101 protein-coding genes, 1 tRNA gene and 10 pseudogenes (2 of these 112 cut by a window edge) are annotated in these 115,343 nt (G+C 34.2%); 42 read left to right on the top strand and 70 right to left on the bottom strand.

What is annotated here, in order from left to right; all coding sequences use genetic code 11:
* The 4 genes from pstB to OM962_RS05925 form a co-directional block, all read left to right on the top strand.
* On the top strand, window positions 1-723 hold the 3' portion of the coding sequence (gene pstB / locus OM962_RS05940) for a phosphate ABC transporter ATP-binding protein PstB (RefSeq protein ID WP_264331136.1). The gene continues 36 nt to the left of window position 1, outside the view; 723 of the gene's 759 nt are visible here — the last part of the coding sequence; its start codon lies beyond the left edge, outside the window; its stop codon occupies window positions 721-723.
* 68 nt (window positions 724-791) lie between these two features.
* Complete coding sequence (locus OM962_RS05935) at window positions 792-1,688, top strand: ankyrin repeat domain-containing protein (protein WP_264331135.1); 897 nt, start codon at window positions 792-794, stop codon at window positions 1,686-1,688.
* 175 nt (window positions 1,689-1,863) lie between these two features.
* The gene (locus OM962_RS05930) at window positions 1,864-2,211 is read left to right on the top strand and encodes an IS630 transposase-related protein (protein ID WP_213864026.1); all 348 of its coding nucleotides are present in this window, start codon (window positions 1,864-1,866) and stop codon (window positions 2,209-2,211) included.
* Between the two features lie 10 nt (window positions 2,212-2,221).
* On the top strand, window positions 2,222-2,722 hold the full coding sequence (locus tag OM962_RS05925; RefSeq protein WP_319606738.1) for an IS630 family transposase: 501 nt from the start codon (window positions 2,222-2,224) through the stop codon (window positions 2,720-2,722).
* Between the two features lie 172 nt (window positions 2,723-2,894).
* Here OM962_RS05925 and dxr read toward each other — a convergent pair whose 3' ends face one another.
* Both dxr and OM962_RS05915 read right to left on the bottom strand, forming a co-directional pair.
* On the bottom strand, window positions 2,895-4,073 hold the full coding sequence (dxr, locus tag OM962_RS05920) for a 1-deoxy-D-xylulose-5-phosphate reductoisomerase (RefSeq protein ID WP_264331134.1): 1,179 nt from the start codon (window positions 4,071-4,073) through the stop codon (window positions 2,895-2,897).
* A 27-nt stretch (window positions 4,074-4,100) separates the two neighbouring features.
* Window positions 4,101-4,595: a hypothetical protein gene (locus OM962_RS05915; protein ID WP_264331133.1), complete on the bottom strand. Its 495-nt coding sequence runs from the start codon at window positions 4,593-4,595 to the stop codon at window positions 4,101-4,103.
* 315 nt (window positions 4,596-4,910) lie between these two features.
* Between OM962_RS05915 and OM962_RS05910 the strand changes: the two genes are divergently transcribed.
* The gene (locus tag OM962_RS05910; RefSeq protein ID WP_264331132.1) at window positions 4,911-5,528 is read left to right on the top strand and encodes a hypothetical protein; all 618 of its coding nucleotides are present in this window, start codon (window positions 4,911-4,913) and stop codon (window positions 5,526-5,528) included.
* Here the strand turns inward: OM962_RS05910 and OM962_RS05905 are convergent.
* Window positions 5,481-6,353: an IS982 family transposase gene (locus OM962_RS05905; protein ID WP_264330502.1), complete on the bottom strand. Its 873-nt coding sequence runs from the start codon at window positions 6,351-6,353 to the stop codon at window positions 5,481-5,483. The genes OM962_RS05910 and OM962_RS05905 overlap by 48 nt on opposite strands.
* A gap of 176 nt (window positions 6,354-6,529) precedes the next feature.
* On the opposite strand from OM962_RS05905, the gene OM962_RS05900 reads away from it, so the two are divergent.
* The 3 genes from OM962_RS05900 to OM962_RS05890 all read left to right on the top strand — a co-directional run bounded on the left by OM962_RS05900 (window position 6,530) and on the right by OM962_RS05890 (window position 9,146).
* A complete protein-coding gene (locus OM962_RS05900; RefSeq protein ID WP_264331131.1) occupies window positions 6,530-7,174 on the top strand; it encodes a hypothetical protein in 645 nt (214 codons plus the stop codon).
* A 341-nt stretch (window positions 7,175-7,515) separates the two neighbouring features.
* Window positions 7,516-8,775 carry a proline--tRNA ligase gene (proS, locus tag OM962_RS05895; RefSeq protein ID WP_264331130.1) on the top strand — a complete coding sequence of 420 codons (1,260 nt, stop codon included), beginning with the start codon at window positions 7,516-7,518 and terminating at the stop codon, window positions 8,773-8,775.
* Window positions 8,772-9,146 carry a holo-[acyl-carrier-protein] synthase gene (locus OM962_RS05890; RefSeq protein ID WP_264331129.1) on the top strand — a complete coding sequence of 125 codons (375 nt, stop codon included), beginning with the start codon at window positions 8,772-8,774 and terminating at the stop codon, window positions 9,144-9,146. Before proS ends, OM962_RS05890 begins: the two co-directional genes overlap by 4 nt.
* Window positions 9,147-9,198: 52 nt before the next feature.
* Here OM962_RS05890 and OM962_RS05885 read toward each other — a convergent pair whose 3' ends face one another.
* From OM962_RS05885 to OM962_RS05865, 5 genes are all read right to left on the bottom strand, one after another.
* A complete protein-coding gene (locus OM962_RS05885) occupies window positions 9,199-9,933 on the bottom strand; it encodes a hypothetical protein (protein ID WP_264331128.1) in 735 nt (244 codons plus the stop codon).
* 58 nt (window positions 9,934-9,991) lie between these two features.
* Window positions 9,992-10,381: a phage tail tube protein gene (locus OM962_RS05880; protein WP_007302803.1), complete on the bottom strand. Its 390-nt coding sequence runs from the start codon at window positions 10,379-10,381 to the stop codon at window positions 9,992-9,994.
* Entirely contained in the window at window positions 10,356-10,757 is a 402-nt protein-coding gene (locus OM962_RS05875; protein ID WP_264331180.1) for a DUF3168 domain-containing protein, read from the bottom strand. Before OM962_RS05875 ends, OM962_RS05880 begins: the two co-directional genes overlap by 26 nt.
* 346 nt (window positions 10,758-11,103) lie before the next feature.
* Complete coding sequence (locus OM962_RS05870) at window positions 11,104-11,634, bottom strand: head-tail connector protein (protein WP_250119939.1); 531 nt, start codon at window positions 11,632-11,634, stop codon at window positions 11,104-11,106.
* A 102-nt stretch (window positions 11,635-11,736) separates the two neighbouring features.
* A complete protein-coding gene (locus OM962_RS05865) occupies window positions 11,737-12,015 on the bottom strand; it encodes a hypothetical protein (protein ID WP_319606766.1) in 279 nt (92 codons plus the stop codon).
* Window positions 12,016-12,704: 689 nt separating this feature from the next.
* On the opposite strand from OM962_RS05865, the gene dut reads away from it, so the two are divergent.
* The gene (gene dut / locus OM962_RS05860) at window positions 12,705-13,166 is read left to right on the top strand and encodes a dUTP diphosphatase (protein ID WP_108784412.1); all 462 of its coding nucleotides are present in this window, start codon (window positions 12,705-12,707) and stop codon (window positions 13,164-13,166) included.
* A 79-nt stretch (window positions 13,167-13,245) separates the two neighbouring features.
* On the top strand, window positions 13,246-13,896 hold the full coding sequence (locus OM962_RS05855; RefSeq protein ID WP_264331126.1) for a hypothetical protein: 651 nt from the start codon (window positions 13,246-13,248) through the stop codon (window positions 13,894-13,896).
* A gap of 385 nt (window positions 13,897-14,281) precedes the next feature.
* Here OM962_RS05855 and nusB read toward each other — a convergent pair whose 3' ends face one another.
* The 3 genes from nusB to yidC are packed head-to-tail and all read right to left on the bottom strand — an operon-like array spanning window position 14,282 to window position 16,879.
* A complete protein-coding gene (gene nusB / locus OM962_RS05850; RefSeq protein ID WP_264331125.1) occupies window positions 14,282-14,764 on the bottom strand; it encodes a transcription antitermination factor NusB in 483 nt (160 codons plus the stop codon).
* Window positions 14,764-15,192 carry a 6,7-dimethyl-8-ribityllumazine synthase gene (locus tag OM962_RS05845; RefSeq protein ID WP_264331124.1) on the bottom strand — a complete coding sequence of 143 codons (429 nt, stop codon included), beginning with the start codon at window positions 15,190-15,192 and terminating at the stop codon, window positions 14,764-14,766. The genes nusB and OM962_RS05845 overlap by 1 nt, the downstream gene beginning before the upstream one ends.
* Window positions 15,170-16,879 carry a membrane protein insertase YidC gene (gene yidC / locus OM962_RS05840; protein ID WP_264331123.1) on the bottom strand — a complete coding sequence of 570 codons (1,710 nt, stop codon included), beginning with the start codon at window positions 16,877-16,879 and terminating at the stop codon, window positions 15,170-15,172. The genes OM962_RS05845 and yidC overlap by 23 nt, the downstream gene beginning before the upstream one ends.
* 113 nt (window positions 16,880-16,992) lie before the next feature.
* Here yidC and OM962_RS05835 point away from each other — a divergent pair, with 113 nt between their 5' ends.
* On the top strand, window positions 16,993-17,517 hold the full coding sequence (locus OM962_RS05835; RefSeq protein WP_010401102.1) for a TIGR02281 family clan AA aspartic protease: 525 nt from the start codon (window positions 16,993-16,995) through the stop codon (window positions 17,515-17,517).
* Between the two features lie 5 nt (window positions 17,518-17,522).
* Here OM962_RS05835 and secF read toward each other — a convergent pair whose 3' ends face one another.
* Together secF and dnaA are read right to left on the bottom strand one after the other, a co-directional pair.
* Window positions 17,523-18,398, bottom strand: coding sequence for a protein translocase subunit SecF (gene secF, locus OM962_RS05830; RefSeq protein WP_264331122.1), 876 nt, complete (start codon window positions 18,396-18,398; stop codon window positions 17,523-17,525).
* 157 nt (window positions 18,399-18,555) lie between these two features.
* Entirely contained in the window at window positions 18,556-19,938 is a 1,383-nt protein-coding gene (gene dnaA, locus OM962_RS05825) for a chromosomal replication initiator protein DnaA (protein ID WP_012481713.1), read from the bottom strand.
* 326 nt (window positions 19,939-20,264) lie between these two features.
* Here dnaA and OM962_RS05820 point away from each other — a divergent pair, with 326 nt between their 5' ends.
* Window positions 20,265-21,002 carry a type I glutamate--ammonia ligase gene (locus tag OM962_RS05820; RefSeq protein ID WP_264331121.1) on the top strand — a complete coding sequence of 246 codons (738 nt, stop codon included), beginning with the start codon at window positions 20,265-20,267 and terminating at the stop codon, window positions 21,000-21,002.
* A 3-nt stretch (window positions 21,003-21,005) separates the two neighbouring features.
* Here OM962_RS05820 and OM962_RS05815 read toward each other — a convergent pair whose 3' ends face one another.
* On the bottom strand, window positions 21,006-21,752 hold the full coding sequence (locus OM962_RS05815) for a hypothetical protein (RefSeq protein ID WP_264331120.1): 747 nt from the start codon (window positions 21,750-21,752) through the stop codon (window positions 21,006-21,008).
* 161 nt (window positions 21,753-21,913) lie between these two features.
* Here OM962_RS05815 and OM962_RS05810 point away from each other — a divergent pair, with 161 nt between their 5' ends.
* The 5 genes from OM962_RS05810 (at window position 21,914) to ubiA (ending at window position 30,209) form a co-directional block, all read left to right on the top strand.
* Window positions 21,914-24,988 carry an efflux RND transporter permease subunit gene (locus OM962_RS05810; RefSeq protein WP_264331119.1) on the top strand — a complete coding sequence of 1,025 codons (3,075 nt, stop codon included), beginning with the start codon at window positions 21,914-21,916 and terminating at the stop codon, window positions 24,986-24,988.
* A gap of 87 nt (window positions 24,989-25,075) precedes the next feature.
* A complete protein-coding gene (gene nusA, locus OM962_RS05805) occupies window positions 25,076-26,629 on the top strand; it encodes a transcription termination factor NusA (RefSeq protein ID WP_264331118.1) in 1,554 nt (517 codons plus the stop codon).
* Window positions 26,630-26,636: 7 nt separating this feature from the next.
* The gene (gene infB / locus OM962_RS05800; protein WP_264331117.1) at window positions 26,637-28,958 is read left to right on the top strand and encodes a translation initiation factor IF-2; all 2,322 of its coding nucleotides are present in this window, start codon (window positions 26,637-26,639) and stop codon (window positions 28,956-28,958) included.
* Between the two features lie 9 nt (window positions 28,959-28,967).
* A complete protein-coding gene (locus OM962_RS05795; protein WP_006015187.1) occupies window positions 28,968-29,318 on the top strand; it encodes a ribosome-binding factor A in 351 nt (116 codons plus the stop codon).
* A 3-nt stretch (window positions 29,319-29,321) separates the two neighbouring features.
* Complete coding sequence (ubiA, locus tag OM962_RS05790) at window positions 29,322-30,209, top strand: 4-hydroxybenzoate octaprenyltransferase (protein ID WP_264331116.1); 888 nt, start codon at window positions 29,322-29,324, stop codon at window positions 30,207-30,209.
* Between the two features lie 369 nt (window positions 30,210-30,578).
* Here the strand turns inward: ubiA and tnpC (OM962_RS05785) are convergent, their stop codons facing one another.
* From tnpC (OM962_RS05785) to OM962_RS05775, 3 genes are all read right to left on the bottom strand, one after another.
* A complete protein-coding gene (tnpC, locus tag OM962_RS05785) occupies window positions 30,579-31,931 on the bottom strand; it encodes an IS66 family transposase (protein ID WP_264330459.1) in 1,353 nt (450 codons plus the stop codon).
* Window positions 31,932-31,997: 66 nt separating this feature from the next.
* Window positions 31,998-32,519 carry a hypothetical protein gene (locus OM962_RS05780; RefSeq protein WP_264331115.1) on the bottom strand — a complete coding sequence of 174 codons (522 nt, stop codon included), beginning with the start codon at window positions 32,517-32,519 and terminating at the stop codon, window positions 31,998-32,000.
* Window positions 32,520-32,602: 83 nt separating this feature from the next.
* Entirely contained in the window at window positions 32,603-34,006 is a 1,404-nt protein-coding gene (locus OM962_RS05775) for an NAD(P)H-dependent flavin oxidoreductase (protein ID WP_264331114.1), read from the bottom strand.
* Between the two features lie 135 nt (window positions 34,007-34,141).
* Between OM962_RS05775 and coaE the strand changes: the two genes are divergently transcribed.
* Entirely contained in the window at window positions 34,142-34,720 is a 579-nt protein-coding gene (gene coaE / locus OM962_RS05770) for a dephospho-CoA kinase (RefSeq protein WP_264331113.1), read from the top strand.
* On the opposite strand, the gene OM962_RS05765 is transcribed toward coaE, so the two are convergent.
* The 5 genes from OM962_RS05765 to OM962_RS05745 all read right to left on the bottom strand — a co-directional run bounded on the left by OM962_RS05765 (window position 34,710) and on the right by OM962_RS05745 (window position 40,663).
* Window positions 34,710-35,894, bottom strand: a complete 1,185-nt coding sequence (locus OM962_RS05765) for a ribonuclease D (protein ID WP_264331112.1) — start codon at window positions 35,892-35,894, stop codon at window positions 34,710-34,712. The genes coaE and OM962_RS05765 overlap by 11 nt on opposite strands.
* Before the next feature lie 84 nt (window positions 35,895-35,978).
* Window positions 35,979-37,304 carry a dihydroorotase gene (locus OM962_RS05760; RefSeq protein ID WP_264331111.1) on the bottom strand — a complete coding sequence of 442 codons (1,326 nt, stop codon included), beginning with the start codon at window positions 37,302-37,304 and terminating at the stop codon, window positions 35,979-35,981.
* Between the two features lie 127 nt (window positions 37,305-37,431).
* Window positions 37,432-39,942, bottom strand: coding sequence for a lipase family protein (locus tag OM962_RS05755; RefSeq protein WP_264331110.1), 2,511 nt, complete (start codon window positions 39,940-39,942; stop codon window positions 37,432-37,434).
* 12 nt (window positions 39,943-39,954) lie between these two features.
* On the bottom strand, window positions 39,955-40,557 hold the full coding sequence (locus OM962_RS05750) for an RDD family protein (RefSeq protein ID WP_264331179.1): 603 nt from the start codon (window positions 40,555-40,557) through the stop codon (window positions 39,955-39,957).
* A 23-nt stretch (window positions 40,558-40,580) separates the two neighbouring features.
* Window positions 40,581-40,663, bottom strand: a tRNA-Leu gene (locus tag OM962_RS05745).
* 102 nt (window positions 40,664-40,765) lie between these two features.
* Here OM962_RS05745 and OM962_RS05740 point away from each other — a divergent pair.
* Both OM962_RS05740 and OM962_RS05735 read left to right on the top strand, forming a co-directional pair.
* Window positions 40,766-42,208, top strand: a complete 1,443-nt coding sequence (locus OM962_RS05740) for a replicative DNA helicase (protein WP_264331109.1) — start codon at window positions 40,766-40,768, stop codon at window positions 42,206-42,208.
* 341 nt (window positions 42,209-42,549) lie between these two features.
* Window positions 42,550-44,046: a proton-conducting transporter transmembrane domain-containing protein gene (locus tag OM962_RS05735; protein ID WP_264331108.1), complete on the top strand. Its 1,497-nt coding sequence runs from the start codon at window positions 42,550-42,552 to the stop codon at window positions 44,044-44,046.
* 6 nt (window positions 44,047-44,052) lie between these two features.
* Here the strand turns inward: OM962_RS05735 and OM962_RS05730 are convergent, their stop codons facing one another.
* The 5 genes from OM962_RS05730 to OM962_RS05710 all read right to left on the bottom strand — a co-directional run bounded on the left by OM962_RS05730 (window position 44,053) and on the right by OM962_RS05710 (window position 47,638).
* Window positions 44,053-44,703 carry a VirB8/TrbF family protein gene (locus tag OM962_RS05730; RefSeq protein WP_264331107.1) on the bottom strand — a complete coding sequence of 217 codons (651 nt, stop codon included), beginning with the start codon at window positions 44,701-44,703 and terminating at the stop codon, window positions 44,053-44,055.
* A 29-nt stretch (window positions 44,704-44,732) separates the two neighbouring features.
* On the bottom strand, window positions 44,733-45,527 hold the full coding sequence (locus tag OM962_RS05725; protein ID WP_264331106.1) for a hypothetical protein: 795 nt from the start codon (window positions 45,525-45,527) through the stop codon (window positions 44,733-44,735).
* 36 nt (window positions 45,528-45,563) lie between these two features.
* Window positions 45,564-46,415 (bottom strand): DNA polymerase III subunit delta', encoded by an 852-nt coding sequence (locus OM962_RS05720; RefSeq protein ID WP_264331105.1) that lies wholly within the window; start codon window positions 46,413-46,415, stop codon window positions 45,564-45,566.
* 17 nt (window positions 46,416-46,432) lie between these two features.
* Window positions 46,433-47,020: an L-threonylcarbamoyladenylate synthase gene (locus OM962_RS05715; protein WP_006013379.1), complete on the bottom strand. Its 588-nt coding sequence runs from the start codon at window positions 47,018-47,020 to the stop codon at window positions 46,433-46,435.
* A gap of 147 nt (window positions 47,021-47,167) precedes the next feature.
* Window positions 47,168-47,638: a hypothetical protein gene (locus OM962_RS05710; RefSeq protein WP_019236353.1), complete on the bottom strand. Its 471-nt coding sequence runs from the start codon at window positions 47,636-47,638 to the stop codon at window positions 47,168-47,170.
* Window positions 47,639-47,713: 75 nt separating this feature from the next.
* Here OM962_RS05710 and miaA point away from each other — a divergent pair, with 75 nt between their 5' ends.
* Window positions 47,714-48,598, top strand: a complete 885-nt coding sequence (miaA, locus tag OM962_RS05705; RefSeq protein WP_264331104.1) for a tRNA (adenosine(37)-N6)-dimethylallyltransferase MiaA — start codon at window positions 47,714-47,716, stop codon at window positions 48,596-48,598.
* Window positions 48,599-48,964: 366 nt separating this feature from the next.
* Here the strand turns inward: miaA and murE are convergent, their stop codons facing one another.
* The 5 genes from murE to OM962_RS05680 form a co-directional block, all read right to left on the bottom strand.
* Window positions 48,965-50,548, bottom strand: a complete 1,584-nt coding sequence (gene murE / locus OM962_RS05700) for a UDP-N-acetylmuramoyl-L-alanyl-D-glutamate--2,6-diaminopimelate ligase (protein ID WP_264331103.1) — start codon at window positions 50,546-50,548, stop codon at window positions 48,965-48,967.
* Window positions 50,523-51,764, bottom strand: coding sequence for a cystathionine beta-lyase (gene metC, locus OM962_RS05695; RefSeq protein ID WP_264331102.1), 1,242 nt, complete (start codon window positions 51,762-51,764; stop codon window positions 50,523-50,525). Before metC ends, murE begins: the two co-directional genes overlap by 26 nt.
* Before the next feature lie 7 nt (window positions 51,765-51,771).
* Window positions 51,772-52,056 (bottom strand): BolA family protein, encoded by a 285-nt coding sequence (locus OM962_RS05690; RefSeq protein WP_015588431.1) that lies wholly within the window; start codon window positions 52,054-52,056, stop codon window positions 51,772-51,774.
* Window positions 52,057-52,151: 95 nt separating this feature from the next.
* Window positions 52,152-54,065: a molecular chaperone DnaK gene (gene dnaK, locus OM962_RS05685; protein ID WP_264331101.1), complete on the bottom strand. Its 1,914-nt coding sequence runs from the start codon at window positions 54,063-54,065 to the stop codon at window positions 52,152-52,154.
* 73 nt (window positions 54,066-54,138) lie between these two features.
* Window positions 54,139-55,896: an Rne/Rng family ribonuclease gene (locus OM962_RS05680; protein ID WP_264331100.1), complete on the bottom strand. Its 1,758-nt coding sequence runs from the start codon at window positions 55,894-55,896 to the stop codon at window positions 54,139-54,141.
* A 149-nt stretch (window positions 55,897-56,045) separates the two neighbouring features.
* Between OM962_RS05680 and rpmG the strand changes: the two genes are divergently transcribed.
* On the top strand, window positions 56,046-56,246 hold the full coding sequence (gene rpmG / locus OM962_RS05675; RefSeq protein WP_012481745.1) for a 50S ribosomal protein L33: 201 nt from the start codon (window positions 56,046-56,048) through the stop codon (window positions 56,244-56,246).
* A gap of 709 nt (window positions 56,247-56,955) precedes the next feature.
* A complete protein-coding gene (locus OM962_RS05670; RefSeq protein ID WP_264331099.1) occupies window positions 56,956-57,180 on the top strand; it encodes a hypothetical protein in 225 nt (74 codons plus the stop codon).
* Between the two features lie 433 nt (window positions 57,181-57,613).
* Here OM962_RS05670 and OM962_RS05665 read toward each other — a convergent pair whose 3' ends face one another.
* Window positions 57,614-58,489 (bottom strand): zinc ABC transporter substrate-binding protein, encoded by an 876-nt coding sequence (locus tag OM962_RS05665; protein WP_264331098.1) that lies wholly within the window; start codon window positions 58,487-58,489, stop codon window positions 57,614-57,616.
* Here OM962_RS05665 and OM962_RS05660 point away from each other — a divergent pair.
* The gene (locus OM962_RS05660; protein WP_264331097.1) at window positions 58,481-59,212 is read left to right on the top strand and encodes a metal ABC transporter ATP-binding protein; all 732 of its coding nucleotides are present in this window, start codon (window positions 58,481-58,483) and stop codon (window positions 59,210-59,212) included. The genes OM962_RS05665 and OM962_RS05660 overlap by 9 nt on opposite strands.
* Complete coding sequence (gene ubiB / locus OM962_RS05655) at window positions 59,209-60,630, top strand: 2-polyprenylphenol 6-hydroxylase (RefSeq protein WP_019236358.1); 1,422 nt, start codon at window positions 59,209-59,211, stop codon at window positions 60,628-60,630. Before OM962_RS05660 ends, ubiB begins: the two co-directional genes overlap by 4 nt.
* Window positions 60,631-60,880: 250 nt before the next feature.
* On the opposite strand, the gene OM962_RS05650 is transcribed toward ubiB, so the two are convergent.
* From OM962_RS05650 to OM962_RS05625, 6 genes are all read right to left on the bottom strand, one after another.
* Window positions 60,881-62,398: an ankyrin repeat domain-containing protein gene (locus OM962_RS05650; protein WP_264331096.1), complete on the bottom strand. Its 1,518-nt coding sequence runs from the start codon at window positions 62,396-62,398 to the stop codon at window positions 60,881-60,883.
* A 92-nt stretch (window positions 62,399-62,490) separates the two neighbouring features.
* Window positions 62,491-63,438, bottom strand: coding sequence for a thioredoxin-disulfide reductase (trxB, locus tag OM962_RS05645; protein ID WP_264331095.1), 948 nt, complete (start codon window positions 63,436-63,438; stop codon window positions 62,491-62,493).
* Window positions 63,425-64,024 (bottom strand): peroxiredoxin, encoded by a 600-nt coding sequence (locus OM962_RS05640; RefSeq protein ID WP_010401485.1) that lies wholly within the window; start codon window positions 64,022-64,024, stop codon window positions 63,425-63,427. Before OM962_RS05640 ends, trxB begins: the two co-directional genes overlap by 14 nt.
* 157 nt (window positions 64,025-64,181) lie before the next feature.
* Complete coding sequence (locus OM962_RS05635) at window positions 64,182-64,454, bottom strand: hypothetical protein (RefSeq protein ID WP_264331094.1); 273 nt, start codon at window positions 64,452-64,454, stop codon at window positions 64,182-64,184.
* 17 nt (window positions 64,455-64,471) lie between these two features.
* Window positions 64,472-64,954: an IS630 family transposase gene (locus tag OM962_RS05630; protein WP_264330460.1), complete on the bottom strand. Its 483-nt coding sequence runs from the start codon at window positions 64,952-64,954 to the stop codon at window positions 64,472-64,474.
* A gap of 28 nt (window positions 64,955-64,982) precedes the next feature.
* A complete protein-coding gene (locus tag OM962_RS05625) occupies window positions 64,983-65,330 on the bottom strand; it encodes an IS630 transposase-related protein (RefSeq protein WP_213864026.1) in 348 nt (115 codons plus the stop codon).
* Between the two features lie 50 nt (window positions 65,331-65,380).
* Between OM962_RS05625 and OM962_RS05620 the strand changes: the two are divergent.
* The 4 genes and pseudogenes from OM962_RS05620 to OM962_RS05605 form a co-directional block, all read left to right on the top strand.
* A pseudogene (locus OM962_RS05620) lies at window positions 65,381-66,636 on the top strand (phage terminase large subunit family protein); the annotation flags it as partial.
* Between the two features lie 77 nt (window positions 66,637-66,713).
* Window positions 66,714-67,172 (top strand): annotated as a pseudogene (locus OM962_RS05615) (helix-turn-helix domain-containing protein); the annotation flags it as partial.
* Window positions 67,173-67,279: 107 nt separating this feature from the next.
* Window positions 67,280-68,542 (top strand): annotated as a pseudogene (tnpC, locus tag OM962_RS05610) (IS66 family transposase); the annotation flags it as partial.
* A 72-nt stretch (window positions 68,543-68,614) separates the two neighbouring features.
* Window positions 68,615-69,847: an IS256 family transposase gene (locus tag OM962_RS05605; protein WP_264330447.1), complete on the top strand. Its 1,233-nt coding sequence runs from the start codon at window positions 68,615-68,617 to the stop codon at window positions 69,845-69,847.
* On the opposite strand, the gene OM962_RS05600 is transcribed toward OM962_RS05605, so the two are convergent.
* The 3 genes from OM962_RS05600 to OM962_RS05590 form a co-directional block, all read right to left on the bottom strand.
* Window positions 69,844-70,065, bottom strand: coding sequence for a type II toxin-antitoxin system RelE family toxin (locus OM962_RS05600; RefSeq protein WP_264331178.1), 222 nt, complete (start codon window positions 70,063-70,065; stop codon window positions 69,844-69,846). The two genes, OM962_RS05605 and OM962_RS05600, sit on opposite strands and share 4 nt — an antisense overlap.
* Before the next feature lie 65 nt (window positions 70,066-70,130).
* A complete protein-coding gene (locus tag OM962_RS05595) occupies window positions 70,131-70,352 on the bottom strand; it encodes a hypothetical protein (RefSeq protein WP_007301853.1) in 222 nt (73 codons plus the stop codon).
* 95 nt (window positions 70,353-70,447) lie between these two features.
* The gene (locus OM962_RS05590) at window positions 70,448-71,020 is read right to left on the bottom strand and encodes a hypothetical protein (protein ID WP_264331093.1); all 573 of its coding nucleotides are present in this window, start codon (window positions 71,018-71,020) and stop codon (window positions 70,448-70,450) included.
* A gap of 231 nt (window positions 71,021-71,251) precedes the next feature.
* Here OM962_RS05590 and OM962_RS05585 point away from each other — a divergent pair, with 231 nt between their 5' ends.
* Window positions 71,252-72,124 carry an IS982 family transposase gene (locus tag OM962_RS05585; protein WP_264330502.1) on the top strand — a complete coding sequence of 291 codons (873 nt, stop codon included), beginning with the start codon at window positions 71,252-71,254 and terminating at the stop codon, window positions 72,122-72,124.
* Here OM962_RS05585 and OM962_RS05580 read toward each other — a convergent pair.
* Window positions 72,121-72,474 carry a hypothetical protein gene (locus OM962_RS05580; protein WP_264331092.1) on the bottom strand — a complete coding sequence of 118 codons (354 nt, stop codon included), beginning with the start codon at window positions 72,472-72,474 and terminating at the stop codon, window positions 72,121-72,123. The genes OM962_RS05585 and OM962_RS05580 overlap by 4 nt on opposite strands.
* 91 nt (window positions 72,475-72,565) lie before the next feature.
* Here OM962_RS05580 and OM962_RS05575 point away from each other — a divergent pair, with 91 nt between their 5' ends.
* Both OM962_RS05575 and OM962_RS05570 read left to right on the top strand, forming a co-directional pair.
* Window positions 72,566-72,913, top strand: a complete 348-nt coding sequence (locus OM962_RS05575) for an IS630 transposase-related protein (protein ID WP_213864026.1) — start codon at window positions 72,566-72,568, stop codon at window positions 72,911-72,913.
* A gap of 10 nt (window positions 72,914-72,923) precedes the next feature.
* On the top strand, window positions 72,924-73,424 hold the full coding sequence (locus tag OM962_RS05570) for an IS630 family transposase (RefSeq protein ID WP_319606738.1): 501 nt from the start codon (window positions 72,924-72,926) through the stop codon (window positions 73,422-73,424).
* Window positions 73,425-73,600: 176 nt separating this feature from the next.
* On the opposite strand, the pseudogene OM962_RS05565 reads toward OM962_RS05570, so the two are convergent.
* Window positions 73,601-73,827, bottom strand: a pseudogene (locus OM962_RS05565) (transposase); the annotation flags it as partial.
* Between the two features lie 49 nt (window positions 73,828-73,876).
* The gene (locus tag OM962_RS05560) at window positions 73,877-74,425 is read right to left on the bottom strand and encodes a hypothetical protein (RefSeq protein WP_264331091.1); all 549 of its coding nucleotides are present in this window, start codon (window positions 74,423-74,425) and stop codon (window positions 73,877-73,879) included.
* A gap of 196 nt (window positions 74,426-74,621) precedes the next feature.
* Between OM962_RS05560 and recO the strand changes: the two genes are divergently transcribed.
* Complete coding sequence (gene recO / locus OM962_RS05555) at window positions 74,622-75,350, top strand: DNA repair protein RecO (RefSeq protein WP_264331090.1); 729 nt, start codon at window positions 74,622-74,624, stop codon at window positions 75,348-75,350.
* A 22-nt stretch (window positions 75,351-75,372) separates the two neighbouring features.
* Here recO and OM962_RS05550 read toward each other — a convergent pair whose 3' ends face one another.
* The 5 genes and pseudogenes from OM962_RS05550 to OM962_RS05530 form a co-directional block, all read right to left on the bottom strand.
* Complete coding sequence (locus OM962_RS05550) at window positions 75,373-76,749, bottom strand: PleD family two-component system response regulator (RefSeq protein WP_007302914.1); 1,377 nt, start codon at window positions 76,747-76,749, stop codon at window positions 75,373-75,375.
* Window positions 76,721-77,011 (bottom strand): Sec-independent protein translocase subunit TatB, encoded by a 291-nt coding sequence (gene tatB / locus OM962_RS05545; protein ID WP_006012003.1) that lies wholly within the window; start codon window positions 77,009-77,011, stop codon window positions 76,721-76,723. Before tatB ends, OM962_RS05550 begins: the two co-directional genes overlap by 29 nt.
* A 5-nt stretch (window positions 77,012-77,016) precedes the next feature.
* Window positions 77,017-81,678 carry an NAD-glutamate dehydrogenase gene (locus OM962_RS05540; protein ID WP_264331089.1) on the bottom strand — a complete coding sequence of 1,554 codons (4,662 nt, stop codon included), beginning with the start codon at window positions 81,676-81,678 and terminating at the stop codon, window positions 77,017-77,019.
* A gap of 27 nt (window positions 81,679-81,705) precedes the next feature.
* Entirely contained in the window at window positions 81,706-84,267 is a 2,562-nt protein-coding gene (gene clpB / locus OM962_RS05535; RefSeq protein WP_264331088.1) for an ATP-dependent chaperone ClpB, read from the bottom strand.
* A 69-nt stretch (window positions 84,268-84,336) separates the two neighbouring features.
* A pseudogene (locus tag OM962_RS05530) lies at window positions 84,337-84,854 on the bottom strand (ankyrin repeat domain-containing protein).
* A 192-nt stretch (window positions 84,855-85,046) separates the two neighbouring features.
* Here OM962_RS05530 and OM962_RS07840 point away from each other — a divergent pair.
* The 3 genes and pseudogenes from OM962_RS07840 to OM962_RS05520 all read left to right on the top strand — a co-directional run bounded on the left by OM962_RS07840 (window position 85,047) and on the right by OM962_RS05520 (window position 86,941).
* Window positions 85,047-85,955: pseudogene (locus OM962_RS07840) on the top strand (IS5 family transposase).
* Between the two features lie 370 nt (window positions 85,956-86,325).
* A complete protein-coding gene (locus OM962_RS05525) occupies window positions 86,326-86,637 on the top strand; it encodes a transposase (protein ID WP_264331087.1) in 312 nt (103 codons plus the stop codon).
* Window positions 86,638-86,671: 34 nt separating this feature from the next.
* Window positions 86,672-86,941, top strand: a complete 270-nt coding sequence (locus tag OM962_RS05520; RefSeq protein WP_264331086.1) for a hypothetical protein — start codon at window positions 86,672-86,674, stop codon at window positions 86,939-86,941.
* A gap of 514 nt (window positions 86,942-87,455) precedes the next feature.
* On the opposite strand, the pseudogene OM962_RS05515 reads toward OM962_RS05520, so the two are convergent.
* Window positions 87,456-87,632: pseudogene (locus OM962_RS05515) on the bottom strand (transposase); the annotation flags it as partial.
* Window positions 87,633-87,726: 94 nt separating this feature from the next.
* On the opposite strand from OM962_RS05515, the pseudogene OM962_RS05510 reads away from it, so the two are divergent.
* Window positions 87,727-88,532 (top strand): annotated as a pseudogene (locus OM962_RS05510) (IS982 family transposase).
* Window positions 88,533-88,612: 80 nt separating this feature from the next.
* Here the strand turns inward: OM962_RS05510 and OM962_RS05505 are convergent.
* From OM962_RS05505 to OM962_RS05455, 11 genes and pseudogenes are all read right to left on the bottom strand, one after another.
* The gene (locus OM962_RS05505; protein ID WP_264330502.1) at window positions 88,613-89,485 is read right to left on the bottom strand and encodes an IS982 family transposase; all 873 of its coding nucleotides are present in this window, start codon (window positions 89,483-89,485) and stop codon (window positions 88,613-88,615) included.
* A 35-nt stretch (window positions 89,486-89,520) separates the two neighbouring features.
* Complete coding sequence (locus tag OM962_RS05500) at window positions 89,521-90,114, bottom strand: hypothetical protein (RefSeq protein WP_264331085.1); 594 nt, start codon at window positions 90,112-90,114, stop codon at window positions 89,521-89,523.
* A gap of 102 nt (window positions 90,115-90,216) precedes the next feature.
* Window positions 90,217-91,449, bottom strand: coding sequence for an IS256 family transposase (locus OM962_RS05495; RefSeq protein ID WP_264330447.1), 1,233 nt, complete (start codon window positions 91,447-91,449; stop codon window positions 90,217-90,219).
* A gap of 252 nt (window positions 91,450-91,701) precedes the next feature.
* Window positions 91,702-92,184 carry an IS630 family transposase gene (locus OM962_RS05490; protein WP_264330460.1) on the bottom strand — a complete coding sequence of 161 codons (483 nt, stop codon included), beginning with the start codon at window positions 92,182-92,184 and terminating at the stop codon, window positions 91,702-91,704.
* A 28-nt stretch (window positions 92,185-92,212) separates the two neighbouring features.
* Window positions 92,213-92,560 carry an IS630 transposase-related protein gene (locus OM962_RS05485; RefSeq protein WP_213864026.1) on the bottom strand — a complete coding sequence of 116 codons (348 nt, stop codon included), beginning with the start codon at window positions 92,558-92,560 and terminating at the stop codon, window positions 92,213-92,215.
* 51 nt (window positions 92,561-92,611) lie between these two features.
* Window positions 92,612-94,009, bottom strand: a pseudogene (locus tag OM962_RS05480) (phage terminase large subunit family protein); the annotation flags it as partial.
* On the bottom strand, window positions 94,006-95,475 hold the full coding sequence (locus tag OM962_RS05475; RefSeq protein ID WP_264331084.1) for an ankyrin repeat domain-containing protein: 1,470 nt from the start codon (window positions 95,473-95,475) through the stop codon (window positions 94,006-94,008). The pseudogene OM962_RS05480 and the gene OM962_RS05475, both read right to left, overlap by 4 nt.
* Window positions 95,476-95,493: 18 nt before the next feature.
* Window positions 95,494-95,970, bottom strand: a complete 477-nt coding sequence (locus tag OM962_RS05470; RefSeq protein ID WP_264331083.1) for a hypothetical protein — start codon at window positions 95,968-95,970, stop codon at window positions 95,494-95,496.
* A gap of 199 nt (window positions 95,971-96,169) precedes the next feature.
* Entirely contained in the window at window positions 96,170-98,032 is a 1,863-nt protein-coding gene (locus OM962_RS05465) for a hypothetical protein (RefSeq protein ID WP_077188270.1), read from the bottom strand.
* A gap of 131 nt (window positions 98,033-98,163) precedes the next feature.
* Window positions 98,164-99,384 (bottom strand): annotated as a pseudogene (locus OM962_RS05460) (DNA modification methylase).
* 114 nt (window positions 99,385-99,498) lie between these two features.
* A complete protein-coding gene (locus tag OM962_RS05455) occupies window positions 99,499-99,954 on the bottom strand; it encodes a crossover junction endodeoxyribonuclease RuvC (protein ID WP_077188271.1) in 456 nt (151 codons plus the stop codon).
* A 637-nt stretch (window positions 99,955-100,591) separates the two neighbouring features.
* On the opposite strand from OM962_RS05455, the gene OM962_RS05450 reads away from it, so the two are divergent.
* The 3 genes from OM962_RS05450 (at window position 100,592) to OM962_RS05440 (ending at window position 104,886) form a co-directional block, all read left to right on the top strand.
* Window positions 100,592-101,617: a virulence RhuM family protein gene (locus tag OM962_RS05450; RefSeq protein ID WP_236717750.1), complete on the top strand. Its 1,026-nt coding sequence runs from the start codon at window positions 100,592-100,594 to the stop codon at window positions 101,615-101,617.
* A gap of 639 nt (window positions 101,618-102,256) precedes the next feature.
* The gene (gene tnpC / locus OM962_RS05445; RefSeq protein WP_264331177.1) at window positions 102,257-103,624 is read left to right on the top strand and encodes an IS66 family transposase; all 1,368 of its coding nucleotides are present in this window, start codon (window positions 102,257-102,259) and stop codon (window positions 103,622-103,624) included.
* Window positions 103,625-103,653: 29 nt separating this feature from the next.
* Window positions 103,654-104,886, top strand: coding sequence for an IS256 family transposase (locus OM962_RS05440; protein ID WP_264330447.1), 1,233 nt, complete (start codon window positions 103,654-103,656; stop codon window positions 104,884-104,886).
* A 111-nt stretch (window positions 104,887-104,997) separates the two neighbouring features.
* On the opposite strand, the gene tnpC (OM962_RS05435) is transcribed toward OM962_RS05440, so the two are convergent.
* Window positions 104,998-106,350 carry an IS66 family transposase gene (gene tnpC, locus OM962_RS05435; RefSeq protein ID WP_264330459.1) on the bottom strand — a complete coding sequence of 451 codons (1,353 nt, stop codon included), beginning with the start codon at window positions 106,348-106,350 and terminating at the stop codon, window positions 104,998-105,000.
* A gap of 70 nt (window positions 106,351-106,420) precedes the next feature.
* On the opposite strand from tnpC (OM962_RS05435), the gene OM962_RS05430 reads away from it, so the two are divergent.
* Complete coding sequence (locus OM962_RS05430; RefSeq protein ID WP_264331082.1) at window positions 106,421-107,785, top strand: coiled-coil domain-containing protein; 1,365 nt, start codon at window positions 106,421-106,423, stop codon at window positions 107,783-107,785.
* On the opposite strand, the gene OM962_RS05425 is transcribed toward OM962_RS05430, so the two are convergent.
* Both OM962_RS05425 and typA read right to left on the bottom strand, forming a co-directional pair.
* Window positions 107,778-108,995 carry a CCA tRNA nucleotidyltransferase gene (locus tag OM962_RS05425; protein WP_264331081.1) on the bottom strand — a complete coding sequence of 406 codons (1,218 nt, stop codon included), beginning with the start codon at window positions 108,993-108,995 and terminating at the stop codon, window positions 107,778-107,780. The two genes, OM962_RS05430 and OM962_RS05425, sit on opposite strands and share 8 nt — an antisense overlap.
* A 333-nt stretch (window positions 108,996-109,328) precedes the next feature.
* Window positions 109,329-111,158, bottom strand: coding sequence for a translational GTPase TypA (gene typA / locus OM962_RS05420; protein ID WP_007302691.1), 1,830 nt, complete (start codon window positions 111,156-111,158; stop codon window positions 109,329-109,331).
* A 221-nt stretch (window positions 111,159-111,379) separates the two neighbouring features.
* Here typA and gltX point away from each other — a divergent pair, with 221 nt between their 5' ends.
* Entirely contained in the window at window positions 111,380-112,714 is a 1,335-nt protein-coding gene (gene gltX, locus OM962_RS05415; protein WP_264331080.1) for a glutamate--tRNA ligase, read from the top strand.
* Between the two features lie 118 nt (window positions 112,715-112,832).
* On the opposite strand, the gene holA is transcribed toward gltX, so the two are convergent.
* The 5 genes from holA to OM962_RS05390 form a co-directional block, all read right to left on the bottom strand.
* On the bottom strand, window positions 112,833-113,852 hold the full coding sequence (gene holA / locus OM962_RS05410) for a DNA polymerase III subunit delta (RefSeq protein WP_264331079.1): 1,020 nt from the start codon (window positions 113,850-113,852) through the stop codon (window positions 112,833-112,835).
* Between the two features lie 5 nt (window positions 113,853-113,857).
* Window positions 113,858-114,040 (bottom strand): hypothetical protein, encoded by a 183-nt coding sequence (locus tag OM962_RS05405; RefSeq protein WP_264331078.1) that lies wholly within the window; start codon window positions 114,038-114,040, stop codon window positions 113,858-113,860.
* Between the two features lie 114 nt (window positions 114,041-114,154).
* Window positions 114,155-114,964: a metal ABC transporter permease gene (locus tag OM962_RS05400; RefSeq protein WP_015588476.1), complete on the bottom strand. Its 810-nt coding sequence runs from the start codon at window positions 114,962-114,964 to the stop codon at window positions 114,155-114,157.
* The gene (locus tag OM962_RS05395) at window positions 114,958-115,305 is read right to left on the bottom strand and encodes an Mth938-like domain-containing protein (RefSeq protein ID WP_017532635.1); all 348 of its coding nucleotides are present in this window, start codon (window positions 115,303-115,305) and stop codon (window positions 114,958-114,960) included. The genes OM962_RS05400 and OM962_RS05395 overlap by 7 nt, the downstream gene beginning before the upstream one ends.
* Before the next feature lie 3 nt (window positions 115,306-115,308).
* Window positions 115,309-115,343 carry the end of a 4-(cytidine 5'-diphospho)-2-C-methyl-D-erythritol kinase gene (locus OM962_RS05390; protein ID WP_264331077.1) on the bottom strand. 832 nt of this gene lie beyond the right edge of the window, so only the last 35 of its 867 coding nucleotides appear in the window; its start codon lies beyond the right edge, outside the window — the gene reads right to left on this strand; the stop codon is at window positions 115,309-115,311.

Genomic DNA, 115,343 nt, shown 5'->3' with positions numbered 1-115,343 from the left:
CTTTGGTATGGCTCTAAACAAGTTTTATTCGATATAAATTTGAATATTTGCAAAAAGAAAGTCACAACTTTTATCGGACCTTCTGGGTGCGGTAAATCGACATTTTTGCGTTGTTTTAATCGTATGAATGATTACGTACCTGGATGTAGAGCGACTGGTGAACTGGTAATCGATGGGCTGGGTAATATATATTCACGTGATATGGATGTTGTATTGCTCAGAGCAAAAGTTGGTATGGTATTTCAAAAACCCAATCCTTTTCCAAAGTCAATATATGATAATGTTGCTTATGGGCCTAAATTGCATGGCATGGTGAAAAATAAGCAAAAATTGAATGAAATAGTAGAAAGTAGTTTAACTAAGGTTGGTTTATGGGAAGAGTTGAAAGATAGATTGCAAGATAGTGCACTAAATTTATCTGGTGGCCAGCAACAAAGATTATGCATTGCTCGTGCAATTGCAGTAAAGCCAACTATTTTATTAATGGATGAACCATGCTCTGCTCTTGATCCAATGGCAACCAATGCAATCGAAAATCTTATACAAGAATTGAAATTGAGGTTCACCATAATTATGGTAACTCATTCGATGAAGCAAGCTAAAAAATTATCTGACAGCATAGTTTTCTTTTGCAATGGCAAGATTGTTGAATTCGGAAGTACTCAAGAAATCTTTGAAAATGCTCAGTCTCCTTTAACGAAGGAGTATATTCTGGATCATTAGCTTAATAATTGATATTTTAATTTTTTCTATGTATAATTTTATCAAGTTTGTTGTGATAGGGGGTTAAAATGTTTAGTACAAGTGAAGCAACAAAAAAGTTGTTTAAAGCTATTGAATTTCAAAATGCTAGTGGTGAAAGAATAACACCTGAGGAAGCTTGGAATCATTTTCAACAAGCATTGAAAGAAGGAGCGAATGTTAATGCTTTTGAAGATGGAATGACACCTTTGATGTGCATTATTTCAGCTTTTGTTACTAGTAATAACGAGGAACATCAATATTTAGAGCTTATGGCTAAGTTGCTTGTACAGCATAAAAAAATTGATGTAAATATTAAAAGCAAGCAAGCTGTTATGGAGAGAAGACCAAAGGAACATGATGGTTATCCAGTTTACGAATTTGAGGAGAGAGAAGTAGTAGATAGGAGTCCATATCTTCGCTGCATATACCTTGACAATTCACAACCTGTTAATGAAGGATTTATACCTCAAAATTATGCTCGTGCAGAGGAGGAAATTGAGACCGGCAAGAAGAAAAAAAATACAGCTTTACACATTGCTTGCGAGATGGGAAGTATAGATATAGTAAAAATATTACTCACACATCCAAAGATCAAAACTAATATTAAAAACTATGAAAACAAAAGTCCAAGAGATTGTATTGCAGGATATGTTAAGAAAATAATAGAACCAGAGTTCATAAAGATAGAAGCAGTTGCTCAAAAAAGGAAACAAACTAATTATGCTTATGCTTTTTTGTTATCTGGAGTATTTGCTGTTGGTCTATGTTTCGTAGTTGACAACCCAGTTCCACTTGCTGCAACTTCGTTGCTTTTTTTTGCAATAGGATGTGGTTTTCTGTATAGAGCAAATACAGTTATTAATGATGTAAGCTTCTCTCAAGTTATTGTGAACGAACGTGCTAGTGATTTATCTGTTCAGGTAAGGTGTCATTCCAGCACTTGATGCTGGTTTTCATTTAATCTCATTGAATTTAGCATAAGCTTTGTAAATTTTTCTAGATCCCAGTGTCAAGCACTGGGATGACACCCATTTCTTTCTAGTCTTGTCATTCGAGTAGCTGAAACTATAGTATTTCCTAAAGTAAATGATAAAGGTATAATAAAGTATTTGAGTTATAATGGCATATAGTGTGGATTTAAGGGAAAAGGCAGTATTGATGATAGAAAAAGGTAAGACAAAGGTTGAGGTAGCAGAGCTTATGGAGATAGGAATAGCAACTCTGTACCGTTGGTTAAAAAAGAAAGCTGCTGGTGAAAGCCTCAAGCCATCTAAAAACGGTAGCTTTATTCGAAAAATAGACCCCAAAATACTCGAAGAATATGTTACAAAGAATCCAGATCATACTCTGGCAGAGATGAAACAAAATCTTGGATTTGGAATAAACTCAATTTGGTATAGACTAAAACAGCTAAAAATTACTTTAAAAAAAAGTCACACTATATCAAGAGCGCAATCAAGAAGATAGGGAGCAATTTATTGATAAAATCTCAAAAATAGACCATTCCAGCATCTTATATATAGATGAAGCAGGAGTTGATAATAAGTTATACCGAGAATATGGACGCGCTCCAAGAGGAAAGAAAATTTATGCAGATATTCCAGGGAGAACTCGAGAGAGAATCAGTATAGTAGCCGGGTGGATTGGAAAGAGATTTATTGCACCAATGACTTTCAAAGGTGGGTGTGACAAAGAGGTATTCAATACATGGTTGGAGAAGATGTTATTACCTAAATTGCCACTTGGCACAACTATAGTTATGGATAATGCTACATTTCATAAGACCACTAAAACAAAATCATTAATAGAGTCTTTTGGCTGTCATTTGCTGTATCTTCCAACATATTCACCAGATTTGAATCCTATAGAATACTGTTGGCATACCATCAAAAGCCGCCTCAGACCTCTCATGTATAAATATACAGACTTACAGCTTTTGGTTGGTAATACCATAATGGAACTTTATCATCCATTTTAGAAAATACTATAGATGCTTTTCTTAATCCCAGTACCAGCTACTAGGATGACATTATGGAAATCTGGATCACGTTGTCAGCTACTAGGATGACAAAAAGGCAAGGTACTGAGATGACAGGAGTATGAAATGGGTCTACTTGACCATTTAGTTGTCTTTTCTCGTCTACCTTATTTTACCACTCTGCTGAACGGATACCTTTATTTTCAATAATTTTGTTAGCAATAATACGGCTTTCAAAATCGACACTTATTATGTCAGATAGTGAGTTAATATCAGAGTACTTGTCAAAGTTTTCTATTGTTGATTTTACTACCTCTACTACTTCTAAAAAGCCGATTCGTGATTTCAAGAATTCATTAACAGCTATCTCATTTGCAGCGTTCAAAACAATACTATTTGTATGTGGAGAAGAAGAATTTAACACTTCCATGCTTAGCTTTAGTGAAGAAAAACATTTGTGGTCTGGTTCTTGAAAAGTCAATTTTTTTTGTTTTGTTAAGTCTAACTTGTAGTTCAAAGTTGATCTTTCTGGCCAAGACAAAGCATATGCAATGGGAGTTTCCATATCAGTTTCTGCAAGCACAGCAAAGCTGAATCCATCGTGATAAACGACAATTCCATGTACTATCGATTCAGGGTGCACTACTGCTTCAATTCTATTTGGGCTAATATTAAAGAAATGATGTGCTTCTATTATTTCTAGTGCTTTATTCATCATTGTTGCACTATCAACTGAGATTTTCTTTCCCATTTTCCAAGTAGGGTGACTTAGTGCCTGATTTACTGTGATATTTCTTAATTGTTCAAGGCTATAATTTAAAAATGGTCCACCAGAGGCAGTGAGTATAATCTTTTCTACACATTTATCATCATTTTGCAAAACTTGAAAAATTGCGTTGTGTTCAGAGTCAATAGGGATTATTTGTACGCTCCTTTCTTTAGCTTTTTCAAGCAGTAACTTGCCACCACAAACAATGCTTTCTTTATTTGCTAGAGCAATAACTTTAGTACCGCTTTCTATAACCTTTATAACTGGCTCAAGGCCTGCGATGCCAACTATTGCAATAACTGAGAGATCAACAGGTAGAGAAGCAACATTTGCTAGACCTGGAGCACCAACTTCTACTTTGACGTTTGTACCAAGTAGATCTTCTTTTAAATCTTTGTAGAACCTTTCATCAGAAATGGCAGCATATTTTGCATTAAGTAGATTTGCCTGTTGTGCTAGCAGAGCAAAGTTAGAATTGGCACTTAGTGCTTCCACCTGATATTCTTCCTTTCTCTTTGAGAGCAAATCTACAGTCTTTTTTCCAATGCTTCCTGTTGATCCTAAAACTGAAACTTTTTTCACTAATTACAATAAAATCTTCTTAGTTATTTAGTAACCAAGCTCATGATCATCACCAACAGATGGTGAAGGACCAGGTGAAAAAGATTGGCCATGATGATCACCTGCATCATGCATATCATGCAAACCATCGGCACTTTGAGCTATTTCATTGTTAGAGTGGGGATAATCATCCGGATGATGCCCCTCATCACCGTAGTCCATACCCATTCCTTCTGATGGCATATCTTCTCCACCACCACCTGAAAAATATTCTGCAAGACTTTCAAGAAATTTTATGCCAAACATATTACCTGATTTCCCAAATAACGTTACTAGACTGCTACCACTGACCAAACCTTCAAACACATTATTATAAGCAGCAATTGCTCCTTCATGAAAGTTGAACATCCACTTCATTCCATCCACAATTGTTGCAACAGAGTCGCTATGACCAAGACCGAAACCACTTTTCTCACTAGCGGCTTCCTGGTGTTTCTGCTGTGCCTGCCATTCTGCAATATTTGGACCTTGTGCTTCACTCATAAACTTTTATTTTAAGCCTTAAGCTATCATTTTATCACAAACACCGCAAAATATCAATTGTTTAAGAGAGGTTATCATAAAAATAGCTAACACTAAATTCTGATTACTCTATACCAAAACATTGATAATGTGCTGTAGTAACAAAGTGATGAAGGAAGGTCTTGAGGTTTAAGACAGCTTCTATTTCTTCTTAGAAGACTGCTCCTCTCTCTTTCCTTTTTATTTTATTATCTTAATATTAACTTACTCATAAATTATTGACAAGTACTAATAATTTAATTATTATTAATATAATATTAATAATGAGGAAGAAAAATGCTTACTAATGATTTATCTAATAATAACACACCATCATCAGCTCCGCCACCGCCACCTCCCCCACCTCCGGATTGGAAAAACACTTGTAAGCATAACAATAAAAATGGAAAATCTCCTAGTGTTACTGCAGAAAAAAGCAGCAGTGGCAATAAGCCAAGAAGAGATCAATCTAAGAGTCCTGTTCAACAATCATCTCTTAATTTTGCAGAAAATCCACTATTTAAGAAAAAACAAGAAGAACATAATGTAAATAGCGAAACTGCAGATGAAGGAAGCAATATTAGACAGAGTGAGCCAAATAGAGGATTAACTCACAAGCCTGTATCAACTAGAGTTTTTAGTTCTCAACAAGGTAATTGTAATAGTAACAAACCTTCCAGTAATTCAGGAACTAACAATAGTACTCAATCAGAAAAAGGGCTATCTGAGAATCCTATTCAACTTGCAACAGAACAAAAAATCGATACTTCCATTTTGGTTAATACTTCAGTTGGCATAAGCAAGGCAACTGCCTTAAAATATTCAATTGCTACTTTGTTGCTATGTATATCTAACGCTAACTATGGATTAGCGAACAAAAAAAGAATTGGAAATGGAAGGTTTTTTACGTTGTAAAGAGTATGAAATGAGTGTAGAAAAAATATGAACCAGAAAGTTAAAAGGAGATCGGTGGCGAGTGTGCTCAATTTCTAATCTATTTTTTAGGTAACCAAAAACTGTTTCAATAATAGATCTTTTCCTTAAAAAAATCTTCTCATTTAGAGAGATTAATGCGTTTTTCATCCCTTTTTTTATCTTGGTAACAAGCTTTAAATTTCTATCAAGTAATTGTAGAAATAGACCTTTTTGGATATAACCTTTATCTCCAAATAATAAACCCGTTAGTTTTTTAGTCAGATCTAAAACTGGCTTTCTATCGTCAATGTTACCTCTGGTTAGCGTAACACCTTGAATTTCGCCTATTTCATTGATTACTACATGTAATTTAAAACCAAAAAACCAGCCATAAGTGCTTTTGCTTAATTTTGCAATTCCAGTAAAAACTTTATTTTTAGATATTCTTTTTGCATGACAGACCGTGATAGGAGTTGAATCAATGTAGGAAATACCTGTATTTTTTGCCTGCTCACATAACCACTGTAGCAACATTGCTAAATACCATAAAACTCGAGGTTTTAGCGCAATAAATCTATCATAAGAAGGTAGTCTGGAAAAGTCTGACTTATGCAGCAACTGTAAGTAACATATGTAAAATGATTTAAAGTTTTCATATCTAGATTGCTGATATAACAGAATTATTGTTATAATTTCGGAATGCGTTATTTCTGGCACTCTTGTAGGTTTTTTACCATTGGATAATAATCTACCTGCAAAATTTTTGTCTATTATTTTACAATAATCATCTACAAAACAGAATAATTCTGTTACATTCTTATTCACTGGGTAACCTCCTATTATCTCTAAAATACTGGAGTTTACCTTCTTTTCTTCTTCTCTTCTAATCCATAGTTAGCGTTTCTAGTGTTACAGCTGGTATATATACATATCTTTCGATTTCAGTAACACTAAGTGATCCAGTACTTTTCACAGTTATTGCTTTTGTTTCTGCATCGGTTATGTTGAGCTTAGCTGCATATCTTATCAATTCACACCTTTCTGCAATAAACAGCGAGAAAAAAGTTGATCCTGGTAGAGAACAATCACAAGATTTACAGAAAGCAAAGGAACTTGAACAGAGCAATACTTATACATCATCACTTTCAGTAATAGCTGAAACACCCATTTTACCGCCACCACCTCCTCCTCCATTGCCACAAAATGCTGCACCACTACCACCTCCTCCTACAGCTTCCAAGTATACGGAGAAACCTAAGAATGGTGCACCGGAGAAGGCTAATAAATATTCTGCTCTGCTTGAACAGATAAGAAAAGGTACGAAGTTAAAACCTATTAATGATGGTGCACCGGAGAAGGCTATTGATTCTGAACAAAATAAGTCATTACCTGCGGGTGCCAAATGTCATGATTATGAGATAGGTAAGATCCTGCAGAGGAGAATAGGAACGGGATCTTTTTCTAGTAGTGAAAGTGAAGTTTCTGACCACAGTGACAGTGATGATTGGAGCAATGATGAATCGAAAAAACCGAAAGAGAAAAAGCTGACAAAATCCAGGAAAAACCTACGCCTTCAAACTCCCAACCAGAAGATGAAAGAGGAAGCAAGAGTCCTGACAGTGGTCATGAATCTGATGATAATGTAAAACCTAAATCCACAACTCCACCACGTTCTGCATCAAAGGTAGAGAAGCCACCGATATCGCCTAAGCCTGTTAATTCAAAAACGAAATGTGAAGCTTCTCCTGCAGCACAAGCAAATAATGTTGACCCAACGAATAGTGAGATGCAAAAACCATCTCATTCTGTTAGGGAAATTTCTAAACGTTATGGTGAACAAGCACAACGTTATGATGTACAAGCCACACGTATTTCAACTTCAACATGTCATGGATCAAGGTAAGAGAAAGTAGTACACTCTTCTTAAAATAAGTTTACCTACAGGTCTGATTGTACTAAGATTGCTTAGTACAATCAGATTTATGAAATGCGCTTATCTCAATATTACCTGCCAACTTTAAAAGAAACCCCGGCTGGTGCTGAAATTATTTCTCATCAATATTTGTTACGTGCGGGCTTAATCAAGCAGACAGCATCTGGAATTTATTCTTGGCTGCCGCTTGGTCTTTTGGTACTTAAAAATATTGAAAATATTATCAGAGATGAAATTGGTGCTATTGAAGTGTTGATGCCTTGTGTGCAGCCAGCAAGTCTTTGGCGAGAGTCAGGACGTTACGATGATTACGGCAAAGAAATGCTACGTATTAAAGATAGGCATGAAAGCGATATGCTTTTTGGTCCAACACATGAGGAGGTGGTAACTGATTTGATTAGAAATACGGTAAAAAGTTACAAAGATTTGCCACTTTGTTTATATCAAATTCAGTGGAAGTTTCGTGACGAAGTAAGACCTCGTTATGGCGTTATGAGAGGCAGAGAATTTCTGATGAAGGATGCGTATAGTTTTGATGTAGATTACGAAAGTGCACTGAACTCATACAACATGATGTACAAAACTTACATAAAAATCTTCAAACGAATGGGGCTTACTCCAATTGGAGTGAGGGCAGATACAGGACCAATTGGAGGAAATTTAAGTCATGAATTTCATATATTGGCAAGCACCGGTGAGAGCACTTTATATTATGACAATAAATTTTCTGAACTGCTAGAGAGTGAAGATATTGAAAGCCTGAAGAGCATATATGCAGTTGCAGACGATATGCATGATCCTAAAATTTGTCCTATACCGCAAGAACAGTTAAATGTTAGTAAAGGTATTGAAATAGGGCACATTTTTTATTTTGGTGATAAATATTCGAAGCCTATGAAGGCAAGTGTTACTTCTCAAGATGGAAAAAATGTTAATATGCATATGGGTTCGTACGGTATTGGAGTTTCAAGGCTTGTTGGCGCAATAATAGAAGCTTTCCATGATGATAAAGGAATTATCTGGCCAGAGGCAGTAGCTCCTTTTAAAGTTGGTTTGATCAATTTACAAACAAAAGTAACGGAGGCTGCAGATAAAATATACAAAGCTTTGAAAAGCGATGAAGTGCTTTATGATGATACGGACGAAAGTGTAGGAGTGAAATTTGCCAGAATGGATCTGATAGGGTTGCCATGGCAAATAATTGTTGGAAAAAAAGTAGTAAGTGAAAATACAGTTGAAGTAAAAAATAGGGCAACTGGAGAGGTAGAGGAAATACAAGTTGAAGAAGCAATAAATCGTTTTAGCGCAAAATGATATACGGTATTGGCACTGACATAGTATATATACCCAGAATATTGAGAATATCACAAAAATACGGGGAAAAATTTCTCAATAAAGTCTATACTAAGAAGGAGATAGAGATAAGCAAAAAATATAATAGCCAAGAAGTAAGAGCAAAATATTTTGCTAAACGCTTTGCTGCAAAGGAAGCTTTTGTTAAAGCGCTAGGCACTGGATTCAGCCAAGGAATTATAATGAAAGATATAGAAATATACAGTAATATCAGGGGAAAACCACATCTTGCTATGACAAAGGATTTCATCTCGAAAGACTACAAGATACACCTTTCTCTAAGTGATGATCAAGATTATGCTACTGCGTTTGTTGTAATTTGCGTTGAGTAGATATTGTTTAGTACATACGATTTCAAAAATTTTTTTGAAATTATACTTTGACCTAAACAGATCGACCTTTTTGTGAATCCTGGTTTCTGCTTTCTTCAACTTGTTTTGCAAAAGACGTCTCTTGTGTGTTCATATGTTGAAGTGGTTTAGCAATTTCGCGCATAACAGCAGCAACTGCAGTTAAAAACGCCTTAAACAATCCACCTAAAACTCCACCAACTGCTTCTCTACCGTACATACGAGCTTGCTTTTCATTGTCATCAGCAGTTTCCCCTGCCCTCCTTCTTGGATCCATTCTATGAGCAATAACTGAAAACAACACTCCCCTAATTGAAGACTTCACTCGTGCTTTTGCCTTCTGAACATCCCCATCACTTGCTACTTCATGTTTTTCCCTACTATTCATTAGCTCCTTTTGTTGTTGAAAACTTAAGATCTCTTCCATCAGTTGTTTTCTTCTCTTTTCCAGAACTCTTTTCTTGGACTCTGATTTATCGCGAGTGTGTTTTGTGGTTTCAAGTTCTACATCAATATCCTCAGATGCTGCTTGGCTATATAAGGTTTCTATGAGCCTATCTATACTTCGCTTTACTTGCATAGTCCTTTCGTAACTATCTAAATTATCAACTCCTTCATCAATTTGACTTAAAATATCCTCGAAAGGTTTTAAATACTCTTTGCACTGCTCTTCAAGCTGATTTTCATTCTTCAAATTCCTTTCTCTTCTGTCATCGCTATTCTCTTCAACATTATCATCGCCTTCTTCAAAAAGATCCTCATCGTTCATAATTTTTTTTAATTTATTCCCACTTATTATTATTGTATATGAAAAAATTAAATTAACACTAATGAAAAGTGTTCACAACTTCAGCACTGGCTAAAACTACAGTGAAGCTGTCAAAAGTGGCAGGATCGTAATATCTCTCATATAATTCAACCGAACACCTGAGTTTTATCTTCTCCTTAGCATTAAAACTAATCTCATAATCATTATTAGAGTTTAACATTGCAGAATTACGCAATAATTCATCAGCCAATACTGAATTTAAAATGCCATTAATTTTTATTGTAATCTTTCTACTTCCAGCACAATCAAGCACTTTTCTCCAGCCAAAAGAGGAAATATCTTTCATCTCTTCTTTGTTATTACGCAAAGTAAACCTTAAGTTTCGTATATTATTCAGCACAACAAAATTATTGTCATGACCTTTAATTTTCAGCTGTAATTTGCTCATCGCTACCTCCTTGTATTAAAATATCAAAATTAATTGTTGAATGTAAAACTTCATCATGCTGATTTATAGCACAATTACTTTCCAAAATGGTCTCACTACTAATGCTCTTTACCACCAAGCTAACATGCTTTATAGCAGCAAGCATGCTGCTTATATGATAAGTATATATGTCGCATGAAAATCTTACTTTTGTAGCAAAGTTAGATAGCATATGCAGGTTAATATAATTTACTATGCGCAATCTCAGATAAGGAATAGTAACCTGCTTAGGCAGGTAATCATAGATGTTAGTAACATATTTCTTTAAATCAGAGTTTGCTTTTAATGCTGCATAAATACTATTATACAACTCATTTATAATTTGAATTTTTTCCATCTCACAGATACGGTTACGAAGATTGCAATTTGCAGATACAACAGATGGTGTCATCCCATGCCCAGACACTGGTTCACTTTATAATGATGTCATTCCAGTAGCTCTTTCTTGTCATCCCAGTGCTCAGACACTGGGATCCAGTTTTTTCATGATCATCAAAACGTTGTATTTTAAAATAAAACGGCTACTTTTATGCTTACCAACTTAATAAAATTCCTGGATCCCAGTGTCTGAGCACTGGGATGACAAGAAAGAGCTACTGGAATGACATCATTATAAAGTGAACCAGTGTCTGGGCATGGGATGACACCATCTGTTGTATCTGCTATTGAATGACAAACAGGAGCTACAAAACAACCTTTGGTTCGCGAAATGGAGAATACACCTTCTTCACTTCAGATAAATGGCTACTTACTTCTGATTCACGATTTTTATAGAGAGCAGAAACATGCTGTATAATACCTAGCTTTATTTGCTCAGGAACACTATCATAACCAGCTTCATATACAACATCAGCTCTTATTATGCTCAAATAATTGAAAAATTCAATATAGCTTCCTATATCACTAAAATAATAACTAAGTTTTCTATTCTTATCAGTAGCCAATATTATTTTATTCACAGGACCATAGCTTAAATAGATTCTACGAGGTATATAACCTTCATATGAAACTTGCCACGTTTGCTTTACTAGAGACTTTTCCATATGCCACTGAGCATAATCAGTTGCCATAAAAATAAAACTTGAAATCAACTTATCATCTTGATCATTTTCAATTCGTAAAAAAGATTTAACCTCTCCTAAAGTTACTGGAAAAGATTTAGGCTTAGACTTACGTTGTATATTTATGATTGGATACTTTAGTCTTGTTGACATAACAACCCTCCTTTTCTATATATAGCTAAAATAAGTAAGACTTATCTATAAAAAATCTTACTTATTTTAGTTATCACTTAATATTAAATTGCAGCAGCAACTCTATCGTACAAGTATATTGAGAAGAGAACGTATTAACGCTGTTTCTCCTTTTTTTAGGCCGGATTTTAGTAGATTGACATTCTGAGAATGAATGTTATTGAAAGTGAAGTTTAGCTCTTTAGCAAGTAGACTGCGAAATTTCTGCACACTTTCATATGCGATGTTTTCAAGTTCATGCGCAAACTTATCTTGAGCCGCAGCTGCTATGTCTTCTATTTCTTCATTGAACTCTTCTAGCTTTCTTTCCTTACCTTTAAAATTTTTCGTAAAAGCTTTCATATTAATTGGCCTCAACTATTCTTATAATTATAATGACAATAAAAAAACTACCGAAGTAAAAAATTCGTACTATGAAACTGCAAACAAAATCAGCACACCAAATCGGTTCGCTTTATAGCGTAAATCCTATCATCCTGATACTCTTTACTGTCATTCAAGTACCCCTTTTTTGTCATCCCAGTGCCCAGACACTGGGATCCATGTTGCTCACAAGCAAACTAGCATAGAAAGGTGGTACAACGTTTTCGATGAGATTGCAGAAAGGCTGGATTTCAGCATCAAGTGCTGGAATGACATCTCTATAAGACTCCTAACTAATCCAAAATATTAATAAACTTACTAATTGCAAAAAAGGCAAAAGGATCCCCACTTAGTGAGTTTGACCCTATAATAATTTAAACTGGCGCTGTAATAATGTGCTAACGCTTAAAATAAGCGCGTTTTGGCTGAATGTAGAAAAAATAAAAAAGACATGCAGCCGCTATAATTTTATGTAATCCGCCAATAAGTACCTTAAGTTTTTTACTGAATTTTTGTTATTGAGCCTGCAGGTCAAAAACAAGTTTTGAGTCATAAATACCCTTAATGTCATAATAAGGAAAGTTGGCAATATTTGTCAAGTAGTTTTCTTATCTTTTACAGGCATAATTTACATGCTACAATCAAATTTTCATAACTGGTGAATAAAAATGCAAAGAGATAAAATTAAAGTAGAAATAAAAAAGTTATCACATGGCAAAAGCTTGCCTCTTCCCTGTTATGCAACTATGCAGAGTGCTGGCATGGATCTTTATGCCGCACTGGACAACTCTGTTATTTTAAATCCACTTGAAAGGTTACTTATTCCAACTGGCATTGTGATTGCAATACCAAACGGTTTTGAAGGACAAGTACGCCCACGTTCTGGGCTTGCTGCAAAACATGGAATCACTGTCTTAAATTCTCCGGGCACTATAGACTCCGATTATCGAGGTGAAGTTAAAGTTTGCCTAATCAATCTAAGTAATCAGCCATATGAAATAAAAAGAGGAGATAGAATCGCACAAATCCTCATCACTCCTGTATCTCAGGTAATTTGGGATGACAGAGAAGAATTCTGCACAGAAGAAACCGTCCGCAATGAAGGGGGCTTTGGATCAAGCGGTAGGTAGTTTTTTATATGTAAGTTGACTGTATTGATTTTTTGATATATAATATTAATATATTATTAACTTATTTTAAGAGGAAATTATGTCAATTTTAAAAACCCACCGTCATAAAACAAACATTGCAATTGTAGCGCTTACTTCTCTGTATGTTATAGGCACAGCAGTAGCACTTTCAACACCGTATTGGGTGTCTTCAACTTCGCTTTTAGCGCCACTTGCAGTTTTTGCAGCTACACCACTTGGAATAAGTGTTTTAGCATTTGCTGCTGTTGCACTGGCTAGTTTAGCAATATATTTCATCATCAAAAACAATGAAATATCTGAGCCTAAAATTCCGAGCATTGTTATTAAAAGTTGTGAAGGAGATCTATTTGTGAAAGTAAAAGATGAAGATTTTGAGTATATCAAAAAACACAACCAAAATAAGAATCAAGATGGCAGTGTTATCCCCGATGAGTATCGTATAGATTTTATCTTAGAAAGTCACAGTTACTACATTACTGCTACAAGTAAGGAAATGGATAACAATAATGGATTATTAAAGATAAATTCATTAGGAAGAAACAATGATAAAGGTGAGTATGAATTAATACCTGAATATAAAAAAAAGTTAGAAACGTTAGGTTTAGGCTCTGAAGAAAATGGTCCTAAAGAACTCATCATTAGACCTATGCCAAGCTCAATTGTTAAATCACCAGAAGCTGAACAACAAAAGAACGAAAGATCATTATAAAACTAAGTATAAAAGGGGTAGACTAAATAAGTCTGCCCTTCATTTTTTAGTGTTAGTTATTTAAGCTTATTATAGAAGCTGTCTCAAAGTATCCGTTCAGATGCATGACTAATGTGTAAATATCGAAGCAAAAGTGGTGTCATCCCAGTGCTTGACACTGGGATCCAGTTTTCTTGATAAATTTACCAAAAGTGTTTCATTCTATAACGCAAAATCCATACTTACCAAACCGAATGCATTACTTGCAATCTCGATCCCAATGTCAAGCACTGGGATGACAGAAAAAGGAGCACTGCCATCATATTGGATAACACCATTTATTTCTATAGCTGTCTTTTCTATCTTATTTTGCCACCCTACTGAACGAATACCTTAAGAGAAGTTACTAAGGATTTTTATTTAGTCTGACTGCATCCTTTACCTTATCTAACAACCCATTAATAAAGCCAATTTTGTTTGGAGCATCAAGTAAATCAGATGCAATGTTAGTATATTCATTAATAACAATTGGTGCTGGTGTATCAAAATCAATTAACTCACATACTGCAATACGCAAAATAGATAAGCTTATAAGATTTAATCGTGAAAGTGACCAGCTTGGGTGTAAATAAGACTCTATTATTTTATCATATTCTTCACTGCTTTTTATAACCTTACATAACAAGTTTTCTAAGAACTGATGTTCAAATTCTTCACATTCAAATATATCTTTCAACGTACTTATGTAGTCCTTAAGCTCACAATTTTCCAAATTAAAAGTGCTTTTGTTGTAACTTACAAAAATATTTGAATAAGCAATTTGTACAGCAAGAAATCTTGCCGTACTTCTTTTTATGCGCCACTTTTTATCTACTGGTTTTTCCTCCATTATTTTAATTTATTGTGTAGATCTATCATATGCAAAACAGTTGAGGCTGCATGGCCACCAACGTTCTTTTTATTTTTGTCAGCTCTAATTAGTGCTTTATCTTTGCTGTCAGCGGTAATTACGCCCATACCAAGGGGTATTGCATAATGCATAATAACTTCATTTAAGCCTTCGATTACTCCTTTACAAACGTATTTATAATGATCAGTTTCACCGCGAATCACGCACCCAAGAGCTAAATAACCGTCATAATTAGCATTCTTGCTTTTTACTGCAAAGAGAATTGTAGCTGGTATCTCAAATGCACCAGGAACTTCAATTATATCATAGCTTGCATGACTTTCTTTTAATCTATCGACTGCACCTTCAAGCAAAAGGTTCGCTATTTCAGTGTGGTAAATTGAATTAACTATTAGTATTTTCGACATTCATCCCCACTTTTCTTGTTAAAAGCAACTTTATTAATGATTGTTGAACCAGAGTTATAATATTACTAAATATCCAATATATTACCAGGCCGGCAGGAAAAGAAGAAAAAATAAAGACAGAAATGTAAGGTAAAAACTTCATAACATTTACTTGAATATCATCTTTACTGGTTTGATCGTTCTCACTTAGCTTCTGCTGAATTATCATGGTAGCGCCGAAAATTATAGGTAAAATGCCTATAGAAATAGGAAAGTTATAATTAAACAACCCAAATAATGTAAAAATGTTTGTTGGATCAGAAGCTGAAAGATCCTTAATCCATAAATAAAAAGGGGCGTGTCTCATCTCTATAGTAACAAATAATACTTTATACAGAGCAAAAAATACTGGTATTTGTATGAGCATAGGGAAAATGCTCGACATTGGATTTACATTGTTTCTCTTGAACAACGCAATTGTCTCTTTGTGCTGCTTTAAGCTGTCATTTTTGTACAACTCTTTTATACGAGTTAATTCAGGCTGCAGGCTTTTCACCTTGAACATCGAAATATATGATCTATTAGATAAGGGAAGCATCAAAAGTTTGATTACTAAAGTTAGCAATAATATTGCTAAGCCAAAATTTTTCAAAACAAAGTTAAAATATTCAAGCAGTAAAAACACCGGCTTGGTTATAAAATAAAGAACACCAAAATCTACAGCCTTATCAAACAAAGGTATATTGAGAGTGTCTTTATAAGAATCAAGTAAATTCAATTTCTTTGCCCCAGCAAAAAAGTAGTTCAGAGTAGAAGCACTTGTACCAGGGAGTATGTGTGTGTACGGTCTAACAAAATCTGCTTGAAACTTATCAATGTTATTAACATTCGTGTGTTTAATGCTCACATTTATTTTATCTGATTTCTCAGGTATGATGGCTGTAAGCCAGTATTTATCAGCAAAACCAAACCAATTTTTTTCACTCGTGCTTGCCTTTATTAAACGCTTCTTAGAAATATCCTTATATGTCCACTCCTCTAGCTTATTGTTAAATGCACCTAGTACTCCTTCATGTGATATCCAATAGGATTCGTTAATATTATCACGTTTACGATTGATTTTACCATAGGGAACTAAAACTACATTATCTTTTGTATTGTTTTCAATAATTTGCTCAACTTTAAACATGTAGTTATCGTCAAGGCTAATTTTCATTCTAAATAAAATGCCATTTTCATTATCCCAAAATAAATTGACCTCTTTTTGATTGAGTTTATCTGCTTGCCATACTGTTTTAGAATCTGGAACTTTAATCTTTTCATTCGGATCGAGCCACCCAAATTCTGCGAAATATACATCTTTTGATTCTGCAGGTGACAGTAACACCACTTGTGGAGAAGAAGAACTCGGTTCTAAGTGGTAGTTAGTTAGGATTAAGTCATCAAACCTTGCACCTTTCAGAGAAATTGATCCTTCAAGCATGTTATTGGTTAAATTAACTCTCTGTTCTCTAGTAGAATTAATAATTTCAGAACGATTTTGGTATATCATAGGAGCAAGGTCGTTAGAAGATTCGATATGTTCAATATTTTCAATCGATGGTTGGCTTTGGCTCGTGTTAAGAAAATTATCATACATAATATGCCATAATACTATAATCAATATAGAAAGAATTGTTGCTAAAATTAAATTTTTTGCTTCTGACATGAAATTAAATCGAACATACCTCCTTAAAGTATATGTTAAATATTGTACTAAAACAATAAAATTTACTTATTTTTAATAATAGCTTTTAACGCTAATCTTAAAAACTTACTCTTATGGCTTCAAATTTTAATAATATGAATGCAGCAAAAAATCTAGTTATTTGGCTACTGATAATAGTCATTACTGCAATGTTTATTGATTCACAAGGGGATAAACTAAGCAATAGGTTTCTGAGCACTTTTCTACCGTACAAAGGAAGGGTTCAAAATGGCGGAAGTATTGAATTTACAAAGTCATACGATGGACACTTTTATATTCAAGCTCAAGTCAATGATCGTAATATAACGTTTTTGCTTGATACCGGAGCAACTGATATTGTTCTATCGCAAAAAGATGCGTTACATGCTGGTATTAACTTACAAAACATTCAAGACTTTAAAATATATGAAACTGCAAAAGGTCAAATAAAAGCTGGAGTGGTTCAAATACCTCAAGTTAAAATAGGAAATTTTTTAATTAATGATGTGCACGCTAGTGTTAATACTCACTCTATGTCCCATTCATTACTTGGTATGAGCTTTTTGAGATATTTTCATTTCACTATTAGGGATAATAAGCTAATATTATATCGTAGTTAAACGTTCTATACTCTACTTATCAACGCTCTGCAGGTCAATATAGGAGCAGAGATAAATATTGCGGAACAGGTGCCGATTGCAATGCCAAAAGAAATGATTAAGCAGAAGTCTCTGACCACACCTGTACAAATCAGCACTAAAGGAAGAGCAGCAAGAAGAGTAGTACCTGAAGTTAACATAGTACGAAATAGTGTAGAATTAATGCTAGCATCAACTATTTCATCCATTTCTACATCTTTTCTATTTTTTTTATACTCTCGAATCCGATCGTATATAACCACTGAATTATTGATTGAATAGCCAATCACGGTAAGTAGAGCTGCAACTGATGAAATATTAAACTCAATACTCGTTAAGCTGATAAAGCCAAGAGTTAAAATCACATCATGGATCAGTGCCATTATTCCACCAAGTCCACACTGCCAGTTAAATCTAAGCCAAACATAAAAAAATATTCCAATAATTGCAATTAACATGGCTGATATCCCTTCAAATATCTGCGTTGAGCCTATTTGTGGACCAACATAATCTATTTTACGATAAGTTACTAAATTACCTAATTTGCTTTCTAATATACTTTTAACCTTTTTAATTTTATCTTCATCTCCCTCATCTTTAAACCGCACAACTAAGTTATTACCAGCTTTTGAACTCTGTATCGTAAATCCACTCTCTTTTAATATACCGAGAATAGCATCATCCTTGCTTGAAGATTTTATCTCTATCAAAATTCCACCTGTAAAGTCTATACCCAAATTCATTCCACGCAGCATAAAAGTAAGCATTGAAAAAATGATAAGAATAACGCTAACAAGTGCTGTCAAATTTCTATATTTACTAAATCTTATATCAAGATTATCTGGAATAAGTCTAATTGCCATATTTCCTACTTAAATTGTGATTTTATATACTTTTTAAGCAATCGACTAGCTATTTTCTCTTAGCTTATACTAATAATGATCTTTGATTTACTTAATCTACTTGAAAAAGATATTTGATCAAAAAAATGAAAACAGCCTGGTTGTCATTAATAAAGTGCTACTTAAACATCTTTTTTAATCGATTGATTTCATCAGCAAATTTTGGGTCAGTTCTTATGAAATTTTCCACTTGTTTGACTGCGTGTATAACAGTAGCATGATCTCTACCACCAAAATTTCTTCCAATATCTGGTAAACTTTTTTGCGTAAACTTCTTTGCGAAATACATAGCTATTTGTCTCGGCCTCGCAAGACTGCGGAGCCTTCTATTAGATTGCATATCTGCAATCTTTATATTGAAAAATTCAGCTATTTTTTTCTGTATTTCTTCTATTGTGATTGACCTATGATTTGACCTAAGAAGATCAATTAGGGTCTCACTAGCTGATTCTACTGTCATGCTTCTTCCAATTAAAGAGGTATGAGCAACCTTATTTAATGCTCCTTCTAGTTCTCTTATATTGGATTTTATATTCCTTGCCAAAAATTCTAGGACATCCTTTGGAACATACATATTCATTCGTTCCACTTTCGCCTGCAATATACCAAGTCTTAATTCAAAAGTTGTTTCATTAATATCTGCAACTAATCCCCAACCAAGTCGTGATTTTATTCTTTCTTCTACTCCATCAAGATCACTAGGAGACCTATCAGCTGATATAACCAATTGTTTATTTTGGTCTATCAATGCATTGAAAGTGTGAAAAAATTCTTCTTGTGTACTATCTTTACCACTGATAAATTGCACATCATCTACCATCAATACATCTACTGATCTAAATTGCTCTTTAAATAACATAATATCTTTGCTCCGCAGCGCCGTAATATATTGATACATAAATTTCTCTGCTGATAAATATACCACTTTTCTTTTTGCTGACGGAGAATTGACTATGTCCCAAGCTATAGCATGCATTAAATGTGTTTTACCAAGTCCCACTCCACCATATAGAAATAAAGGGTTGCTTCCTGATATTGGATCTATAGATTCCGCTACACGCTTTGCCGCTGTAAATGCTAACTCATTTGACTTTCCTACCACAAAATTATCAAAAGTGAATCTGGTATCTAGTGGTGAACCAAGATTATGATTATTTTCCTCTCTATTTTTTAGTATCGTATTAGAATTTGAATTTCTTTCTTCAATTAATTGAATATCAATAGAACATACACTTTGATCTTCGCTTTGCCATAATGACAATATTTTTTCCATGTAGTGAACTGTAATCCACTCCTTTATAAATCTTGTTGGTACAGACAACAAAACTTCTCCATTTCTGTTGCTGATAAATCTTAGTGAACTCAGCCAGCTGTTATATGTTGCTTCTCCATAGAGATTATGGAGATAATTTTGGATTTTTTCCCAAGTAACATTGTGGTCCGTTACTGTAATAATCTGATCAAAAAACATAGTAGAAACCTTAGGGTTAGTTAAGTTCATATACCACACCAAGAAAGAACAATAATCAGAAAGATGCAAGATAATCAATAGCTTACTGTAAGATAAAAAGCTAACACTACTTAATACATATCTAAAATTATGAGGATTTTTTGACGAGTTGTAAAGAGTATAAAAACACTAAAATTGATCATTTTTTTGAAATAAAAACAATCAATTTGTAAATGTCGCTTGTACCGAGGATTAGAAGTATGTTATTAAAAAATAGTAATATATTATGTATAAATAAGATATTAAATTTACTGATAAATAAGTAAAGTACTTGTATAAATATAGCTGATTTAGTATAAATTTATTGAAGTAAATTTGTGATTATATTAAGTAATTTGAGTCATAATACTGTATTCGGTATTGAACTGGAGTTTTACACTGAGGGAATAAAAAAAGAATATTTATTTCTGAATAGCATCAAAAATAAAATAGCTTCTCTTGGATTTTTTTGTGAAAAAGAGAGTTCTTTAAACCAATATGAAATAAAAAGTGACTGTTATACGAGCTCTGATAATTTAATTATGCATTTTGAGTTGGCAAAACAATTACTGATTGGAACAGCACAAGAGTTCGATGGTAATGTTTCTTTTAAAGCAAAACCTTATTTGGATAGAGCAGGCAGCGCACTAAATGTACATGTTAGCCTCATGGATTCAAATAATAATAACTTATTTTATGGCAATAAGCAAAAATATAGTGACCACCTGATTCACAGCATAGGTGGATTATGTGCAATGATGAAAAAACATATGTTGTTTTTTGCTCCAAATGATGATTCATATTTAAGATTTCAGTACCCAGATATTCATACTCCAACGACGATTAGTTGGGGAGTGAATAACAGAACTGCTGCAATAAGAATCCCCTATTTTGGCAACGATTCCAAAAGATGCCGCCTAGAGCACCGTGTTCCTGGAGCAGATTGTAACCTTGAAAAAGTACTCACAGCAATAATTGAAGGTATAGTTTTTGGTATAGAGAACAAAATTGCTCCGCCAAATAGAGTGTATGGCATTGCATCTGATCCTCAATATAAGATGGAGAGTTTGATATAGCAACTACCTGTTAAACCCTAACCCATTAAACTCCTTTGAGGTAATTGGCCATTCTAGCACTTTCCTCACATCATTATTTACATTCCCATACCGTAATAGCAAGTCTGCAGCAGATAGTTTCTGCGTACTTTTAGACTTAGGCCCTATATTGGGAAGGTTGCTTGGTAGCTGCTCAGGAAGTGGATTACCAGATACATCCATGTGTTCAGGAAGAGATTTCATCTGATTCTTTATAGAGCTAGAGCTATTTTGTGTAAGAGTTTTATCATCTGGCATGCCAAGAATAATTTTCTCAGGCACTACCATAGTTTTTGTATAATCAACAGGATTGCTATTTTCAGCATCTATAGTCACATGAATTGGTTCGCCAAACGCATTTATCGGGCCACCAAGTGATCCTTTCTCCATGCGTTCTTGTGCTCTTTTCCTTATTATTTCTTCTTCTAACTCAGTTTCAGTTCTTTCTGGTTCTTTTGCGGATATTTCTGTATCTTTTTCTTCACCTTCATCAACACTGCTATACCCTTCATCTCCTGAAACACCAGTAATTTCAGCAGGCTGTTCTTTTTTAGTTCTTATTTTATGAATCAGCAAAAGTAATAAGTAAGTAACTGCAGCAGCAGTAACTATAATGGCTATCTTTGCAGCAATGTGAATCACTGTTAAAAATACTAAAGTTGATGAGACACCAACCAACCCAGATACGATCACTTTATTCTTGCCTTCTGTCACACTTAGAACTGCTACCATAATAATCCCTCAAATACCATACTAAAGTTATATTATATAGAAGTTTTCTTACGCTTACAAAACTGTAAAAATTTTAATCATTTACATAAAGCTATATAAGGATTAATTAATATATAATTTATCTTAGCTATAATATGATGTAAATACGTATAATGTCCGGAATGAAAAGATTAATTATAGAGAGGAATAGAACAGTAATATTATTGCTTATCGTGATTTTTACCTTCGGCTCATACACTTATATAAAAATGCCAAGAGAAAGCAATCCTGATGTACAGATTCCTATAATTAGCGTATTTGTCGGGTTTCCTGGTATTTCTGTCGAGGATAGTGAAAAGTTATTAGCTATTCCAATAGAAAATGAACTAAGGTCCATTGAGGGCGTGAGAGAGCTAAAGGCACTTGCAACTAATGACGGTGCTCACATGATAATTAAGTTTGGTACAGAATATGATAACAAAGAAGTACTTGATAACGTCCGTTCAAAGCTTTTAAACATAAAATCAAAATTACCTATTGAAGCAGAATCTCCGATAATCAATGAAATAAACTTGAGCTTATTTCCGATACTAAACGTTGGCTTGATTGGTAATTTGCCGGAAAGAGCTTTAACTGAAATAGCACTCAAACTAAAGAAAGAAATAGAATCTCTGCCAAATGTTCTTAAAGTTGAAGTGGCAGGTATGCGTAAAGAAACAGTTGAAGTTATAATTGAGCCCACAGTTCTAACAAAATATAACATTCAATCAAATGAGATATTTCAAGCTATATCAAACAACAACAGATTGGTAGGAGCAGGATCACTAGAAAACGATACCGGTAAATATTCGATTAAAATATCAGGGTTATTAAAAGACATAGAAGATATTATGAATATTCCTATTAGATCTCAAAGTGATGCAGTTTTGAGAATCAAAGATATAGCAAAAGTATACCTTGAGTTTGAAGATCACCAAGGATTTGCTCGTATTAATGGACTACCTAGCATTGTACTAGAAATTTCAAAACGTAATGGAAAAAACATAATAGACACGGTAAATCAAGTAAAATACTTAATGGACAAAGCAAAAGATCAATTACCTGAAAATTTAAAAGTAGTTTATTTGAATGACCAGTCAAAAAATGTACGTGATGTGCTTGAAGACTTGGAAAATGGTATAATATTTGCCGTATTACTAATACTAACCATAATAATGCTCTTTATGGGAACAAGGGCTGCTATTCTTGTTGCACTATCAATACCTGGCTCCTTTCTCATAGGAATAATGGCTCTTTACCTAATGGGTATTACTCTAAATATAGTTGTGCTCTTCAGTCTAATTATGGCAGTTGGGATGCTGGTTGATGATGCAATTGTAATCAGCGAATATGCTGATAGAAAGATGATTTGTGGCATGGATAAAGTAGAAGCCTTTTGCACCTCAGTTCATGATATGTTCTATCCAGTTTTATCATCAACATTGACTAAATTAGCAGTGTTTTTCCCTCTGTTACTCTGGCCCGATACAGTCGGTAAATTTATGCAGTACATACCAATTACAATAATTCTAACTTTAACTGGATCGCTAATTATGGCTTTAGTTTTTATACCAACACTTGGTGCAATATTTGGTAAACCTTCAATAACTTCAAAAAAAGAAATAATAAGAATGAGTGCTATAGAAAGTGGTAAGGTAAAAAATACTGGGCTTATAATAAGAACTTATGTACGTATGTTAGAGAAAGTCTTAGATCACCCCAAAAAATTTGTATGTGTTGTTGTATTTGTTTTATTTTTGTCTAGTATATTATATTTTACTTTTGGTCCTGGATTAAAGTTCTTTCCGAATGTAGATTCAGATAACATTTTAATCAGCGTTAAAGTAAAAGAAAGCTTATCAGCCAAAGAACGAGATTTGATACTTAAGAAAGTAGAAGAACGTATTTTAGGTGTTGAAAAAGAAATTTATGTTTTTTATGCTCGGTCAGGAAAATTTTCAGACAACGTTATTGCCAAAATTCAATTGGAACTTGTAGATTGGCGCTGCAGGCGCAAAGCTAAGCAAATACTAAATGATATAAGGAGCAGTGTGCAAAACATAAAAGGAGTAATAATTGATGTACAGGAACAAAAGTCAGGACCATCAGCTGACAAGCCAATACAAATTAACTTAAGCGGAAGTGCATCCAACTTGAATTCAGTAGCAGAGAAAATCCTAAAAATTATGGACCAACCTTCATCTGGATTTATAAATATTCAAGATAGTAGATCAGCACCTGAAATAGAGTGGAATATGAGTATTGATAAGAGTAAGGCTACAAGCTCTGGAGTAAGTGTTGCAACCATCGGTGATTTTATAAAGATGGTTACAAATGGAGTATTAATTGGAAAATATAGACCAAATAACGCAGATGAAGAAATTGATATTGTACTACGCTTTCCCAGAAAGAATCGCAACATGAAAACTATAGATAACCTTTTTATTAATACAGCAAATGGACCGTATTCTATGAGTAGCATAGTGAAATACGTTCCCGAAAAAAAGGCAAATAAACTAAGTAGGATTGATGGATCACGCACAGTAACAATCTCTGCTGACGTTGATACTGGCTATCTTGTTGATGAAAGAGTTAAGTTCATTCAAAATTCGATTACTCAAGACTGTAGTAAAGGAGTAAAGATTGATTTCAAAGGTGACAAGGAAGATCAACAAAAATCAGGAGCATTTTTATTAAAGGCTTTTATATTAGCAATTACATTGATGATATTGGTGCTAGTGGCACAGTTTAACAACATATACTATACATTTATCGTAATGACAGCAGTGTTTTTATCAACAACATGTGTATTTTTCATTTTCTTTCTTATTCAGAAAGTTTTTGTAGTTGTCATGTGTGGAGTGGGGATAATTGCTTTAGCAGGAATTATAGTGAATAATAATATACTATTGCTTGATGCCTTTCATCAGCAAATTAAGGTGCGCAAAAATAACATTAAGCAATGTATAATAAACGCTTCAATTTCTCGCATCAGGCCAATACTACTTACCGTTGCAACTACAGTTCTTGGTTTAATACCGATGATTACTAGGTTAAATATCAGTTTTTTTACGCTACAAATCACATATGATGCTCCATCAAGCCAGTGGTGGGTTGATATTTCAGCAACCATAGCAAGTGGAATATTGGCTGCAACGGTCTTAACTTTATTCTTTACTCCGGCATTGCTTATCATACAAAGACATGAAAAAACTTGACTTAAATTAGCAATCATTTAACATTTAAGATAGCGTTTTTTACCTGTTGAAGCTATAATTATAGCTAATTAAATTGGATTTATTTATATGATTGCTAATCGTAAAAGCAGTGTTAAGCAGAAAAGCAACAAGAATAACATAGTTGGAAGCCTTGATGTAATAAAAACAGCGGGAGAGCTCTCACTTCAAAAAGGTTTGGATTTTAATATTATAATAAATGCACTTAAAAGTGCTATCGAAGCAGTAGCTCAACAAAAGTATGGTAGCAAAAGTAAAATTGTAGTTAATATAGATAAAAACACAGGCAAAGTTACCTCATATAGACAACTAAAAGTCATTAATGATGAATCAAATGAAAATGAGTGTGACTTAATTAAGTTGACACAAGCTAAGTTAATAAAAGAAGATGCAAAAGTTGGAGATACTATTAGTGAGTTGATTTCTCTTAACACTGATCTTGTTTCAGCAAGAATTGCCCAGCAAAAGATTTCTGAAATAATCAAAGATGAAGAGTTAAAAAAGCAATATGAGGAATTTAAAGATAAGGTAGGAGAAATGAGGTATGGCATCGTTAAACAAGTAGAATATTCAGATCTTATTATAGACATAAACGGAATTGGAGCATACCTCCCTTTACGAAACTTAATTGGTGGTGAGTCATTTCGTGAAGGCGATAAGGTTAAAGCTTACATACAGGCTGTTAAGCGCTCTGACGATGGACGTCAAATCATTCTTTCTAGGGCTCATGAAGGCTTTTTAGAGGCATTGTTGAATCAAGAAGTACCAGAAGTTGCTGACGGATTGATAACAATTAAGGGTATAGCTAGAGACGCTGGTTCAAGATCTAAAGTTGCTGTTTTTTCATCTGATAAGAATATCGATCCAGTAGGTGCTTGCGTTGGAGTTAAAGGAGATAGAATAAAAACTATTATACACGAATTAAACGGTGAAAAAATCGACGTCATACATTACTCATCAGATTTGGGTCAATTTGTTATTAAAGCCATTACTCCTGCAGAAGTATCAAAGGTCATTATTGACGAAAATGAAAATTGTATAGAGTTAATAGTTGCTGAAGATCAATTGAGTTTAGCTATAGGAAAAAAGGGTCAGAATGTAAGATTAGCTTCAGAGCTTGTTGGATGGAAAATTGAGATATTAAGCACTCAGCAAGAATCAGAAAGAAGAAATAAAGAATTTAGTCAATGTTCAGTTTTATTTGCTGAAGCTTTAAACTTAGAAGAGATTATGGGCCAATTATTGGTAACAGAAGGTTTTTCAAGTGTAGAAGATATATCTAACACTTCAATTAAGGAACTTGCTTCAATAGAGGGCTTCAATGAAGATATTGCAAATGAACTTCATAATAGAGCAAACAATTACCTGAAAGCAGAGAATGATAGAAAAATAGAAGAGCTAAAAAATTTAGGTATGGAAGACGATGTAATCAACTTAGCCTTATCAATAGATAATAAAGTTGCTCTTAGTAAACATAATATTAAAACTTTAGAGGACATAGCAGATTTATCAAATTATGAGTTTTGTAGCATACTCTCTTCCTCAACTAATAATAAAGACAATCTAAAAGATACAGCAGATTTAATAATCATAGAAGCACGTAAAAAGCTTGGATTAATATAAAAACAATATGAATAATGAAGATATCAGTAATAAAAAATTAACCCTACAAGGCTTAAGCAAGCTTAAATTAGACATTAATTTAAACTCTTTAGATAGTCAAAGTACTGGTACTACAATAGTAAAAAAAAGAAGAAAAATTCATTCTGCAGAAGAATATAGTTTATTTGACGAGAGTAAATTAGGCTCTTTAACTGAAAAAGAACAAATTTCCCGCATTAATGCTGTACAGAATGCTACTTTGCTGAAAGAAAGGAATCAGAGAGAACAAGAAGAGAAAATAAAAAAAGAAGAAAGCAATCAAGAAGCTGAAGATAAAAATGAATCACACTCTTTACCTAAAGAAATAAATAAGGAAGTTTTAAGTAATACTAACTCAGTTGAACAAAAAGAAGATAGTATTGAATATGAGAACAATGATAAAAAGTCTTTTAAAGCTAGCAAAGATATATACTCTAAGCATTCTAAGCTAGTAATTACACAGGCAATAGATGAAAGAAATGAACACCTCCCTGTATTTAAGCAAAAATTTGGTATAAGAAGTAAACAATCAAAGTTTACTAAGGGTAAAAATATAGCAAGAGAAGTTATTATACCAGACAAAATAACTATCAGGGAATTATCTATTCGTATGGCAGAAGATAGCAAAAGTGTGTTAAAAATGTTTAAAGAAGAAGTTGGTGAGAATTATAGAGTAGATGATACAGTAGATCCAGATATAGCATGTGAAATAGCAAAAAAATTTAATCATACGGCTAAACGAGTAAGTGATGCTGATAAAGAAAAGAATTTACTCTTCATAAGCAACAGAGAAAACTTACCTAAAAGACTCAAACCACCTATCGTTACTTTTATGGGACATGTCGATCATGGTAAAACATCATTACTCGATGCATTTCGTGAATCCAATGTTGCAGAAAGAGAGTCAGGTGGCATCACTCAACACATAGGTGCTTATCAATTAACGACAAAAAATAAGCAAAAAATTACCTTCATTGATACACCAGGGCATGAAGCGTTTACTGCAATGCGTGCACGTGGTGCCAATATTACTAATATAGTTGTGATAGTAGTTGCAGCTGATGATGGAATCATGAAACAAACAATTGAAGCAATAAACCATGCAAAAGCAGCAAATGTCTCTATTATAGTTGCCATTAATAAAATTGATAAATCACAACCTGGCGATGTAGAAAGAATAATTAATAGTTTGCCTCAGTGTGACCTCATCCCCGAAGAACTTGGTGGTGATGTTATAATTGTACCAGTATCAGCAAAAAAGAAAATCAACTTAGATAAACTAGAAGAGGCAATTTTATTAATTGCTGAATTAATGACGCTAGAAGGAATAGAGGATTGTCGAGCACTTGGATGGGTAATAGAGTCCAAAATAGATAAAGCTAAAGGAATATCAGCTACATTAATAGTTGAAGAAGGGACATTAAAGATTGGTGACATATTGGTAGTTGGTACAACATACAGCAAAGTACGCAGTATGGTTAATCACCTTGGTCAAAGAGAAAAAGCGGCACTACCTTCTACTCCAGTTGAAGTTACTGGTTTAAATGGTGTACCAAATGCTGGAGATAAATTTGTTGTTGTAAACTCTGAAAGGCAGGCTCGTGAAATTGTTGAATACAGGTTAGAATTAATCAAGAAAAAGCAAGAAGATTTAGACGACAGTAATTTAGATATATTCAGTCGTAATGATAGTGAAACAGAAGAACTATCTGTAGTTTTAAAGTGCGATGTCACTGGTTCTATTGAAGCAATATCAAGTTCAATTGATAAGCTTGGTAAAGACCAAGTGAAATTAAATATTCTACACAAAGCAGTAGGAGGAGTAACAGATTCAGATGTGCTGCTTGCAGAAGCATCAAGCGCAGTAATTTTAGCTTTTAATGTAAAAGTGGATTCAAAAATAAGAGAATTAGCAAAACAAAAAGGTATAGAAATACATACTTACAATATAATATATGAGCTTATTGAAGACATGAGGATGTATCTAACTAAAATGTTAAAGCCTGTTACACGAGAGGTTCGTGTTGGTTCTGCATCTGTAAGGCAAATATTTAATTCATCCAAAGCCGGTAATATCATCGGATGTTATGTCACTGATGGAGTTATAAAAAAAGATTCCCTAATTAAGGTAGTACGTGGCAGCAAATTGGTGCATGAAGGAAAGTTAAAAGCACTACGTAGATTTAAAGATGACGTTAAAGAAGTAGGTGTAAACTTTGAATGCGGAATATCGCTAGAGGGTAATATCGATATTAAAGTTGGAGACATTTTGGAAGCTTATCAATTAGTGCAAGAAGAAAGGACGTTATAGTAGTTGAATATGAAAAAGGAAATTAGAAACCTCAAAGTAGCATCGGTATTACACAGGGCAATATCAAAAGTCTTAATGGAAGGTAATGTTCTTAATGAAAAAGTAGTAGTATCTGATGTAAAGCTAAGCAAAGATTTGAAGAAAGCAGATGTATATATTGTGTTATCTTCATTAAACATCCAAAATGATAATGATGATATCAGCACTGTTGTTAATGAAATGAACCAATCTGCATGGTCAATACGTAAATCTATATTATGTTATGTTGATTTGCGATTTATACCTGAGTTAGTTTTTAAGCCTGATTTAGCATTCGATAATTTTGTCAATGTAAGCAAAATATTACATAATCACACTTAATTAATGTATTTCAACCATTATTTCTCATTAATGAGAATACACAGTTTAACAGGTTTATGGCTTGTGCTATTTTCTAGCTTAAGCGGCATTCTTTTAGCCTCAACTTCTCTATCGTATCAAGCTCTTTTTCTCCTTGTTTTGTTTACTATAGGTGCATTTTTAATGAGACCCGCAGGGTGCATAATCAATGATATCTTCGATAGAGAAATAGATGCACATGTTGAACGAACAAAATACAGACCACTTGCAAGTGGTGCATTAAACATAAAGCAGGCTTTGGCTTTACTTTCACTGTTACTGTCTATTGCCCTATTAATCTTATTATTCACCAATAAAACTACTCTTATACTTGGAATAATTTCAATGTGCATGATAGTTATCTACCCCTTGCTAAAGCGTTATGTTTGGTGGCCACAATTGTTTTTAGGGTTTACTTTCAACATGGGATCACTCATGGGTTCAGCAGCAATAACAAACCAGATTAGCATAGAATCCTTGCTATTTTATATAGGATGCGTCTTTTGGACGCTTAGTTATGATACTATATACGCTCATCAAGATAAAAAAGATGATGAGAAATTAGGAATGAAATCTACTGCATTATACTTTGGCAATACAACAAAATCTTGGTTGAAAAGATTTTATTTAATATCCTTAATGGCATGGTTGTACGCTGGTATACTATCATCATTAAATAACATCTTTTATATTGCTTTACTTGCCATAGGATTCATATTTCACCACCAACACAAAAATTTCAATCCAGACGATTCTAATCAATGCATGTCCATATTTAAAAATAATTCCCAGATAGGACTCCTGCTCTTTTTCGGTATCCTTTTAGATAGAATTGTAAATTCTACTTTTGTATCCGTTCAGATGCATGGCTAATGTGTAAATATCGAAGCAAAAATGGTGTCATTCCAGTGTCAAGTACTGGGATGACAGAGAAAGTATCATATTGGGATGACACCATTTATTTCTATGTCTGTCTTTTCTATCTTATTTTGTCACCCTGCTGAACGGATTCTACTTTTTAGAACATATCTTGAAAGGAAATCAGGAAGATAATATGATAGGATCAGTAAAAAATATATCCAGGTGATGTAAGTGACAAAGAATGGAAATTTTTGGAGCTAAGAGTTGCACAAGGTGTGGCCAAGAAAGCACAAAATCAGAACAATTATTAATGCTATACGATACATAATGAGAGGTATTTGTCAGTAGAGCAAAAGATTTGTATCCGTTCAGAGGTGTGGTTTAAGAAACAACAGCTAGCAGGTTTTGAAAAGGGTTTAATTCCTTTTGTTTCCAAGTCAGATACAACGAAATTATCCGCTCAAGAAATCTATTCCCTCGCTCTGACTGTGCAAAATATGAATTCTTACGATAGACAACATAATGCCGTATCTGTCGCTCAACATGGTTATTCGTTAATGGAATATTCTCTGGGTCATCCAAAAATGTCCACATCATTGACTCGGATTTTATAATACCCTTTACCGTTCGTGAAGCTCCTTTTGCTTCAAGTATATAAGATATTTTTATCATGCAGTACTGTATGTATCTTCGTAATTCTTTAGCTTGCTTAGTGAACTTTGAAATACTAATTTCATTTTCTGACAAAGCGTTTTTTAATACAAACAATCCATTAGCTGCGTCTTTTAAACAATGGCCAAGTCTCATTACTTCACTATTCCAACTATGAGATAACCTCTCGAAATTTCTCAATAAGTGAGCCCAACAAATTTGTCGTTTTTCATCACTGAAGTGGTTGTAAACTGCATATCTGTCAGTAATTACCAGGTTTTTGTAATCACAAAATGCACTATTCTTTAAAAATTTCATTCCTCTTGTATCTGCTAACTTCATAAGACTTGCTTTATTGTTGGCAAACATCCAGCACCATCCCAATTTGCCTTTGTTGTAGTGACTGGTTTCATCAATATGCAAAATTTCGCTTGCTTTTATTTCTTCCTCTATTTGTTCATAGGCTTCTTTACATTTTGACGAAACCCTTGCTTCACTATTGGACACACTACCAACACTTATACTCATGTTAAAGATGTCTTTCATAATATTCGCTATTTCTCGCTTTGAATTCTTATAAAACCCACTTAGTGATGCAACTACTGACTTAACTCTAGGACCAAAGGTATCCGGTGTAACTCCTTCTGGTAATTTGCTACTCCTTCTTTTTCCGCATTTACGACAGCGACCATGTTCTAATTGATACTCAACTACGTAAGGCTTAATTTCTGGTAAATCAACTTTTTGATAGACATATGGTTTTTCCGATATTGCGATTTCTTCACCACACTCGCATCTATTTGGTAACTCTACCTTCACCACCTCATCTGCTTCCATTTTAGCTCGGCAATTCCCCTTATGTCCAACTTGACCACCTATCTTCCTGCCGCCCTCTGACTTATCTTCTGGTGTGTCTTTTTTTATTTTGTACAGCTCTTTTGAACTTGGTAAAGATGAATTCCTTGAGTTTAAGCCGAGTCTCTCTCTTAGTTCAGCATTCTCTATTTCTAAGATTTTATTTTTTTCTTCAATCTTTGCTACTTTCTGCTCTAAGTTTTTACATAACTCTACAATACTGATCAACAATTGAAGCATCTAGCCTTACTTTACTATCAACATTTTGTGTTATTACTACTTTAATATATTATGTCAATTGTTTTTTATCCTTGCCACACCTCTGAACGGATACGTTTTTTCGCTGCTGTTGTACCAAACACACATTAAAGCATGGAAAGCAACACACGCAACTACAGCTACTATCCCTAAAGCTAATAATTTCCTGTTGTCTTCTGCGTCTTTTTTCTTATCTTCTCTGCTTGGCTGGTTACTGATACCGGAACCAAGGTTATTTATCACTGTAGTATTACCACTAAATAGGCTACGCAGTAGAAAATAATCCCAAAAATCTAAACCTCTATTATTGTGTACATGTACGTGTGTAACCTGAGGGCTTGTAGGTTGTTGCCTACTATCATGTCGATCACTTCCTATATTGTGTTTATTAGTTGGGTTATAGCACCTAAATTCCTTATACGCATTTTCAAAATTTTTATCACTCCAGTTATCAATATTTTGCATACCACGAGAACTTAAAAATTCTTGAACATTCTCGTCACTGCCATTTTCTTTTATATAGGCAAGTGCATACCTTTTTAAAACACTATCGCACATAGATATTCTCCTCAAATTAAGATTAAATTAATAAACAGTTATTACTATAAATTATATAGAATAATGTCTTCTTGTCAAGTTAGTCATAAACCTGTCAATATTCTTTCCACCAGCTCCTTTACTGTTGGTACGTGGCCATTCTCATAAAATGGGTCTTGCTTAAATTTGTACACATTGTGTCCAGAAAACATAAGTTCATTTTCAACATTGCCGTCATGTACAATGTTTTGCAGTGTCTTTTGTATACAGAAACTCCGTGGATCTGGCTTTCGCCCTGTTGAATGGTCACCATGATCTTTCCAATTGCTAAACAGACAATGGCTCAAACATCCCATGCAATTAATTTGATCTTGTCTTATCTCCGCAAATTTGCCTGGTGTCACAAAAATAACAGTTGTATCTGGAGTTTTCATTACCTCTGTATACCCTGCTTTAATCCATGCATTTGCTAGCTCTTTGTCTTTTGCAGTGAGGTAAATCTTTCTACCTCTGCTACCTATTGCAAATTCATTATTAAACTCTCCACTCGCACTTTCTGAAAATTTTATTTGACGTGAATTTCGTTCCTGTAGCTCATGTATGAAGCTATTTCTTACTGCAGATGAGTAAAATCCTGTCGGACTAAATTTGTTTAAAAATACGTCACCTTCTTCTAAAGTGAGTAATTTCTTTTTCCACTCCGTAGAAATCGGACTTTCTTTTGTTAAAAGTGGACGAGTGCCAAACTGAAAAGCTATCGGTCCGATTTGCGAATTATCAAACCAATGTTCCCAATCCTTCAAATTCCACACTCCCCCCGCCATAACAATTGGCGTTTCAGAAAGACCGACCTCATTCATGAAAGATCTAAGCTCTGCAACTCTTTCAAATGGAGCCTGCGGTAATTCTGGGTCTTCACTATTACTGAGTCCATTGTGACCACCAGCAAGCCACGGATCCTCATATACTACTCCACCAAGTAAAAAAGAAGATATTTTTTGGTAAGCACGTTTCCACAACGCTTTAAAAGCGCGCGCCGATGAGATAATAGGGTAGTAATAAACTTGATATTTAGCTGCAATTTCTCCAAGCCTGTAAGGCATACCAGCACCGCAAGTGATGCCATGAACTAAGCCTTTTGCTTTTTCTAATATGCCATGAAGGACTTGTTCTGCTGCTCCCATTTCCCAAAGCACATTCATATGTATTCTTCCACGGCCCTTTGATATTTCATTCGCTATTTTTGCTTGACTAACTCCAGCCTCAATACTATACTTAATTAATTCCTCATGCTTTTCATTTCTTGTTTTACCTCTATAAATCAGCGGCACCAACTCACCATTGTCATCAATAAGTTTAGCATTTGCACCAGAAAACGTACCAACAGCATCTGCTGCAGCAAATGCCCCACTTGATCTTCCATCACTGATTGCAATGCCTTTACCGCCCTCGACGATTGGCCAGACTTTTTTCCCTGAAATCACTATCTTTTTTATCTTATCTTTCAAAATTTCCTCTTAATCTTTCAATCTATTTTACTGAATTACTAAAAAAATAATAGCTTTTCTTTTTTATACCTATGCATTCAGTTTTAAATAGGCATAGGAGATGCTATAAATATAGTTTTATAAGAAATTTGCTATATGATCATAGGTTTAACAGGTGGGATTGCAGTTGGAAAGAGCTTTGTAGCCAATTGCTTTAAAGAATTTGGTGCCGCTTTGTTTGATGCCGACTCTGTCGTGCACCAGCTTTATAAAGTAAACAAAAACATAATAAGTTACGCAGAAGAAAAATTTCCTGGGGTGATAGTAAATGGTGAAATAGACAGAGCAGTATTGTCTAAATATTTTTTGGCCTACGATGAAAATTGGAAGCAATTTCAATCTTTAGTGCATTCTGCTGTGCAGAGTGAATTAGCAATTTTTATTGCTCAGGAGAAAGAAAACGACAGAAAACTCCTAGTCCTAGACATTCCACTCCTACTGGAAACGAGATTCCGTTTATATTGCGATTTTATTGTTTTTATCCATGCAGATAGCACTGTACAAGCTCAAAGGCTTAGTGAGCGTAATATGGATAAAAAAAAGCTGGATCTAATGTCTAGTATTCAGCTACCTATTGAAGAAAAAAAGCAAATGAGCGACTTTATCATCGATACCAGTGCAAATGTTCTTTCTCAAGTGAAAGATATAATAAACTCGTTAGACCTTAACACGTGATACGGTTATTCTCCACAAGATTACTCCGAATCTTAGCTATACTATCAGCAGATTTTACCATTAAAATTTCAAACCTTGAGCCTGCATTCAAAAACGATTCTACTGATCTGCCGAAAAAATCATATCTCCATCCCTTGAATAGTTTATCTATCTGCCCAGATATTGAGCCAGCTAACTCATCTTTTGATGAAATTAACTTTCTTGATATGTTATTTTCCTTACATTTGCTCTCCAAAATAATCGAGAGTATATCAAATACAGATTTATCATAATTATCTGACAGAGTATAATTTTGCTGCACAAATTCCTTCTCATTCTCATTGAAAATATCTATAAATTCTAATAAATCTTCCTCTTTTATATTTTTTGTGTTTCTCTTAAGGTCATCTAAAATGTCATCAATATGTTCCACGTTTTTTTCAATTAAACCAGTTATTACGGCATTATTGACTACCTTATTACGATTTATATTGTAACGCTGTGCTAAGGTCTCTTGCCACTCACTAACTGCTTTAACAGTTAACATCAACCTTGGATTTGCTTCATAATTAAATTTAATCCTCTTCCATGCATCTTTTGGATTATGCAAATACTTATTAACATCAACTATTGATTCCATCTCTTCTTGAAACCAGCCTATCCTATTATTTTCTTCAAGTTTATTGCACAATATTTGGTGTAGGTCATATAGGTGTATCACGTCATTTACTGCATAATCTAATTGATCCTCAGATAATGGCCGTTTTAACCAGTCTGAATTTTTAGCTTTAATTTTATCCAGCGCTACCCCTTGATATTGCTCTACTACTTTTGAATAACCAATAAAGTCGTGATAATAATGACAAAACATAGCAGCAACTTGGGTATCAAAAATGGGAGTAGGAACACATTTAAGCACGGTGAGTAAGGATTCTATGTCTTGCCGACAACTATGAAAAACTTTGGTTATTTCTCGATTCAGCATTATTTTCTTAATAAGCGATAAGTCAATTACCGGTACTAACACATCTACAATAAAACTCTTCTCTCCGTAAGAAATTTGAATTAGTGATAATCTAGGATAGTAGGTTAAATTGTTTCTAATGAACTCTGTGTCCACTGCTATAAATTTTGGATCTTTTGCCATCAATTCTTCACATGCATTCTCCAGCTCCGATGTCGTACTAATTAGCATATATTTTTTATTCAGTGGCTATATTTTACCACTTATATTCAATCTCTACAATTGGTTGAAATTCAAAGCACAACTATATGATAACTAACTCTTCCGTAAGTATACAGTTTTGCCAGACACAACGGTACGTATTACGCGCCCTTTCACTTTGCGTCCATCGAAAGGGGAATTTTTTGATTTACTAGCAAAGTTGTCAACTTTAATTTTCCATTCATGATCCAAATCAACTAAAATTAAGTCCGCTGCAAGGTTTTTCTGTATGCGGCCACGTGGCACATGTATGATATCTGCAGGCTTATATGTCAATTTTGCAAGCACATCAAGTAGACCCATTTGTCCACTGTGATATAGTTCAAGTGAAATGGGCAGCATTGTTTCAAGGCCAACAATACCAAATGCAGCATTTTCAAGTGGCAAATCTTTAGAACTAAGATCATGCGGAGCATGATCGGTTGCAATACAATCAATCACACCTGTCTTTAAACCTTCAATCATAGCTAAACGATCTTCCTCTGTACGAAGTGGCGGATTCATTTTTGCGATTGCTCCATGTTGCTTTACTATATCTTCAGTTAAAGTAAAGTGATGAGGAGTTACTTCACATGTAACATTTAACCCCAAATCTTTTGCTCGTTTAATAGCATCAAGTGAATCTTTTGAAGAGACATGTAAAATATGGTAGTGTACATTTTCTATGTCCTTCATTAGTAGTATATCACGAGTTACCATAACCGATTCTGATGCACTCAAGATTCCTTTTACTCCCAATTCTTCAGAAATCTTACCCTCATTAATTGCGCCACCAGCAGATAGATTTAAATCTTCTGCATGTTGAGCAATAGGAACACCAAGCATACTTGAATAAAGCAGTGCCTGTCTCATAATCATTGGATTCATAACTGGCATACCATCATCGGTGAACCCAACCGCACCTGCTTCCTTTAAAAGCGCTATTTCAGTTAATTTTTCTTCCGAAGTGGTAATTTTGGCGTAAAATTCAACATTCACATGTGAAGTTTCAAGTGCTCTATATTTCAAATATTTAGCCAAGACAACACTATCAATCGCTGGAACAGTGTTTGGCTGGCAAACTACAGTTGTAACGCCTCCTACAGCTGCAGATTTGCTACCCGTATGTATAGTTTCTTTATGCTCTTGACCTGGTTCACGAAAATGCACGTGAATGTCAATAAGTCCTGGCATTAGAACAAGCCCTTTACAGTCTATTGTTTCATCAACTCCACTTGTTGAAAGTAATGATTCGCTAAAATCAACAATTTTATCCCCTTCAGTTAACAATGAACCTTTTATATCAAGTTTAGTTTCCGGGTCAATAATACGAGCATTGATATACGCAATTTTATAGCCTTCCTTTTGGCCTTTCTGCAATAAATTCCAAGATTGTGTCATTATATTTAAGTATCAATTACAAAATAAATCTAAAGTTTTTTTAGTAAAACACAACCAAATTAAAGTGATGTTACAATAACTAGCAATGAAGAATATTTAAATTAATACTCAAGCAGCTACTCTACAACTAAACTAAAGAATGACTAAGATCATTCCCGATTTGACTAACTTCAACATTATTAAGTGCGGTATTTGCGTTATAAGAACAGTAACATCCTACTGCAAGAAAAGTTAATGCAGCTACAGCAAGCGAAACACACATTGCTAAATGAACCATTGTTAAACTTGTACCAACAGCAAATGCTCCAGATAATACAAAAGAAACAGAAGCATAATTACCTTGCCTTTTACTGTAAGTTCTTGCTTTCAAGAATTTTTCACTTAGCTCTTCATTCTTGCTTTCAAATTGCTTCTGTAGACTCTTCTCTAGTACTTCACTTTTGTTTTCAATTTCTTGCAGCTTTGTCTTTAAGTCGTTATTTTCATTTTCGCGTTGCATTATTTGATCAGCGAACGATTGTCTTGCATCATTCAGCTGCCCTTCCAACTGATCATTTTGTGTAGTCAATTGAGCTACCCGACCATTTAGCGTATCAGCAACCTGTGTTAATCGGGTTACTTCATCAGTTTTATCAGTTAGACCTTGCTTTGCATCATCCAGCTGCCCTTCCAATTGATTGTTTTGTATAGTCATTTGATCTACTTGATCTTTTAGCTTTCCAATCTCTTTTTTCTTCTTTTCAAGCTGAGCTCTTGCTTCATTAGATTCTTTGCTAAGTTGCATGACTTTACTAGTTTCTTCAGCTAGTTTTTGCTCTGATTCTACAAGTTGAACTTCTGTTTGCTCACATTTCCCTTTAAGCTCCCTTGCTTGACTAGACAAATTACTATTTTCCTGTTCAAGTTGAGCTTTTACTTCCCTTAGCCCTCTCTCACTCTCTCTGAATTGAGCTTTAGCATCCCTCAGCTCTTTTTCTGCAAATTCTACCTTTTCTTCTAGCTTAGTTTTTGCTTCCTCAAGTTTCTCCAGTCGATTAGCCAGATTACTATTCTTTCTTTCTAATTCAGCATTTGTTTCCTTAAGTTCCTTTATAGTATCATTAAGCTTGGTTACTGTTCTAGTTTGTTCATCCAGCTCTGCTTTCTTTTCTGCAAGCTGATCTTTTGTCCCTTTAAATTCTGCAGTAAGTTTATCTATTTGATCATTGAGTTGATTAGTCTTCTGTTGTTCTTGTGTTAATTTTCCTTTTTCATCATCTAGCTCTTTAGTTTTTCCAACCAAACTTTGTTGTATACTCTTTAACCTTCCCTCTAATTGAGTTTTGTCATTAGTAGGCTTAGCTACTTCTTGTTCTAGTAGTTTAATTTTCTCTTCTAATTTTGGAGCATATTGAATTGATATCTCAGAAAGCTTAATGTCTTTATTTTCTTCCTCAACTTTTTTAAAGAACTCCTTATCATTCACATCGACATATGACAAAACTGCATGGTAAAATAGGCCAAAAATATAAGCAATATGACGATACTTAGATGGATTGTTATCTGATTTAAAATTTTCCTGCTCTACTTCCCGAACAAGGTTATAATAGATATTAATTCTATGATAGTGCAGTTCTAAGTACTCCAGAGTTTTACCTGTTTCTAATTTTAATGATTTACCTACATGTTTATAGTGCATACCAGCATTACCATGTGGCAAACATGGTACCGGATCTGATTGACAAGCTACTCTAATAGTCTTATTTCCAAGACACTGATTGTAAACTTCAGCGGCACCATTGTAGAAAACTCTTGGAGAGCCAAAAGTTGCAACATGAACATCTTCGGCATCTTCTGTTTTATTAAGACATAAAGCAGCGATATTAGCAAGAGCACCTCCCATGCTATGACCTGTAACATTAATTTTCAAATCTTTGATTGCTAATCCTTTATCATTAGCATGCCCTTTTAATATCTTATGCACACTGGGCCAAGAGCGTTTGAATAAAGAGTAAAAACCAGAGTGGACACGATGATCTTCAGGTAAAAATGACAATTTAGCTAAAGATGCACGAAGATCTTCCTTTACATCATTTAAATCACGAGTACCGTGGTAAGCTATAGTTACTTCCTGACCTTTAATAAAAACATAACCAGCATCTCGATTATATGAATTGCTACTCATTAAAGCATAACCGACATCTTGTTGCTCTAATTTATAATCAGTATCCGAGCAATATTTGTCTTCAATGAGTTCATTGTCGTAAAATTTTATAATTTGATAACCTTCTTCTTCAAATTGCCTTTTAGTTTTGTACTCATCTTGCTTTAATTTTCTGTCCACATTACCGTAGGAAATCTTGCTAAAAGTACACATTTCTTGTAATTTTTCTTTATTAAATCCTGCAATTTGCCCTTTTATCAGATCAGCAAGGTCAAAAGCATCCTTTAATCCAGCACCTTTAAAATCTTCTATCTTCTTCCATGCTTTAATTAGGTCAGAAGTTCCTAGCTCATTAAGGTCAAAACTTTGAGCTTCTAATTCGTTCTTAAATGGTTCTAGCGCTTCAATTGCGCATTCTTTTATTTCATTATCACCAATATGTACAATACTATCGCTAATAGAATCCATACTTTGACCATGAGTAATACTTGGCATATTTTTTACCTACTATTTCATTTTATCACGCTTAAGACTCTTATTTATGACAACCACTGTGTCTGCGATCTTATCGTGCCAAGTTTGGCAGCGTTTGTCGAAGTTTGCCCATATAAAACCCAAGAATAGTGGTGCAGTTGACAATATAAAGGAAAAAAACCTCTTTATTGCTTGTTTGAGAGTCAATTTTTCAAAAGTTTGTGCATTTACAACTCTGAGTCCAAGTAATAACTTTCCAGGTGTAGCACCAAACCTTATCCACATATATGCCACATAACTAAAAAGCATAATGAATTGAACTATTTGATTTAGAATTAGTAACTTGATTAGTTTACTCTGCATTGCTGTTTCCTCTGCAGATAGTGGTACCTGCATTTGATATTTTGCAGCAATTTGGCCTAATATTTTACTGCTCTCCGAGCTCATGAAGAGTTGATTTAAGGCCTGACCGCAAAACTGCAAAAATAAAACGATAATGATTAAATCAAGAAGCACTGACAAATAGCGTCTAAGTCCCGTTACATAGCATATTCCATTATCATCCTTTTTCACTTTTTGAATAGCATTTATAGAAGAAAGAATGGAAAATAAACGATTAAAAAATTTATGTAACATATATGCATTTTCCAATGTTTGAGTGCCCCTGGCCGGACTTGAACCAGCATGCTTTTGCAAGCAACAGATTTTGAGTCTGCCGTGTCTACCATTCCACCACAGGGGCCTACTTTAATGCTATAAGCAATACAAGATTAGTCAAATTTTTTATCTTTTAAGTAAGGACTGAATATTCTACAATAATCAATCATTACTCTAAAAACTTAAAATGAATGAATTAGTTAACCTTATTGATTCAAGAGAAGAAATATGTAAATTGCCACATAATTTAGAAGCAGAGCAAATGCTCATTGGTGCAATGATTCGAGATAATAGAATTTGTGATGCAGTTGAAGACATAATCACAGCAGATAATTTCTATGATCCACTACATCAAAGCATTTTTACCCAGATATCTAAAACCAGAAAACACGGCATAGTCGCCAATGAACTAAGCCTAAAGATGTTTTTTGAAAATGATAAAGCATTTGCCGAATGTGGTGGAGTTGAGTACCTAGCAAAACTTGCAGCAAAGGCAAGCATTGCGCTTGACATCTATAGCTTGACCAGAATAATCCGTGATACTTATTTAAGGAGATGCTTAATCAAGCTCGGGCAGGAGATAGTTGACGATAGTTACAACTACGACATTGAAAATCCTGCACAGGTACAAATTGAGCAGGCAATGACAAAGTTGTTCAACTTAGCAGTAAAAAAGCAAGGTGATAAGACATATATAAAGCTTGCAAGTTCAATTAAAGATGTGGTTGAGAAGATCAGCAAGCTGAAAAATAACCCAGAGGCGCTAGGTATTACAACCGGACTTCAAGACCTAAACCAGCTTCTTGGTGGTTTGCAGAAATCTGATCTGTTAATTATAGCTGCAAGGCCCTCAATGGGAAAGACAGCATTGGCGCTGAACATCGCACTTAATGCTTGTAAGATTTTGCAAAAAAGAACAGATAAACAACACTACGTAGCGTTTTTCTCACTTGAAATGTCAGCAGAGCAATTGACTGCAAGATTGATTACTATAGATTCAGGCATTGGTTATTATAAGGCACTGACTGGGAGAATTAGTGATTTTGAATTACACGAATTCATTAATGCTAGTACAGATCTATCCGAATTACCTTTCATCATAGATGACACTCCTGCATTATCAATTAGTGCTCTTCGTACCAGAATACGTCTTCTCTATCAACTATATAATGTAGAGGTGGTCTTTATCGATTATCTGCAGTTAATTCGAGGAACAACAAAAAGGAGTAGTGAAAATAGAGTGCAAGAAATCTCAGAAGTGACGCAGGGTTTAAAAGCAATTGCAAAGGAACTAAATATTCCCATTGTTGCACTATCACAGCTCTCTCGTTCTGTTGAGCAAAGGGATGATAAAAAACCACAACTTTCTGATTTACGTGATTCAGGAAGCATAGAGCAGGATGCGGATATAGTAATGTTCCTCTATAGAGAAGAATATTATGAATTAAGAAAGCAACCAAATGAAGGAAGTAATAAACATCGAGAGTGGCAAGAGAAAATGGAGAAAATTAGAAATATTGCAGAGCTGATCATTGCAAAACAAAGAAACGGGCCAATTGGTAGTGTGAAACTACATTTTGACTCCAATAGAGGTGCATTTAAAGATTATACAGAAAGATATAGTCTGTAGCGGTTTTGAGTGGAAGTGTTTAACAAACCATACGTGCCAAATTAAGTAGCTATCGTGAAATATAGCAATATTTAAGATTGGCATTTTATTTGTTACATTTATTTTTTTAGGAAATTCTTATCTAGGATAAGATATTTTTTTAGAAAAATCTATAAATTACTAACTTTATTACTTAATATATAAAATAGTTTTTTCTTATTTCCTTTCTTCATTACGACACTTTTTCTTAACTTGATGCGTATGGTTTATTTAACACTTCCAATATACAACTAAAAAATAGCAAATTCTCTATAACTTGAATATAATTTTAGCTTTACCTAAACAGAAAGATGAATTACTTAATGGATTTTGTTTTAATATCTCTTTCCTTGCCACTTTTTATTACTGAGAATTATTTGTTAATTACTGCGTTGATCCCACTTTTAAGTGCATTAGCTATTTCTTTTACTAGTAAGTGGCCCAGAGTGAACAATAGCATTACTGTTGTTTCTTCTATGCTTCTATTTGCGTATACATCTCTATGCACTTTATATTTGGTGTATGGTGATCATTCTCAATTTATTCTCATAGACTTTGGTAATAATTTGCATATTAGTTTAAAGTTAGAGTCTAGTGGAGCAATATTCAGTTTATTAATATCATTTTTGTGGGTACTAACCAGTATGTATGCAATATGTTATATGCGAAATAACTATGCTGATAGTAACTACTCGAGTTTTCTATGCTTTTTTTCAATAGCGATTAGCTGTGCAATGTTTATTGCTTTTTCTGGAGATTTGCTCACTACATTTGTCTTTTACGAGCTTCTAACTATTAGTACATACCCTCTGATTACTTACAACTCAACAAATGAATCAGTAATTGCAGGACGCTATTACTTTGGTTTACTATTTTTCTCTTCTTTAGTGTTATTTTTTCCTGCAATAGGCCTCTTATATAATGAATTCCATACTTTAGACTTTGTAAGAGGTGGAATATTCAAGTTTGATACTTCGTTCATAACTTTTATTGCAGTATGTTTTGCTATGCTGATTTATGGAATAGGAAAAGCTGCATTAATGCCAATGCATTTTTGGTTGCCAAAAGCAATGGTTGCACCAACTCCTGTAAGCGCACTACTACATGCTGTTGCTGTTGTGAAATCAGGAGTGTTCATCATCATCAAAGTTATATTATACACTTTTGGCATCGATAATATGCAACGTTTTGCACAGCAAAGTTGGTTTGCTGGAGGATGGCTTCCGTACGCTGCTGGATTTACTATTATTACTGCATCGTTAATTGCATTAAAGCAAAAGGAATTAAAGAAATTGCTTGCTTATTCTACTATCTCTCAGTTGTCATATATTATATTGTTTGCTTCAATTTTTAGTGAATTCAGCATGAGGGTTGCAATTTTTCAATTAGTTTGCCACGCATTTGCAAAAATCACTTTGTTTTTCACTGCTGGAGCAATAATAACGAAAACAGGTGAGAAATACATAGATAGAATTCACGGTATAGGACGTAGTATGCCAATTAGTATGATAGCATTTACTATAGGTGCATTGTCCATGATAGGGGTACCACCTGCTCCGACTTTTTGGAGCAAATTTTTCATTTTTCAAGCTGTTTTTAACTCTAGTAATGTAACACTTTCTGTATTTGTAGCTCTGGTGTTAATTGTCAGTACTATACTCAACGCTCTATACTTTTTACCAATAATTTACAACGCCTTTTTCTCAAAGCCTTCTAGAAATTATTTTATTAAAAAGACACCAATGCTTCTAGTTTTACCCCCAGTTATTACTGCTATATGCACTTTAGTTATTTTTTTTAGCTACCAAATAATGTTATAAATATAATCATCTATATTTATAGCTATTAACAATAAATTTAAATGGTATTATACCAGTTAGAGTTGCTTTCATGTTTGATAAAGTAAAGCTAATCTCCACAGCATAGTCTTTCATTTTCTTATTTTGCTCAGCTGTAAAAACTACAGTAGCGTTTCCAGCAAATGTAACTAAGTTCTTGGTCAACCGGTCAATAGATAATGTTGTTACGTTTATGTTGGTAATTTTTCTTGTGGATGAAACAGCTTCATCGTTTACTTTTTCCTGAAAGTCTTGATAGATTTTATATATAGAATTGTTTTTTATAAAATTTTCTTGATACTTTGATTCAACGATCTGAGAGGACTCGTATGCTTCAACGTATTGACTTACCAAGTACCTTGCTATGGAAGTGTATTCATCTTCTTTTTCACTAAAACTAAGTTTATGTATTGTAGAAAACTCATCTTCTGTGTGGTTCGTGTACTTCACAAAATTTAAATCTTTTTTAACAGGAAGTAATAGGTATATGTTTAGTAATGATAAAAATAAACATACTAAGAGAAGTAACGCTATTAACGCCATCCAAGATCTTTCTACAACGTAGAACAGGTATCTGTGGCAATACCATTCTACTGCTTTCCTGAAATAACTTTTGTTTTTTACTGATTCAACTTCCATAACCTAATTATAATAACTCTAAAAAAACTTTAAAATATGTCTAAATTTTCCAAAATAGGATGAATGATTATATCACCTTGTTCTGCAATAAGGTGAAATTTATCAATTTTCTTCACATCTAAATTTATCATTTTTACACTGAAGCTTTCAGGATCATAAGTATTACTTTCTGCACTTTTGTGATAATTATAGTAGTGTAATTTATTTTGATCATCAAAATAACCAAATTCATCAGCAAGGGTTCCCACTTTTCTGCCTTTACCGTCTCTGACTAGCTCAAATAGATCAATTACATGGTTTTCAGATCCAGGCTCAATAAGACTTTCTACAGCAAAAAATTTAGGTGCATGACCAACATACTCCTTAAATTTTAGATTATTAGTCTTTTTTACACTACCAAAATCCACGAATTTATATTCATCTGAAAGATCAGAATATTGTGGATCATACTTTTTATATTCAAAAAACTCATTACCTAAAAAATTACAAAACGTTAGTTTATAGTCATCATGATTGAGTTTAATAACTTTAAGATAATGAAAATCTCTAGGAATCTTTACTTCTTCTTTCGTAATATGATTAAGTATGACTAACTCGCCACTGAGCATGCGATGGCCAATTTTTGGCAAAGTAGCTATATTGATTGCCTTATTGAGCTTAAAATTTGCTTCATAGATACCACTTGACAGCTCCTTCCCTTTTTCTAAAGTGACGTCTTGGTCTAAAGCTGTATTCTTGAGTAAACTCAATTCTTTCTGCATGTTCAATATGGTTTTTGTTAAAACTTCTATTGATTGCCATAAAGTTAATTTATTATCAGTCAAACTATATACTTTAAGTATTAAATTATCAGGATTTTATCATGAATTTATGTTAAAAGTATTATATTTTTGTGTCATGATGTTAACTACATTAGCTAAAACATGCTTTTTATCTAAGCGAAATTGCTTTGCAGCAACGAAAAGTTCATCTATTTCTTTCCATTGACTTAGCAAAATTTCAACATTATTTACTTCTTTCTTTATACTTTCTAAAATGGAGGTTTGAATGATATGTGATGCTAGTTCTAGCTCAATTTCACTATTAATTATTTTATTAACTATATCAGAATTATTTAGATTACGGAAAAATGTATAAAAATGCTTATGTGACTCATAAGCACCACTGTTTATTGCATTTATTATTACTCCCGGAGTTCCAGGAAACAAAGTAATGATCTCACTAAATATTTTATCGTCGAATTTACACTGAGATGAAACAACCTGCTTTGTTTTATCGTAAGTCAATGGAAGTAAATTTAGCTGAAAACACCTACACCTAATAGTGACTTGTACATCATATGGCTTATGGCTAATTACAAATATTTTAGAATTTTTTGGCGGCTCCTCTAATATCTTTAATATTGCATTTTTAGCATTGCTAGTCATTGCCTCCAAGCTATCTATTATAGCTATCTTATATTCTGATTGAATGGGGCTTAGGTACAGAAAATTTTTCATTTCTCTCACCTTTTCCACTCCTATTGTATCACCTTCAACAATGTGTAAGTCTAATGCTACTTCATCGTAATTTTTGATAAGAAACCAATTAGAAAAGGATTGTGCAAGTGTTGCTTTTCCTATGCCTTTTTTACCACAGATCAGCCAAGATTGAACAGACAAGTTGTTCATTATCTTTTTTTTTGCTTGGTTGTGGCCTATCACCTTTTTCATTCTTTCTCCTATAGATCTTAGTTTGAAAATTCGTTATTTATTGTTTGTAATGAAATTTTACCTTTTCTTAAAACCTTAATCTTGTCTCCAGTTAAGTCAATAATAGTAGATTCTATACCAGAAACTAATTCATCATCTTCAATTACTGCAGATAAGTGTTGCTTAATAGACTGAGGTATATCTCTTGCTTTGCATATACTTTTTTCTCCTGAAATGTTAATACTAGTTGCAACTACTGGAGTTTTCAGTTCATTTAATATTGAAATCGCAATAGGATGATCAGGAATTCTTATGCCTATACTATCTTTAAAGAACTCATTTGGTAATATACTGTTATCTTGAAGTGGTAAAATATAGGTCATTGGTCCAGGAGAAAAATAGTTTATTAAATCGATATACTCTTCCTTTACCTTTGCTATATTTATCAAACTATCAATATTACTAACAAATACAGAGAGCGGCTTGTTTTGAGAACGCTTTTTTATTCGATATATTTTTTCTATAGATTCGTTACCTAGCGCATTACAAGAAAGAGCATATACTGTCTCTGTTGGAAAGCATGCTAACAAATTATTTTTTATTGCATTTATTACTTCAAATACCATATAGCTAAAACTTATGTCTACAATAGCTCTGGGTTTACCGTTATCTCGCTATATGGTAGCAATTAAGATACCGAAATGGCTAGCACGCATCTGTTGTATACTTACAGTAAATTTTATTAGCAACTGCTCGTTTTTACAACAGATTTACTACAATCCGAACTCCTCATTGATTTTATCGACTATCGTCTGTGGTGGATCATCTCCCCATCCTGAATATAAAATCTCTCCATAATCTGCAACATCTATAGAGCCAGTTCTACTTTTTGCCAGAAACATTTCTCTTTTATCTTTATCAACTAATACATAGTGCCAAGCTGATCTTCCTCGATCTTTACCACGAACTAGATATATGAGATCTGATCTACTTCTTCTTGTTGCATCAGCAAAGGATCTTTCATTGATAGTTCTGCTTTTACTCTTTATGCCGCCACTTTCAGAAAAAGCTTCCTTGGCTTCAGCTTTTTTGTTTGCCAATTCAGAAATTTTTCCTTTTGCTCCTAGTGCATGTTCTTTGGTATTTTGAGATGAATACTTACTGGAAAAACCTCCTCTTGTCTCATTAGAAGTCCTATTTGTAAAACGCTTAGTAAACGAGTTATCGTTATCATTTTCTGCCATAAAAGTCTCCAAATTTTAGATTGTAGAATCCAAATTTTTACTACACCCTATCATAGGTTAGTTAAATTAATATAAATGAAAGATAATATAGTAATTATTACAGGAATTACAGCCTCAGGTAAATCAGAATTATGCGATAACTTGATAAAAAAGCATAAAAACATTAGCATAATAAACTGTGACTCAAAGCAGGTATACAAAGAGATTCCCGTAATTACTGCTCAACCACCAAAGCAGAAAGAATTTTATAGGCTATACGGTTATGTTTCAGCAAGAGAAAATTATTCCGTAGGTTTATGGCTAGAGGATTTAAAGAGGGAAGTTAACAACGCGCTGAAAAATTCACGAATACCCATCATCACTGGAGGAAGTGGGCTTTACATTAGCAGCTTAATCAAGGGATTATCATCGATTCCACAAATAAGCCAGGAAGTGAGAGAAAACGTAAATGAACTTAGAAAAAATTTAAGTAAAGAGGAATTCTACAAATTAGTGCTAAGCAAAGATCCAAGGATTCAAGGTAAAATATTTATTAATGACTCACATCGCCTCTCAAGAGCACTTGAAGTTATCACTGAAACTGGCAAGACAATCTTTGTATGGCAAGAAAATAGACAGCCTCCTTTGTTCAATAATTTTAAGGTATATACAATTCTACCTAAACGTGAGGATATATACCGAAAAATAAATTCTCGTTTTATTGAAATGGTTGAAAATGGAGCAATTGATGAAGTAAAAAACCTACTTAGCATGAACCCATCTCCACATTTGCCAGCTATGAAAGCACATGGAGTGCCAGAAATTATAAGATACTTAAAAGGGAAGATTACTTTAGACGAAGCAATACAGATTGCTCAAACAAACACAAGGCATTATGCAAAACGCCAGTACACTTGGTTTAAAAATCAATTTCCGAATTCTCAAGTGATTGACTGTGCAAATAAATTGACAGGATTTTAGATATTTTGATTATTATGTATTATATTGCTATGCCTATGCAAACTTTTCTTGATAGTATTAAACTTTTTTCTTAAAGAACTTTCATCATTGCCTAAATTGTGATTATTAAATTCTTTGTAAAAATATTCTTACTTATGAAGCGCTACTATACCTGTAAGAGCCTTTATCACTAAATGAACTATATCACGCAATATTTCATCCTCAATTTTTCTATATTCTCTCACTAATCTTGTAACCACAATCTCCACTTTCATATCCTTGTATAGCTCTTCTCATAATAGTAGGAACAAGATAAGATAGTGATTTAGTGTAACAAGAAGGTAAAAATGCCAGCAGCGTACAGTTATGACTTAAGGAAAAAGCCATTCAGGCGTTGGATGAAGGAGAGAGCAAAACAGCAGTAGCAAATTTTTGGCCCTCTCTAATAACTTCAACATCACTGAATTCAAGAGCTTGGCCTTCTATTATTTGGAATCTTTCATGTCCTTTTCCTGCAACTAGCAGAATCATATTTTCATCATGTGCTATATTTATACCTTTCTCTATAGCTTTTTTTCTATCTCCTATCTCCAGTGCATCAGGGCAATGTAACAAAATATCGTGACGAATTTTCCCTGGATCTTCATCACGCGGATTGTCATCTGTGACTATAACTTTACCTGCAAGCATTTGTGCTATTTTACCCATCTCTGCACGTTTTGTTTGATCACGATTCCCGCCACAACCGAACACTAGAACTATCTTTTTATTGAAGTGCCATTTTAAAGACAACAGAGCTTGTTTGAGTGCACTTGGAGTATGAGCGTAATCGACAAATGCAAAAGTGTTCACTTTTTCCATTCTTCCAGGTGGAGAAGCGAGTTTATCTATACACATTCTTTGATAGTCCATACCAGATGAAATAACTATACCGATTGCACACAACAAATTATATGCTTGAAATTGCCCAAAAATCGGAAAAAATGCGTTATAAATTTCATCACCGATTTGAATTGTTAGGTATTGACCATTGGCAGTGGGTATCTGCTTTAATAAAGTAATATCAGAGTTTTTTTTTCCATAGGTTATAACTTTGTTGCCACGCTTTTCAGCTATGTTGAGCAACTCTCCATATTCGCCTATATCTGCATTTAAAATCGCTGTTTTTTCTTTTGGCAATACCTCATCAAACAACCTTTTCTTGGCCTCAAAATACTCATCGATACTTTTGTGATAGTCCAAATGATCTTGAGAGAAATTAGTAAAAGCTGCAGCATTGAACCTGAGTCCATGGATTCTGTATTGATCGATTCCATGGCTTGAAGCTTCTAATGCTAAGTGTTCTACGTTCTTATTATTTATGTCACGCAATGTGGAATAAAGATCATCTGCACTTGGCGTTGTAAGGCTATTATCTTTTCTATTATTATTGACACATGTTCCCAGTGTTCCTATAGACGCTGCATTATCTTGCCAAATCTGGCGACAAAATTCCACCACTGAAGTTTTACCATTCGTACCAGTTACAGCAGCAACATATTTAGGTTGTTTGAATTGATAAAACCTGCTGACTATTTCACTGTATATTCCTTGAGGGTCCAAGTGGTAAAGCACTGCAAAACTTGGAGTACTTGTCATTCGAGTAGCGGACACTGGAATCCAGTTTTTATTATACAATTGCCTAGTGTGCTCATTTGCAATTAAATTTTCTGGATCCAAGTAGTCAAGCACTGGGATGACATCTTTCTTGGCCCCTTGTATCACAACGTCTACACAGTTGTGTACGTAGCACTTTGATTCAGTAGGAAGGATATGGATTCCAGTATCGCATGTTGCGTATTCTTTACTCCTTTCTGACACACAAACGAAAAGATAACCTTCCCTGACTCTCTTGGGATTACATGTAACGCCCTTGATTTCAACGTCAAAGTTAACATCAACAATATCATGCAGTAATTCTCTCAGTTTCATGTCCTACTTCATCGTTTTGAAAGTCTAAACATGGTAACCTTTTTAGTGCGTCATTAAGGTCAAAGATTAAATCTTCAGGATCTTCCAGTCCACAAAATATTCGCACGAAACTTCCACCACAATCTGAATTCATTACAGATCTTGACATAGATCTACGATCTACTGGTAATATCAAACTGTCGCACCCTCCCCAAGAAGCACCAATACTAAAAATTTTCATATAATCAACCATGCAGCTTAGTTCTTCACATGAATATTCTCTATCCAGTGCTATACTAAATACACTACTTGCCCCTTTGAAATAATTTTTCCATAATTCATGTTGAGGATGGGAGGGAAGTGCTGGATACAAAACTCTTTTGATTTTTGAATGTTTTTCCAGCCACTTTGCCACTTGCATTGCTGTACTTTGATGTTTCCTCATGCGTGTTTGCAGTGTTCTAAGTCCCCTATGTGCAAGGTAACAGTCGTGCGATTGAATGGTTACTCCGTAATTTTTATAGCTCTCATAAAGCAATTTAAAAATTTTACCTTCAGCAACCATAGCTCCCATCACTAAATCTGAGTGACCGGCTAGATACTTTGTCACCGCATATAGTGCAATATCAATTCCATAATCAAGCGGCTTAAACAACAAAGGAGTGGCCCATGAATTGTCACAAACGGTTACAATTCCACGTTCTTTAGCAACTTTTACTATATGCTCTACATTCGAAATCTCAAACGTTATAGAACCAGGAGTCTCAATTATGATGAGTGAAGTGTTACTCTGAACTAAATCAGTTATATCCTGTGTCGGATCATAAAAAGTTACTTCTACTCCTCTTTTTGGTAGTTCATTTTCGGCAAATCTCTTTAGCCTATAATAACTATTATCTTGTATCAGAACATGCGAACCTGCTTTAGTGAAAGTCAAAATAGCAAAAGTAAGTGCAAATAATCCAGAAGGGTAGATGAGTGCTTGTCCCCTACCCTCAATTTCAGCCAGTGCATTTGAAAAATAATGAACAGTAGGCGTACCAACATTACTATAGCTGTAATCCCTTGCAACACCATCATTGATCACATCATATATACTCTCCCCATTCGCTGCACTTAAGTAATCCTTGTAAGTAGGAAATAATATGGTAGAAGAATGATAAACTGGTGGGTTCATCGATCCTTTATAATCATTAAATTTTCTTCCTGCTTTAACTAATAAAGACTCTCCTCTCACGTTTCTACTATTTATTTTTCAAATTATATTCACTTTGCGTATATAAGTTAAGAGAAATCGCATGTACTCGTTCTATTTCACTCTTTAATAATTCATAGATCAATTTATGCCTCTTTAAAGAGCTCATTCCAGAAAAGTCGTTAGATATTAATACTAATTTGATATGTGAAGGTAGTGTCGAAGAAGAAGCAAAATAATGATCTACATGCTTTGCTGATTCATCGATAATATTAATATCAATTACACCTATTGAATCGCGTAATTTTTCTTCTATTGTCTTAATAATATCCACAATAGTTCCTTTAAGCAACAATACAGTATAGTCTTCCTCTTGTCATTCCAGCTTCAAATACTGAGATGACAAGAAGAGTGATACAGCAATCACAATTACTTATTTTCCTCTTTATTATCCATGTCTTGATAATCAGAATCTACTACTTTTTCTTCCTCATTATTTGTTGTGGATGAGCTTTCTCCACCTTGTTGTTGTTGAGATTCCTTATACATAGCTTCTCCAAGTTTCATAGATAACTGAGAGAGGTTAGTAACTTTCTGTTGTATTGAATCAGCATCATCAATGTTGTCAGATTTACTCACTTCCTTTAACTCATTAACTGCATTTTCAATAGCAGATTTATCTTCTGGAGAAATTTTATCACCATATTCTGTCAGAGATTTTTCTGTAGAATGAACTAAACTATCCGCTTGATTCTTCACTTCAATAAATTTCTTACGCTTTTCATCTTCTTGTGCTTTTTCCTCAGCTTCTCTCACCATCCGATTTATTTCATCCTCCGATAAACCACCTGAAGACTGAATACGTATTTTTTGCTCTTTTCCAGTAGCTTTATCCTTTGCAGAAACATGCGCTATTCCATTTGCATCTATATCAAATGTCACCTCAATTTGAGGAACCCCGCGAGGAGCAGGTGGTATTCCTTCTAAACTAAACTGACCAAGCAGTTTATTATCAATCGCCAATTTTCTTTCACCTTGATGTACCTTAATTGTAACGGCTGTTTGGTTATCTTCTGCAGTTGAAAACACCTGAGATTTTTTTGTGGGAATAGTAGTATTACGTTCAATAAGTGGAGTGAACACTCCCCCTAGAGTTTCAATACCAAGAGAAAGTGGAGTTACGTCAAGTAGTAACACATCTCTTACATCACCTTGAATGATTCCCGCCTGTATTGCAGCTCCAATTGCTACAACTTCATCAGGGTTAACCCCTCTGTGTGGATCTTTGCCAAAGAATTCTTTAACTTTCTCTATGACTTTTGGCATACGAGTCATGCCACCAACAAGAACTACTTCACCAATTTGACTAGCAGACAAACCAGCATCTTCAAGAGCTTTTTTGCAAGGAATTATAGTCCTTTCAATTAAATCATTCACTAAACTTTCAAGCTTTGCTCTTGTTAGCTTCATATTTAAGTGTTTTGGGCCACTTGCATCAGCTGTAACAAACGGTAGATTTACTTCTGTTTCCATTGCACTTGACAATTCTACCTTTGCTTTTTCTGCAGCTTCTTTGATTCTTTGCATAGCCATTGGATCGTTTTTCAAATCAATGCCATTACTTTTCTTGAATTCACCCAGTAAATAATTTACTACTGCATTATCGAAGTCTTCCCCTCCAAGGTGAGTATCACCATTTGTAGCCTTTACTTCAAAAACTCCGTCACCTATTTCAAGAACTGAAACATCAAATGTACCACCACCAAGATCATACACTACTATTGTGTGTCCGTGCTTTTTATCAAGACCATAAGCAAGTGCTGCAGCAGTTGGTTCGTTAATTATTCTGAAGACATTTAATCCAGCAATTTTTCCTGCATCTTTTGTTGCTTGACGTTGAGAATCATTGAAGTACGCCGGCACTGTTATCACAGCATCCTTTACTTCTTCCCCAAGATAAGCCTCAGCTGCTTCTTTCAGGTTTTGTAGTATAAATGCACCAATTTGACTAGGAGAGTATTCTTTACTATCAGTTGTTTTAACCCATGCATCACCATTTTTTGCTGCAAATACCTTATACGGTACACCTAGATTCTTCATTTCAGGATCGCTATATTGGCGACCTATCAATCTCTTAGTTGCAAAAAAAGTATTATTTGCATTGGTAGTTGCTTGCCTTTTTGCTGGAGCACCAATCAACCTTTCTCCAGACGAAGTAAATGCAACTATAGACGGAGTAGTTCTTGCTCCTTCTTTATTCTCGATTACTTTTGCATCCTTGCCTTGCATTATTGCAACACAAGAATTTGTTGTTCCAAGATCTATACCTATTGCTCTTCCCATAATGAATACTCCCTTTTAAATATTATCTGATGTAAAATATATAAGTATAAAACCCGTTAATTACAAGTCCCGTTTAGTTGTTAGAGCCCAAAAGGCGCGAAAGCCATTTAGTTAACCAAAAGTTGCCCGGTAGTTTATCTGAACTACCAGCTTCTTTATCCCTGCTATTCACAATTTGACATCCAGAATTCTGCAATGGCTTATAATCATTAAAATTAATATGGTCTCCTTGCTTTAAAATAAATGTATCTGCATCTAAACTATTATCAATACTAACATTTAATGTAATATTGAACTCTTTTTCGATTGTAGAAACCATATCACGCTTATTATTAAAAATGTGCGCTATAACTGCACTGCGTGCTATTAAATCAAAGGACTTATTTTGATTTTTATTAGCAATATGTTGCAAATCCCTTAGTATCGATGCAACAACCACTTCGTTTGATTTCACTCTTCCAATACCTTTACAGCGTAAGCACTCTGTAGTATTAATTTCCTGTATATTTGGTTTAATTCTTTGTCTTGAAAAGACCATTAAACCAAAGTCATTGATAAAGCTAAATTGAACTTTAGCTTTATCATCTTTAAACGCCTGCTTGATAGCAAATTCAACATTTTTGCAATACTCAAGTTTCAACATGTCAATAAAATCAACAACTATTAACCCTGATAAGCCCCTGAGATTCGCTTGCCTTGATATTTCAGATAATGCCTCCATATTAGTTCTATAAGCTGTTTCTTCTATGTTATCTTCTCCTGTCATTTTCCCTGAATTTACGTCTATTGAAACAAATGCCTCAGTTAAGGTTATCACCAAAGACCCACCAGATGGCAATTCTACTCTATTGCTATATAATTCAGAAATTTGATCTTCGACTCGATAGTAAGTAAAGATTGGAACAGAACCTCTATATAATCTAGGACGCAATTTTCCTTGTAACACATTTTTAGTGTATTTTCTTACCGCTTCACAAACTTCTCTATCAGATACTATAATTTCTGTATCATTACTACAAAAGTCACGTACAGATCTCATAACTACATCTGCTTCGTTGTAAATTAATGATGGAACATTTAAAGAAGAGAAGTTTTGCTGGATATTTTGCCATAATAAGGTCAAATTATTGTAATCTTGCTCAATTTCTTTCTTACTTTTTCCTGCACCAACAGTTCTTACTATTAAACCTGAGCCTTTTGGTAAATTTATTGAATTTAATATATCCTTTAACTGTTTTCTAACGTTGGTATCTTCAATTCTGCGAGATACTCCACCCCTACTTATGGAATTGGGCATGAAAACACAGTATCTACCGACCAAAGTTACGTATGTTGTAAATGAAGCTCCTTTATTTCCTCGTTCTTCTTTAGTTAATTGAACCAATAACTTTTGATTTACTGAAATCACATCTTGTAACTTATATTTTCTATGTAAAGGTACCTCCCTCACAAAACCACTGCTGGATTCATTACTAGCTGTAGAATCTAGGCCTTCTTCTGTGCAATTATCATTTGAACAGTCCACACCGCTCGAATAGCCTTCATTAGGGAAAATTTCCTTCTCTTTTTCTGGAATATTAAAGTAATTTAGAGATATCTCAGAAAAAGACAAAAAACCTTGCTTATTTTTTCCATACTCAATGAACACGGCCTGCAAAGCAGGCTCTATACGCTTTACATAAGCAACGTATATATTACCTCTTAATTGTTTTTTTTCCTTGAATTCTTGTTCAAACTCTACAACCCTACCATTAACTAGTAGGGCAACCCTTACCTCGTTAGAACAGGTAGTACTTTCTATCAACAATAACCTTTTGCCATCACTCACCACTTATTTACCGTCTACTTTTCATTCTGAAATGTTCTTATACTACTTAATATATTATTGATTGTCAAGAATTTTGCGATCTGCATTATTGGGTTGACTTTCAGTGTTTTGCGTAATAAACTTGCATAGAGTTTATTATGTCACTAACAATTATGGCGAAAAAAAATGCTTCTTTGCTTGTCAAGCTAGTTAGCACTGCAACTAAAACAACAAAAACTGGAGAAGAGAAACTAACAGGCTATTTTTGTGTAAAAAAACGTAATCCTAAGAACCTTCCCAAGAAGCTCGAGTTTAGGAAGTATGACCCAGTGGTCAGAAGACACGTATTATTTAAAGAAGAAAAATTAAAGTAAGTATATTATCATGCAAAGCTTACAGCTAAAAGGAGTGTAGCTTATTGCTCACTAGTTATACTGTTTTGCATTAGAGAAAGTCTGTTTGAGGTTTTGAAAGATTACGGTAACTTATATAAGTTACGGGAAATTGAGCCACCTGAATAAGGGCTGAAAATGGTAGCGTTTTTGTCCTGATCTGGTCTTTTTATTGCTTAAATGGGACTTGATCTGACACTTTAAATGATCCAGATAGTCTATATACCATCACACTCTGGGACCATACACTTAGAGGTTGTTCACAAACTTTTGAATTCTTTTGTTAAACTTTTACAGAAAAAAATTGCTTGCGCATATTTTAAATCTGATTATAATCATAGTAAAAGATATTTTAAGAGCTCAAAATCTATCTTTATCTGCAGACTTTTTTCATTAAATTCATTAAAAAATGTGGCGTATCTTCTTCAGCGTACGTGGGTGCACACACATACTTAATCTCTGTCGTATGTGCGCTGCACTTTTTTTCTAATCTTTTTTACACAGGAGGATTTTATGTCCAGAATTCCAGATACTTGATCTTTACTTTAGCTAAAAACCAATAGGCGCCTATGGTTTTTATAAAGAAAGTTTAGAAAATGACCAAAAACCACTTGCCATAAAAAGTAACTATATTAGTATAATATTCACATTTATATGTTAATATAGATATAATAAGATTAAGGATTATATTATGGTAAAATTTACACAAGATTCTGCTTCATTGACATTGCATGGTGTTGATTTACTTAATTTGTGCCACAGACAGTGTGAAAATAAATACGAGGGTAATGATTTATTGACAAAAATTAATAGATCTTGGTGTAAGGCTGACTGTAATAGAAATATTAAAGCTCCTGAACACCATTCACCAGAAAAAGTAACACTTAGTGAACAGTTTAACAGATATTGCAAGTAATCTCCGTTTTGAGAGCATAAAATTATCGCTTATATCAGATGAAATAGACAATTACAATTCAATGTCTTTTTAATTAGAGTAAAAGAAGATATTGGTTATCTTCTTTTTTTTTATTTCTATGATTAACTACTTGAATTTAAGTTCGTTCAGGCAAGATAATTATGAGTAAAAATAGCAGATGCAAGTAGCTGGAACACAGCTGTACGAGCATTCATTTTTGAGGGCATAGCAAATGGTGTCATTCAAGTAGCTGACATTGGCTTGCCCTAATCTCATCAAGAACGTTGTGCTTTAACATAATATTTTTATGCTTACCAACTTAACTGAATCCCAGGCTGGGATGATATACTTCTGGTAGATAATGTCGGTATAGTTGTGATTGGAATAGAAAGCACTAAGTTTGCAATGCTATCTGAATAGATAAAAGAACTCATTACTCAGTGAAACAAGACTTGAAATTTTGTGCAATGCTGCTGATTATATCTAGATATGCATCCTTTCCAGGCTCTACATCTGATCCAATAGGATCAAGAATCACCATTTTTACGTCACTAGAAAAGACATTAGGCTTTATGCTATCCTCTCGTGAATGAGAAACAATACATTTAACGTTTTCCTCTTTCATTACCTTTTTTAATTTCATTAAACTCTTCATACCTATATAAGAATCTTCTTCTATAGAAAGAATGGTGCTTGGGTAACTTAAATCAAAATATTTTTCGAAATATTGATAAGCATCGTGAGTAACTATGTATTTTTGATTTTTTAACTCATCCAATTCTTTCGTAATTTTTTCTACTTCTTGGTCTATCTTTCTTATAGCCTCCTCTGCGTTAGTATTGTATCGATAGGCATTTTCTTTATCTATATTAGATAATGTTGCACTGATAGAAAGTATCATACTTTTTGCATTTTCAGGACTCAGCCAAATATGCAAATCTTTTTCATCTTGAATGTGACTAGAAAATGAATGTGGTCGAGCAGGAAGTAGATCAATTGCACTTGATAGCGGTATTAACTTCTTATTTTCTTTAGCGAAAGTTTTAATGAATGTTTCCAAAGAATCATCGATATAAAATATAATATTACTAGATTCTAATTTACTTGCGTCTGAAGGCCTGAGCATGTAGTTATGTTCAGACACTACTTCGTACATTAGTAGTTCTGGCTTTGAAATTCCATCTGTAACAGAAGCTACAAGTGAGTGTATAGGTTTGATTGTAGCTACAATTTTTAAATTGGATGAAAAGGCACTATTGTAGTATAATATAAATGAAAGTAATAGAAAAAAAAACAGTAAATGTCTCATATAAATGTTGAGAAGAAGTCAATTTTTGACAAAAAATTAAGTAGTGTCAATAACTGCATTCTAAAAATAGAAAACCTTACTCTTTCATACGGTAATAAAAAAGTTCTTGATAATATCAATATATCAGTACAAAGAGGAGATATAGTTACAATACTTGGTCCAAATGGCGGAGGTAAAACCTCTTTAGTGAAAGCAGTTGCTGGTATAAATAAAGGTTTTATTGGCAGTATTGTATTCGCTGACAATATAAAAATTAGCTATATGCCACAAAATTTTAGTATTGGTAATTTGATGCCAATAACAGTTGAGTCTTTCCTTTTCAATAGCTCCTCGAAGAAATTGAAGAAAAATCAACCCATTGTTACAGAAGCAATAGAATTGGTTGGTATCGGTAACATTCTAAAAAATCAAGTATTAGAAATCTCTGCAGGACAAACACAATTACTGCTGCTTGCACGCTGTTTAATTTCAGAATCTGATTTGATCATTTTAGATGAGCCAGTCAGTGCAATGGATATTAACGCACGAGCTAAATTTTATGATATTATAAATAAAATCGCAAAAGAACGATCAATATCGATTCTCATGACTTCTCATGACCTTAACTCTGCTCTACCATCCTCAGATTACATAATTTGCATAAATAATACTATCTATTATCAAGGTAAACCTGATGAAATTATGGAGATAAATGAAATATTTGGCAGTTACGCAGCGAAATGATTCAAAATATTCTACGTCTTCTGCAAATAACTACAGTGCTAACACGCTACAATGTGTTACCTTATTTACTTCCACCATCAAAAAAATCAATAAATAAAATACAAGGTCATAAACTAAAGCGTGCTCTTGAAAGATTAGGTCCGGTGTTCATTAAATTTGGGCAATCCATTTCATCACGCACTGATATTTTAAATGAGGATATAACAAATAACTTGCTATTGATATGTGATAGATTGCCATCATTTTCGTATAAAATAGCAGTTAAAACTATAGAAAGTGAGTTTAATTGTAAATTAAGCGACATTTTTTCAAGTTTTTCTGAAAAGCCAATTGCAGCAGCATCAATTTCTCAGGTGCATAGAGCAGTTACAATTGAGGGTAAGGAAGTTGCTGTAAAGGTTTTGAGGCCGAATATTGAGAAAACATTCTCAAGGGATATAAAAATGCTTTCTTGGCTTGCAGAAATTGCAGAAAAATTTAGTGAACAATCAAAAAGGCTGAAGCCAGTTGAATTAGTCAAAACTTTTGCTGAAATTTGCCGATTAGAGTTAGATCTACGTTTTGAGGCTGCCCACTCTTCGGAACTGAAGGAAAATACTAAACATGACAGAGGTTTCTACGTACCTGAAATAGATTGGAGTAGAACTTCAAAAAAGGTTTTAACATTAGAATGGATGGAAGCTATACCAATATACGAAGTTGAAAAGCTGAATAACCGCAAGCAAATAGCTATCAATCTTATAGAATCTTTTTGTAATCAGGTATATAGGGATTGTTTTTTTCATGCTGATATGCATCCTGGAAATTTAATGATCGATAGTAATAACAATATTATTGCCCTGGATTGTGGAATCATGGGTAGAATAGATCGTGAGACATGCTATTACGTTATAGAGATACTCAAAGGCTTTTTAAATAGGGATTATGATCACGTTGCAAAAATGCACTTTAGAGCCGGTTATGTTCCATCACAGCATAGAAATTTTGTTACAGCTTGCAGAGCAATAGGTGAGCCCATTGTTGGACAGCCTATACAGAAGATTTCATTTGCTCGATTACTTACTCAGCTATTAAAAATAACTGGTGATTTTGATATGAAAGTTCAAACACAATTGTTATTGCTGCAGAAAACTATGATTTTATTAGAAGGAACATGTAGGAAAGTCTATCCAGAAATCAATATGTGGAAAGTAGTTGAAACATGGATAAACAGTCAACATGAAAGTAAAATAGGGTATAGGGAAAAAATTAAAAGCTCTTATCCCATCAAAACAATCCAAGGAATATTTAGCCTTATAGAAAAATTAAACCTAATAGCTGACAAAAAATTACAGGTGAAAAATAAATCAAATGGAAAAGCCTACTTTTTACTTTGGTCTGTAATTATAATTCTCATCGTTAAACTTTTAATTTCTTGAACTAAAAGATAATAGAAGCAAGTTTACAACAACTATTTCAGTCTTGAAACCACTCAGGTTTACATTCACTCGAATTATCAAGGTATTTTCAGTATGTACAAAAATTTTCAGAAGAGTTTAGACAAGAAGTAAAAACCTTAACTTCATCCTAAACGGATAACATTACCAAGCTCAGTGCTTATCACATCACTCAGTACTGTACTTGCTTTATATGAACAGTAGCATCCAATTGTAAGGAAGACAAATGCAGCTACAGCAGTGAAATACATATTTCTAAATTCGATATTGTTAAACATGCACCAACAGCAAACGCTCCAGATAACACAAAAGAAGCATAGGCATAGTTACTTTGCCTTCTATTATAAATGTTTGCTTCTGAAAGTTTTCTGTTTTCGTTCTTTAAGTCTTGATTTTGAGCTTGAAGTTCTGATCTCTCTTGCCTAAAATTCCTTTCTAACTGTGAAATTTTGTTAGTGTCTCTTTCACTTACAACCCTATTCAGCTCTTGCTCTTTTTTTCTAAGTTGAGTTTTTGTTCTTTCAAGCTCATCTCTAAGGTTTTCAAGTTGAGTTACTTGATTAGTGAGAGTGTTAATCCTTGTTTGCTGAGCTGATCTTTCCTGTCTTAAATCCCTTTCTAACTGTGAAATTTTGTTAGTGTCTCTTGTTTTTTCACTTACGACCCTATTCAGCTCTTTCTCTTTTTCTGTAAGTCGAGCCTTTGTTCTTTTAAGTTCACCTTTCAGATTTTCAAGTCGCTGCAATTCTTGAGAAATAAACTCATCGTTTATTTCTGGTTGAACATTATGTGTATTTGCTGAAGGCTGTTCCATACTTGCAGGAAATTTCTCATTGAGATAATTTTTAATAGATTCAATTGGATTATTAACATTCCTCAACACAGCGATGACAATTGCACGATTTATGAAGCAACTATCTTCTACTAATTTTTTTACATCATCCAAATCTTTTCTATTAATAGCATCAGTTAATCGCTCCTTCATAACTTGCTCAATGATTTGCTTCAATCGTGAATTTTGCTCTATAGCTGGTATTGGCTTTATTTGACTAAAATCTAGCTCCTTATGTTTTAAAAGTTTTCTCAATACTTCTTCGTTACTTTCTGTTATTCCTTGTAAACATATTAAGCTAAGCGGCGTTTCTATTTCTCCATTTGAATTTCTTTTCCAACAATTAGGGTTGAGTTCTTGATTCAATAGTCTTTTTGCTTGGTTAATATTTCTGTTAGAAAGAGCATTCAATAATTCTTTTCCTGTTTGTGCTTTTTGTATTTCTATGATCAAATGATCAGCACGATTTCTTCTAGCAAATTGCTCAGGATTTTGAAAACTTTTATTTGGTAGATAAATACTTATTCTCGGATGACTTAGTAAGAGTTGTAACACTTTCTTTTGTTGAAAGCACATTGCTAGATGCAAAGCTGTATTGCCATTACGTTCTTCATGAATATTAACATCTATGCTTCGGTGAAATAGAAGTAACCTAATCATACTCTGATATTCTTTCTCTGCTCCAGAGCCTGAAGATAAATTATTAATTATAGACATTAAAGGTGTATAGCCTTCTTCATTAAACGCATTAACATTCGCACCTTCTGTCAGAGCTCGCTCAAAATCTCCTAGATTTCCATCATCAATAGCTTCAAATAATTTTGTTGTTGATTGTCCTGAAGTTGTTTGATTTTGAGTTCGTAATCCTGTATCATTAACAATTCCTCTTATAAAATCTACATTACTTCCTAAAAGCATACTAAATTCTCCTCAATCTATAATTTATTAACATAATTATAAAAAAAAACAAAGAAGATTGTAAGTAATTTAGTTAAAAATTTTAGAACTAATTATGATTCCAAAAATTTTTCTGCATCAAGTGCAGCCATGCACCCTGTACCTGCTGCAACTACTGCCTGGCGATATACCTTATCTTGAACATCACCAGCAGCAAACACCCCTGCCCTACTGGTTAGAGTTGTTCCAGGTTTCGTAATTATATAACCTTGCTGATCCATTTCAACAAAGCCCTTAAAAATACCTGTATTTGGCGCATGCCCAATTGCAATGAACACTCCATCCACTTTTAATTCCTGAACTTTATTGGTTTTCGTCGATTTAATTGTAATGCCAGTAACTTTTTTAGGATTTTCTTCTCCAAGAATCTGCTCTACGGTATGATTCCATATTACCTTTATCTTATCATTTTTAAAGAGCCTGTCTTGCATTACTTTCTCTGCTCTTAACTTATCACGCCTGTGTATCAGTATAACTTCCTTAGCAAATCGAGTTAAAAATATTGCTTCTTCAACAGCAGTATTTCCACCACCAACCACAGCTACAACTTTATTCTGAAAAAATGCACCATCACAAGTTGCGCATGCCGAAACTCCGTAACCTTGAAATTTCTTTTCACTCTCCAGGCCAAGCCACTTCGCTTGCGCACCAGCTGCGATTATAATTGCATTCGAATAGTAGTCACTAGCATTACCACAAGATCTAAATCTATATTCATTAGAATCCTCAAGTTGTTCAACGCTTTTTATTTCGTCATCTATTATCCTTGCCCCCACCTTCTCTGCATGCAACCTCTTTTGTTCCATGAGTTCTGGACCTTGTATAGAAATAAAACCTGGATAGTTTTCAACATCCGTAGTAATTGTAAGCTGACCACCAGGTTGCATTCCTGTTACTACAATTGGCTCTAAATTTGCACGTGCTGCATATATAGCAGCAGCATAACCCGCTACTCCAGATCCAATAATAAGAACTTTTGTACTCAATTTATAATTCTGCACTGTGTGAGTTTAGATAATCAGCCACTCCTTCATCGCTTGCCTGCATTGCTGGCTTACCTTTTTTCCACCCTGCTGGACATACTTCACCATGCTCTTCATTATGTTTTATTGCATCAATAATTCTAATAAACTCATCGATATTACGCCCTAAAGGAAAATCATTTATCGATTGATGACGTACAACAAACTTATCATCAATAACAAAAGTTGCTCTTAGTGCAATTGAGTCATCATATAAGACCCCATAGTCTCTTGATATAGACTTTTTGATATCAGACACTAAATTGTAGCTAACCTCTCCAATACCACCATCATTAACTGGAGTGTTTCGCCATTTATAGTGTGAAAATTTTGAATCTATACTTATTCCTATCACTTCAACATTACGTTTTGAAAAATCTTCTATTTTGTTGCTAAATGATATCAACTCAGTTGGACAGACAAAAGTAAAATCAAGTGGATAGAAAAAAAGGACAGCATACTTATCCTTTATATGTTTACTTAAACAGAAATCATCAACTATTTTTCCACTAGCAAGAACAGCCGAAGCAGTAAAATCGATAGCGGATTTTGTTACAAGATTCATAACTAACCTATTCATTCTTAATATTTATAATTTTATACCTTGATACATTTACATGCAAGTTTTCTTTAGCCCCAATCTTATAAAAACTTCCTCTTATGGCTGTAAAAATGTTATGATAAGAGCTAATTTTCATGAGTAGGGAAATACCCAAATATTACTATCTTTCACCTTTTCTCCCTTCAAATTTTTTAACCATTTCTTTTACACTTACATTCGTGGAAGGTAAATTTTTGCTGGCAAGATGGTTGATCGAAGATTTTTTATTCCCTACTGGAAATGAACGAGATTGTTTTCTCTTCACACTGATATCCGTTTGTGTTACTGAAGCAGTTTTGTTTTCAGCAGGCAACACGTTCTTTACTTGATTTCGCTCAAATCTTTCTTTTAATGCCTTTACTTTACTACTCTCGCGAGTCACTTCTTTTTTCATAGCAACTATAGTATTTTCTAAAATGGATGATAAAGTTCCATTATGGTATTACCAACCAAAAGCTGTAAGTCTGTATATTTATACATGAGAGGTCTGAGGCGGCTTTTGATGGTATGCCAACAGTATTCTATAGGATTCAAATCTGGTGAATATGTTGGAAGATACAGCAAATGACAGCCAAAAGACTCTATTAATGATTTTGTTTTAGTGGTCTTATGAAATGTAGCATTATCCATAACTATAGTTGTGCCAAGTGGCAATTTAGGTAATAACATCTTCTCCAACCATGTATTGAATACCTCTTTGTCACACCCACCTTTGAAAGTCATTGGTGCAATAAATCTCTTTCCAATCCACCCGGCTACTATACTGATTCTCTCTCGAGTTCTCCCTGGAATATCTGCATAAATTTTCTTTCCTCTTGGAGCGCGTCCATATTCTCGGTATAACTTATTATCAACTCCTGCTTCATCTATATATAAGATGCTGGAATGGTCTATTTTTGAGATTTTATCAATAAATTGCTCCCTATCTTCTTGATTGCGCTCTTGATATAGTGTGACTTTTTTTTAAAGTAATTTTTAGCTGTTTTAGTCTATACCAAATTGAGTTTATTCCAAATCCAAGATTTTGTTTCATCTCTGCCAGAGTATGATCTGGATTCTTTGTAACATATTCTTCGAGTATTTTGGGGTCTATTTTTCGAATAAAGCTACCGTTTTTAGATGGCTTGAGGCTTTCACCAGCAGCTTTCTTTTTTAACCAACGGTACAGAGTTGCTATTCCTATCTCCATAAGCTCTGCTACCTCAACCTTTGTCTTACCTTTTTCTATCATCAATACTGCCTTTTCCCTTAAATCCACACTATATGCCATTATAACTCAAATACTTTATTATACCTTTATCATTTACTTTAGGAAATACTATAGTACAACCAACAGTAGAAATGGGCAAGCGTTGGTCAAAGGGAAGATTTGCGCCGCTCATTGAAGATACGCCATGTTTAAGGAGTAAAATAAAAGACCCAAGGTCGAGAGATTCAGGGAATACTGTGCAGAGCAAAGAGTTTCCGGGAGGAACGGTAGTAGTAACAGGTGCCAATAGTCCAGTGGGTCTGCGTTCGATGCCAGTAAGATATCTTTTTTTTAGATGAAGTTGATGCCTATCCGGGAGATTCAGGAGGAGAAGGAGATCCAGTTTTACTCAGCATCGCTCGAACTAATACATTTACGCGGAGAAAAATATTCTTGGTGTCAACGCCAACGGTACATGGAATAAGTAGAATAGAGAAAGAATTTGAGAGTTCAGACAAACGATACTTTTTTGTACCTTGTCCACATTGTGATCACTATCAGGTGCTGAAATGGCCACAAATAAAGTGGGAAGAAAAGAATCCAGCAACAGCGCACTATGTGTGTATAGAGTGTAACGGCAAAATAGAAAATCATCAGAAAACAGAGATGCTAGCCCGTGGAGAATGGAGAGCTACAGGGAAAGAAGGAAAGGCAAAAGAAGGGGCAAAAATAGGATTCCACCTTTCAAGTTTGTATAGCCCAGTAGTCTGGTATAGTTGGAAACAAGCAGTGGAAGATTATCTGCATGCAAAAGAAAATGAGCAATTACTGAAAGTTTGGATAAATACCACGCTGGGAGAAACCTGGGTAGATAAAGGAGAAGTACCAGACTGGAAGCAATTATTTGAGCGTCGGGAAAATTTTCCGATAGGCATAGTGCCAAAAGGTGGAAAAATAGTGTTAACGGCAGGAGTTGACGTACAAAAAGATCGGTTAGAAGTAGAAGTAGTAGCGTGGGGAAAAAACCGAGAAAGTTGGTCGATAGATTACCAGGTATTAGAAGGTGATACTGGAGGTGGAGAAGTATGGGGAAAACTGTCAGAGCTTTTGAATCGTCATTTTATCGGTGAAAATGGGCTTGAATACATGATAAGTATGATGGCGGTAGATGCTGGGTATGCAACGCAAGAGGTTTATAACTGGGTAAGAGGTCACCAAGGGTCAGGGAGAGTAATAGCGGTAAAGGGAGCAAACAAAGCGCTAGTGCCGCTTAACAGCCCAAGTAGAGTTGATGTAACAGTTGGTAGGTAAGAAGTTACGCAGAGGAATGAAGCTGTGGCCAGTTGGAGTATCGATATTGAAGTCCGAGCTTTTTCAATTACTTAATTGTAATAGTTTAGACTTGATCTGACAGGCAAACAAAGTAAGATAAAAATATAGACAAGTTTTAAAGGAGTGTCAGATATGAATACAACACAAGAAAAAATACTAAAACCAAAGTTGGGATTGCTAGAACTTGCAAAGCAATTAGGAAATGTATCACAGGCGTGTAAAGTAATGGGATATTCAAGGGATACATTTTACCGCTTCAAAGAACTGTATGAAACAGGAGGAGAAGAGGCTTTACACGAGATAAGCAAAAGCAAGCCATTGTATGCAAATAGAGTGTCGGAGGATATAGAAAAAGCAGTAGTTGAAATAGCAATAGAGTTTCCAGCATACGGACAAGAAAGAGCAGCAAACGAACTGAAAAAGAGAGGAATTCTCATCTCTGCAAGTGGAATAAGATCAGTGTGGCAAAGAAACGATCTTGAAAATTTTAAAAAGAGGTTAAAGGCATTAGAAGCAAAAGTAGCTCAGGATGGTATCATTTTAACAGAAGAACAGATAACAGCTCTAGAAAAGGCTAAGGAAGAAAAAGAGGGTATCCGTTCAGAGGTGTGGCAAGGATAAAAAACAATTGACATAATATATTAAAGTAGTAATAACACAAAATGTTGATAGTAAAGTAAGGCTAGATGCTTCAATTGTTGATCAGTATTGTAGAGTTATGTAAAAACTTAGAGCAGAAAGTAGCAAAGATTGAAGAAAAAAATAAAATCTTAGAAATAGAGAATGCTGAACTAAGAGAGAGACTCGGCTTAAACTCAAGGAATTCATCTTTACCAAGTTCAAAAGAGCTGTACAAAATAAAAAAAGACACACCAGAAGATAAGTCAGAGGGCGGCAGGAAGATAGGTGGTCAAGTTGGACATAAGGGGAATTGCCGAGCTAAAATGGAAGCAGATGAGGTGGTGAAGGTAGAGTTACCAAATAGATGCGAGTGTGGTGAAGAAATCGCAATATCGGAAAAACCATATGTCTATCAAAAAGTTGATTTACCAGAAATTAAGCCTTACGTAGTTGAGTATCAATTAGAACATGGTCGCTGTCGTAAATGCGGAAAAAGAAGGAGTAGCAAATTACCAGAAGGAGTTACACCGGATACCTTTGGTCCTAGAGTTAAGTCAGTAGTTGCATCACTAAGTGGGTTTTATAAGAATTCAAAGCGAGAAATAGCGAATATTATGAAAGACATCTTTAACATGAGTATAAGTGTTGGTAGTGTGTCCAATAGTGAAGCAAGGGTTTCGTCAAAATGTAAAGAAGCCTATGAACAAATAGAGGAAGAAATAAAAGCAAGCGAAATTTTGCATATTGATGAAACCAGTCACTACAACAAAGGCAAATTGGGATGGTGCTGGATGTTTGCCAACAATAAAGCAAGTCTTATGAAGTTAGCAGATACAAGAGGAATGAAATTTTTAAAGAATAGTGCATTTTGTGATTACAAAAACCTGGTAATTACTGACAGATATGCAGTTTACAACCACTTCAGTGATGAAAAACGACAAATTTGTTGGGCTCACTTATTGAGAAATTTCGAGAGGTTATCTCATAGTTGGAATAGTGAAGTAATGAGACTTGGCCATTGTTTAAAAGACGCAGCTAATGGATTGTTTGTATTAAAAAACGCTTTGTCAGAAAATGAAATTAGTATTTCAAAGTTCACTAAGCAAGCTAAAGAATTACGAAGATACATACAGTACTGCATGATAAAAATATCTTATATACTTGAAGCAAAAGGAGCTTCACGAACGGTAAAGGGTATTATAAAATCCGAGTCAATGATGTGGACATTTTTGGATGACCCAGAGAATATTCCATTAACGAATAACCATGTTGAGCGACAGATACGGCATTATGTTGTCTATCGTAAGAATTCATATTTTGCACAGTCAGAGCGAGGGAATAGGGAACGTTCAAAAAAGTGTGTCAAACCGAGAAGTAAAGTAATAAATTGATATAAAAAATGGAGGTTTGATATGAGTCAAGCAAATAGAACTAATGGGTTGGTAGATTATAAAGAATTAGAAACAAATATCCTGTCATCTATACGAGAAGGAAAACCATTGACAGGAAAAGATGGAGCATTAACACCGTTTATAAAAAGGTTGCTAGAGGCAAGTCTGGAAGGTGAAATAGAAAACCACATGTCAGCTAAAAGTGAAGAAAATAACCGAAGAAATGGGAGAAACGCAAAAACTTTACGCACGAGTGGAGGCTCATTTGAGCTGCTAACACCAAGAGATAGGGAGGGAAGTTTTGAACCACAAATAGTTAGAAAAAGGCAAACAAGCCTACATCCAGAACTTGAAGCAAAGGTATTAAGTACATACGCCAGTGGCATGGGATACAGAGACATAGCTTCACACGTTGAGGAAATATATGACCACAAAATATCAGCAGCAGAGATATCCAGTATTACTGATAAACTGCTACCAATAATCAATGAATGGCGCAGCCGTCCACTGCAATCAGTATATCCAATAGTGTTCATGGATGGCATGTTTTTTAAGGTTAAGGAGGATGGACATTGTGTAAGCAAGTGTATGTATAACATATTAGGCATAGATCAAAATGGCAGAAAAGAAGTATTAGGTTTTTATTTGGCTGAAAGTGAGGGAGCTAATTTCTGGTTGGGAGTGCTAAATGACCTCAAAGAAAGAGGAGTAGAAGATATTCTAATTGCCTGCATTGATGGGCTAAAAAGCTTTTCTACAGCTATAAATAGTATATTTCCTAAAGCAGAAGTACAACTATGTATAGTGCATCAGATAAGGAATTCACTGAAATATGTATCTAGCAAAGATGTAAAAGTTTTCATGAATGATTTGAAAAAAATATATCGTGCTTCAAGTAAAGAAATTGCCGAAAATTATTTGCTTGAACTGGAGGAAAAATGGGGCGAAAAGTATCCATTAGTCATAAAATCTTGGCAGAATAATTGGGAAAATTTGTCCAGTTATTTTAAGTATTCAGGTCCTGTTAGGAGGCTAATTTATACCACTAATCCTATTGAGGGACTGCACAGACAGATTAGAAAATTTACTAAAACCAAAGGCTCATTTACTAATACAAATGCCTTGTATAAACAGGTATATTGTGCTATAAAAAAAGTAGAGCAAAAATGGGCTATGGCTTTACCTAATTGGGCTTTAACTATATCTCAACTTGATATCTTTTTTCCTGATAGATTAAAAATTGAGTTGAATTAAAAATACGGTTTGACACACTTTTTTGAACGTTCCCCTCTATGTCCTATTGAAACAACAGTTACTATACGTTTTGCAGTATCGACACGATAGACAACACGATAATTACTGGCAACTTTTATTCTTCTATGTCCCTTTAATCTATTGCGTAATGATACACCGTTAGCAATAGGATCTGTCTCAAGATACTCTTTTATTGCTTCTTTAATACTTGGTTTGATGTCTTCTGGTAAGGAAGGTATATTCCTCTTAATAACATGTTTGAGATATTTTATAGTATAACGTTTTATTTCCAGATGTCTTCACTATCTTCTATTTCTTCTGCATCATCATCACTTAATTCCCTAATAATTTTAGAAAACGCAATATCTTCTGCTTCAAGTTCGATCGCTTCTTTAACTAGCTTTCCTGCTAATTTTTGAACAGACTGCTTGGTAGCTTTAGCTAGTTCAATAAGATGCTGTGAAGTTTCTGTATCGAAGGTTACATTAATCCTTGAATCCGCCATAAGTTTTACCAAAGTTTGTCAGTAATTATACAACATTTTCCTGAATTTTTCAATAAAGATCTCTCCTAAACTTAGAAGAGATCTTTTATGTGTGATTAACGCTGCATAGAAGAACCAGCTTCTTTGACATTCGCTTTTGTGATATCTGTCAAAGGTTTCACCGACTCAGAACTCTCTTCTTTTACCTCTGAAGCAAATTCTTTAAGTGCAGATTGTACCTCTGGATTCTTTTCCACGAGCTCTTTTATTTCCTTGCTTTTTTGTGGTTGAGAACGTTTGTACAACTTAGGTTGTATTTTTTCCATACTCTTTCCTTGTGTTTGTTGTAGTCCCAATGCTTCATAGAGAGACTTTGTTTCATGCTGTTTTCCTACCATTACTTCTGTGTGCGCGTATATCTCTTCATCAGTAACGCCGTTTCTTTTAAGAATCTTTGCAGAACCATCGCTACTAACTGAAATTTTCATTTGACACTTTTTCCCTTCAACTTCCCAAGCAAGATCCATATCATATGTTCCATCGAGAATCTCATATGATCTTATTTCCTGTTCATCTTCATCGTAACAAGTCGATAAACGCACTCCTCTTGTTTTGTTTTTGTCAGGTTTGCACATTGTAATTGCATCTATACCATATTCTTTGGACTTACTAGCCTCGAGAAAATCCATCAAACAAATTGGATCTTTTCCCGCAATAGCTAATCTTGCAACCGGAAAAGAACGATTCTCTTCATCTAAAAACTCTTCAAGTGCGGCAAACTTTATTTTATCACTTTTTATATTATATAATTCTTCTACAACTTTCCGAGAAACCTCTCCTTCTAACGCTAACTATGGATTAGAAGAGAAGAAGAAAAGAAGGTAAACTCCAGTATTTTAGAGATAATAGGAGGTTACCCAGTGAATAAGAATGTAACAGAATTATTCTGTTTTGTAGATGATTATTGTAAAATAATAGACAAAAATTTTGCAGGTAGATTATTATCCAATGGTAAAAAACCTACAAGAGTGCCAGAAATAACGCATTCCGAAATTATAACAATAATTCTGTTATATCAGCAATCTAGATATGAAAACTTTAAATCATTTTACATATGTTACTTACAGTTGCTGCATAAGTCAGACTTTTCCAGACTACCTTCTTATGATAGATTTATTGCGCTAAAACCTCGAGTTTTATGGTATTTAGCAATGTTGCTACAGTGGTTATGTGAGCAGGCAAAAAATACAGGTATTTCCTACATTGATTCAACTCCTATCACGGTCTGTCATGCAAAAAGAATATCTAAAAATAAAGTTTTTACTGGAATTGCAAAATTAAGCAAAAGCACTTATGGCTGGTTTTTTGGTTTTAAATTACATGTAGTAATCAATGAAATAGGCGAAATTCAAGGTGTTACGCTAACCAGAGGTAACATTGACGATAGAAAGCCAGTTTTAGATCTGACTAAAAAACTAACGGGTTTATTATTTGGAGATAAAGGTTATATCCAAAAAGGTCTATTTCTACAATTACTTGATAGAAATTTAAAGCTTGTTACCAAGATAAAAAAAGGGATGAAAAACGCATTAATCTCTCTAAATGAGAAGATTTTTTTAAGGAAAAGATCTATTATTGAAACAGTTTTTGGTTACCTAAAAAATAGATTAGAAATTGAGCACACTCGCCACCGATCTCCTTTTAACTTTCTGGTTCATATTTTTTCTACACTCATTTCATACTCTTTACAACGTAAAAAACCTTCCATTTCCAATTCTTTTTTTGTTCGCTAATCCATAGTTAGCGTTTCTAGTAGTGTATTAATATGACTTTTATAATCATCACCTTCACCATGAGATTTTCCAACTTTGTGCTTTTGAAATATCTTCCACGATTCTTCATCTGGAAGACCGCTAACACCTGAAATATTCAGATTAGCTTTATCCTTTATTGCTAGCTGAGATTGATAAAATACACCATTCTCCATATATCCAAAATTTACATAAGGATAAGATGAATTTAAGGCATTTTTTTCTGGAAGACAGTTTTCTTTATCAATATTTTTACTTACACCCTGACCATGAGTAATGGTACTCACCAATTCCTTGGCTTTACTTTTTAGATTTTTCAAAGCACTTAACATAATAACCCCTCTGTTGTTAACATAATAATATAGCATACTATAGTATTTCCTAAAGTAAATGATAAAGGTATAATAAAGTATTTGAGTTATAATGGCATATAGTGTGGATTTAAGGGAAAAGGCAGTATTGATGATAGAAAAAGGTAAGACAAAGGTTGAGGTAGCAGAGCTTATGGAGATAGGAATAGCAACTCTGTACCGTTGGTTAAAAAAGAAAGCTGCTGGTGAAAGCCTCAAGCCATCTAAAAACGGTAGCTTTATTCGAAAAATAGACCCCAAAATACTCGAAGAATATGTTACAAAGAATCCAGATCATACTCTGGCAGAGATGAAACAAAATCTTGGATTTGGAATAAACTCAATTTGGTATAGACTAAAACAGCTAAAAATTACTTTAAAAAAAAGTCACACTATATCAAGAGCGCAATCAAGAAGATAGGGAGCAATTTATTGATAAAATCTCAAAAATAGACCATTCCAGCATCTTATATATAGATGAAGCAGGAGTTGATAATAAGTTATACCGAGAATATGGACGCGCTCCAAGAGGAAAGAAAATTTATGCAGATATTCCAGGGAGAACTCGAGAGAGAATCAGTATAGTAGCCGGGTGGATTGGAAAGAGATTTATTGCACCAATGACTTTCAAAGGTGGGTGTGACAAAGAGGTATTCAATACATGGTTGGAGAAGATGTTATTACCTAAATTGCCACTTGGCACAACTATAGTTATGGATAATGCTACATTTCATAAGACCACTAAAACAAAATCATTAATAGAGTCTTTTGGCTGTCATTTGCTGTATCTTCCAACATATTCACCAGATTTGAATCCTATAGAATACTGTTGGCATACCATCAAAAGCCGCCTCAGACCTCTCATGTATAAATATACAGACTTACAGCTTTTGGTTGGTAATACCATAATGGAACTTTATCATCCATTTTAGAAAATACTATAATATAAGCTATGCAAAGTCAAGCCTACAACTTTAAATTTTTATGATAAATAACGGAAAATTAATTATGGTATAAAAAACGTCATATTCTACTCATTCTAGTAGAAATCAAGCTTAAAATTTAAGGGGAATTTATGTAAGGAAAGAGCTGGAGCGGCGGCTCAAACTCCTATTATTAACTGCACTAACTTACTAATACTTAAGTATGGGGGTACAGAAACGTATACATGTTGACGCAACTCTACCTCTCTACTTGATTATTTGCACATACTTCTTGTACAACTTCTTTAGCTTTCTGTCCAATATCTCCAACTAATACTGGATATCGATATTTTGTTATCCACACTATGTGATATATATATACAGAGTGACTGCTTTTTCTATAATATTCCACATTCTTTGAGATTTTTCACCTTTAAATTATATTCTTAAAAGGATGGACTTTAAGTCCAGGGTTTTTTTCCCAAATTTGGGACAATAAAATCTAACGTGACTTCGCGCCAAATGTGATGCTGTTCAGCAGGTAAGCCAATTAACGGGCTACATTTATATACTGCACGCATTGCATTATCTGCCGCTGATCTAAAAAGAGGATTATTTTGATAAGAACTACTATCTGCTACGGTGGCTACAACGATCTCGCCTTTACTGGATAATAATAAGTTAATTTTTATACTAAAATTTTCTTTATAAACTATGCCCTCAGGAATGCTCCAACACTCTGTCAGTTTATCCCTTATAGAATTAATAATTTCTGTTATAGCCAATTCATCATCTTTGTTCTCAATATTTTTCTTATCTCTTATTTCATTTTTCACCTCTTTGATGTCTTCTCTTAGTTTTCTTTCTACACCCTTTTTTCTTTTGGGAATTGGAATACCCTCATCAATTTCCTGTATTTCAATAATTTGCCTCGGTTGTACTAACTCAACTAATTCTTTTTTTCTTTGTGGTATAGTAATAACTGACGAATCATCCGTTTGGGCTTTCATTGAAAAAAGCAAAAAACAACATAGAAACAAAAGAAGAATATAATTAAAATAGAGAGGGCGCATATGTTAAGCAGCTTGTTTTACTGGTTTAAAGCTAATATTGCACATAAAGTCAATATATTTCAGTTGACTTAAACTCAAATTTGCTACACTAATTTTATTATCTCTATAATATCATATGGTCAATATACTCTAAATGAGATGGAAAGATGAAGGTGTTATTATAGCTGTTAAAAAATACGGTGATAAAAATTTAATTCTTTCTCTATTTACAAAAAATCATGGAAAGCGCAGGGGATTAACTAGGTTAACAAACAATAGCAATTATAAGTTTCAAATAAGTAATCTATTACATGCAGAATGGAGTGCTAAGCTACCTGAAAATCTAGGTTTTTTAAAGTGCGAATTGATTGAATCTCCATTTCATCATTTCTTTCAAGATAGGTTAAAAAGCATTGCTATTGTTTCTTTCTCGTCTATATTAGAAAAAGTGCTTCCAGAAAGTGAATCCTGCATCAAGTTGTATGATAATTTTAGACACTTCATCGATGTAATAAAACATAATAGCCAGTTTTGGCAAAGTCATTACCTTAACTTAGAGCTTCTGCTTCTTACGCAACTTGGATTTAAGTTAGACCTATCAAAATGTGCTGTCACAGGTGTGAAAGAAAATCTACAATTTATTTCTCCAAAAACTGGTAGAGCAGTGTCAAAAAAAGTAGGTGACTGTTATGCAGATAAATTACTACCTTTTCCACAGATGTTGCATGATGTATACAATAACAACCTACAAAATAGCTACTCGTATCAAGAATTCAGACTAGGGTTAAAAATTACAGGGTATTTTTTAAATAAATATCTATTTCTGCAGTTAAATGCGAAATTTCCGGAGTTGAGAAATTTTATGCTATCATTTGAATCTTAGTTACTACTTATTTGAAAGAACTTCAACCAGTAACCACTCTATTTCTACCACTGTTTTTTGCTTTATATAAATATTTGTCAGCACGTACTATAAATTTTTTAACATCATCAAGGTCAGATCTTTGCATTGCTGAAATTCCAATGCTCACAGTTACATTATGGGTTGTATTTTTACCCACAAGTATAAAAGGTTCTTTGGCAATAATTTTCCTTATTCTCTCTGCAATAGTATACGCATCTGATACATTGGTATCTGGCATTACAACAACAAATTCCTCACCACCAAACCTAGCTAATAAATCTGTCACTCTGATATTTTCAGAAATTCTTTTCTGTATTTCCTTTAAAAGTTCATCTCCAGCATTATGCCCAAAGTTATCATTCACCATCTTAAAATAATCTATATCAAGTATCATAAGAGATAAACTTCTATCTTTTTCCACAGAATCCTTAACAATATTTCTTAAGTGTGCATCAAAATATCTTCTATTATAACAGTTAGTTAATGGATCCTTTATAGACATTTCCACATTATTAAATAAATTCATTCTCAAGGCATCTTGATACCTTTTGCGTTTCACTTGCAAATTAACCCTAGCTATTAATTCACTCTCATCTAAAGGTACTGTTAAATAATCATTAGCACCTACATCAAGTGCCTTTACTAAATTGCTTTTATCATAATCTTCAGAAAGGATCAGAATTGGTGTATAACGTGTTTCTACTTTACTACGAAACTTAGAACACAACCGTAGGCCGTCAGTTTTTGAAAACTGCATGTCAGAAATAATCAGGTCGTAATTATCCTTAATACCAACCTTTAATGCTTCTTTTGGATCGTGCAGTATTTTAATTGATCTGAAGCGTTGCTTTAGAACATTGTGTATCTGCTCTGCTTGAAAGGTGTCCTCATCTACAACAAGTATGTTAGCATCAAAAATCTGATTAGAATAATCCATAATACTGCTTTCTGCTACTCCACCAATCTCAGCATTAGTTTCTCCTCTCAAGCACAACTCATCTATTATCATCTTTAAGCGCACAAGAGACTTAATTCTTGCAGATAAAGCAGTTTCATCTATCGGCTTAGTTAGAAAGTCATCCGCACCAGCATTAATTCCTTCCACTCTATCATGAGTGTCATGCAGCGCAGTTACCATAATTATTGGAATATAAGTCGTTAAGGGATCATTCTTTAGCTTCTTACAAACCTCAAAACCACTCATTTTTGGCATCATGACATCAAGTAAGATAATATCTGGCTGCTGTTCCGCTACTAAATCTATCGCCTCCTCGCCATCATAAGCTACAATAACTGTATAGTACTCTGCTTTTAGCTGAGCCTCCAAAAGCTTAACATTAGATGGTATATCATCTACTACTAGGATTTTTGCTGTCATTTTTTGTACTATCTACATTGTAAGTAGGATAAAGCTTGCCATCTTCACCAATTATGTAATTGACTTTTTCAACGTTATGCTCTTCATATAATTCTTTAATTCCGGTATCCTTCAACAATTTCCTAACTCTTGATTTTACAACCCAGAAATACCTATATATATTTTTAATAAGATTAAGAAATACAGGTACTTTACTTTTATCAAGAACAATTATACTCACTAAAGCTACAACTAAAATTTCTGAAAGACCTATATTAAACATTTTTCCTATGAAGCAAGTACTTTAACTCTCCTGATTATGAGTATTAATTTACTTAAATCAAGTTTATAAGCGACCATCTCATCTAAAAAGCTATTGTAGCGCTCTATATAATCCTTATCATTAATAGCCCAAGTTTGAACCTTGTCTACATGATTATCAGTAGCTTTTATAACTTTAACAGCTAGCTTATGTTGATAATTGCTTAAATCATCTAATAAATCATTAATTAAGCTGCGATCCCAATAGGAAGAATGGCTTTTCATCTTGCCAGCAACTGTTCTAATCATATCAAATCTTAGCAGCGACTTTAATTCAAAGTATATTCTACCAGCCTCAAGGATGGACAAAGATGTCTGCTCAGCAACAGATATAACGTCCAGCGCATAAATAAGAATACGTAGATCAGCAACCCTTTTTGCTAGATCTTTATTTATGTTAAGCTCTAACAAAGAAGCTAATCCATGATTATAGACCTCTAATAGGTGCTCATCTAAAATATCATGGCCTAAAGTTTCAATTGCACCCCTAAATTTTGTAACACCATCTAGTTCTACAAGATTAAGCTTACCAAGATTTTTTACTAACCAAAATGATACCCTACCAATAAATTTTTGCACACTTCTCACTACTTGCAAATATGAATCAACATCAATTTTTCCATCCAATTCATCAATTTTCTGCCAAAGGCTACTTAAATTATATAGGTGATTAACAACGATATATATGTTAACTGCTTCATGTACTTTAATTCCAGTACTCTCAACCAAATTATTAATAAATATACAGCCCATCCTATTTACTACATCGTTTGTAATGCAAGTAGAAATAATTTCCCTACAAAGTTGGTGTTTCAATATGGAATCCTTGAACTCTGTTACCATCCTTTGTGGAAAGTAATTTAGTAAGTAATCACGGCACAAAAAATCTTTTTCAGGTAGCTCAGAGTGTATAACTTCATTTTTTATTGCTGTTCTTGCATAAGACATCAGAACAGAAAGCTGAGGAGAACAGAAACCTTCTCCATCAGTTAACATTCTTGCTACCTCTTCTTCAGCTGGAAGAAATTCTACATCTCGGTTTAGCAGCCCAAATTTCTCTAAACTGAGTAATAATTTATGGTGCTGCTCTAATCTTTCTTTAGCTTGTAAGCACTCAAGAAGCAATGCTTTTGTTTCAATCCTGTTATGGTCTTCAAGCACCTTAAATGCAACATCGTCTATCATGCTAGTCAGTATTTCATTCCTTTTTTCTAAGGAAATTTTCCCTACTTTCATAAAAGCAATTTTGATATTAACTTCAAGATCAGAACATATTACTCCTGCTGAATTATCAATAAAATCTGCATTGATATACCCACCTATTTTAGCATATTCTACCCTTCCAAGCTGCGTGCAACCAAGGTTACCACCCTCTATAAACATAGAAGCTCTAATATCCTGACCGTTTACTCTTAATTCATCGTTTGCTTTATCACCAACCATACCGTGACTTTCACTCTTTGCCTTAACGAATGTGCCAATTCCTCCATTCCATATGAAATCCACTTTTGCCTTGAGCAGATATCGGATCAAGTCATTTGGAGATAGTGTATCTTCCGTTATATCAAAGCACTTTTTCATTTCTTGAGAAATGTCTACTTGCTTGCTGCTACGCTCAAATACCCCGCCACCACGAGAAATCAAATCTTTGCTGTAATCCATCCAAGTTGAAAACGGTAATTCAAAAAGGCGTTTACGCTCTGCGAAACCCTTTGCTGAATCAGGATTTGGATCAATGAAAATATGCATATGGTTAAATGCGCCGATTAAACGTATATTTCTTGAAAGCAGTATGCCATTTCCAAACAGATCGCCAGCCATATCTCCAATTCCAATAACAGTTGTATCCTGGTAAATATCCTTATTCATTCTCCAAAAATGGCGTTGTGCTGCAATCCATGCACCTCTTGCTGTAATACCCATCTTTTTGTGGTCATAACCTGCTGATCCACCAGATGCAAATGCATCTTCGAGCCAAAAGTTACATTCAGAGGATATTTCGTTTGCATAATCAGAAAATGAAGCAGTGCCTTTATCTGCTGCAACTACCAAATATGGATCATCTTCGTCATACCTAATCACATTTTCTGGTGGAGTTATTTTGCCATCAACTACATTATCAGTAATATCAAGCATTCCTCTGATGAAATTCTTATAGCATTCAACACCTTTCTCCCTTAAAATGTTTTTGTCTTTATAAACTTGCTTTATTACAAACCCACCCTTTGCGCCAACAGGTACAATGACCGCATTTTTTGTCATCTGGGCTTTCATGAGTCCCAAAACTTCAGTGCGAAAATCTTCCGTTCTATCCGACCATCTCAAACCACCACGAGCCAACTTCCCTCCTCTTAGATGTATTCCCTCAAAAAGGTTTGAATAAACATACAATTCACGGTATGGGCGCGGGTCAGGTAAACCATTTATTTTACTTGAATCAAATTTGATAGATAAGTATGGCTTATCATCTTGATAATAACTGGTTCTCAAAATTGCCATTATCAAGTTAAATATCGAACGCAAAACGTAATCATGTGAAACGTTGCTGATCTCTTTTAGTAGTTCTTCAATTTTTTCTATCAAAATGCTAGTAGTTTCTGCCCTATCAATATCTATTTTAGTATCAAATCTTGAATGAAATAATTCTACTAAATACCTTACTACTTTTGGATACTCTGATACTACTTTCTGGATATATTCTGGGTTATAGCTAAATGATGTCTGCTTTAGGTAGGCGCTTAGCGCTCTAATCAGAAGCACTTCCTTCCACTCGAGCCCAGCAATAATGATCAAGCTGTTAAAATAGTCATTTTTTATTTCCTTGCTGAACACTTTTACAAGTGTTACCTCAAACTGCTCTTTTAAAGTAATGTTGTCTATTAATTCATCAACTCTTGACAACACAAAATGATGTATCCATATTCCACCGTTGATTTCTATATAATAACCATTATGAGATAGAATCTTAGCCCCTAAATTCTTAGTAACCTTTAATATCTTTGACAATTCAAGGCCTCCGTTGCTTGGAGTGTAAACCTTCAATTGATAGTTGAGATTGTCACGAGTAAGCCTCAAATCAACTTCGCTGACTTTTTTCTTTCTCACTATCTCCAATTTTTTCATATCATAATACGCATCATGAGGTTCAAAATTCTCTTGATAACTTATCGGAAATGCCTTGCAATAGAGGATAAATATATCCTCAACAGTGCTAAAAGTATTATATAAATTGTCTATAAAACGATCTTCCCACTTTTCTGTAATGTTTCTTAACTTGTTTTCGATACACAAAACTTCATCATCAAAAACGCTAGCGCTTTTGGTTCTTAGCACCACGTGTAATTTCATCAAATCATATTCATTGATAATGTGATTGTTATAAATATCTGAACTTTCTGCACTTGTTTCATCCTTCAATATATCACGTATCTTGAACATTAGCCTAGCGCTAGCATAACGCATCGGTATCAATACTATGCAACTAATAAAGTTCCCTACCTTTCTCAAAAATAATTTGACTCTTGGTCTAATCGCAAGAGACATGATCGAGGTGCAAATTTCAAATAACTCGTCTTCATTTGATTGGAATAATTCGTCACAAGAAAATGCCTGTAAAATGGAAATTAAAGCTTTATTGTTATGGCCACCAGGAACAAATCCTGCCTTTTTTTCTATTGTTGTAACCTTATCCTTTATTACCGGAATAGTTCGAATATCTTGCACTTCTGCTATAGAAGTAAATAGCCCAAAAAAATGCTGTTCCCTTATTACATCACCCTGATCATTAAATTCTTTCACTCCTATACAATTCATATAGGTACGCCGATGAACTATTGAGATTAGGTCTGATCTTAGTATGTATAAAGAATTCAAGCTTTCAGAAAAAATTGATGAATTTTGGTACTCTTCACTTGCTCTCATTAACCCGAGGCTCTCCTTACCACTTAGAGCAAGCTTTCCTTCTTTATTAGTAATGTATTCTTGATAACCTAAAAATACAAAATTGTTATTTTTCAACCAAGCTAGAAAATCTCTGCCTCCAGCATCCAATGCCGGATGCTCAAGAAGCTTCTTGAGCATCAATTGCCAGTCCTTTACAACGCAGTTAACTGCTTTTAGCGTCTTTCGTAGAGATTCTTCTAGTGTATCAACAAAGCTACCACTTATGCCTTTAATAATTACATATATTACTGACTCTTTGATTCCATTACTTTCTTCCAAAAGATGAATTTTATCTATTAGGCTATTTTTTCTTTGAACATTAATTATGCTGTTACTATAATAGCATATAGTTAAACCGTGTGACTTAATAGTGGAAATGACAGAATCCACTAAAAAGGGCATGTCATCATTTGTGATTTTAATTATAGTGAAATTGCCCTCTATTCCTGAAATATCATTTACATTACTTACTGCTAATTTACTTTCTTCTTTTTCTTTTTTAAGAATGAAGTTGTATGCATCCTCTGCAATGTATAAAAGAAATTTATCGTTGACTTTTAGGTCACTATTATAAACAAAATTATAAAAGTACTGTATAAACTCTTTAATTTTTTCTTTCTCTTTTTTATTCCCTTGATCAACTAGCTTAAATAAAGACTCAACATTAACATTATGATTTATACACATTTTTCAAAACAAAAATACACAGCGAATCTAGATCTTTTTAACTAAGATTTCGTTACCAGAAGTATACACTATTAGCTCATCTCCTTCTACTATTTCCCCCGATAAAACTAACTTAGCTAGATTATTTTGAATGCATTCTTGTATTACCCTTTTCAGAGGCCGCGCTCCATATTCAGGGTCATATCCAGTTTGTGCTATTAGTTCTTTAGCTTCTTGCGATAAACTAATACTCAGTTTACGCTTAGCAAGCATCTTTTGTAAATAAGAGAATTGAACATCTATAATTTTATCAATGTCATCTTTGGTTAAGCTGTGGAATATAATAATTTCATCCAGTCTATTTAAAAATTCTGGACGAAACGCTGACTTAACTATTTTCATCACCTCATCTTTCACAGATTCGGTAGTTCCTCTTAGCATTATCTCAGCGCCAAGGTTAGAAGTTAAAATCAGTATGGTATTGCGAAAATCAATTAATTTGCCATGGCTATCGGTGAGTCTACCTTCATCCAAAATCTGCAGTAATATATTAAATATATCTGGATTTGCCTTTTCTATCTCATCAAACAAAATTACCTGATATGGTCTTCTCCTTACTGCTTCGGTTAATCTGCCACCTTGTTCATAACCAACATATCCTGGAGGCGCACCAATTAACTTTGAAACGGAGTGTTTTTCCATATACTCTGACATATCAAAGCGTAGAAGTGCTGATTGATCATCAAACAAAAATTCGGCAAGAGATTTTGCTAACTCTGTTTTTCCAACTCCGGTTGGACCTAAGAATAAAAATGAACCAAAAGGTCGATTAGTATCCTGAACACCAGAACGGGAGCGCCTTACTGCATTACTTATAGCTTCAATTGCATCTCTCTGCCCTATTACTCTTTTTCCTATTTTATTTTCCATATTAAGGAGCTTTTCCTTTTCACTATGCATCATGTTATCAACTGGAATGCCTGTCCATTTTGAAACAATATTTGCAATATCACTCTCAGTAACTTCTTTCTTTAGGAAACTATCAGTAACTTTTTCCTGATTTTTTAACTCATTTTCAAGTTGAGGAATCACACCATACATCAACTCCCCTGCCCTTCCTAAATTTCCATTGCGCTGAGCCAATTCTAGCTCTTTCCTCGCGTTATCCAATTTTTCAGCAGTTTCTTGTATTTTAGCTATTTTATTCTTTTCCATCTGCCATTTACTGCTTAAGTCAGCAAATTTACTGTTTAGACTCTCAATTTCCTCATTTATCTTTTTTAAACGTTGCTTAGAGTTTTCATCACTTTCTTTTTTCAAAGCCTCTGACTCAATTTTCAGCTGTATAATCTTTCTTTCAAGCTCATCAACAACCTCAGGCTTGCTGTCCATTTCAATTCTAACCCTACTTGCTGCTTCATCAATTAAATCGATCGCTTTATCAGGTAAAAACCTATCTGTTATATATCTATTAGAAAGCGTTGCAGCAGCGATTATTGCACCATCTGTGATTCTAATACCATGGTGCACCTCATACCTCTCCTTCAAACCCCTCAGTATTGAAATAGTATCAGTCTCAGTCGGTTGAGAAATAAACACAGGCTGAAAACGCCTTGCAAGCGCAGGGTCTTTCTCTATATGTTGACGATACTCATCCAAAGTTGTAGCCCCTATACAGCGAATTTCTCCACGCGCAAGAGCAGGCTTGAGCAGATTTGAAGCATCCATCGCACCACTTGTCGCTCCTGCTCCCACTAAAGTATGAAGCTCATCTATAAACAAAATAACTTTTCCCTCTGCTTTTGAAATCTCATTAATCACTGCTTTTAGTCTCTCTTCAAACTCCCCTCTAAATTTTGTTCCAGCAATTAATGCACCAAGATCCAAAGCTAAAACTTTTGCATCACGCAAACCAAGTGGTACATCATTTGCAACAATTCTGTTTGCTAAACCTTCAACTATTGCAGTTTTTCCAACACCAGGTTCACCTATCAGTACTGGATTATTTTTTGTTCGCCTCAACGATACCTGCATAGTTCTTCTGATTTCCTCATCACGACCAATTACAGGATCAAGCTTACCTTGCATAGCAAGCTCTGTAATATCTTTTGTATACCTCTTTGCCGCATTTAATTTTTCCTCGCTATTTGGAGAGTCTGCACTGCCACCTTTTCTCATTTCTGCAATAACTGAATTTAATTTTTGCGGTGTTACACCACCTTCTGCTAAAATTTTACCTACAATTTCATCTTTTTGTGCAGCAAGGCCCTGCAGCAACCGCTCAACAGTAACAAATGTGTCTTTATTTCTCCTCGCAATACCAATTGAATCATCAAAAACTTTTGCTACCTCTCTTGAAAGCTGAAGTCCACCACTACCTGGTCCTCCAACCACTGGAAACTTTTTAATTGTACTACTCACAGCATCAGAAATATTCTGAATATTTCCACCACAAGTGCCTATCAAATCCTGAACTAAACCTGACTCATCTTCAAGCATTACTTTAAGTAAATGTTCAGGCATAAAAATCTGATGCCCAGCTCCCAATGCTTTCATTTGAGCGCTCTGGATTAGGCTTTTTGCTTTTTCGGTAAATTTATTCAAGTCCATAATACAAATTTAACTCATACTTGCTGATATATATAACAACTACTTTCTCAATTTTAAACTTAAAGTCATTCAGCATTCAACCACTATGGATTTCAATCCATAGTGGTTGAATATTTGATCGTAGGGCTTATCTTTGTTATGCCTTGACCTTAACACAGCTACATTTCTAGGTTTTTTTCCATCATCGTTTATAATGTTAGGATTAGCGCCTTTTTCTAGCAAAAATTTGATAATCCTTAAATCACCATAATATGCAGCATTATGTAGTGCTGTGCTTACATACTTGTTAATAATGTTTACGTTAACTCCCTCATCTATTAAAAACCTAACTATCTCTAAACATCCCCTTCTGCAGCGTAATGTAACGCAGTTAACTTAGGCATGTGTGTATCAGTATCTAATAAATTTTTTACTGAGAATTTTACAGTTTCTAAGTTACAATTTTGAGAAGCAATGCGTAATATCGTTTTATAATTATCTGCAGCTTTTGCCTTCATGTAATAATAGGTAGCAATAATACATACTATTACTGTTATAAGCCACCAAAAATGCAGCTTGTTTTTTGTATCTTGACTCAATTTATCCATATTCAATATCTTTTTAATATTAAATAGATCATTTACTCATTTTTTATTAACATTACTTACTCAAAGATGCTGACAACATAGTAAGGTAACCCGAGTTGGCTTTGTTGCATAGCGAGTAGAGATGGGAGAAAAAAGGGAGAAAATCTAAAGAAAGTGGTTACTTTATTAAGAAATGAACATTTTGTAGAGTATATGCCAAAGAAGATGAAAGTCAGTAATCATTAAAGAGTATAATCAATTTTTAGAAAAAAGAGGAAATGTCTTTCATTTTATCGATGAAGCTATAGAAAACTGGTACGAAAGTTCAGAAAAAATTCCTGAAGATTTATAGCGATAAGGTTGTTATTGCAGTACATATAGTCGTTAATCTATTTAGAATAGGCTTAAGGCAAGCAGTTGGATTTATAAAAGGATATTTACAAAGTATAGTGAAGAATCTCCAAGTATTCACAAGCTTCTCATCAAACTTAATTTGAAATTATGTGACCACAGAACAGATAAAAATGACATAGAGAATATTGAAATTGCTATAGATAGTACTGTAATGCATATTTATAGTAACAGTACTCAACATAACAAAGATAACGCCAAGATAAGGAAGTATAATGGTACAGATCAAATAAGAAAGCTACATGTTGCTTTGGACGTAAACAGCAAAAAGGCAATAGCAATTCGATATACTAATTTTCTTTCACATGATAGCATCTAAAATACTAAAGGAAATGGGTGATATCTATAAGATTAAGTCTCTGCGTGCAGATGGAGCTTATGATACAGATAATTTATATAAGTTGTGCAATCAATACAATTTGAAACCCATCATAAAGCCAAGAAAAAATGCAAAAATCTGCAGCAATATAGATTATCTATCAGAAAGAAACAACAACATTAGTATAAGGAAAACTTACCCACTGGAAAAAGAAGACAAGGTATGAAATACGTTCACGTATCGAGAGTTTTTTCCTGAGGCTCAAAAAAACATTTGGATTTAGTTTTAAGAATAAATCTGAGGTAAATCGCTCTCAAGAGGTGCTTTTAAAATGCTATTTGATTAATAACTTTACTGATATAGGTATGCCTATTTTCAAATTTGCCTCGTAAATTCCTTTCATTACTCCTCCTCATTCCTTGCCATTCAACAAAGCCTCCCATCTCTACTCGCTATTCAACAAAGCCTGGGAAGGGCTATACTTGGCAGTGGCTACACTTCTTACGGCAGAGCGATAAATGATTGCTGGTTAACCAAATGCTAGGAGAGGGTATGGGTAGTTTGATTTTTTATGTTATTCTGAAAAGAAGATATACTATATTTAGTATAAAATTTATAGTTACATGTTAATATTATACTATAGTATTTCCTAAAGTAAATGATAAAGGTATAATAAAGTATTTGAGTTATAATGGCATATAGTGTGGATTTAAGGGAAAAGGCAGTGTAGCCGGGTGGATTGGAAAGAGATTTATTGCACCAATGACTTTCAAAGGTGGGTGTGACAAAGAGGTATTCAATACATGGTTGGAGAAGATGTTATTACCTAAATTGCCACTTGGCACAACTATAGTTATGGATAATGCTACATTTCATAAGACCACTAAAACAAAATCATTAATAGAGTCTTTTGGCTGTCATTTGCTGTATCTTCCAACATATTCACCAGATTTGAATCCTATAGAATACTGTTGGCATACCATCAAAAGCCGCCTCAGACCTCTCATGTATAAATATACAGACTTACAGCTTTTGGTTGGTAATACCATAATGGAACTTTATCATCCATTTTAGAAAATACTATAGTTTTTTAATTAAGGAGAATATTATGAAAAGTAATACAAAAAGTGCTGCTGCATATAGTGCTAAAGAAGAAGCGTATGAACAATATTACCATTGCATACGCGCATGTCCTAAAAGTCATCAGGATAATAACGAACTACGTAGTGCATGCATGAATAAATGTAGGGAAAGTGATTGGACCTTTAAACAGGATGTAAAATTTAGTGATCAATTAAATTCTATTACGTCTCAGCTCCATGAAGGGCTGAACGATTTATCTGAGTTGTCATCAGATCTAAATCTAATGAACCTATAAAAAAGAAGATATTTAGTATCTTCTTTGCTATGCAAGCTACTCTTATAGTTGAGTGTCACTAATTAGAGAAGTTTAAGCAGCAGCGCATAACCTTGCTTATATTTTTCATGATATACATTTACGTATCTTATGATAAGTATATAGATATTTTTTATTAAAAAGGAAGGGGAGGTGCCTTCGTGTGTTGATATCCTCCACGCCCTAAAGGGCAAGGATTCCTACCACGTTCAGACCGAAGTCTGAATCATCTCGGTGGGTTCCTGCTTCATCGGGAGGCTAAATGCACTATCCCCTCCACAGGCACAACACGGCATGCCCTGCCGCTAAATCTATTATGCTTTTGTGCATATTCGGTGTCAACACCCACTTCCGCCTTATATCCCCGCCCTGAAGGATGGGGTTCTACGGTGTTTTTTTGATAAGAAAAAAGTCTTTTTCGGTGGTTACACCTATATTCTTTATTTCAGCTTTAAAACTGTTAAAGTATAGCCCTTCCCATAATAGTCCAAAAAAATCATAAGAAGGAAGAATCGACAGCATGACGAAAAGATGTAAATAGAGGAATGTTTTTCCTAATTCTATTTTTTATAGCAAACCAATTATGCTCAATTTTGTTAAAATCTGGAGAATAAGGAGGTAGATATAAAATTTCTGCACCAACTCCTTTAGCAAGTTCAATAATCTTATTAACCCCAGTTATGGATGAGAAAGTAGAATTAATAAAGAGAGGAATAGGGTAAACTCAGGTATTTTAGCAAAAATTAAGAGGTTACCCATGAAGAAAGATATTTTACTGTTTCATAGAAGATTTTTGTCACATTGCTGATGAAAAACTTTCAGAAAAGCTTCTATCAAGTGGCAAAAAAACAACAAGAATACCTGAAATTACCGTGCCAGAAATACTTACTATAATCTTACTTTACCACCAATCGCCGTGCAAAAATTTCAAGTTTTTTTACTTGAGTTATCTTAAATTATTGTACAGTTCTGAGTTTTCAAAACTCCCTTTGTATCATAGATTTATTGCTCTAAAACCCAGGGTTTTATGGTATTTGGCAATGCTTTTGCAGTGGTTCTGCGAGCAAGCAAAAATCACTCTATATTGATACAACTGCAATCGCTGTTTGCCACGCAAAAAGGATCGCAAAAAATAAAGTTTTCAAAGAGTTGGCAAATATAGGAAAGACTACCTATGTTCGGTTTTAAATTGCATCTGGTAATCAATGAAATAGGCGAAGTTCAAGGTATTACGCTAACTAAAGGCAGCGTTGACGACAGAAAACCTGTACCAAATTTGACTAAAAAATTTTTTGTTCGGAGATAAAGAAGAAGGACCTCTTTGAGAAACTCTTCGATAGAGGTCTAAAACTCGTCACTAAAGTGAAAAAAGGCATGAAAAACGCACTAATTTCATTAAAAGAGAAGATTCTATTGAGAAAAAGGTCGATTATTGAGACAGTTTTTGGTTATTTGAAAAATAAATTTGAGCTTACGGCACAGATCCCCCATAAATTTTTTGGTACATATTTTTTCAACATTAGTTTCGTATTCCATGCAGTCGAAAAAGCCCCCTATTTCTAAGCTTTATTGACTCGGATAATCCATAACTGGGGTTTGTAGCTGTTTGTCCACTGTTGTGTTATTAAAATAGCTTCTAACGCTAACTATGGATTAGCGAACAAAAAAAGAATTGGAAATGGAAGGTTTTTTACGTTGTAAAGAGTATGAAATGAGTGTAGAAAAAATATGAACCAGAAAGTTAAAAGGAGATCGGTGGCGAGTGTGCTCAATTTCTAATCTATTTTTTAGGTAACCAAAAACTGTTTCAATAATAGATCTTTTCCTTAAAAAAATCTTCTCATTTAGAGAGATTAATGCGTTTTTCATCCCTTTTTTTATCTTGGTAACAAGCTTTAAATTTCTATCAAGTAATTGTAGAAATAGACCTTTTTGGATATAACCTTTATCTCCAAATAATAAACCCGTTAGTTTTTTAGTCAGATCTAAAACTGGCTTTCTATCGTCAATGTTACCTCTGGTTAGCGTAACACCTTGAATTTCGCCTATTTCATTGATTACTACATGTAATTTAAAACCAAAAAACCAGCCATAAGTGCTTTTGCTTAATTTTGCAATTCCAGTAAAAACTTTATTTTTAGATATTCTTTTTGCATGACAGACCGTGATAGGAGTTGAATCAATGTAGGAAATACCTGTATTTTTTGCCTGCTCACATAACCACTGTAGCAACATTGCTAAATACCATAAAACTCGAGGTTTTAGCGCAATAAATCTATCATAAGAAGGTAGTCTGGAAAAGTCTGACTTATGCAGCAACTGTAAGTAACATATGTAAAATGATTTAAAGTTTTCATATCTAGATTGCTGATATAACAGAATTATTGTTATAATTTCGGAATGCGTTATTTCTGGCACTCTTGTAGGTTTTTTACCATTGGATAATAATCTACCTGCAAAATTTTTGTCTATTATTTTACAATAATCATCTACAAAACAGAATAATTCTGTTACATTCTTATTCACTGGGTAACCTCCTATTATCTCTAAAATACTGGAGTTTACCTTCTTTTCTTCTTCTCTTCTAATCCATAGTTAGCGTTTCTAGGTTTATTATCAGCAATGTCATTAGGTTGATATCCACCATTAACTATCTGCTGCTTATTAAACATCTTTTCAATATTGCCTTTTAAAATACTCAAAAACTTCTCATTTTCCGGATAGGCTTCTTCTGCGGCTGAATATAATGTACTTGGTATTTTAGAATATCTTTCGTTCCTTACATAACCTGCTATATCTGAATACACTTTAAAAAAGTCAAAACCTTTCACTGATACACCAGATTGTTTAGCTGTCTTTTTAAATTCTTCCATTATATTAAGTGTATCAGCCAGAACTTCTTCATGATTAGCAGAACAAAACTTAGGAAGAGGATATTTTTTATCTAGGAAACTTTGTAATAAGAAGAATCCTAAACCAAAATTGTTGCTGATACAAACTTCACTACTAAATTGCCTAGTACCTGATGTATTAGAATAATTTGCTGAAGTTTCAGGTAGAGCAGCTCTCGAATCTAATAACCCATTCACAGAGCTTTTTACCCAACCAAATAAATTATTTATCCACGAAGATGGTTTTGCACTGCTACTCACCATTCTACGATTTCTAATGTGCTGCCTATGTCTATGAGGTTGCTTAGATAACATAACTTCTGTGAAAACATGGGAACGTTCAAAAAAGTGTGTCAAACCGTATTTTTAATTCAACTCAATTTTTAATCTATCAGGAAAAAAGATATCAAGTTGAGATATAGTTAAAGCCCAATTAGGTAAAGCCATAGCCCATTTTTGCTCTACTTTTTTTATAGCACAATATACCTGTTTATACAAGGCATTTGTATTAGTAAATGAGCCTTTGGTTTTAGTAAATTTTCTAATCTGTCTGTGCAGTCCCTCAATAGGATTAGTGGTATAAATTAGCCTCCTAACAGGACCTGAATACTTAAAATAACTGGACAAATTTTCCCAATTATTCTGCCAAGATTTTATGACTAATGGATACTTTTCGCCCCATTTTTCCTCCAGTTCAAGCAAATAATTTTCGGCAATTTCTTTACTTGAAGCACGATATATTTTTTTCAAATCATTCATGAAAACTTTTACATCTTTGCTAGATACATATTTCAGTGAATTCCTTATCTGATGCACTATACATAGTTGTACTTCTGCTTTAGGAAATATACTATTTATAGCTGTAGAAAAGCTTTTTAGCCCATCAATGCAGGCAATTAGAATATCTTCTACTCCTCTTTCTTTGAGGTCATTTAGCACTCCCAACCAGAAATTAGCTCCCTCACTTTCAGCCAAATAAAAACCTAATACTTCTTTTCTGCCATTTTGATCTATGCCTAATATGTTATACATACACTTGCTTACACAATGTCCATCCTCCTTAACCTTAAAAAACATGCCATCCATGAACACTATTGGATATACTGATTGCAGTGGACGGCTGCGCCATTCATTGATTATTGGTAGCAGTTTATCAGTAATACTGGATATCTCTGCTGCTGATATTTTGTGGTCATATATTTCCTCAACGTGTGAAGCTATGTCTCTGTATCCCATGCCACTGGCGTATGTACTTAATACCTTTGCTTCAAGTTCTGGATGTAGGCTTGTTTGCCTTTTTCTAACTATTTGTGGTTCAAAACTTCCCTCCCTATCTCTTGGTGTTAGCAGCTCAAATGAGCCTCCACTCGTGCGTAAAGTTTTTGCGTTTCTCCCATTTCTTCGGTTATTTTCTTCACTTTTAGCTGACATGTGGTTTTCTATTTCACCTTCCAGACTTGCCTCTAGCAACCTTTTTATAAACGGTGTTAATGCTCCATCTTTTCCTGTCAATGGTTTTCCTTCTCGTATAGATGACAGGATATTTGTTTCTAATTCTTTATAATCTACCAACCCATTAGTTCTATTTGCTTGACTCATATCAAACCTCCATTTTTTATATCAATTTATTACTTTACTTCTCGGTTTGACACACTTTTTTGAACGTTCCCTGCCTGTCAGATCAAGTCTAAACTATTACATCTTACTTCTCATTCAACCATTTGCTTTGTCTCACTTTTTTAGGTTTTTTGCTTTCTGGTTTTTCACTATTCCATTTACTCTCTGGCCAACGATCAATTCCAAGCGCAATAGATGCTGCTCTTGCGTAAATTCGGCAATCTATAGTATTTTCTAAAATGGATGATAAAGTTCCATTATGGTATTACCAACCAAAAGCTGTAAGTCTGTATATTTATACATGAGAGGTCTGAGGCGGCTTTTGATGGTATGCCAACAGTATTCTATAGGATTCAAATCTGGTGAATATGTTGGAAGATACAGCAAATGACAGCCAAAAGACTCTATTAATGATTTTGTTTTAGTGGTCTTATGAAATGTAGCATTATCCATAACTATAGTTGTGCCAAGTGGCAATTTAGGTAATAACATCTTCTCCAACCATGTATTGAATACCTCTTTGTCACACCCACCTTTGAAAGTCATTGGTGCAATAAATCTCTTTCCAATCCACCCGGCTACTATACTGATTCTCTCTCGAGTTCTCCCTGGAATATCTGCATAAATTTTCTTTCCTCTTGGAGCGCGTCCATATTCTCGGTATAACTTATTATCAACTCCTGCTTCATCTATATATAAGATGCTGGAATGGTCTATTTTTGAGATTTTATCAATAAATTGCTCCCTATCTTCTTGATTGCGCTCTTGATATAGTGTGACTTTTTTTTAAAGTAATTTTTAGCTGTTTTAGTCTATACCAAATTGAGTTTATTCCAAATCCAAGATTTTGTTTCATCTCTGCCAGAGTATGATCTGGATTCTTTGTAACATATTCTTCGAGTATTTTGGGGTCTATTTTTCGAATAAAGCTACCGTTTTTAGATGGCTTGAGGCTTTCACCAGCAGCTTTCTTTTTTAACCAACGGTACAGAGTTGCTATTCCTATCTCCATAAGCTCTGCTACCTCAACCTTTGTCTTACCTTTTTCTATCATCAATACTGCCTTTTCCCTTAAATCCACACTATATGCCATTATAACTCAAATACTTTATTATACCTTTATCATTTACTTTAGGAAATACTATAGTGCTTTATTTACACCTTTCACTGCCATTACTCTTCCCGATCCTTGATGACTTCTCACCCAGTTGTAAACTTCCTGCGTTGCATACCCTGCATCAACCGCCATCATGCTTATCATATATTCAAGCCCATTTTCACCGATAAAATGATGATTTAAGAGCTCAGAGAGTTTTCCCCATACTTCTCCACCTCCTGTATCTCCTTCAAATACTCGATAGTCTATTGACCAACTTTCACGGCTTTTTCCCCAGGCTACAACTTCTACTTCTAAACGATCTTTTTGGACATCTACTCCTGCTGTGAGAACCACTTCACCTTTTGGTACTGTGCCTACGGGAAAAAATTCTCTCCTGTTAAATAATTGCTTCCAATCTGGTACTTCTCCTTTATCTACCCAGGTTTCTCCAAGCGTAGTATTTATCCAAACCTTCAGTAATTGTTCGCTTTCCTTTGCATGGAGAAAGTCCTCTACTGCTTGTTGCCAACTATACCAGCCTACTGGACTATAAAGACTTGAAAGATGAAATCCTTTTTTCTCCCCTTCTTTTGCCCCTGTAGCTCTCCATTCTCCACGGTCTAGCATCTCTGTCTTTTGATGATTTTCTATCTTTTCACCACATTCTATACACATATAGTGTGCTGTATTTGGATTTTTATCTTCCCATTTTATTTGTGACCACTTTAAAATTTGGTAATAATTACAATGCGGACATGGTACAAAAAAATATCTCTTGTCTGTAGCTTCAAATTCCTTCTCAATTCTGCTTATTCCATGAATTGTTGGTGTTGATACTAAAAAAATCTTTCGCTGTGCAAATGTATTAGTTCGAGCAATACTAAGCAGTACTGGATCTCCTTCTCCTCCTGAATCTCCTGGGTAGGCATCTATTTCATCAAGAAAGAGATATTTTACTGGCATAGATCTCAGTGCTACACTGCTATTTGCTCCGGTTATTACTACTATTCCACCTGGAAATTCCTTACTTTGTACAGTATTGCCTGAGTCTCTTGACCTTGGGTCTTTTACTTTACTCTTTAAACATGGCGTACTCTCTATTAACGGCGCAAATCTTCCTTTTGACCAACGTTTTCCCATTTCAACTGTTGGCTGCACAACTAACATTGGACCTGGTGTCTGATCAATGATGTAGCCAATCCAATTGTTACCAGCTTCTGTTCCTCCAATCTGCGCTCCTTTCATGAATACTACTTTTTCTGCTGGTGAGAACGGAGAAAGTGAATCCATGATTTCTTTTAAATAAGGAGTTCTTTCCGTTCTCCATTTACCTGGCTCTGATGCTGCAGTTGGCGCTAAAACTCGATACTCATTCGCCCACTCTGATACTTTAAGTAGTGGATCTGGTCTTAAACCTTCAGAAAAAGATGTAGCATAGATCATACCTTAACCCTACTTATTGCTGGTTCTATCTCAACATCATTAACAGTAGAACTACATTCCTCCAATTCCATAAACATCTTTTTCTGAAATTCATTTTCTATATACCTTTTGCTCATCTCACTTATCATTATTGCTATAATAAGCGCAAATATTCCTGTTATTGTTGCAAAAATGATTGCATTGCTTATTGTTGTTGCTGTTAAACCTATATATGCTGCCATTGCTACTGCACTTACTGAGGTAAAAACACAGATCACACTATTGTATTTTCTTACTTTTGCATCTCTATGCTCCATACACCTATAATAAATTGGTACAGATCTGCCTATCTTATCTGGTAATTTGATACTCTTTTCTTTAAATAAAGTTTTTAGCAATTCTAAATTATTTGACTTGATTGCTAAATGCAGAACAGGTGTATAGTTTGCTCCTTTTTTCAGCAATAACTTTACTACATGTAAATGCCCTTTTTCCGCAGCAAGGTAAACCGGTGATAAACCTTTATTATTTACAATATCAATATCGATTTCTTCTCTTAAAATTGCATCTACAATCTCAATTTCTCCTCTTTGTGCAGCTAAATGGAGTAGACTATTCTTTTCAGAACCGTATTTATTACTCATCAAAGCCTTCTTTATCTCAGGTTTAGCGTAATCAAATGGTGTTTTACCGCTATCGTCTTTTACCAGAGGGTCTATATCTTCTCGCGTTAGTAAAACTTCTATTGTTTTTAGTCTTTCAGCATAATGTAGTGGTGTTTTATTTTCGTAGTCTTGCAAATTTACTTGAGCATTAGGCTCCTTTATTAAGCATTTGAGGATATCAAGACATAAGTCTCTTTCATCGTAATTAGTATTACTTACAGCTATATGCACAGGCGACAATTTCATTGAGTTTTGTCCCATGCGTGCACTATTTACATCTGCTCCAAGTTTCAGCAGTAACTTTACTATCTCTAACTTTTTGTTATTAACTGCATAGTGCATTGGTGTCTGATTTCGTGCATCAAAGACATCTATTTCAGCTTTTCCTTCTCTTATCAAAATCTTTACAACTTCTGCATGTCCTATGCCTGCTGCTAGATGTAATGGAGTATGGTGCAAAGCATTTCGTACATTAACGTCAATACCTTTTCTGATCAAATATCTCACTGCATTAATTTCACCTATCATTGCAGCTAAATGAAGTAAGCTATCTTGTTCTGACCCGTACTTGTTATTAATTAGTGCTTGTAATATTTCTGCTTTTTTCCCTTCTTTGGCGTAATCAAGAGATGTTTTACCTTCATTATCTTCCACAAAAGGATTAATGTTCTTCTTCGTGAGTAACAAATCTACCATGCTTAATTCATCAAACTCTATAGCGCAATGCAGTGGAGTTTTTCCGTTTAACCCTCTGACATTAACATCTAATCCAGGTTGATTGATTAAACACTTTATTAACTCTAAACTTAAGTTATCAGCCATTTTGTATTCAAAATCTTTTTATATTTTAAATTTAGCGTTAGATAATTCTTCAAGTGAGTTTGTAATCTCTTCAGTTAGCGTCTCGTGAATTTTTTCAGTGTCACTCAGTGATGCAAGCAGTGCTGAAACTCTATTTGGAACATTAAGCAAATTATTACGTACAACTCTTGCTACGTTAAATGCCTCACTTTTTACTTCCTCTACTGCTACAAGTTCTCCTATTTCAGCTTTTGCCTTTGCTTCTAGCAACCTTCCTCGCTCCATTTCATTTTTTATTCTAGTTTTTAGCAACATCGTAGAAAGGTTACTTGTACTTTCTGGATTTTTCCTCCTCAGTGGTTGACTTGGATCTCTTATTGCTGCTACCGCTTCATTTGCTTGTTCTCGGTCAATAAGTCCATCTTCCAACTCAACTATTCCTTTTTTTACTAAAGAACAGACATATTGCTTTGATACTCCTATCTCTCTTGCCCATTCTGCTTGTGTGATTTTCACTTTTTTTTCTCCTCTCTCTTGTTTCTACGAATTTTCTTCTTGAATCTCTGAAAAGGTTTTGCCAGTATCAGCAATTCCCCACCTGTTTATACTTGCCAGCGTCTTAGAGATATTTTACTAATATAGAGCGAAGTACTCCGGTTTTACGAAGCAATGCTCTATAGCTGCTTTCTTTTTACATAGTGAAATTTGGCTATTTTCAACTAATACTATAAATTACATCTTTGTAGTTATGAGATTCAACCACTACTTGCTCTAGCCTTAAACTGCTGCATTTAGCAGCTTTACTATGGTTTTCTTCAAGCACTTTTGTCCTTGCTTCCTTTATTTCCTCAATGAACTTTCCATTAACTTTTTCTGGTTCAATTCTTTCCTCACAATATACAAGATTTGTGCAATTTGTTTTTCTGTAGTAATGTACTCCAAGGAATATCACTGATAGTGCAAGTATACTCGAGCCTGCAAGTAGTGATAACCCTACGTTATTAATCAAAGCGTTCTGGTAAAACTTCTGTACACTATTAATACCACCTTCTACATACAGCAATAAAGGCAATACTATATTTGCAGCAACCAAACTGCTTAATAATGCTGTAAATAATGGCCTATCTTTGATTACTGATCCTACTTTATTTCTTCTACTAATGACTTTGTCGTCAATATTAATGAAGTTGTTCTTACCCTTCCAAGCGTTAAGTGTAAAATGTGAATGAGTACCATTGCTGTATTCCAGTTTGAATGATTTTATTACTTTATCTTTTGGTTGATACTTTAGCACCTGATTCAAAGTTTCATTCGCATTCTTTCCTCCTATTTGACACTCTTCAGTATCTCTAAATTGCTTTATTCCACAAAATATTGTGCTAATTGCAAGCAATGAAGTAATTGCTATCATTGGCATAGTAATATAGAGAGGGCTGTTTGCAAAAAATGCAATAAATTGTCCTTTATCCTGTAGATATACCAAAGCTGCAGAAACGCTAAGTGCAACAGCAGCTATACCGAAAATTATAAATTCCTTCTGCTGCACTGCATATTTTACTCTTGGCAAAATTCTATTTGTTTTCTTTTCTTTTTTAATTAACGGGGTTTCTTCATTATCACTTTTTTCTGATGAGCTAGTTGAAAGTGTAACTGGACTATCATGATTTAATGACATATTCTCCCATCCTTGATTGCCACAAGACTCACTCATCTCTGCACTTCTATTGTCTATTCCACTATCACTTCCTTCCAAACTCTTTTTTAAAAATTTTGTATTCAGATCTACAGGTTCATCAATTGATCCTTTCTTAATTGATGTTTCTTCAGAATTTGAATTTTCTATCTCTGGACTTTGATCATTTATTTTACCATCTAAACCTCTTTTCGAGAATCTTTTACTTTGGTCTATAGTTGCATACATAGGTTCTCCTATAGCTTCTTGCTCATCACATTTTTCTCCATTTAATTGGAAAGAAGAATGTGGTGGCTTTGGTGGTGCAATATCCTGAATAATACTCAACCGATGATTTTCTGCTGTTCTAGGCGAAGGTGGAGCTACATTTCTAATATTGTCCTTCTCCAACATTCCATTCCTAGGTAACGGCTTTGGTTTATCTCCTAATTCTTTATCCTCTTCCTCTTTTTGCATTTCTTTTGTGTTGTCTATTTGGGAGTTGGAAGATGTGTTTGATGCTGCCTCAAACTGATCAAGAGAATACGGACGGTTATATTCTATTCCATTTGCCTCACAAACTGCATTAAATTCGTCCTCTATGTCTTTACCATCATCCAATACTAAAGAAGAACAACTCACTGAAAAATCAGCACCTGCTTCGTCTATTTTTGCTGTAATACTGCTATCGCTACTATTGCTAATCACATTTAAAGAAGCTAGTTTGCATTCAGTGTTCAGGTCAGGTTCTTGCTTCGTACCTTTTTCAAACAATTCAATTCTCTCCTTAACAGATAGTGTAGAATTTGAAACATTATTTTCTACTTCTTCAGAAAACGATACTTCATTATTTGTTTGCAACGTTACGATTTTAGGTAACGTGTTTGATTGATTCGTTGAGTACATCTTATTTAATTTAAAATTGATTTACATGTACTACATTGAACTAATTAAAATACGGTATATACCAGTAAATTAATATTACAACTACTCATGCTTACTAAATTTCTGTTTGCGTTATCTTTTCCACTTTTTTCTTACTGTTTTTCTTCTTGAATCTCTGAAAAAGTTTTACCAGTACCAGAAAGAATTGCTTCCCTACCTGTGTACACTTGCCAACGTTTTATGGTTACATCTACAAATTTTGAATCTAGCTCTATTGTCCTACAAATTCTTCCTGTTCTCTCGCATGCAATCAGTGTACTTCCAGAGCCGCTAAATGGATCAAGTACGATATCTCCTGATCTACTGCTATTAACTATTGCTCTTTCCATTAGCTCTACTGGCTTCATTGTTGGATGTAATGAGTTATGCACTGGTTTGTCATAAAACCACAGATCACTTTGATTTCTACCCCCATGCCACTCACGTTTATTGCCGCTTTTCCATCCATAGGGCATTGCTTCGTATTGTCTTTGATAATCTGATCTTCCTAGCGTAAAGTGATTCTTTGCCCAAATGATAAATGTTGACCATTTCCCTCCCGCTTCCTCAAATACTTTTTGTAACGTTGAAAACTCTGATGATGATATGCAGATGTAAATTGCACCTTTCGTATATGCTAAAATATGGGAACAGATGTCGTAGAGAAAAAGTTCGTACTTTTCACCTTGATTATCGTTTAATATTTTTTTCTCTTCTCTTTCCTGACTGCTACCGTAATCAACGTTATATGGAGGATCACATACGGTAATATCTGCCATTTTATTATCTAATACCGCTTTATATTATTCAACTAAAGAGCTATCACCACAATAGATTCGATGATCACCTAAAATCCATAGATCAGCTGGTTTTGTTATTTCTACTTTTTTGTTATCAACAACTAAGTCAGAAAGATCTTCTTCTTCACCATCTAAATCATCAAGAAACCGTTGAACTTTTTCCAATTCAAATCCAGTCATTTTAAGATCAAACTGTAAATCTTCTAGCTCCTGAATTTCCACTTTTAAAAGCTCATCGTCCCACTTTGCCCAATTAGCTGATTGATTGGCCAGTAATCGAAAAGCTTTGGTTTGTGGTTCATTTAAATTATCACTTAAAACCACTGGAATACTCTCCATACCAAGCTTTCTTGCTGCTTTAAGTCTTAAATGACCATCAACCACAGTTCCATCGCTTTTTGCAACTATTGGTATACGAAAGCCAAATTCCCGAATAGAAGCACACATTCTGTTGATCACATCGTCATTTTTACGTGGGTTACGCTCATATTCAACTAGGTTTCGAGTAGGATAGTAGTGGATTGCTAAATTCATATCTTAATAATTAAAAAGTTAATATTCAAAATATATCTGACGCTAGAGAAGGCCTGGGGTCGGACCCACCAAACCCGCCATTATGGACGAAAGGACCCACTTTTATGGTATTTTTTATGTGTTAAAATCTTTACCAAGATTCATAGCGTAAAACATTAATGCCAAAGCATCCGCCTCATTATCATCTCTAGGTGAAAATCCTTTTTCCTTTACAGCTTCAATAACTTCACTCTTACTTGCATTGCCTTTGCCTGCTATAAAGCGTTTTATAGTCTTTACAGGAACACCTTTGTATGGCACATGATGCTCTTCACACCAAGCAGAGAGAACAGCCAGAAAACCACCGTAGCAATGCGCTGCATCTGTTCCTAAATGTCTTCTTACTTCCTCAAAATACACTGCAGTGAACTTATGTTCTAAAGAGTTAAGCCAATTACGGAAACTCAAAAAGCACATGCCACCTCCACTGAAACGACTACCATGAAAGCTTTTGCTCCCACTTTGAATTGCTCCATCTGTCAGAATTGCCCAGCCCGTTTGTTTGCCGAGGTCCAGTGTTAGGATTGACATTTGCTATTATTAAAATTACAAGTAGCACTTACTCCAAAATATCGTCTGGTTTCTGCAAAATACACTAGCAATTCATAGGTTTTTGTAGACCAACAACGGAAATTCGAGAATTATGTGCTACTGCAGAAAGTTGTTTTCTTATTATATATATTCACCAAAATTACAAAAACTGTTCAATTTTTTTTGCAAAGGATAAAAACCGTTGCTTGCAAGTTTGTTTTGTAACAGTAAGATTACTAAAAATACCATTTAATTAAGTTTTAAAGGGTACTAAGTGCATTCTTTGATGAGGTGCTGAGAGATTGGATCTATAAAGTTACACCTAGCTTTAAAATGAAGTTTTTACCTCATCTAAAAAAATACAAGTATATTCAATGTTTGTTTGCCGAGTTTTGAATTGACACTTAAAGCTTTTGTATTTGAAGCACATCCACAAACTACATCAATGCCCTTCTATTATATATATACCGGATTTCTCACCACTTTTTCCGGGATTTTCTAAAAAAAAGTTAAAATAATTTTAAAACTGCTTATCAGCTAAAGAATAAAGCAGATAGTTCTCTATTTTTAGAGTTTTACAGTTGCTTGTCTTTTTTACAAATAACCCATATGCTACTTGAAGTAAGGTAGAGTAGATATGATAATAAATGGGAACGAAATTTTATTATATACAACTCCAGATGGAGACGTGAGAATTGATGTTTTGTATCGAGATGAAAACATTTGGCTTACACAAAAAAGAATGGCAGAGTTGTTTGATGTTAATATTAGAACAATTAGTGAGCATTTACAGAACATATTTGCTAGTCAAGAGTTAGATAAAGATTCAGTTATCCGGATTTTCCGGAATACTGCTGAAGATGGTAAACAGTATCCTACACAATTTTATAATTTGGATGCAATTATAGCTATTGGTTATCGAGTTAATTCTAAAAAAGCAACATTGTTCAGAGTATGGGCTACGAAAATTTTAAAGGATTTTATTATCAAAGGATTTGCATTAGATAGCGAACGACTAAAAAACGGAAGGAAGTTCGGTAAAGACTACTTCAATGAGTTACTTGAAAAAATCAGGGAAATACGAGCATCCGAACGTAGGTTTTACCAGAAGATTACTGACATTTATGCTGAATGCTCTGCAGACTATGATCCAAATTCAGAAATAACAAAACAATTTTATGCAAAAGTACAGAATAAATTATATTGGGCGATTTACGGCTTGACTGCAGCAGAGCTAATATATTCTCGAGTTGATCATAAAAAACCACATATGGGACTAACTACTTGGAAAGATGGTCTAGGTAATAAAATTCATAAGAGTGATGTAAGTGTTGCAAAAAACTACTTGACTGAAAAAGAATTAAGTGAACTAAATCACATTGTTTCAATGTATCTAGATTATGCAGAACTTCAAGCAAGAAAGCATCGGCTAATGAAAATGCAGAATTGGGTTGAAAAGTTGGATGCATTTCTATTGTTCAATGATTATGAAGTACTTAAAGATGCTGGTAAAGTTAGTGCTGAAGTTGCAAAAGCTCTAGCTGAAGGAGAATACGAAAAGTACAGAGTTATACAAGATAAATTACATGAATCTGACTTTGATGAATTGATTAAAGCAAGTAAAGAAAGTGAGAAAATAACTACAACAAAAACCAGCTTGTAGTTGAGCTATCTGTGTTTGACATCTTGCTTTTGTTTTAATTTCAAGGGGTGAACCACCCTAGTGAAAACATAAATCTTTGTCTCCATTGTACGCGATAAAATTGGAGACGTAAATAAATAAATTTGTCTCCATCTTGAACTATTGAGAGAGTTTTGTAGCTTATGTTTATGGCAAAACTTTTTTCTTTATCTTCACCTACAATTTGTTTATAGAGATTATTTAAAATATTTCCTTAAGAGTTTTAAATAAAAGTCGTTATATTTCAATAAGACCTCCAAAATAACCAGCTCTTGTTATATATATTTACCTAAATTACAAAAGCTGTTCACTTTTTTGAAAAAATATTTTACAACAAATAAAAAACATGATAAAATGAAACAAGGTTTTTTGTAGTAAGTAAAAGTTTAAGGTAAAAGATAATTTAGAAGTGCCTCATAATCGGGTTTTAAGCTACCTTACATAAGTAACTTAGGTCTTAGTAGTATAATTGTACCCTGGAGTCGTAGAATCTTTTTAAAACGATATTATTAGTAGTATCCGTTCAGAGGTGTGGCAAGGATAAAAAACAATTGACATAATATATTAAAGTAGTAATAACACAAAATGTTGATAGTAAAGTAAGGCTAGATGCTTCAATTGTTGATCAGTATTGTAGAGTTATGTAAAAACTTAGAGCAGAAAGTAGCAAAGATTGAAGAAAAAAATAAAATCTTAGAAATAGAGAATGCTGAACTAAGAGAGAGACTCGGCTTAAACTCAAGGAATTCATCTTTACCAAGTTCAAAAGAGCTGTACAAAATAAAAAAAGACACACCAGAAGATAAGTCAGAGGGCGGCAGGAAGATAGGTGGTCAAGTTGGACATAAGGGGAATTGCCGAGCTAAAATGGAAGCAGATGAGGTGGTGAAGGTAGAGTTACCAAATAGATGCGAGTGTGGTGAAGAAATCGCAATATCGGAAAAACCATATGTCTATCAAAAAGTTGATTTACCAGAAATTAAGCCTTACGTAGTTGAGTATCAATTAGAACATGGTCGCTGTCGTAAATGCGGAAAAAGAAGGAGTAGCAAATTACCAGAAGGAGTTACACCGGATACCTTTGGTCCTAGAGTTAAGTCAGTAGTTGCATCACTAAGTGGGTTTTATAAGAATTCAAAGCGAGAAATAGCGAATATTATGAAAGACATCTTTAACATGAGTATAAGTGTTGGTAGTGTGTCCAATAGTGAAGCAAGGGTTTCGTCAAAATGTAAAGAAGCCTATGAACAAATAGAGGAAGAAATAAAAGCAAGCGAAATTTTGCATATTGATGAAACCAGTCACTACAACAAAGGCAAATTGGGATGGTGCTGGATGTTTGCCAACAATAAAGCAAGTCTTATGAAGTTAGCAGATACAAGAGGAATGAAATTTTTAAAGAATAGTGCATTTTGTGATTACAAAAACCTGGTAATTACTGACAGATATGCAGTTTACAACCACTTCAGTGATGAAAAACGACAAATTTGTTGGGCTCACTTATTGAGAAATTTCGAGAGGTTATCTCATAGTTGGAATAGTGAAGTAATGAGACTTGGCCATTGTTTAAAAGACGCAGCTAATGGATTGTTTGTATTAAAAAACGCTTTGTCAGAAAATGAAATTAGTATTTCAAAGTTCACTAAGCAAGCTAAAGAATTACGAAGATACATACAGTACTGCATGATAAAAATATCTTATATACTTGAAGCAAAAGGAGCTTCACGAACGGTAAAGGGTATTATAAAATCCGAGTCAATGATGTGGACATTTTTGGATGACCCAGAGAATATTCCATTAACGAATAACCATGTTGAGCGACAGATACGGCATTATGTTGTCTATCGTAAGAATTCATATTTTGCACAGTCAGAGCGAGGGAATAGATTTCTTGAGCGGATAATTTCGTTGTATCTGACTTGGAAACAAAAGGAATTAAACCCTTTTGGGAACGTTCAAAAAAGTGTGTCAAACCGAGAAGTAAAGTAATAAATTGATATAAAAAATGGAGGTTTGATATGAGTCAAGCAAATAGAACTAATGGGTTGGTAGATTATAAAGAATTAGAAACAAATATCCTGTCATCTATACGAGAAGGAAAACCATTGACAGGAAAAGATGGAGCATTAACACCGTTTATAAAAAGGTTGCTAGAGGCAAGTCTGGAAGGTGAAATAGAAAACCACATGTCAGCTAAAAGTGAAGAAAATAACCGAAGAAATGGGAGAAACGCAAAAACTTTACGCACGAGTGGAGGCTCATTTGAGCTGCTAACACCAAGAGATAGGGAGGGAAGTTTTGAACCACAAATAGTTAGAAAAAGGCAAACAAGCCTACATCCAGAACTTGAAGCAAAGGTATTAAGTACATACGCCAGTGGCATGGGATACAGAGACATAGCTTCACACGTTGAGGAAATATATGACCACAAAATATCAGCAGCAGAGATATCCAGTATTACTGATAAACTGCTACCAATAATCAATGAATGGCGCAGCCGTCCACTGCAATCAGTATATCCAATAGTGTTCATGGATGGCATGTTTTTTAAGGTTAAGGAGGATGGACATTGTGTAAGCAAGTGTATGTATAACATATTAGGCATAGATCAAAATGGCAGAAAAGAAGTATTAGGTTTTTATTTGGCTGAAAGTGAGGGAGCTAATTTCTGGTTGGGAGTGCTAAATGACCTCAAAGAAAGAGGAGTAGAAGATATTCTAATTGCCTGCATTGATGGGCTAAAAAGCTTTTCTACAGCTATAAATAGTATATTTCCTAAAGCAGAAGTACAACTATGTATAGTGCATCAGATAAGGAATTCACTGAAATATGTATCTAGCAAAGATGTAAAAGTTTTCATGAATGATTTGAAAAAAATATATCGTGCTTCAAGTAAAGAAATTGCCGAAAATTATTTGCTTGAACTGGAGGAAAAATGGGGCGAAAAGTATCCATTAGTCATAAAATCTTGGCAGAATAATTGGGAAAATTTGTCCAGTTATTTTAAGTATTCAGGTCCTGTTAGGAGGCTAATTTATACCACTAATCCTATTGAGGGACTGCACAGACAGATTAGAAAATTTACTAAAACCAAAGGCTCATTTACTAATACAAATGCCTTGTATAAACAGGTATATTGTGCTATAAAAAAAGTAGAGCAAAAATGGGCTATGGCTTTACCTAATTGGGCTTTAACTATATCTCAACTTGATATCTTTTTTCCTGATAGATTAAAAATTGAGTTGAATTAAAAATACGGTTTGACACACTTTTTTGAACGTTCCCTCACACTATATCAAGAGCGCAATCAAGAAGATAGGGAGCAATTTATTGATAAAATCGTATCCGTTCAGAGGTGTGGTTTAAGAAACAACAGCTAGCAGGTTTTGAAAAGGGTTTAATTCCTTTTGTTTCCAAGTCAGATACAACGAAATTATCCGCTCAAGAAATCTATTCCCTCGCTCTGACTGTGCAAAATATGAATTCTTACGATAGACAACATAATGCCGTATCTGTCGCTCAACATGGTTATTCGTTAATGGAATATTCTCTGGGTCATCCAAAAATGTCCACATCATTGACTCGGATTTTATAATACCCTTTACCGTTCGTGAAGCTCCTTTTGCTTCAAGTATATAAGATATTTTTATCATGCAGTACTGTATGTATCTTCGTAATTCTTTAGCTTGCTTAGTGAACTTTGAAATACTAATTTCATTTTCTGACAAAGCGTTTTTTAATACAAACAATCCATTAGCTGCGTCTTTTAAACAATGGCCAAGTCTCATTACTTCACTATTCCAACTATGAGATAACCTCTCGAAATTTCTCAATAAGTGAGCCCAACAAATTTGTCGTTTTTCATCACTGAAGTGGTTGTAAACTGCATATCTGTCAGTAATTACCAGGTTTTTGTAATCACAAAATGCACTATTCTTTAAAAATTTCATTCCTCTTGTATCTGCTAACTTCATAAGACTTGCTTTATTGTTGGCAAACATCCAGCACCATCCCAATTTGCCTTTGTTGTAGTGACTGGTTTCATCAATATGCAAAATTTCGCTTGCTTTTATTTCTTCCTCTATTTGTTCATAGGCTTCTTTACATTTTGACGAAACCCTTGCTTCACTATTGGACACACTACCAACACTTATACTCATGTTAAAGATGTCTTTCATAATATTCGCTATTTCTCGCTTTGAATTCTTATAAAACCCACTTAGTGATGCAACTACTGACTTAACTCTAGGACCAAAGGTATCCGGTGTAACTCCTTCTGGTAATTTGCTACTCCTTCTTTTTCCGCATTTACGACAGCGACCATGTTCTAATTGATACTCAACTACGTAAGGCTTAATTTCTGGTAAATCAACTTTTTGATAGACATATGGTTTTTCCGATATTGCGATTTCTTCACCACACTCGCATCTATTTGGTAACTCTACCTTCACCACCTCATCTGCTTCCATTTTAGCTCGGCAATTCCCCTTATGTCCAACTTGACCACCTATCTTCCTGCCGCCCTCTGACTTATCTTCTGGTGTGTCTTTTTTTATTTTGTACAGCTCTTTTGAACTTGGTAAAGATGAATTCCTTGAGTTTAAGCCGAGTCTCTCTCTTAGTTCAGCATTCTCTATTTCTAAGATTTTATTTTTTTCTTCAATCTTTGCTACTTTCTGCTCTAAGTTTTTACATAACTCTACAATACTGATCAACAATTGAAGCATCTAGCCTTACTTTACTATCAACATTTTGTGTTATTACTACTTTAATATATTATGTCAATTGTTTTTTATCCTTGCCACACCTCTGAACGGATACAAGGAGAAACAAGCAGAATTAAAACAAGCTAAGGAAAAAATGCTAAATTTAGAAAAAAAATTGGAAAGTACTCAGCAACAATTAGAGCAAGAAAAGACTAATCTAAATACCATTGAAAAAAAGAAACAAGATTTAGAAAGTGAAATTAATGAATTGAAAGAACAAGCTAAGGAAAAAGATGCTGAAGTAGAGAATCTTAAACAACAATTAGAGAAAGAAAAGACTAATCTAAATACCATTGAAAAAGAGAAAAAAGAATTAGAAAGTGAAGTTGACAAATTGCAGGAAAAATCACAGAAATTAGAAGAAAGTAACGTTGAAATAAAGAAACAAAAGGCAGATTTGGAGGAAAAATTAAAATCTTCACAAGGGAAGAATAAAAAGTTGCAAGAACAAGTTGAACATCTGAGTGCAGAACAAGAAAAAGCGAAAAGTGTTGCAGTATTATCTATTACGGATAGTACAAAAACATTTAATGAAAATTTGACATTAAAAAATCAACAGATTGAAAGTTCAATAGCTGAAGATGGACCACAAGAGTTAAAAGAAAAGTCAAATAATGTTGATACAAAATTAGAAGGGATTGATGAAAAAACTAAAGAACAAGCAAAAGCTAAAGCGCTAGATACAGCGTCTATTACAAAATCAACTACCAAATCAACTCTTTCAAAATTTCAGAATCTTCCTAACAAGATTTTTAGAGATAAGAGCCTCGATAACTTTTTATCTGATAAAAATAAAGAGTTGAAAAAAGGTTTTCCTGAACTTAAAGGAAAATACTTTTGCCATAACGTGCTTGAGAAAACTATAAAATCTCTACAATATCAAAATGGTTATAAATTTAAAAGTGATAAGTTACTTGCACTGTTGAAAGAGAATTTGGTTCAATCTGGAAAAGCGATTATAGAAACTAAGGTTCACGAAGTTGTTGAAGAACTTGCTAAAGATTTTATTAAACAACATAATCTCAAGCAGGTTGAATTTGTTAAAAAGCGCGCAGAAAAGTTGAAAATAACTCAAGCAGAACTAACTTCTATCGTGAATTCTTGGAGTAAAATGAATTGTAAAGATAATGATTCAGTCAAAAAATTTGTTGTGCAGAAGTTAACGAAAGCTGAAATGAAATGTTTTTCAGATAAGATTCAAGGATTACAACTGGCATCAAGTATAAGAGATAAATTTTTATGCCCAGATCAGAAAATGTGCGTTCAAACTTCAGAAGAAAACAATGAATACCAATTAACAGAAAAAGCTAAAAAAGAATACACACCTAACTCTTCCATGAGTCACAGCAATACGACAAATGTAAGTAAAGGAAGATTTAAATAAAGCTCTTAGCATAAAGTATCAGCTCCTCCTTTGTTAAAGTGTAGGAGCTGTCTTCCCAGTGTTGTCGTAGCAATTCCAAGTTTCTACCTAAATTTTTTCCTGGTTGATGACCTATAGTTATTAAATCATCACCAGATAAAGGAAATTTTGGAATGTTAAACATCTTAGCAAATGAAATATACTCATCAACATTTATTCCAGACTCAATACCACAAATCTTCATTAAGTCACAATATAATTCCTTACCAAATAAAGATATGTATTTCTTTTGTTCTTTTTCTGAAAGCTCTGTTTTGATATCGTTTGATAATAAAAATAATAGCTTTTTCTTTTGCTTATTTGAAAGGCGTAGAAGTTTGCTTACATATTCTCCAAGATTAAGCCTATCTTCGGCAGTTCTAAGAAGCAAAGCTAATTTTGTTAGTGCATCATCTAGGAAAGGCGTATGGACATACGCTGAGGGTTCTGTAGGAGGTTTAGTGTTGATAAGAAGTGGTGAAGACAAAATTTCGCATTTTACTTCTTTTGGAATAATTTTTTGTAAAACATCAGATTTTTGCATGCTCTTAAGTGTTGGAGCAGGATCATTGCATTCCAAGAGTTTAAATATTTCTTCTCTTATTCTCTCTCCAGAGAGGTTTTGAATCATGTGTGAATGCTTTTTGCACACATCCAATATTTCATCACTTAAATCTCCTATGCATATTTTAGCGTGAAAACGAAACGCTCTTAAAATACGTAGATAGTCTTCCTTAATCCTATCTTCAGCGTTACCTATAAAGTTTAACTTTCGTGCTTTTAAGTCCTGAATGCCACCAAAGTAGTCGTATATATGGCCATGCTTGTCTGCATAAAGAGCATTAAACGTAAAGTCGCGCCTTGAAGCATCAGCTTGCCAATCATTAGTAAACTCTACCTTCGCATGTCTACCGTCACACTTTACATCATGCCTTAGCGTTGTAATCTCAAAGGACCTCTTGTGTAAAATTGCAGTGATAGTTCCATGTTTCAGACCAGTTGGAATACTCTTTATATTGCAAAGCTTGAGCGCTTTAATTGTTTGATTAGGCAGCAGATTAGTAGCAAGATCAATGTCGTGAATTTCACGCTGCAAAATTGAATCTCTAACACATCCACCAACAAGCCTTGCCTCACCACCAAATTTCTCTATGGCCTCAATAATTACACTAGTTTCGTGATCAATTTGCATTTAGGTTACACATACTGAAAATCATGTTACAAAAAATGCGAAACTTTTGCAAAAAGCCTCATATAAAAATATATAGGCAGGAGAGTGGTAAAATAAGAGGGTAAAGTGATAGAGTAAGTCTACAACAAATCCAGTGCCTAGAAACTTATAAGTATAAAAGTAATGTTAAAATACAATGTTTTCGATGATTATAAAAAATCTGGATGAGCTACTTGCATGACACCTTTGTAGCCTTCTCTTGTCATCCCAGTACCTGCTCAAGTAACTGACACTGGTTCCCTTTATGATGGTGTTATTCGAGTAGCTCATCCAGATTTTTATCAGGAACGTTGATTACTCTTTATTCTTCGCCCTTCCTGCACGCTTACGTTCATTTGGATCGAGGAACTTCTTACGCAAACGTATAGATTTTGGAGTTACTTCTACCAATTCATCATCGTCTATATATGCTATCATATCCTCCAGTGTCATTATTTTTGGTGGAGTAAGCTTTATAGCTTCATCGCTACCTGAAGCTCTTACGTTTGTTAATTGCTTACCTTTAAGTACATTTATTTCTAAATCATTGTCACGACTATGCTGACCGACAATCATACCACAATATACCTTATCTTGTGGCTTAACAAACATAATTCCCCTATCTTGCAGATTGAAAATTGCATACGCTACTGCTTCGCCTTTGTCTGTTGAAATTAAAACCCCATTACGCCTTCCGGAAATTGAACCTTTATGTGGAGCATAACTGTGAAATAAACGGTTGATTATACCAGTGCCGCGAGAATCAGTTAAAAATTCTCCTTGATAGCCAATTAATCCCCTTGATGGCACTAAAAATGTTAACCTAGTTCTGCCACTACCAGAAGGTCTCATGTCAGTTACTTCACCTTTTCGAAAGCTAAGTTTTTCCATGATGATTCCACTATACTCATCATCTACATCAATTACTACTTCCTCTATAGGTTCAAGTTTTTTGCCATCTTCTTCTTTAAACAGCACTCGAGGCCGTGAAACTGAAAGTTCAAAACCTTCCCTTCTCATATTTTCAATCAGTACCCCAAGCTGCAACTCACCACGTCCACCTACTTCAAATGCTTCACCACTTGGAGCCAAAGTTACAGTAATTGCAACGTTTGTTTCTGCTTCTGCATATAAACGATCTTTTATAACAGTTGAGGTAAGTTTTGTTCCCTCTTGCCCAGCAAAAGGTGAGTCATTAACGCTTATAGTAATCGCCATTGTTGGCGGGTCAACTGGAGTTGAGCTGATCGCAGTTGTAACTTCTGGTGCTGCTATAGTGTCTGAAACTGAAGCTTTCTCAAGTCCTGCAATGGCAATGATATCACCAGCTACAGCTTGCTCTACTGGAACGCGTTTTAAGCCAGAAAATGAGAGTAACTTAGTTAATCTCCCTCGCTCAACCACTTGACCATCAAGATCAATTACCTTAAGATCTGAGTTAACTTGCGCGATTCCTTGGTAAATCTTTCCTGTCAATATTCTGCCAAGAAATTTATCAGATTCAAGTAAAGTAACTAGCATAGCAAAAGGTGCATTTTGATCATAAACGGAAGGTTTTATGTAATCTATCACCGTTGAAAATAATGGGCTTAAATCTTTTCTCTCATCAGATAGCTCCTTAGCACACCAACCGTTTCTACCTGAAGCATAGAGTACTGGAAAATCTAGTTGCTCGTTGGTTGCATCAAGGTTAAAAAATAACTCATATATTTCATTTAGTACTTCATCAATTCTGCTGTCTGGTCGATCAACCTTATTGATTATCACAATCGGTTTTAAATTTGCCTTTAGTGCTTTTGACAACACAAACTTAGTCTGTGGCATTGGACCTTCTGCAGCATCAACCAGTAGTAATACACCATCTGCCATGCAGAGCACCCTTTCCACTTCTCCACCAAAATCCGCATGTCCTGGTGTATCAATGATATTGATTTTCTCATCACCCCACATTATTGACGTACATTTTGCAAGTATTGTAATCCCACGTTCACGTTCTTGATCACCACTATCCATCACTCGTTCTTGAACTTCTTGATTCTCACGAAACGTGCCACTTTGTTTTAACATGTTATCAAGTAAAGTAGTTTTTCCGTGGTCAACGTGTGCAATTATTGCAATATTGCGGATTGATTTAAATTCACTCATTTCTTATCATTTCAAATTTAATTTAATAACAAGTATACGTATAATATATTTAGAGTAAATAACTAAAGCCGTGCTTTCAGAGTATTTTAGGCAGATCATGGAACTCTAACAAAAAGGTTTCATGTTCGCTGTACTTTGTAGCAACTAACACCAAGACAAAGAAGAATCTTGCTTTAGCAGTACATTTATATAAAATTAAATAAACTAAAGTAATCATTTAAATGCTAACAAGATTCGCTCCAAGCCCAACTGGCTACCTACATGTAGGAAACATACGCACTGCACTCATTTGTTGGATGTACACACGTAATCAAAATGGAAAATTTTTACTACGTTTTGATGATACTGATCTTGAGCGTTCAGATATCAAATATGTAGATAATATCATAGAAGACCTAAAATGGATTGGCATAAATTGGAATTCAAGTTTTAAGCAATCAGAGCGTTTTGAACGCTATAACGAGGTGTTCTTACAGTTAATGAAAGAAGGTCATATTTATGCATGTTATGAAACAAGAGAAGAATTAGACACTAAACGAAAATTGCAATTAAAACAAGGTCTTCCCCCTATTTACAATAAAGGTGCGTTGCTTTTAACTGAGCAAGAGAAAATTCGTTATGAGCAAGAAGGACGAAAACCACATTTCAGATTTAAATTGGATAGAAATAAAACTGTAAAATGGAATGATGAAGTTAAAGGCGAAATAAATATTGCAACAATTCATATCAGCGATCCTGTAGTAAAAAGAGAAGATGGAATTTATACGTACATGCTACCTTCTGTTATTGATGACATTGACTTTAATGTAACCCATGTTGTACGTGGGGAAGATCATGTAACTAATACCGCAGTTCAGATTCAAATGATTCAAGCATTAAAAGCGAAAATTCCTATCTTTGCTCACCTTCCCCTACTACATTTTGATGATAGCAAGATATCGAAACGGAAAGGTGGGCTGGATATCAAGTCCATAAGAGAAGATGAGATTGAACCAATGGCGCTAACTAGCTATTTAGCAAAACTTGGAACATCTGATCCAATAGAAGCTCATGTTGATATGCAGCCTTTAATTGACTCATTTGATATCAAAAAATTTAGCTCAGCATCTTTACAATTCAGCTTGAGTGAAATGTATAAGCTAAATAGCAAGGTGCTACAACAAATGCCATTTGAAATGGTGCAAGATCGTTTAAGTCAAATTGGCTCAGAGTTTTGGTATTTTATAAGGAGTAATATAGAAAAGTTTTCTGAGGTGGCCAAATGGTGGAAAATATGCAAATTTGGTATAGAACCTGTGGTTCTTAATAAAGAGTTTATAAAAATAGCGCTAAGCACATTACCTCAAGGTGATTGTAATGAAAACACATTATCAGAGTGGGTTAAAAATATTCGACAGACAATTGATATAAAGGCAAAAGATCTATTTATGCAGTTGCGCCTCGCTTTAACAGGAACAGAAACAGGTCCAGAACTCGCTAAATTATTAATTTTTATCGGTAGAGAGAGCATTATTGCAAGGTTAGAAGAAAGCCAAAGAATTATACAAAAGGTTTAAATGCACCGAATGTATTTTGAATGACATCAATAAGCATTGTTCAGGAAATGTGAAAATATTAGATTTCTTGTCATTCCAGTTTCTGCTCCTGTCATTCAGTTGTTTTTTCTCGTCTACCTTATTTTACTACTCTGCTGAACGAATAACACCAATAGTTAATCTCATGCTGAAAGATCATTTTATGGTCCAAGTCAGTTCTTTTACAGGTCACTTCCAAGCTCATCAAATTTTCTAAGATCTTCTTAAGTTCTGAAAGTTGAAAACTTTTCAAATGAGATTTAAAACTCTGCAATTGTTTGAAGAACAATGGAGGACTCAGCTGGTCAATTGCAGCTTGTTCATTCATTCCATTTTGTATTAACAGCAAAACGCTTTCTAGCCGTAGAAAATAATTTGATATAATACGGATTAATGCTATCGGTGAAAAATTCTCTTGTAATATCAATAAATCGGAAATTTTGATGAATAGTCCCATGTCTTTACTCACTATTGCAGAGCACAGATTATCAAGTGTAACATAATCATTGCCGGAGGTTGAAAAGCATAGATCTATATCAGCAAGTTTAAGATCTTTTCTTTTTCCTAGATATAAAACTAATTTTTCAAGCTCTGAATATATAGGCAGTTTGCTATGATTAAAATAAGACTGCAAGTGGTAGATTATCTCACTTGTGCACTCTATATCATTTTGTTTCAAGTAACTTGATATAATATCACAAAGATTACTACCGCTGTCCTTATAGCAGGTAATGACACCGAAAATTTTTGAGCTTTCCATATAACTTTTAGTTGTAAAACTATATGGAAGATCATTTGCTATCATTACTATATAATGATCGCCTATATTATGATCCAATATGTTTCTTAACTCTTTAGATATACTTCCACTGACATTTATCAGCTTAACTAACCTTTTTTTAGTAAACATCGAAATGTTTGCCAACTCGGAAAATAACAAGCCAGGCGACTTATTCACTACTGCAAAATCCATCACCTGAACTGAATACTCATTCAAGTTGGCAATTATTTCCTGTACAAAAATATCGACCTTACTATTGTCACTCCCATGAATTAATACACCACTTAAAGTATCGGGTTTCTCAAGGAATTTTTTAACTTTAGATGGCGTGATTCTCATGCCATCTATATTATATTATCACTACTTGATGGTACATCATTTGATTGCACATCAGTTTCCAACAATTCTGAGCTTTCTTGATTTGCTGTATTCTGCATATCATCAGACACTTCTTTCTTTCCCGTAACATAATTATAAAAATTTTTTATAGGCTGTCCTATATATCTAGAAAAAAATCCTTCGGCCATATCTTTCACTCCACAAATTAACAATTAGCACATAAAAATAACGTAGCAAAAACTACTTTACGCTCAGATAGTTACACTCATTTGTTAATGAATTATGAACTTCCGAGACCAAAATTAAGTCGATCTACTTAACACCAATCTTATAAAATAAGCAATGATTAAATACACAGCTGCGATAAGTATAATTGCAGGTCCAGTTAATAAGTCAAAACTTGCAGATAATATCAAACCTGATACTCCAGAAATCACAGAAAAAACTGTTGCAACAATAATCATTTGCATTGGAGTTTTTGAAATGAGTCTTGCTGATGCAGCAGGTATTAACAAAAATGCAGCAATGAGTAATATTCCTATTAATTGAGCAGAAATTGCAATAAAGATAGCGAGTATAATCAAAAATTCTAGCCTAACAAAATTAACATTTACTTTCTCAACTGTTGCCAAATCTTGATTAATCGAAATCATCAGCCAATAGCGCCATCTAAATATTAATATCAAAGTAACTATTACGGAGGTTAGAAAAATTGATATTATATTACTTTGGTCAATCATTAATATGTCACCAAAAAGTGAGCTAATAATACTATTATTACCTGATGGAAGAAAAGACATAAGTATTAAACTCGATGATAAAACTACATTGGTAACTATGTTCAATATCGTATCAGCAGAGTATAATTTATTAAAATTAAGAGAAAGTAGTATAGCAAACATAATTGCAATAAGCATTATACTTACCGATGGGCTGATATTAAAGATCAAAGCAAGTGCAATACCAAGCAATGAAGAATGGGACAAACTATCACCCAAATACGATAACCTTTGCCATATCATAAATGACCCTAGAGCTCCTGTGACTAGACTAATCATAATTACCGCAATTAGACTGTTTATAAAAAAACTCTGTGTAAATATCTCTAACATGCTATCAGATAACTGACAACAAATCTATCTTCAGATATTAAAACGTTATGGGTTCTGCATGCAGAACCCGTCGTCATAAATTCAAAATTTAAATTCTTTTGCTCCATAAGATAAGATTTCATTGAACAATCGCGTATCTTACCAGTACCTATTATCAAAATCTCTATTTCCTCTGTTAAAAAAGATTTAAAATACTCCTTGTTATTTATATCACTTTCTTTCAATTTAATCACCTTTTCAGGAAAAATTATAATTGAGCCATGATATTCTTGATTATTTACCCAAAATCTTTCTTCCCTGTAACCATCTATAAGATTTTTCTTCTTGGAAATTAAGGGCATAAATCAAACTATTAATTCCGTGTCGCACACCCACCATT

The organism is Wolbachia endosymbiont (group B) of Erebia ligea (genome assembly GCF_947179575.1).
In the GTDB taxonomy this organism is placed as follows: domain Bacteria; phylum Pseudomonadota; class Alphaproteobacteria; order Rickettsiales; family Anaplasmataceae; genus Wolbachia; species Wolbachia pipientis_C.
This window is presented reverse-complemented; position numbering and strand designations above follow the sequence as displayed.

Excerpts from the sequence above, each read along its gene's own strand:
- OM962_RS05935 (WP_264331135.1), top strand. The coding sequence starts at position 792 with ATGTTTAGTACAAGTGAAGCAACAAAAAAGTTGTTTAAAGCTATTGAA.
- OM962_RS05930 (WP_213864026.1), top strand. The coding sequence starts at position 1,864 with ATGGCATATAGTGTGGATTTAAGGGAAAAGGCAGTATTGATGATAGAA.
- OM962_RS05915 (WP_264331133.1), bottom strand. The coding sequence starts at position 4,595 with ATGAGTGAAGCACAAGGTCCAAATATTGCAGAATGGCAGGCACAGCAG.
- OM962_RS05910 (WP_264331132.1), top strand. The coding sequence starts at position 4,911 with ATGCTTACTAATGATTTATCTAATAATAACACACCATCATCAGCTCCG.
- OM962_RS05900 (WP_264331131.1), top strand. The coding sequence starts at position 6,530 with ATGTTGAGCTTAGCTGCATATCTTATCAATTCACACCTTTCTGCAATA.
- proS (WP_264331130.1), top strand. The coding sequence starts at position 7,516 with ATGCGCTTATCTCAATATTACCTGCCAACTTTAAAAGAAACCCCGGCT.
- OM962_RS05890 (WP_264331129.1), top strand. The coding sequence starts at position 8,772 with ATGATATACGGTATTGGCACTGACATAGTATATATACCCAGAATATTG.
- OM962_RS05885 (WP_264331128.1), bottom strand. The coding sequence starts at position 9,933 with ATGAACGATGAGGATCTTTTTGAAGAAGGCGATGATAATGTTGAAGAG.
- OM962_RS05880 (WP_007302803.1), bottom strand. The coding sequence starts at position 10,381 with ATGAGCAAATTACAGCTGAAAATTAAAGGTCATGACAATAATTTTGTT.
- OM962_RS05875 (WP_264331180.1), bottom strand. The coding sequence starts at position 10,757 with ATGGAAAAAATTCAAATTATAAATGAGTTGTATAATAGTATTTATGCA.
- OM962_RS05870 (WP_250119939.1), bottom strand. The coding sequence starts at position 11,634 with ATGTCAACAAGACTAAAGTATCCAATCATAAATATACAACGTAAGTCT.
- OM962_RS05865 (WP_319606766.1), bottom strand. The coding sequence starts at position 12,015 with ATGAAAGCTTTTACGAAAAATTTTAAAGGTAAGGAAAGAAAGCTAGAA.
- dut (WP_108784412.1), top strand. The coding sequence starts at position 12,705 with ATGCAAAGAGATAAAATTAAAGTAGAAATAAAAAAGTTATCACATGGC.
- OM962_RS05855 (WP_264331126.1), top strand. The coding sequence starts at position 13,246 with ATGTCAATTTTAAAAACCCACCGTCATAAAACAAACATTGCAATTGTA.
- nusB (WP_264331125.1), bottom strand. The coding sequence starts at position 14,764 with ATGGAGGAAAAACCAGTAGATAAAAAGTGGCGCATAAAAAGAAGTACG.
- OM962_RS05845 (WP_264331124.1), bottom strand. The coding sequence starts at position 15,192 with ATGTCGAAAATACTAATAGTTAATTCAATTTACCACACTGAAATAGCG.
- yidC (WP_264331123.1), bottom strand. The coding sequence starts at position 16,879 with ATGTCAGAAGCAAAAAATTTAATTTTAGCAACAATTCTTTCTATATTG.
- OM962_RS05835 (WP_010401102.1), top strand. The coding sequence starts at position 16,993 with ATGGCTTCAAATTTTAATAATATGAATGCAGCAAAAAATCTAGTTATT.
- secF (WP_264331122.1), bottom strand. The coding sequence starts at position 18,398 with ATGGCAATTAGACTTATTCCAGATAATCTTGATATAAGATTTAGTAAA.
- dnaA (WP_012481713.1), bottom strand. The coding sequence starts at position 19,938 with ATGAACTTAACTAACCCTAAGGTTTCTACTATGTTTTTTGATCAGATT.
- OM962_RS05815 (WP_264331120.1), bottom strand. The coding sequence starts at position 21,752 with ATGGTAGCAGTTCTAAGTGTGACAGAAGGCAAGAATAAAGTGATCGTA.
- OM962_RS05810 (WP_264331119.1), top strand. The coding sequence starts at position 21,914 with ATGAAAAGATTAATTATAGAGAGGAATAGAACAGTAATATTATTGCTT.
- nusA (WP_264331118.1), top strand. The coding sequence starts at position 25,076 with ATGATTGCTAATCGTAAAAGCAGTGTTAAGCAGAAAAGCAACAAGAAT.
- infB (WP_264331117.1), top strand. The coding sequence starts at position 26,637 with ATGAATAATGAAGATATCAGTAATAAAAAATTAACCCTACAAGGCTTA.
- OM962_RS05795 (WP_006015187.1), top strand. The coding sequence starts at position 28,968 with ATGAAAAAGGAAATTAGAAACCTCAAAGTAGCATCGGTATTACACAGG.
- ubiA (WP_264331116.1), top strand. The coding sequence starts at position 29,322 with ATGTATTTCAACCATTATTTCTCATTAATGAGAATACACAGTTTAACA.
- OM962_RS05780 (WP_264331115.1), bottom strand. The coding sequence starts at position 32,519 with ATGTGCGATAGTGTTTTAAAAAGGTATGCACTTGCCTATATAAAAGAA.
- coaE (WP_264331113.1), top strand. The coding sequence starts at position 34,142 with ATGATCATAGGTTTAACAGGTGGGATTGCAGTTGGAAAGAGCTTTGTA.
- OM962_RS05765 (WP_264331112.1), bottom strand. The coding sequence starts at position 35,894 with ATGCTAATTAGTACGACATCGGAGCTGGAGAATGCATGTGAAGAATTG.
- OM962_RS05760 (WP_264331111.1), bottom strand. The coding sequence starts at position 37,304 with ATGACACAATCTTGGAATTTATTGCAGAAAGGCCAAAAGGAAGGCTAT.
- OM962_RS05755 (WP_264331110.1), bottom strand. The coding sequence starts at position 39,942 with ATGCCAAGTATTACTCATGGTCAAAGTATGGATTCTATTAGCGATAGT.
- OM962_RS05750 (WP_264331179.1), bottom strand. The coding sequence starts at position 40,557 with ATGTTACATAAATTTTTTAATCGTTTATTTTCCATTCTTTCTTCTATA.
- OM962_RS05740 (WP_264331109.1), top strand. The coding sequence starts at position 40,766 with ATGAATGAATTAGTTAACCTTATTGATTCAAGAGAAGAAATATGTAAA.
- OM962_RS05735 (WP_264331108.1), top strand. The coding sequence starts at position 42,550 with ATGGATTTTGTTTTAATATCTCTTTCCTTGCCACTTTTTATTACTGAG.
- OM962_RS05730 (WP_264331107.1), bottom strand. The coding sequence starts at position 44,703 with ATGGAAGTTGAATCAGTAAAAAACAAAAGTTATTTCAGGAAAGCAGTA.
- OM962_RS05720 (WP_264331105.1), bottom strand. The coding sequence starts at position 46,415 with ATGAAAAAGGTGATAGGCCACAACCAAGCAAAAAAAAAGATAATGAAC.
- OM962_RS05715 (WP_006013379.1), bottom strand. The coding sequence starts at position 47,020 with ATGGTATTTGAAGTAATAAATGCAATAAAAAATAATTTGTTAGCATGC.
- OM962_RS05710 (WP_019236353.1), bottom strand. The coding sequence starts at position 47,638 with ATGGCAGAAAATGATAACGATAACTCGTTTACTAAGCGTTTTACAAAT.
- miaA (WP_264331104.1), top strand. The coding sequence starts at position 47,714 with ATGAAAGATAATATAGTAATTATTACAGGAATTACAGCCTCAGGTAAA.
- murE (WP_264331103.1), bottom strand. The coding sequence starts at position 50,548 with ATGAAACTGAGAGAATTACTGCATGATATTGTTGATGTTAACTTTGAC.
- dnaK (WP_264331101.1), bottom strand. The coding sequence starts at position 54,065 with ATGGGAAGAGCAATAGGTATAGATCTTGGAACAACAAATTCTTGTGTT.
- rpmG (WP_012481745.1), top strand. The coding sequence starts at position 56,046 with ATGGCGAAAAAAAATGCTTCTTTGCTTGTCAAGCTAGTTAGCACTGCA.
- OM962_RS05670 (WP_264331099.1), top strand. The coding sequence starts at position 56,956 with ATGGTAAAATTTACACAAGATTCTGCTTCATTGACATTGCATGGTGTT.
- OM962_RS05660 (WP_264331097.1), top strand. The coding sequence starts at position 58,481 with ATGTCTCATATAAATGTTGAGAAGAAGTCAATTTTTGACAAAAAATTA.
- OM962_RS05665 (WP_264331098.1), bottom strand. The coding sequence starts at position 58,489 with ATGAGACATTTACTGTTTTTTTTTCTATTACTTTCATTTATATTATAC.
- ubiB (WP_019236358.1), top strand. The coding sequence starts at position 59,209 with ATGATTCAAAATATTCTACGTCTTCTGCAAATAACTACAGTGCTAACA.
- OM962_RS05650 (WP_264331096.1), bottom strand. The coding sequence starts at position 62,398 with ATGCTTTTAGGAAGTAATGTAGATTTTATAAGAGGAATTGTTAATGAT.
- OM962_RS05640 (WP_010401485.1), bottom strand. The coding sequence starts at position 64,024 with ATGAATCTTGTAACAAAATCCGCTATCGATTTTACTGCTTCGGCTGTT.
- OM962_RS05635 (WP_264331094.1), bottom strand. The coding sequence starts at position 64,454 with ATGAAAAAAGAAGTGACTCGCGAGAGTAGTAAAGTAAAGGCATTAAAA.
- OM962_RS05625 (WP_213864026.1), bottom strand. The coding sequence starts at position 65,330 with ATGGCATATAGTGTGGATTTAAGGGAAAAGGCAGTATTGATGATAGAA.
- OM962_RS05605 (WP_264330447.1), top strand. The coding sequence starts at position 68,615 with ATGAGTCAAGCAAATAGAACTAATGGGTTGGTAGATTATAAAGAATTA.
- OM962_RS05595 (WP_007301853.1), bottom strand. The coding sequence starts at position 70,352 with ATGGCGGATTCAAGGATTAATGTAACCTTCGATACAGAAACTTCACAG.
- OM962_RS05590 (WP_264331093.1), bottom strand. The coding sequence starts at position 71,020 with ATGGATTTTCTCGAGGCTAGTAAGTCCAAAGAATATGGTATAGATGCA.
- OM962_RS05580 (WP_264331092.1), bottom strand. The coding sequence starts at position 72,474 with ATGTTAAGTGCTTTGAAAAATCTAAAAAGTAAAGCCAAGGAATTGGTG.
- OM962_RS05575 (WP_213864026.1), top strand. The coding sequence starts at position 72,566 with ATGGCATATAGTGTGGATTTAAGGGAAAAGGCAGTATTGATGATAGAA.
- OM962_RS05560 (WP_264331091.1), bottom strand. The coding sequence starts at position 74,425 with ATGAAAGCCCAAACGGATGATTCGTCAGTTATTACTATACCACAAAGA.
- recO (WP_264331090.1), top strand. The coding sequence starts at position 74,622 with ATGAGATGGAAAGATGAAGGTGTTATTATAGCTGTTAAAAAATACGGT.
- OM962_RS05550 (WP_007302914.1), bottom strand. The coding sequence starts at position 76,749 with ATGACAGCAAAAATCCTAGTAGTAGATGATATACCATCTAATGTTAAG.
- tatB (WP_006012003.1), bottom strand. The coding sequence starts at position 77,011 with ATGTTTAATATAGGTCTTTCAGAAATTTTAGTTGTAGCTTTAGTGAGT.
- OM962_RS05540 (WP_264331089.1), bottom strand. The coding sequence starts at position 81,678 with ATGTGTATAAATCATAATGTTAATGTTGAGTCTTTATTTAAGCTAGTT.
- clpB (WP_264331088.1), bottom strand. The coding sequence starts at position 84,267 with ATGGACTTGAATAAATTTACCGAAAAAGCAAAAAGCCTAATCCAGAGC.
- OM962_RS05525 (WP_264331087.1), top strand. The coding sequence starts at position 86,326 with ATGACTTTCAAAGGTGGGTGTGACAAAGAGGTATTCAATACATGGTTG.
- OM962_RS05520 (WP_264331086.1), top strand. The coding sequence starts at position 86,672 with ATGAAAAGTAATACAAAAAGTGCTGCTGCATATAGTGCTAAAGAAGAA.
- OM962_RS05500 (WP_264331085.1), bottom strand. The coding sequence starts at position 90,114 with ATGGTGAGTAGCAGTGCAAAACCATCTTCGTGGATAAATAATTTATTT.
- OM962_RS05495 (WP_264330447.1), bottom strand. The coding sequence starts at position 91,449 with ATGAGTCAAGCAAATAGAACTAATGGGTTGGTAGATTATAAAGAATTA.
- OM962_RS05485 (WP_213864026.1), bottom strand. The coding sequence starts at position 92,560 with ATGGCATATAGTGTGGATTTAAGGGAAAAGGCAGTATTGATGATAGAA.
- OM962_RS05475 (WP_264331084.1), bottom strand. The coding sequence starts at position 95,475 with ATGGCTGATAACTTAAGTTTAGAGTTAATAAAGTGTTTAATCAATCAA.
- OM962_RS05465 (WP_077188270.1), bottom strand. The coding sequence starts at position 98,032 with ATGTACTCAACGAATCAATCAAACACGTTACCTAAAATCGTAACGTTG.
- OM962_RS05455 (WP_077188271.1), bottom strand. The coding sequence starts at position 99,954 with ATGTCAATCCTAACACTGGACCTCGGCAAACAAACGGGCTGGGCAATT.
- OM962_RS05450 (WP_236717750.1), top strand. The coding sequence starts at position 100,592 with ATGATAATAAATGGGAACGAAATTTTATTATATACAACTCCAGATGGA.
- OM962_RS05440 (WP_264330447.1), top strand. The coding sequence starts at position 103,654 with ATGAGTCAAGCAAATAGAACTAATGGGTTGGTAGATTATAAAGAATTA.
- OM962_RS05425 (WP_264331081.1), bottom strand. The coding sequence starts at position 108,995 with ATGCAAATTGATCACGAAACTAGTGTAATTATTGAGGCCATAGAGAAA.
- typA (WP_007302691.1), bottom strand. The coding sequence starts at position 111,158 with ATGAGTGAATTTAAATCAATCCGCAATATTGCAATAATTGCACACGTT.
- gltX (WP_264331080.1), top strand. The coding sequence starts at position 111,380 with ATGCTAACAAGATTCGCTCCAAGCCCAACTGGCTACCTACATGTAGGA.
- holA (WP_264331079.1), bottom strand. The coding sequence starts at position 113,852 with ATGAGAATCACGCCATCTAAAGTTAAAAAATTCCTTGAGAAACCCGAT.
- OM962_RS05405 (WP_264331078.1), bottom strand. The coding sequence starts at position 114,040 with ATGGCCGAAGGATTTTTTTCTAGATATATAGGACAGCCTATAAAAAAT.
- OM962_RS05400 (WP_015588476.1), bottom strand. The coding sequence starts at position 114,964 with ATGTTAGAGATATTTACACAGAGTTTTTTTATAAACAGTCTAATTGCG.
- OM962_RS05395 (WP_017532635.1), bottom strand. The coding sequence starts at position 115,305 with ATGCCCTTAATTTCCAAGAAGAAAAATCTTATAGATGGTTACAGGGAA.